Source organism: Halomonas sp. SIMBA_159, assembly GCF_046536035.1.
In the GTDB taxonomy this organism is placed as follows: domain Bacteria; phylum Pseudomonadota; class Gammaproteobacteria; order Pseudomonadales; family Halomonadaceae; genus Vreelandella; species Vreelandella venusta_A.
On the sequence record NZ_JAWJBT010000012.1, the window covers coordinates 54,990 to 136,157 of the forward strand.

Here is an 81,168-nt window from a genome sequence, read left to right on the forward strand (position 1 = left end):
CTTTGAAAGCGCGGCATCGGTACCTCGCGTCAGGCAAATATGGTACAACTCTCAGCATTATTACCCAGTTGCCGAGTATGCCATGAGCCAAACCGCCCCCGAGTCTACGCTTAGCCATGCGGCCCTGAACGGGGGGCTGCGTGGTATCGCCAAACGGTTGGTCAAACATGGCCTACTCACCGACGCTCAAGCGACCGTGGCCGAAAGCACAGCGGCCGAGCTTGAAATCTCGCTGCTTCAACATGTAGTGGATAGTGGCTTGGTGGACCCCGATGCCGCCGCTGTGGCGGCGGCTTGGGAGTATGGCCTGCCGGTGGTCAACTTAGAGGCCATCCGCGTTAGCGCGCTGCCCCCCGCAAATGACTACCCGGTCAAGATACTTGAGCGGCTGGATATTTTGCCCCTCGCCCGCCACGGGCACCGCTTAACGGTGGCAGTGCCCTACCCAGCCACCTTAACCCAGTTAGATGAACTGCAGTTTGCGACTGGCTTAAGTGTGGACGGAGTGCTGGCACCGGCAGACCAGCTGCGCAACACGCTGGTTCAGTACCTAGCACAAAATGAGCGCAGCATGCTCGATGAGCTGGATAATATTGATGACGCGGTCAGCGCATTAAATATCGTCCAACACGCGGATGGTGACGAAGTCGCGCTCGATAAAGCCGAGCAAAATAGCGACGATGCGCCGGTAGTAAAGTTCGTTAATAAAATTCTGCTTGATGCAATTAGCCGCGGGGCATCGGATATTCACTTCGAGCCTTACGAAACCCAATACCGGGTACGTTTTCGTATTGATGGCATGCTGGTTGAAATCGCCCGCCCTCCCTTCGCGCTGCGCCATCGTATTGCGGCGCGTTTGAAGATCATGTCGCGGTTAGATATTTCCGAACGGCGCCTGCCGCAAGATGGCGCGCTGAAACTACAGCTTTCGCGCACCCGCTCGATTGATTTCCGGGTGAACTCACTGCCGACGGTGTGGGGCGAAAAGGTGGTACTGCGGATACTCGATCCCACCTCTGCGCAGCTAGGCATTGAGCAGCTGGGGTTCAATCCAGATCAACAGGCCGCCTATGAAAACGCGCTGCAAAAGCCCCAAGGCATGATTTTGGTAACAGGGCCGACGGGTAGCGGTAAAACCGTGACGCTCTATACCGGCATTAATATGCTGAACCAAATTCAGCGCAATATCTGTACCGCTGAAGACCCGGTGGAAATAAAGGTCTCGGGCATTAATCAGGTGAACGTGCTGCCCAAAATTGGCCTGAACTTCGCCAGCGCCCTACGCGCCTTTTTACGCCAAGACCCGGACGTGGTGATGGTAGGGGAAATTCGCGATTTGGAGACCGCTGAAATTGCCGTCAAAGCAGCGCAAACTGGCCACTTGGTGCTCTCTACTGTGCATACCAACTCAGCGGCAGAAACGTTGACGCGCCTGGCCAACATGGGAGTGGCGACCTACAACATCGCCAGCTCCGTGAGCCTGATTATCGCCCAGCGGCTGGCGAGAAAGCTGTGCAACCAATGTAAAACCCCCGCGGATATTCCAGCAGAAGCACTGCGCAAAGCGGGCTTTAATCAGCAGGATATTCGCAACGCCTCCATTTATAAGGCCGTTGGCTGCAAACAGTGTACGCAGGGCTATAAAGGTCGCTTGGGTGTTTATGAAGTGGTGCCCATTACCGACGAGATGCGCCAACTCATTATGCGAGATGGCAATGCCATTGAAATTGACCAGCAGGCCCGCCGGGAGGGCTATCCGAGCCTTTACCAGAGCTGCCTAAGCCGGGTATTAGATGGCAGCACTAGCCTGGAAGAAGTTAACCGAATTAGTAAGGAGTAACCTAGCGAATGGCTAAAGCCAAGGCGCGCCGCGCTAAACCAGCACCGCTGCACCGCTGGAAGTGGTCGGGCAAAGGCCCGCAAGATCGCCCCATGCGCGGCGAGCTGATTGGCCGCACGAAAGATGACGTGGTCGAGCAGTTGGCCAAGCAGCGCATTGTGGCCAGCAAAATACAGAAGCGCAGCAGCTTCAGCGGGCGGGGCAAGGTCACGAATGTCGACATCATGGTGTTTGCCCGTCAAATGGCGACGATGGTGCGTGCGGGCATCCCTATCTTGCAGGCGCTGCAAGCGGTGTCAGAAAGCCTTAAAAAACCGGCGATGGTGGCGCTGACGCAGCAGATTATGGAAGACGTCTCGTCGGGTGATAGTCTCTCCAGCGCCATGGCCAAGCACCCTAAACAATTTGACCGCTTATTCGTCAACTTAGTCGATGCGGGCGAACAGGCGGGTGCGCTTGATCAAATGCTGGAGCGTATTGCCAGTTACAAAGAGAAAGTAGAGTCGCTTAAAAACCGGGTTAAAAAAGCGCTTTGGTACCCCACTTCGGTGATGGCCATTGGTGTTGGGGTCACGATGCTGCTGCTGATCAAAGTAGTGCCTGAGTTTGAAAGCATGTTCCAGGGCTTTGGTGCAGAGCTGCCTGCACTTACTCAGTTCACGGTGAACCTTTCCGAGATGGCGCAGCAATATTGGCTGCACGCCCTTGGCCTACTGGTGGGTGGCGTGATGCTGTTGAAAGCGGCGGCCAGGCGCTCACCCAAAGTGGCCTATCGGCTGGATGGCTTAATGCTCAAGCTACCGGTGATTGGTGATATTATGCACAAATCGGCGGTGTCGCGTTTTACCCGCACGCTGGCCACCACGTTTGCCTCCGGTGTGCCGCTAATTGAAGGCTTAGAAACTGCCGCCGGCGCGGCGGACAATCGTGTTTATATCAAAGCGATTAACGAAGTGCGCCAAGACGTGACCACCGGCCAGCAGCTGCATTTTGCCATGCGCATGACCAACCGCTTTCCAGCCCTCGCCGTTCAAATGGTCAGCATTGGTGAAGAAGCAGGGTCTCTGGATGCGATGCTAAACCGGGTCGCGGATTACTATGAAGAAGAGGTTGATAATAAAGTGGATGCCCTGACCTCTCTCATGGAACCTATTATTATCGTGGTTCTCGGCGCGCTTGTTGGCGGCGTTGTTGTTTCCATGTATCTGCCTATTTTCGAAATCGGTACCGCGCTTTAACCAACCACTCTTTATTTGACTAGGAGCACCATGGGCTTACCGCCACTGCTGTTGACATTATGTGTTCTGGTGATGGGCCTATGTGTAGGCAGTTTCTTAAACGTCGTCATTACTCGCTTGCCCGTTATGCTAATGCGCCAGTGGCGCAACGAGGCGCTAGCCTCTCTTGAGCAACCAATAGAGCCTGCACCGCGCTTCAACATCGCTTATCCGCCCTCCATGTGCCCTAGCTGTGAGCAGCCTATCGCCTGGCACGATAATGTTCCCTTGCTAGGCTGGCTAAAGCGGCGTGGCCGGTGTGCTCACTGCCAAACCAAAATAAGCCCTCAATACCCAGTGGTTGAGCTGATGGGCGGCTTATTGGCAATGGCTGTGTTAGCGCTGCACGGCTGGAGCGTTGCGAGCCTATTTGTTTATGCTGCGTGCATGACCTTATTGGTGCTGGCCGTGATTGACCTACGCACCTATCTATTGCCCGATATTCTGACGCTACCACTGTTATGGGCAGGCTTACTTTACCAGCTGCTGTTTCAACCCCTAATGCTGCCTAATGCAGTGATGGGCGCGATGGCAGGCTACTTAGTGCTATGGAGCTTCTATTGGCTCTTCAAACTAATCACTGGTAAAGAAGGTATGGGCTTTGGCGATTTCAAACTGCTGGCCGCGCTCGGCGCCTGGTTAGGCTGGAGTATGCTGCCACTGCTATTAATAGTATCTGCAGGACTAGGCGCCATCATAGGACTGCTTATTCAGACCGCCTCACCCCGTCTGCGTGGGCAACCCATGCCTTTTGGGCCGTTTTTAGCTTTAGCGGGCTGGGTCGGGTTGCTCGTCGGTGATGAGCTGATGGCGCTTTACATTTCGCTAAGCTATTAAAAAAGGAATCCGATGATTATTGGCGTCACTGGCGGTATTGGCTCGGGAAAATCCACCGTCGCCCGTGCATTTGGAGAACTTGGCATTGGCTGGGTGGATGCCGATGATGTGGCACGCGAGGTGGTCGCGCCCGGAGAGCCTGCCCTGGCAGCCATTGCCAAGAGGTTTGGTGATCAGGCGATTAACCAAGACGGCACTCTCAACCGGGCAGCGTTACGACAAATAGTATTTGACGATCCTAGCCAGCGCATCTGGCTTGAATCAGTTACTCATCCAAGTATTCGTGAGCGATTGCTCGCTCACCTTGAGCATTTAAGTACGTCATCCCCTTATGTGCTGCTCGTTTCTCCGCTGCTGTTTGAATCCGGTCAGGATCAACTTGCTCAACGCACGCTGGTAGTTGACGTACCGGAAGAAGAGCAGCTTGCGCGAACGCTGGCACGCGATAAGGTGAGCGAAGCACAGGTGCGTGCTATCCTCGCCGCCCAATTACCTCGACATGAGCGCCTCGCGCGCGCTGACGATGTTATCGACAACAGCCACGGAGTGAATGACACTCGAGAACAAGTCAGCGCGTTAGATCAGCGTTACCGAGCCAGCATCACCCGAACGTAAAGGAAACCACCATGCCCGTCCCCGCAAATGACGCACCGCTTGAAGTAGACTGCCCACAGTGCGGCAAACGGGTGCCGTGGAGCCCCGAAAGTATCTATCGGCCGTTTTGCAGTAAGCGCTGCCAGTTACTCGACTTAGGTGCCTGGGCTGAAGAGTCACATCGCATCTCTGGAGAATCCGCTATGGATGAAGCCGATATTGAGACGCTGCTGGCACAAGCCGATAAAGACGCCCCGCTCTCTTAAGATGATGGATTGCTAATGCCGGATACTTCTCGCCCGCTATATCATCTGCTTCATGAGCTGGATGATACGTTTGACCGGCTCATGGCTCGCATTGATCGGGCGGCTACGCTGTATGAGACTACGGCGCCGGGCACGTGGCACTTCGAGGGTATCAGCCCTTCTGGGTGGCTAAGAGCGGCGTTGCTAGATATGTGGCATCAGCAACATCAAGATGGGCGCGAGACGCGCAACTATATTGCGTTGATTGCTGCCAACGATGAACTCATGGCGGCCTTCAAAGAGGTCAATAGCGCAAAAGCGACTATCAGTGAGCTACTGCAAGGTATCAAACAGAGCGATTCTAGCGCCCTTAGCGACGCCAAACAGCGCCTTCCACAACGCCACCCAGATGTAGGTAACGTGTTACGCCAAGGCGGCTTGGCCAGGCTGCACTTAAAACAGTGCTGGCGTCAGCTCCCTATCGCTGAAGCACCTGTCTCCAGGGTGCGTTTTGCTTGGTACAGCAGCGGGCGCTCTATTAAACGGCTGTCGGTGCAGCAAGCAGAGCAAAAACTAATGCAGCTGGATACTGACGCTCCGCACATACGTATACAATTGCGTAAGCTTGCTGGAATACCCAGCAGCGAACCTCTGGCACAAGTGCAAAGCCAAGCGCCGCTGATGCGCGCCAACCTATTTTTTACCGAGCCACTTGAGGACGGACACACAAGGCGAGCATTAAACATTGCCATGCCGTTAATTGTGCCCGCACATGAAGAGCGTTTACCGCACATTAAAGCACCACCGCTGACACCTCCAACGGAGCGTACACGCGCAAAACGACGAGATGAAAAATTGGAAAGTGATGCGTTCTTACCCAGCTTACGAGTGTATCGCTACCGATAATGAAGATGCATGCAAGGCTGGAATCTGCTCACGCTCCCACAAGCCGTAAGCTAACAGCGTCTCAATCAGCTCACTAACGTCTCGCTCTGACTGGTCATACTCGTTTAGAAGCGCCTTTAAACGCTCTGCAAAGCGCTGCTCCTGCGCTTTCTCTTCGGCTACCTGGTCATCGGCTTCTAGGTCAGCTAGCGAACGTACAGGAGGCCCGGTTGGAATATCAAAATCGCTATTAGGGTCTTCCAACTGACGCAATGCTTGCGCAAAGGCGTCATCTAGCTCGCGAAACTTACGCAGCTTCTCACGCTCATCCAGTTGTTTTGGAACCTTTTGATATTTCATTGATGTTTCATTTACACCTTACAAGATATGGTCGATACGCCTGTTCAACAGACCTTTTTCATTGAAAACTGTGCACAAACGCGTAAACATTCTTAGCAAACTTGCCTTTGCTTTCGCTTAGCAGCATAAAGACAACTCCATGATGGCATCACCCATCGGTAACATTGTTTTACCGAGTGACGATGAATATAGACATACTGTTCCATCACGTACCCAGGATTATCGTTTAAACGACACACCCACACTGCTCACAGTGTAAAGCGCTGTTGGCTACCAGCACCAACAAGCACCGGGAGGGTGCCCTACAGGTAAGAAATTAACCTGTATGACTCACGCATAGGAGGCCAGATAATGTTCAATGCAATGTCGCGAGCTGAGATCTGGCTACAGGACACGCTGGATCAAGCACTGAGTATCGAAGACCTAGCCAATCATTTGGGATATTCAGCGTCACAGGTGCGTCGCCAATTTCGCCACTGCTTCAACACGTCCCCTAGCGCTTACCGAGAGCAGCGACGTCTAGAGCGCGCCGCGGTTCTTCTTTCGCTTACCTCACAAAATATAGCGCAAATTGCCATTCGCTGTGGCTATGTCAATCACTCATCGTTTTCGCGAGCGTTTCAGCGACGCTATCAATTAACGCCTCGCCATTATCGGCAAGCCATTAGTGGCATGCGCCACTTAGCCGCACCAGAACAGCAGTTTACCATTACTATTGAAAAGAGCCGCCCGCGTCAGGCTGTTTTTATGCGGGTTTATGAAGCACCGGAGACGATTTCGGGGTTAGGCAGCAAAAAACATCATGCCAACCATCTCAGCTGCTTTGAAGCTCAACTCGGGCAAGCAACGCCAACAGTGGCTTTGCCCGACCTACTGGCTGATAAAGTTGAAGCACTAGATGCCAGTGTCTTACAAAATAAGTTAAGAACCGATGTTGGGCTCTATTTAGAGCCAACCTCAACAATGGAGAACTTAGCATTACCAGTTGCTTATCGGCGGGTTGATTCTCCTGCCCAGCATTTTGCAAAAACGTGCTTTGAGCATTTTGACCAGCTATCTGATGCATTGACGTCAACACTGCTGGCCATCGTTCCACAAGAGCGTTCGTTTCATATTAGCGGCGAGTCACCACGCGTTCTATGGCATAAAGACCACCTAGAGCTACGCGTACCACTTCTCAACGCGCTTACCGCTCATCCCAACATTCGCACCTAAATATCCTACTACACGCCACTAAAACAAATCCGGCATTTCTTTGAGGAAATGCCGGACTGAATATCTTAGTCTTCCATGCGCACGAGCCAGGACTCGACGGCTTCATCGCCATGCTCGTCTTTCCAGCTGCGAAGACCTTTGTGGTTGCCGCCACGGGTTTCGATCACTTCACCTGAATGCGGGTTCTTGTAGATCTTTAAACGACGCTTACGGCGCGTAGAAGCCGCAGGCGCTTTAGCGCTGCTGCGCTGGTCTGCTGTCGGATCCAGCAGTGCAATAACCTCAGCCGGGCGCTTGCCAAACTCGTTCATCAGGGCTTCTAGCTTGGCCTTAAACTCAAGCTCGCTCTTTAGACGCTGGTCGCCTTCTAAACGCTGTAGCTCTTCTTGCAGCTGCTTAAGCTGCTGCTCTTTCTGAATGTAATCATTTAATAGAGACATAGGAGGTCCTTTTTTTAGCTTAGATGTAACTTCAATGGCATTCAGCTGGACAACTCAATACCGACTAGCTCAGGATGCGATGACATTATTGCCTTAATTATGCTAATTGACAACAGTCTAGTTGATTTTGATCCATTTACTAAACAATTTCACAAAACTCACAACTGTTAAAGCAACTATTCCGATAAGCAACTCTTGCGACAACCTAGCGACGACTTACTTCTGATTAAGAAACTAAAGAGAGTAGTTGTAAATTTTTGCAAAAAAAACGCCGCCCCATAGGGCGGCGTTTTTGTAGGCGAGACTAATAACTTAGTCTTGACCCATCTGCTGCTTGATCAGATCACCGATAGTGGTCGGACCACCTGCGGCTTCTGGCTCTTGATCACGCAGTTTCTTCAGGTTTTGGCGAGTATCATCTTGCTCTTTCGCTTTGACCGACAGACTGATCTGACGGCTCTTACGATCGACGCTAACAATACGCGCTTCAACGCTGTCGCCTTCGTTCAGTACGTTACGCGCGTCTTCTACACGGTCAGCACTGATTTCAGAGGCTTTCAGGATAGCAATAACGTCAGTTGCCAGCTCGATGTGAGCTTCTTTAGCGTCAACTTCTACGACGCGGCCAGTAACGATGCTGCCTTTATCATTCACTGACAGGTATTCAGCAACCGGATCGGAATCCATTTGCTTGATACCTAGAGAAATACGCTCGCGCTCCGGGTCGATAGACAGAATAACCGCTTCTGCCTCGTCGCCTTTCTTGAAGTTGCGAACGGCTTCTTCGCCAGTCTCTGTCCAAGAGATATCGGACAGGTGAACCAAACCGTCGATACCGCCTTCAAGGCCGATGAAGATACCGAAGTCAGTGATTGACTTGATGGTACCGGAAACACGGTCGCCCTTGTTGTACTCAGCGTTGAACGTTTCCCACGGGTTAGCAGTGCACTGCTTGATACCCAGAGAAATACGACGACGCTCTTCGTCGATATCAAGAACCATCACGTCAACATCGTCGCCCACTTGAACAACTTTAGACGGATGGATATTCTTGTTAGTCCAGTCCATTTCAGAAACGTGAACCAGACCTTCAACGCCTTCTTCCAGCTCAGCAAAGCAGCCGTAATCGGTCAGATTAGTGACCACAGCGTGCACTTTCATGCCTTCCGGGTAACGCTCTTTGATGTTGACCCACGGATCTTCGCCCAGCTGCTTCAGACCCAGTGAAACGCGGTTGCGCTCACGGTCAAACTTCAGCACTTTGACGTTGATCTCGTCGCCAACAGCAACGATTTCAGACGGATGCTTAATGCGCTTCCACGCCATGTCGGTGATGTGCAGCAAGCCATCAACGCCGCCCAGATCAACGAAAGCACCGTAATCAGTCAGGTTCTTAACGATACCCTTGATTTGCTGACCTTCTTGCAGAGTCGCCAGCAGCGCTTCGCGCTCGGCACTGTTTTCTGCTTCCAGGACGGCACGACGCGATACAACGACGTTGTTGCGCTTCGGATCAAGCTTGATGACTTTGAAGTCTAGTTCTTTGTTTTCCAGGTGCGCAGTATCGCGAACCGGACGAACGTCAACCAGAGAGCCCGGCAAGAAGGCACGGATAGAGTCGACGTCGACAGTGAAGCCGCCTTTGACTTTACCGTTGATCACGCCCTTGACGATTTCGTCTTTCTCGAAGGCTGCTTCCAGAATCTTCCAAGCTTCTGCGCGCTTGGCTTTTTCACGGGACAGACGAGTCTCACCGAAGCCATCTTCAACAGCTTCAAGTGCAACGTGAACGTCGTCACCGATAGCGATGGTCAGCTGACCGTTTTCATCGCGGAATTGTGACGCCGGGATCTGACCTTCAGATTTCAGACCAGCGTTAACGGTAACCCAGTCACCGTCAATGTCGACAACCTGAGCCGCGACAATGGCGCCTGGCTCCATGTTGATGTCGTTAAGAGACTGTTCAAACAGTTCAGCAAAGCTTTCGCTCATGGTTTTCCTACGTGATCAACGTTGTTGAGGCATAAATGCCTTCTCCGCACCACCAGCAAGTACGGGCCTAATGTCACTCAGCTTTTGGAGGCGTTAGCGCTGGTTAGACCTGACCGGGCTCACTGAGATGGTGCTGTCGCCCTGCCACGTCGTGACACCTTTCCAAAAACGCCGCAAGGGAGAATCAAATGCCGTTAGACATGCCGCGTTGGGCAAGCAGTTCGGTCAGTTGATCAACCACTTCCGGTATGCTCAGGCGCGTGGTATCAAGCGTAATGGCATCATTTGCCGGCTTGAGAGGAGCCACACTGCGCTGCGTATCGCGTGCATCGCGTGCCTGAATCTCCTTTAAAAGACTCGACAGACTAGCATCCACCCCTGCTTCCTGCAACTGTAGATGCCGCCTACGAGCCCGTTCTTCGGCGCTGGCAGTCAGAAAAATCTTTAATGGCGCATCGGGAAACACCACGGTACCCATATCACGACCATCTGCCACCAACCCCGGAGTTTGACAAAAATCTCGCTGACGCTGCAGTAAAGCAGCGCGCACCAGAGGAAGCGCAGCCACTTGAGAGGCACGCTCCCCTGCTTGCTCTGTACGAATAGCGTGCCCGACCTCTTCACCTTCTAGCAGAGTGCGCGGCTGTCCCTCTTCCACCGGAAAAGCCACATCCAGCTCTGCCGCAATCGCTGCTAGCGCTGGCTCGTCATCTAGCGCCACACCATGCTTGACAGCTGCCTGAGCCGTTAGCCGATAGAGCGCCCCGCTATCTAACAAGTGCCAACCTAAACGCTCGGCCACGAGGCTGCTAATCGTGCCTTTACCGGCGCCGCCGGGGCCATCGATTGTCAGCACAGGTACCTTAGCGGTCATTGGCACCCTCCACGTCCACACTCATTCCAATACGCTGGGCCAGCGCAACAAAATCAGGGAAGGAGGTGGCCACGTTTGCGCAGTCATCGATGATAATTTCAGCACCCGCACGCAGGGACGCAATGGCAAATGCCATGGCAATGCGGTGGTCGCCCAAGCTATCGATGCGTCCACCACCATAGCTCGACACGCTATCGTTGCCGTTACCGACAATATCAATACCGTCTTCCACCACCGTGTGCTCAACGCCCAAAATCGCCAAGCCATCGGCCATTGCCTGAATACGATCAGACTCTTTGACACGTAGCTCTTCCGCACCGCGCAGGCGGGTGGTGCCCTGGGCGTTAGCGGCAGCGATAAACAGCGCAGGGAACTCGTCAATCGCCAGAGGCACTTGGTCAACTGGGATATCAATTCCTTTCAGCGGTGCGTAACGAATACGAATATCCGCCACCGGCTCGCCACCCACTTCACGCTCATTCTCAAGTGTTAAATCAGCGCCCATCAACGTCAAAATATTGATAACGCCAATACGTGTGGGGTTAATACCCACATGCTCTAACGTGATATCGGAACCCGGCGTAATAGCCCCAGCCACTAAAAAGAACGTGGCTGAAGAAATATCAGAAGGTACGTCAATCGGGCCAGCTGTTAACGTGCCGCCACCTTGCAGCCAACAGGTATCCCCTTCGCGGGAAACAGAGTAGCCAAAGCCGTTAAGCATGCGCTCGGTATGATCGCGGGTCGGCGCCGGCTCACGTACACGGGTTTCACCTTCGGCATAGAGCCCAGCAAGCAGTAGGCATGACTTTACCTGCGCGCTGGCCATCGGCATGTCGTAGCGAATACCTTTCAGCGGGGCGCCGCCGTGAATTTTAAGCGGAGGACGACCGCCTTCAGCGGTATCAATCGCTGCCCCCATCAGGCGCAGCGGGTCAGCCACACGCCCCATCGGCCGCTTGGTCAGCGACTCATCGCCTGTCAGCTCACTATCAAACGACTGGCCAGCCAGAAGCCCTGCAAACAGCCGCATAGCCGTACCGGAGTTACCCACATACAGCGGCCCTGCCGGTGCTTTTAAACCATGCATCCCCACACCATGTATAGTGACTCGACCTTGGTGCGGCCCCTCGATCGCCACGCCCATTTCACGAAAGGCCTGCAGCGTTGCCAGACTATCTTCACCTTCCAGGAAGCCTTTTACCTCGGTAACACCTTCTGCCAAGGCGCCCAACATAATGGAGCGGTGAGACATGGATTTATCGCCCGGCACGCGAAGACGGCCTTGCGCTTGGCCGCCCGGCTGCACGCGATAAGTCACTTTACCGTGTGGTTGCATATGATATTCCGCCTGATAACTGGTTTTATTCAATAACGTATCAAAATAGTGTCGCGCGTGGCTGGCACGATCAAACGTTGCAATTAGCGCATCGCTATCACCGCTTTCAACGGCGTGACGAAGACGCTTTAAACCTGCTTCAAAGTCGTCTAATGACGACAGCACTGCTTCTCGGTTGGCGATAAAAATATCCCGCCACATGACCGGGTCGCTGCCTGCAATACGGGTAAAATCACGAAATCCGCCCGCAGCGTAGCGAAAAATATCCAGCCGCTCATCCTGACGCGCCAGCGTATCCACTAGAGAGAACGCCAATAGGTGCGGCAGGTGACTCGTCCGCGCCAGCACCTGATCGTGACGCTCAACGCTCATTTGCAAGACTTCCGCACCACAGGCCTGCCAGAGCTTTTCTACGCGTGCCAGTGCATCAGCATCCACGTTAGGTTCGGGCGTCAGAATCACTTTGTGATTAACATAAAGCGTCGGGTTGGCCGCTGCCACCCCACTTTTTTCTGAACCCGCGATAGGATGCCCTAAGACGATATTAGGCAATACACAACCAAAAACGCGCTCAGCACACTCACGAATGGTGGCTTTGGTACTGCCCACATCGGTGATCACTACATCATCAGCCGCGTTAGGAAGCGCCTGGGCCAGCGTGGTCATCACGCTTTCCATTGCCAGTACGGGCACTGCCAGGACCACCATGGAAACATCATCCAGCAGCTCAGCTAACTGCGTGCCGCCAGCGTTAACCAGCCCCAGCTCAATACCCAGAGCAATCTCGTCTTCATTAGGGTCGCAGGCAATAATTTCCCCGGAAAAACCAGAAGCACGCAGCGCCGCTGCTAACGAACCACCAATTAAGCCTAGCCCGACGATTAAAATTCGCGGTTCATGACACACTTCACGCCCAGCACCTTGTGCTAACACCGTCACAGCACGCCCTGAGGGTAAGAGCCCAACACGCGCAATTCAGAAGCGCGCAGGCGCACCTCTTCAAGCACAGCGGCCACACCCGGCTCATCACGATGGCCTTTAAAATCAATAAAGAACACGTAATTCCATACGCCTGTACGCGAAGGACGAGTCTCGATACGTGTTAAATCGATTTTATGGCGATGAAACGGCTCCAACAGGTCGTGGAGAGCACCTGGCTGGTTACGCATGGCCACCACAATGGAAGTTTTGTCTTCGCCTGACATCGGCACATCTTGATTACCGATAATCAAAAAGCGCGTCGAGTTATCCGGGCGGTCTTCGATTTTATCGGCAATGCGCTCCAAGCCGTAGAGCTTAGCCGCCATGTCGCCCGCAATCGCCGCGCTGTGCCATTCGGTTTTCACCAATTTAGCCGCTTCAGCGTTGGAAGAGACCGGCACACGCTCAGCATGCGGGTAGTGCGCATCCAGCCATTTACGACACTGGCCAAACGACTGGGGGTGCGAATAGATGCGCGATACTTTGTCTTTGCGTGTTGTTTCGCTAATCAAGAGATGGTGGTGAATGCGTAGTACTACCTCGCCACAAATCTTGATGGAAGAGTCCATAAAGGTATCAAGGGTGTGGTTCACCACCCCTTCGGTAGAGTTCTCTACCGGGACGACGCCATAGTTCACCGCACCCGCTTCTACCTCGCGGAAAACTTCATCAATGGCCGCCATCGGCAAGCTAACGGCACTTTCACCAAAGTGCTTGAGCGCCGCTTGCTGAGTAAACGTGCCCTCTGGGCCTAGATAGGCCACTTTGACCGGCTGCTCTAGCGCAAGACAAGCCGACATGATTTCGCGAAATAGCCGAGCCATCTCTTCGGAATCAAGCGGGCCTTGATTGAGCGCCATAATACGACGCAGCACTTGAGCTTCCCGCTCAGGGCGATAAAAAACAGCGTCTTTATCTTGCGCAAGTTTTACGTGCGCTACCTGCTGCGCACAGCTAGCACGTTCGCTGATCATGCGCAGAATATCGCCATCCAACTGGTCGATACGTTGACGTAGGTCGTCTAAATTGATCGGCGTATCGGACATGATGGTTAGCCTCTTCGTTGTTCAAAATCCGCCATAAAGGCGATTAAGGCATCTACTGCTTCTTCAGGCACCGCGTTATACAAGCTCGCACGCATACCACCCACGCTGCGATGACCTTTAAGGTTAAGCAGGCCTGCCTCGTCAGCTTCTTGTAAAAACGCGCTATCTAGCCGGTCATCTGCTAGCACAAACGGCACGTTCATGCGCGAGCGGTTAGCCACTGCAATCGGGTTGCTGTAGAAGTCGCTGGCATCAATCGCAGCGTACAGCTTGCGGGCTTTACGCTGATTCATGGCATCCATCGCGTCTAAGCCGCCGATATCATGCTTAAGCCATTGGAAGACCAAGCCGGACAGGTACCAAGCGTAGGTAGGCGGAGTGTTCACCATCGACCCAGCCTCAGCGAGCAGCTTGTAGTCGAACAGTGAAGGAATCGTGCTAGGCGCGTTGCCCAGCAGATCGTCACGTACCAAGACAATGGTGAGACCCGCCGGGCCAATATTTTTCTGAGCGCCCGCGTAGATCACACCAAAATCACTGACATCAATAGGGCCAGAGAGAATATTCGATGACATATCGCACACCAGCGGCACTGCGGTGCCATCGGCGCGGGCCACCTGGGGCGTGTAATCGAACTCCAACCCACCAATGGTCTCATTCGACGTGTAGTGCAAATAAGCCGCATCATCGCTGATTGACAGCGACGCTTCGTCGGGGACCGCTGTGTGGCCATTGGATTCACTGTTACCTGCCAAGTGGCAGGAGAAACCCAGCCGCTTCGCTTCGCTCAGTGCTTTTTTGCCCCAGATACCGGTCTGGATAAAGTTAGCGCTACCGCCCTGGCCCAACAAATTCATCGGCAGCATCGAGAACTGCATGCTGGCACCGCCCTGCAAGAAGAGCGCTTTGTAGTGATCAGGAATCGCCAGCAGCTCACGCAGGTCCGCTTCAGCACGCTCAGCAATCGCCACAAACTCATCGCTGCGGTGACTCATCTCCATGACCGACAAACCGCGGCCCTGGTAGTCAAGCAGTTCACTACGAGCACGTTCAAGGACAGCGCTTGGCAGGGCCGCTGGCCCTGCGCAAAAATTATAATGACGTGTCATCGGTTCCCGGTTCCTGTGCGCCATTGTCTGCATCGCCTGGCTCGCCCGCCTCTAAAACATCCAATTCCTCAGGCTCATCCACGCGAACGGTTTTGACCAATTTCTCTTCTTTACCTAAGCGAATCAGCATTACACCCTGCGTGTTGCGTGAGGTGGTCGAAACCTCCTCTACACGGGTGCGTACCAGCGTGCCACGGTCAGTGATCAGCATCATCTCATCACTGTCATAAATCTGCATGGCCGCCACTAGCGAACCGTTACGCTCGCTGGTCTGCATGGCAATAACGCCCTGACCACCGCGTCCGCGCAGCGGGAACTCTTCCAAACGGGTACGCTTACCGTAACCATTCTCGCTAGCCGTGAGGATGTAAATCTGCCCCTCACCCTGGGCTTGCTCCACCGCTTCTGCCTGGGCATCCACCTCAGCGTCGGCATCCGCTTCAGCATCAATCTGCTGGCTCTTCGGAATAATCAGGCTGATCACTTCCGCATTGCCTGCCAAGCGCATACCGCGTACGCCGCGAGCGGTACGGCCCATCGCGCGAACATTGCCCTCTTCAAAGCGGATTGCTTTGCCGTTAGAGGAGAGCAGCATGGCGTGATCGGAACCCGACGTAATGGCAGCACCGACCAAGCGGTCACCCTCTTCCAGGTCGATCGCAATCAGGCCAACGCTACGCGGGCGAGAGAACTGCTCAAGACTGGTACGTTTGACCGTACCATTCGCAGTGGCGAAGAAGATGTAATGTTCGGGGTCATAATCCCGTACCGGAAGAATGGCATTCACCGACTCGCCCTCTTCCAGCGGCAGCATGTTCACCAGCGGCTTACCACGGGAGCCACGGCTGGCATTGGGCATTTCATACACTTTCAGCCAGTACACTTTGCCGCGGTTAGAGAACAGCAGCACGGTGTCGTGGGTAGATGCCACGAGCAGGTGCTCAATCACATCCTCATCTTTCATGGCGGTGGCCGATTTGCCACGGCCGCCGCGGCGCTGGGCCTGGTAATCAGACAGCGGTTGAGTCTTCGCATAACCAGAGCGGGAGACGGTAACTACCATATCCTCTTCCGCAATCAGGTCTTCAATGGAGAGATCCAAGTGGCTGGCTTGAATTTCCGTGCGGCGGTCATTACCAAACTGGTCACGCACCGCGTGTAGCTCTTCACGGATAACTTCCATAAGACGATCTGCGGAAGCCAGAATCTCTGTGAATTCAGCGATCTTTTCGAGAATTGAGAGGTACTCATCAAGCAGCTTCTCAGTCTCAAGCCCGGTAAGGCGGTGCAGGCGCAGCTCTAGAATTGCCTGGGCCTGGGCCGGAGAGAGACGGTACTCGGTCGCCGATGGGTTAAGACCAAAGCCCTCATCCAGATCTTCAGGCTTGCAGGAGGTCGCGCCAGCACGCTCCAGCATCGCCGTCACTTGGCCCGGCTTCCACACTTTCGCCAGCAGCTTTTCACGTGCTTCAGCGGCGTTAGGCGAGGCCTTAATCAGCTCGATAACTTCATCGATGTTCGAGATCGCGACAGCTAGACCTTCAAGCAGATGGCCACGCTCACGCGCTTTCTTAAGTTCATACAGTGTACGCCGGGTCACCACTTCACGACGGTGACGAATAAACGCTTCCAGCATCTCTTTGAGGTTCAACGTGCGGGGCTGGCCGTTCTCCAGCGCCACCATGTTGATGCCGAATACGTTTTGCAGCTGCGTCTGAGCAAAGAGGTTATTCACCACGACTTCGCCGGACTCGCCGCGTTTGATCTCGATCACCACGCGCAGGCCGTCTTTATCAGACTCATCGCGCAGTTCCGCAATGCCTTCGATCTTTTTCTCTTTGACCAGCTCGGCGATTTTTTCAATCAGCCGCGCTTTGTTTACCTGATACGGAAGCTCAGTGATGATGATGTGATCACGGCCGGTTTTGTCGTGATGCTCAATGGTATGACAGGCACGCACGTAAATACGGCCACGTCCGGTGCGGTAAGCATCCAGAATACCCGCGCGGCCATTGATAATGCCGCCGGTGGGGAAATCAGGGCCAGGGATATATTGCATTAGGTCATCGACGGTTAACGTATAGTCGTCGATGAGCGCTAGGCAACCATCAATCACTTCCCGCATGTTGTGCGGTGGAATATTAGTGGCCATGCCCACAGCGATACCCGATGACCCGTTAATTAACAGGTTGGGAACCTTCGTGGGCAGCACTTCAGGAATACGCTCGGTGCCGTCGTAGTTATCGACCCAATCGACCGTATCTTTTTCTAAGTCAGCTAATAGTTCGTGGGCCAGGCGCGACATGCGCACCTCGGTATAACGCATGGCAGCAGCGTTATCACCATCGATGGAACCAAAGTTACCTTGACCATCGACCAGCACATGACGCATGGAAAAGTGCTGGGCCATACGTACGATGGTGTCATACACCGCACTGTCACCGTGCGGGTGGTACTTACCGATGACATCGCCGACGACACGCGCCGACTTCTTGTACGGTTTATTCCAGTCATTACCCAGTTCATGCATGGCAAACAGCACACGCCGGTGAACGGGTTTAAGGCCGTCACGCACATCAGGAAGCGCACGACCGATAATGACACTCATCGCATAGTCGAGGTACGACTGTTTGAGCTCGTCTTCAATATTGACGGGCAAGATTTCTCTGGCGATGTCACCCATGAAAGTCAGATCCTTTGCACTGCATTGGCACTGCGAGAGTTGAAAGCGCTTGAAAATGCCGCCTTTAGTAGTAAACAAAGACGGCGCGCAGATACATTGACATCATACCACCGCATACGCATCAAGGGCAGTCGGTGACACCGCCATTACTGTTTAGGCCGTAAATGCCTCCTTGGGTACTACCAGACCTAACAATACCTCTCGCACATCACCCTCAATGGCCGCCGCTTTGTTGGCCTGCATATCCAGCAGTACAAAGGTGAGATCTGCCTGAGCAACGAGCGTGCCGTCTTTGCGCACAATGCGGTGATGGCAAATGGCGCTGCGCTCGCCCACTTCCACGATGCCCGTCATTACCTGCAAATCGTCGCCCTGCACGGCAGCTGCGCGATAGTCGATATTTAAATTGACCACCACAAACGCACGACCAGCACTGTGCAGTTGCTTGATGAGCCGAGGATGCTCATCAAAAAACGCCCAGCGACCCTCCTCCATGAATTCTAAATAGCGCGCATTGTTAACGTGCCCATAGCCATCCAAGTGATAGCCACGCACCCGCATGCCAAACTGGGAAATCGATTCAGACATAGCAACCTCTTATTGAACACTTATAAAAATAGGCAAGGAATCGTTAATACCCAGCAAATCAAACACAAGTTTTAAACCAGTGCAACACCACGCCCTTACACCAAGGTGCTGGTAGGAAAGGCTTGGTTTCGACATAATGTGCCACCTTTTTCATAGGATCGGTGACATGTGGTTTAAGCACCTGCATTTATATCGCCTGCACGGCGCTCCCGAGCTAGATAGCCAGACCCTGGTCAACGCACTGGACGAGCACGCGGCCAAGCCGCTAGGCAATGCGGATGCACGCCGCTTAGGCTGGACAGCGCCTGCAGGGCGCATAAGCGGCGACCAGCGTCTGCATGAAATTCAGGGGCACCGTTTACTCTCTGCTTTACGCCAAGAGCGCTTATTACCTGCCTCTGTGGTCAAAGAAGAGGTCGACGAAAAAGTTGCCGACATCGAGGCAAGCGAAGGGCGCAAAGTCACTCGTAAAGAGAAGACAGCACTCAAAGAGCAGGTGACTGAAGAACTCTTGCCGCGCGCCTTTGTGCGCAGTCAGAAAATTGACTTGTGGTGGGATACAAAACGCCAGCTTATTGGTGTCAACGCCAGCTCCCGCACCCGAGCAGAAGATGTATTGGACCTGTTGCGCGAAACGTTAGGCAGCCTGAAAGCAACGCCGCTTAGCAGCCAGACATTGCCCATTCGCGCCATGACCACTTGGCTAGGCGACCCCGCTAGCCGCCCAAGCGATCTTCAGCTTGGCGATCAAGTGGAGTTAAAGGCAAAAGGCGACGATGGCGTGTTGCGCGCCCGGCAGGTGGATCTCGACAGCGATGAGATACAGCAGCTACTGGAAAGCGGACGCCAGGCCAGCAAGTTGGCGATTAGCTTAGAAGGTCGCCTAAGCTTTGTATTGCATGATGATTTAGCACTGAAGTCGCTGCGCTTTGGCGATGCGCTGATTGAAGAAGCTGATCATGCCGACGACGGCGACGATGCGCTAGCCCGCTTGGAAACCGACTTTATTTTGATGGCCCAAGCGCTCTCTGATGACGTTACTCGCCTGCTGGAATGGCTGGGTGGCGAAACGCAGCGGGAACCGACGGCACAGCAAGACGCCTAACGTTCAATATCTACCGCCGTCGCAACCAGACAGCAACCAGACAGCAACCAGACAGTAACCCGATCATTTTTGCTTATATCCAACGGATCGCATGACTCATCACAACAACGCACCCAACGCTGACACCACCAACGACCCATGGGCAGAGATTCGCCCTTATATGGATCATGAGGTGGCTGATGTTCTTGAACGGCTCTCCCGCGATAGCGAGCTGCTTGATGCGCTTACCCGTTTCAGACTCCCTCGCATGGCCAAATGGGCACCGCCTTTAGCGCGCGCCCTAGCAGGCCATGCCGTGCGCCGCGAAGTAAAGGGTGCTACCAGCGTACGTGAATTCCAAATGCGCATTGCCCGCTATATGGAGCGCATGATCCGTACTACCACGGATGCCTTTGAAGTTTCGGGGTTAGACAAACTCGACGACCATAGCGCCTATCTGTTTATCGGCAACCACCGCGATATCTCGCTGGACCCCGCTTTCGTTAATTACGCCCTCTATCATGCAGGCCGAGATACGGTGCGTATTGCCATTGGCGACAATTTGCTGAAAAAGCCCTATGTGACCGACCTAATGCGGCTTAACAAAAGCTTTATTGTGCCTCGGAGCGCGCGCGGAAAGCGGGCTATGTTGGCCGCTTATCAGCAGCTGTCGTCCTACATTCGCCACTCGATTACCGAAGATAATCACTCAATTTGGATGGCCCAGCGCGAAGGTCGTGCTAAAAACGGCATTGACCGTACCGACCCCGCCATTATCAAAATGCTCACGATGGCAAAACGCCACGCAGAGCGAGATATGGTGTTCGGCGATGCCATTGCCGAGCTGAAGCTCGTTCCCGTATCGATTAGCTACGAGTACGACCCCTGCGACTTGCAAAAAGCCCAGGAACTGCACGATATCGCCACCCAAGGTAGCTACGCCAAGAGTGAGTTTGAAGACATCCGCTCAATTGTGGCGGGCATCACCGGCTCTAAAGGCCGCGTTCAGCTAAAATTTGGTACGCCGGTGGGTGCTGACATGGCAACACCTGACGAAGTAGCGGCTGAAATTGACCGCCAAGTGATCGGCGGCTATCGCCTCTTTCCCAGCCACTATCTGGCGCTGGAAGCATTGGGCGAATCGCCGGAGTTAGTCGCTCGTAAATCTATTACCCGTCAAGATCGGGAGCGGTTTAAAGCACGGCTAGCAAGCGTTCCAGAAGCACTGCAACCCTATTGGTTAGAGCAGTATGCTAACCCGGTAAAACATAAAGCGGGGCGACTCAGCGTTTAGCCGCCAACATGCTGCTAGCTTGCGTGGGTAAGCGTCACGATCAGCGCATGCTCGCGGCTCGAAAAAGTGCTATGGTCAAGGCATTCATTGGTCTCGCTTGGTAGCGTCACCAAGCGCGGTCTTAAGGAGACTCTCTATGTCTGCAACAGAAATTCAAAAAACACGCATTATCAATGAGCTACGCGGCTTTATTCGTAAGCTTTTACAAGACCCAAAAATTTTAGAGCAGTCGCTGGCCATTGCCCGCGAGCAGCTCAATGAAGGCAGCAGTCCTGCCGTGATGGCGCGTATCGCCAACGAGATCTCTGATACCACCAGCGTACATATCCCAGAAGATCCTGCCGAGCACTCCGAGGCTGACAAATTATTTTTAGAGCTGCTGCGCGAAGTCGTGCAAGAAGAGCAGGCACTGTACTAGCTCTGCGGCATAGCTTCTGGCTATGTGTAAGCAACACATGACATTACCGGCGAAGCCCCTCCCCTTCGCCGTCTTTATTTGTACTGCCTAACCGGAATTTTCATTCGCCATGTCCAATACTGCCCCGCGCAACATACTGGTGACGAGCGCCCTTCCCTATGCAAATGGTGCGATTCATCTAGGCCACCTGCTTGAGTACATCCAAACGGATATCTGGGTACGCTTCCAAAAAAGCCGTGGCCAGCAGTGCTACTACGTGTGTGCCGACGATGCCCACGGCACCGCGATTATGCTGCGTGCCGAGCAGGAAGGCATTTCCCCAGAAGCATTGATTGAACGGGTTTCCCAAGACCACCAGGAAGATTTTGCCCGCTTTGGCGTGGGGTTCGATAACTATCACTCCACCCACTCGGATGAGAACCGCTACTTTAGCGAGCTGATCTACACTCGCCTGCGTGATAAAGGCCATATTGCCACCCGCGATATCGAGCAGATGTTCGACCCGCAGAAAGGGCTTTTTCTGGCGGATCGCTTTATCAAAGGCACCTGCCCAAAATGCCACGCGGACGACCAGTACGGCGACAACTGCGAAAAGTGCGGCGCCACCTATACACCTGCCGACCTGATCAATCCGGTCTCTGCTATTTCCGGCGCGACACCTGAGGTACGCAGCTCAACCCACTACTTCTTCAAACTGCCGGACTTCGCTGAGTTCCTACAGCAGTGGATCAACGATGGCCACGTACAGCCGCAGATCCGCAACAAGCTGATGGAGTGGTTTGAGTCGGGCTTTAACGAGTGGGATATTTCCCGCGATGCACCCTACTTTGGTTTTGAGATTCCCGATGCGCCGGGCAAATACTTCTATGTATGGCTAGACGCTCCTATCGGCTATCTCGCCAGCTTCAAAAATCTGTGCGAGCGCGACGGGATCGATTTCGATAGTTTCTGGAAAAAAGACTCAGACGCCGAGATCTACCATTTCATTGGTAAAGACATCGTCTATTTCCACGCTCTTTTCTGGCCCGCCATGCTCCACGGTGCCGACATGCGCACCCCCACAGCGGTCAACTGCCACGGCTTCCTAACCGTGGATGGCGCTAAGATGTCTAAATCTCGTGGCACCTTTATTAAAGCAGCCACCTACGCTGAGCACCTGAATCCTGAGTACCTGCGTTACTACTTTGCCGCCAAGCTCACCTCCAAGGTGGATGATCTTGATCTAAATCTTGAAGACTTCGCGGCCCGCGTCAATTCAGATCTCGTCGGCAAGGTCGTTAACATCGCCAGCCGCTGTGCCGGCTTTGTCAAAAAACTCGGCGGCGGCACCCTCTCTGAGCACTGTGCCGAGCCGCAGATGGTTGCCCGCTTTATCGCTGCCGGCGACGACATTGCCGCCGACTTTGAAGCACGCGAATTCAGCCGCGCGATGCGTAAAATTATGGAATTGGCCGATGAAGCCAATACCTATATCGCTGAAAAAGAGCCCTGGGCGCTGGCGAAGCAAGAGGGCCGCGACCAGGAGGTGCTGGAAATCTGTTCGGTGGGTATTAACTTATTCCGCCAGCTGATGGTTTATCTTGCGCCCGTGGTGCCCGCGATGGCCGAGCAGGCACGTGAGTTTATAAATGTTGACAGTCTCGATTGGGAAAGCCGTGGTAACGTGCTGGTCAATCACTCCATCAACAAGTTCAAACCGCTCATGACGCGCGTTGAGCGGGATAAAATTGATGCCATGATCGAGTCTTCTAAAGAGGATTTGGTCGAGGAGCAAAAGCTGAAAAATACGCCGAAAGGCCCGCTTGCGGATGAGCCTATCGCCGCCGAAATCAGCTTTGACGACTTTGCCAAGGTAGACCTGCGTATTGCCCGTATTGCCAAAGCGCAATATGTAGAGGGCGCTGACAAGCTGCTGCAGCTTACCCTGGACTTAGGCGGAGAAACCCGCAACGTCTTCTCTGGCATCCGCTCTGCCTACTCTCCAGAAGCACTGGAAGGTCGTTTAACGGTTATGGTCGCTAACTTAGCGCCGCGTAAAATGCGCTTTGGTGTATCGGAAGGCATGGTGTTGGCCTCCGCGAATAGCGAAGGTATTTACCTGCTTTCACCTGATTCAGGTGCCGAACCAGGTCAGCGGGTCACGTAACGCCGCCGTTCACGGACGAGAGGGGTAAGGCGAACAGCCTGCCCCTTTTGTGTTTTAAGCTACTTCTATTTAGATCCGTTAATGCTGAAGCATTAACGTCAACATGAGTTTGCTATATGCGCCAGCGCTTCTCTTTGTCATTGCGTTTTCGCTTCTTTGCCATATTGGGCGGATTATTGTTCGTCGCAATGATAGCGCTCGGCGTGATCAGCAAATGGCTAATTTTTCCAGCGTTACTGGCAGAAGAGCGCACCACTGTGCAGCGTGAACTGGACCGAGCGACGCGCAGCCTGATGCTCAATCAAGAAGGCTTACTTGCCCAAGCACGGGATTGGGCTCACTGGGATGATACCTATCGATTTATTGAGGGTAGTAACCCCGGCTACACTTACGTCAACTTTAGCCAACAGATGTTTGAAGACATGAACTACCACCTTATGGCATTTTTTACGCTGCAAGGTGACGTACATTTCTTGGCGGGGTTAGACCCAGCTACCGGGCGCTACCAAACCTGCACTGCCGCCGTTGACCGCTGTGCGTGGATGGCCCCCTGGGTCGAAACCATGCAATCGGCGATGGCTGAGCAAGTCGACCCGACGGCGCTGTATATCGAACAGTGGCCCGCATTGGTGGCGGCCAGCCAAATTCTACATACCGATGAGAGCGGTCCGCCCAACGGATGGCTGTTCAAAGTGCGTGCGATGGATAACGCTTGGCTCGAACGAATAGGCGAGTACACAGGACTTGCCATATCGCTCAACGTCAAGCCCTATGATGCCGTTAAGCCTACCGAGCTAGTGTTTGCAGGCGCTGACGTTAAAGCATCTCACCAATTTCCAGCGTTCGGTACCGACGAGGCAGTGACGCTTGAGATCAAGTTAAACCGCGTTCAGTACCTCACAAGCCTCACCACCTTCCGCTATATCTTGCTTTGGACAGCCGGATTGATGCTGCTCTTCATTGGCATGGTACTTTTTCTGCTCGAGCGCATGGTACTAAAGCCACTGCGACAGCTAACCGCGCTTACCCAGTCGTCAGATCAGCACGAAGTTACTCACTATTTAACCCAGCGTAGAGATGAGATTGGCATCCTATCCCGAGCTTTTTTAGAGCAGCTCACCTGTCAACAGCAGCTCAATGCGGAATTACTCCAAATGTCGACCCATGACTCATTGACGGAGCTTCCCAACCGGCGGCTGTTCGATCAGCGCTTGGCATTTGCCGTAGACCAAGCCACCGAGGAAGATGAATCGTTGGCCGTCATGATGCTTGATATCGATCACTTCAAACTCTACAACGACTATTACGGCCATCAGAAAGGAGACGAGTGCTTACAGCAGGTGGCGACTGCTCTGCATGACGTAGCCAACCAGCATGATTTTCTTATTGCCCGTACCGGTGGAGAGGAGTTTAGCGCGCTGCTGCCATGCGTCACTCCAAAAGCGGCTACAGCGTTTGCCAAAGCGCTGATTGCAGCCGTCGACAAACTTCAGTTATCCCATGCAACATCGCCTGTCAGCGCCTTCGTTACCATTAGCGTGGGCATTGGTATGTTGAAAGATAGCGAAACATCGTTGCCAAGCGCGGTAATGGGCAGTGCTGACCAAGCACTGTACTTAGCCAAAGCCCAAGGGCGCCACCGTGTCGTGCTCTTCGAGCTCCCTCTAGCCAGCTGCCCTGTTTCTAAGCAAAATACGCCGTCATGAATGAACTCTTCGTTATTTTGGTCAGCACCGCGCTGGTCAACAATTTTGTATTGGTCCAATTTCTTGGGCTATGCCCGTTCATGGGTGTCTCGAACAAGCTTGAATCCGCGCTGGGCATGTCACTGGCGACCACGTTTGTCTTAACGCTAGCCTCTGCCGCTAGCTACGTGGTTTATCACGGCTTGCTGGTGCCCTTTGATATTACCTATCTGCGCACCATTAGTTTTATAGTCGTGATTGCCGCCGTTGTGCAGTTCACGGAAATTATGGTGCGCCAGCTCAGTCCGTTACTGCATCAGGTATTAGGCATTTTTCTACCACTGATTACCACCAACTGCGCCGTCCTCGGCGTGGCGCTGCTGTCGCTGAACCGAGAGCTGAGCTTTTTCCATACCACGCTGTATGGCCTGGGCGCTGCGTTAGGCTTTTCGCTGGTGCTTGTACTGTTTGCCGCCATGCGCGAACGCTTGGCCAGCGCAGATGTACCCAAGCCCTTTCGCGGCGCCGCTATCGCCATGATTACCGCCAGCCTCATGTCGTTGGCATTTCTCGGATTTTCCGGACTGGTACAGGGGTAACGGCCATGAGCGATTCATTTTCATGGTGGGGCGTGCTTAGCGCCGTCGGCGTACTCACCGGCCTGGGCATCACCTTTGGCGCGCTACTCGGCATGGCGAGCGCGCGCTTTAAAGGTGAAGAGAACCCGCTGGTTGAGAAAATTGATGCGCTGCTGCCACAAACCCAATGTGGCCAATGCGGCTATCCCGGCTGCCGCCCCTACGCTGAAGCGATCAATCAGGGCGACGCCATCAATAAATGCCCTCCCGGCGGTGAGGCTACCATTCTCGCCCTAGCGGATATGCTCGGCCGCGACCCTGCCCCGCTAGATGGAGAAGCAGCCAGTGAAGATACCGTGGCGTATATCCGTGAAGCCGAGTGTATCGGCTGCACCAAGTGCATTCAGGCGTGCCCGGTAGATGCCATTATTGGCGCAGCCAAACAGATGCACACCGTAATCGAAGACGAGTGCACCGGTTGCGACCTCTGCGTGGCCCCCTGCCCGGTGGACTGCATCGACATGCTGCCCAGACGCAAACCGCTGACACAGTGGGAGCCCATTGTGAGCGACCGCCAGCCATTAAGGAGCGCGCATGCCGGCCTATGAATTTCCCGGCGGCATCTACCCGCCCGAACGTAAAGAGCGCTCCAATCAAGCGCCGCTGCGCACTGCGCCGCTGCCAAAGGTGGTCACGCTCCCGCTGTCGCAACATACCGGTAAAGCGGCGCTGCCCTGCGTCAACGTGGGCGATGAGGTCAAAACAGGCACACTAGTCGCCCGCCGAGATGGAATGGTCTCAGCCAACATGCACGCCAGTATCAGCGGCACCGTGATTGAGATAACCGACGGTGCGATCGTAGTTCAAGGCGATGGCGAAGATCGCTGGGCCACGCTGCCGCCGCTGGATTGGCGAACCGCAGAGCGCGACGCACTGCTGGAACGGCTTGATGACAGCGGGCTTATTGGGCTGGGTGGTGCGGGCTTTCCGACCTATATCAAAGCTCAAGTCAACGAACACCACGCCATTGATACGCTGGTGGTCAATGCCGCCGAGTGCGAGCCTTACATTACCGCCGATGACCTCACGCTTCGCCACTATGCGGCGGATGTGCTTGAAGGTGCACAACTACTTGCCCGCCTATGCGGAGCCGTACACATCATCGTCGGCATTGAAGATAACAAGCCTGAAGCTATTCAGGCGCTGCAAGCTCTCCTTAGGGTCAGTGCTGACAGCGAACCGCTCGCGAGCGTGACGCTGAAGGTTATCGAAACCCGCTACCCCAGCGGCGGAGAGCGCCAGCTCATTACAAAGCTGCTGAACCGTGAAGTACCTAGCGGTGGGCTACCGGCGGATACCGGGGTGCTATGCCACAACCCCGGTACGCTGCTGGCGGCATTGCAAGCGGTACGCGACGGACTACCGCTGGTCGCAAGGGTCGTTACCCTAACCGGTGATGCCATTACCCAGCCCGGCAACTACTGGGTTCGTGTAGGGACTTCGATAGATACGCTGCTGGCGCAGGTTGGCGTGGACGACGAGCAGTTGCATCAAGTCGTGGTCGGCGGGCCGATGATGGGAACGCCGCTTACGTCATTAGAGGCCCCCGTTACCAAAACGACCAACTGCCTGATTGCCGCGACAAAAGAGGAGCTGCCGCCAGCACCCGCAGAAGCCCCCTGCATTCGCTGCGGCGCTTGTGAAAGTGTGTGCCCTGCTCAACTGCTTCCCCAGCAGTTGCACTGGTACGCCCGTGCCGAAAACGATGCCGCCCTTGAAGCCCATCATCTGTTCGACTGCATTGAGTGCGGTGCCTGCAGCTACGTTTGCCCCAGCGCGATCCCTTTGGTGCAGGACTACCGCTCCTCCAAACAGCGTATTCGGCATAAACGCATCGAAACCGCCAAAGCGGAACACGCCAAGCACCGCTTTGAGTTCCGCCAAGCGCGGCTGGCCCGGGAAGAAGCGGAGAAGAAGGCGCGCCGTCAGGCACGGCTCGCCCAGCAGCAGTCCGCTTCCAGCGACGCTACGGGCACTCAAGCTGCTCCCGTGGCAGACCTTCGCAGCCTGCGCATCGCTCAAACGGCCGCCAAAGCCGCCGTGCGAAAAGCGGAGAAAGTGCTGGCACGGGCCGCCGCTCAAGACCCGCAGCAGCGCCACGACGATTTGGAGACTCAGCTCGCCACTGCCCAAGAGAATCTAAAAGCGGCAGAGGCACGATTGGCCGAAGCTCGCGCCGCCAGTGAACAGAAGGAAGCGCCATGAGCATGATGCACGCCCCCCAGTTAGGTAAGGCGCCCTCAACGGCCCATGTGATGCGCTGGGTCATCGCCGCCACGCTTCCGGGCCTTGCGGTGATGACGCTCTATTTTGGGCTAGGGGTACTCAGCAACGTACTGATCGCGGCGCTTTGGGCCGTCGCCGCTGAAGCGCTCATTCTGCGCCTGCGACACCGCCCCGTTTGGCCGACGCTCAACGACTCCAGCGCCCTGCTCACTGGCGTGTTGCTAGGCGCCTCGTTGCCACCTGCGAGCCCATGGTGGCTAATTGGCGTTGGGGTGATCGCCGCCGTCGTCGTCGCGAAGCAGCTCTATGGCGGCTTGGGCCACAATCCGTTCAACCCTGCGATGGTGGGCTATGCACTGCTGCTGGTGTCGTTTCCCACCCATATGACGCTCTGGGCACCGCCCCAACCGCTTTGGCCCGATTCACTATGGCCACAAATCTTGGGTACCGTTCCCGTGTCCGCGCTGGATGCACTAAGCGGTGCCACACCTTTAGATGCCTTCAAACACAAAGGTGAAGCGGTCATGGCCAGTGAGTTTTGGACATCGTCGCCGCTTCCTGAAGGTACGCTAGCTGCTTGGCGCAATATCGCACTGGCATGGCTGGCAGGAGGCGTGGTGTTGATCGTCAAACGACTGATCAGCTGGCATATTCCGGTCGCTATGCTGGGCAGCATGACGCTGCTCTCAGCGCTGTTTTATGCCAGCGACACTAGCCACTTTGCCTCACCCCTGTTTCATCTGCTTACCGGGGCGACGCTGTTTGGTGCCTTCTTTATTGCCACCGACCCGGTCTCGGCGGCCACCAGCCGCCGGGGGAAGCTGTTATACGGTGCGGGCATTGGCGTGCTGGTCATCCTGATTCGTAATTTAGGCGGCTACCCGGATGCCGTCGCCTTTGCCGTGCTGCTGATGAATCTCTGCGTGCCGCTGCTGGACATATACAGCGTGCCACGCCCGGTCGGTCAAGCTACCGCTCGGCCTGATGAGAGGAAGAGCGCACCATGACCACTCAACACGCCATGCTGCGTGGCGCGCTGGCCCTTGGCCTGTTTGCCCTGGTAACCGCCGGCAGCGTCGCCCTCACCCGCGCCGTGACCGCCGAGCGCATTGCCGCGCACCAGCTTGCCTATCAGCATCGTCAGTTGCAGGAGGTGTTGCCCGCCTCACTAGCCTCGGTGCCGGTTCAAACCGTGTTGGAGAGCGCGTTTTCGCTACCCGACCCAGCGCCGTTGGGGCACCGCACTCCTCAAGAGGGTTGGCGGGTACAGCAAGGTAGCGAAGCCGCCACCATTCTGCCGGTCGTGACACGCCAAGGGTATAACGGTGACATTCGCTTGCTAGTGGCTATCAACCAAAGCGGGCAACTCACCGGGGTGCGGGTGACTCACCACCAAGAGACGCCAGGGCTTGGCGATGATATCGAGAGGTCACTCAGCGACTGGATCACGTCATTCAACGGCCTAAGCCTTGAGAGCCTGCCCCCAAGCGGCTGGGCGGTGAGCAAAGAGGGCGGCGAATTCGATAGTTTTACCGGCGCAACGATTACCCCACGGGCCGTCATTAACGCCGTTCATGAGGCGCTGCGCTACTATCAGCGCGAACTCGCTCAGCAGGAGCCCACGCCATGAGCCAGTGGACACAGCTTGCCCGAGAAGGGCTTTGGACGAATAACCCGGCATTGGTGCAGCTACTGGGGCTTTGCCCACTGCTGGCCGTCAGCGCCACGGTGGTGAATGCGCTAGGCTTGGCGCTGGCCACACTGCTGGTCTTGGTAGGCGCCAGCACAACGATCTCACTGATTCGCCATCAGGTGCCTAGCGCCGTGCGGCTCCCCGCGTTTGTGATGGTGATTGCCGCCTTTGTGACCTGCGCTGAGTTGCTCATGGCCGCGTTCGCCTACTCGCTTTACCAAATATTGGGCATTTTCATCCCGCTCATCGTGACTAACTGCGCCATTTTGGGCCGGGCAGATGCGTTTGCCTCCCGCCAGCCCGTGCTGCCCGCGGCAATCGATGGGCTGATGATGGGGCTGGGCTTTGGTGCGGTATTAGTGCTGATGGGCGCGATCCGCGAGCTGGTGGGCCAAGGGACGCTGTTTAGCGACATGGCGCTGCTGTTTGGGCCGGTTGCCGCTCACTGGCAGATCACCCTGGCGGCGGATTACCAGTTTCTCTTTTTCATCCTGCCCCCCGGCGCGTTCTTCGTTGCAGGGCTTTTGATCGCGCTGAAAAACGTGCTGGATCAGCGTCGCGCCGCCCGCGCTCAGCCCGTCAACGTCGCACCGCGAGCTGAGCGCCGTGTGCGGGTAACCGGCACCATTCAATAACCAAGAGAACACGCCATGAATGCTCAAAAGCGTCATGAGATATTTGCGCGCCTCCAGGCGGAAAACCCACACCCCACTACCGAGCTCAACTGGAGCACGCCTTTTGAGCTATTGGCAGCGGTACTGCTCTCCGCCCAAGCAACGGATGTGGGCGTGAATAAAGCCACGGCCAAGCTTTATCCGGTCGCGAATACTCCTGAGGCGATCATTGAGCTGGGTATTGATGGCCTAAAGCAGCACATTAAAACCATTGGCCTGTTTAACACCAAGGCAGAGAATTTGATGAAAACCTGCCATCTGCTGGTCAATCAGCACGGCGGCGAGGTTCCCAACACCCGTCAAGCCTTGGAAGCGCTGCCCGGTGTCGGGCGTAAAACCGCCAATGTGATTTTAAACACCGCCTTTGGTCAGCCCACTATCGCGGTGGATACACATATTTTTCGCGTTTCGAACCGTACCGGTATCGCCAAAGGTAAAGACGTGGTGGAAGTCGAGCAGAAGCTGTTGCGCCACGTTCCCAGCGCCTTTAAACAAGATGCCCACCACTGGCTGATTTTACACGGGCGCTACACCTGCATTGCGCGCAAACCCCGCTGCGGTAGCTGCATCATCGAAGATCTATGCGACTATAAAGAAAAAACCGAGCTTGCCTAACGGCACACCAACGCCAGGATCACTCTATGCCGAGCAGGTCATTAGCTGCCCCCTCCACCAGCAGCTGACGATACGTTTCTCGCCAACGCGGCCACTGCCATGGCTGAGTATCCAACTGCGCGGGCTGGCTAGCGGGGTCTAACAGCCACGCTTTCAAGCGCTGATAGAGCCCCTCTTGTGTGCCATCGTAGCGATATTGGGCAGGATAAAGTTCAGGAAAGCAGAGCCTATCCGGTACCAGCGGCGTGGCTCCTCGCTGGGCAGCCTCCATGATCGCCAGTCCCTGAAACTCATGCCAGGTGGTTGACACCACAATACCGCCACCGTTGAGCAGCGCGCGGTACTCGGCCTCCGGCTGCGGCCCCCAGCAGATAATATGCTCAGCCAGCCGCACCTGCGCCTCGGCAAATATCGGCGGCACGTCGCGAAACTGCTGGCCAAGCACCGCCAACTCAAAGGGCACCTGCTGCTCGCTTAGCTTGAACAGCACCGCGAAGAAGTCCTCCGGGTTTTTGTCATACTCCCAACGGTGATTCCAAATCAGCCGCTGCGGATTTGAGTTGCCAGCGGCGGTACAGGTAGCAGGCGCAATGGGCACAGGCACCACGCGAGCGCGTTGACGTAACCGTTCTAGCGGTTTAGCCGCCGGTAGATTTTCCGGCATTTTCTTTAAAAAACGCCGCGCACCGTCAAAAAAAGAGTCCCGGTTATAGGCCGTGTTGAACACCAGCACATCTGCCGCCAGTGCCGCATACAAGTTGACCATTTTGGCTTCTACCTGGGGCATCTGCTCGCTGGATTCGGGGTAGGCAAACTGATTTTCGTGAAAATAGACGATCTTTTTTGCTCGCCCCAGATGGGGAAACAGCCCCACAAAGGTGGCGATATCTACCATAGACGTTGCCAGCACTACATCGTAGGGCTGACTTAACCGCTCGTACTCTTTTAACCACCAGCTCAACGGATTGCCACGAATACGCCAGGAGAAGTGGCGAGGAGGCAAGCTTAGCAACGTCCAGGCTACCTCGTTCACTTCAGCCATTAAGCTGCTAGCCCAATAACGGTGGCTAACCGCTTCATAAGCCGATAACAATAAAACGCGCATCATCCTGTCTACCGGTGAAAGGTTCTCTTCATACACAGCATTCGGCCAAGGTCGTCTTGGCCGAATGCTGTACGCTACATACACTTAAACCATCGCTAGCAGTCGCAATGCTCATCTAACGCCGCTGAGGAGACCGTAATGGCCAACGTATTAGTGGTCGATGATGAACCCAATATCCTACTCTCCCTTGAGTTCCTCATGTCCCATGCCGGGCTGACGGTGACGACAGCGCCCGACGGCGAAACCGCGCTGCTGAGAATTGCCGATGCATCCCCTGACCTGTTGTTACTGGACATCAGCTTGCCAGGCATCAGTGGCTTTGAAGTGCTGGAGCAGCTGCGCCGCTCAGAGTCCGAACGGCACTTACCGGTGATTATGTTAACGGCTCATGGCCGTGAAGTAGAGCGGGAAAAAGGCTTCGCGCTGGGAGCAGATGACTACGTTACCAAGCCTTTCTCTACCCAGCAGCTTGTAGAGAGGGTCAAAGCCCTGTTAGCCGAGCGTGCACCATGACACGCAAGGGCCTTCCTAAACGCCAACGCTTGGTCGGCGTGTGGCTGCTGCTAAGCGGCGTTAGCTTAGTGGGGGGAGCGCTCTTTGCCGCTTGGTTAGATAGCCAGCTGGCACTTTCAGGCGTGGCGCGTGGGGCTCTATGGCTAGGCAGTTTTTCAGGCGGCATCACGCTTTTTTTAATGGGCCTACTGCTAGAACGCATGCTATTTACACCCCTTCGACATCTGCAAGCGCAGCTGGCACGCTGGGTAGCCAACCCAGATGCCCAAGACGAACACACCGCAGAGGGCTGGTTAAAAGGGCTTGGCCCAGACCTGCGCCGCGTCAGCCACAGCTGGCGCGCCGACCGCTCACGACTCGCCACCGCCCATGCAGAAGGAGCGCGTAGCGCATCGCGTATACGCCAAGAGCTTGAAACGCTGCTGCAGGTGCTTGAAACACCGCTGTTACTTTGCGACCGGCACCGGCGGGTGATGTTGTTTAACCAGGCTGCCGAAAACTTCTTTGCGGGTAATACCGGTCTGGGGCTTGGTAAACGTTTGGATGCCCTGCTCCCGACAGCTACCCTTGCCAACGCCATGGCACAACTACCCGACGACGGCTCACCTCGGGAAATGCTCGCCCCCTGTGACCAGCGCTGGTTAAAGGTTGTCATTCGCCGGGTGCCCGGCAGTGAACGCGAAACGCTGGTGACCTGTAGCGATGCAACCACCACCTGGAATAACGAAATGGGCGTGCGGGCCGAACTTAATCATCTATTGCCGCCACTTCGCCAGCACTCCGCCAGCTTAAGCAGCGCCGCTGATGCGCTGCGTCAAATTCCCTCCTCAGAAACGTCGCTTGAGCTACGAGCACGTTTAGAGCAAGTGGTGCACAATGAGAGCCAAGCATTAAACAAGCACGTCGCGGAGATTGGCTCGCTGCTGGACGATCTTCAGTACCACGGCGAACGTTTAAGACCCATTTGGTCCAACGATTTTTGGCAATCGCTAGATGAGCGCCTTGATCCTGCCCATCGCTTAATCACCCCTATCGGCGTGCCCGCTTGGTTTAAAGGCGACGCCCCCGCGCTGATTGAGCTATTCCACTCTCTGGTGGATCACCTGCGCTGCCACTTGCCCAGCAGCGGTTTTGAAGGTGAGGTTACGCTCAACCCAAAACGCGCTTACGTTGACTTGATTTGGCAAGGCTCCCCCATCCCCGAAGGCGAGCTGACCGTTTGGCGCGAGCACCCGCTGACCACGCTACCGCTTAGCCCCTCAGTCGCGGATATTCTGCGCCAGCACGCCACCGATATATGGAGTGTTGCTGATACGGATAAACGCCACGCCCGACTGAGATTACCGCTCCCAACCATCGCACAAGCCCAAGCGCCTCGGGAGCTTGCCCCGCCACGACCGGAATTCCATGACTTTGGCATCGCACAGCTCCCCGCGCCTGACGAGGCTCTGGCTAGCAGAGCTCTACGCTGCCTAGATATCGTGGCGTTTGATACGGAGACCACTGGCCTTGAGCTGCGCCGAGGAGACACGGTGATTAGCCTGGGCGCCTGCCGGATCGTCAATGGCCGTTTACTGGCGAATGATGCGTTTGATCACTTCGTGGACCCGAAGCGCGCCATTCCTGCCGCCAGTACGGTGATTCACGGCATTACCGATGCGGATGTCGCGGGCGCTGCCCCCCTTGAAACAGTGCTTGACCTGTTTCGTGATTACGTCGGTGAGGCCGTACTGCTCGCCCATAATGCGGCTTTCGATATGCTGGCCATTAGCAACCATGGCGTTGCCTTTGATATTCCCGTTTTAGACACACTGCTTATTTCAAAAGCGCTTGATGAAGCATTGGATGGCCACGATTTAGACACCCTTGCCAAACGGTACGACCTCCACTTTCCACCGGGCACTCGCCACACGGCGTTAGGTGATGCCCGCGTCACCGCAGAGCTATGGCTAGCACTGCTGCCACGGCTCGAGGCCCGAGGCATTGATACGCTGGAAGAGCTGCTTGCCCTGCAGGCAAATGCCTTTGATAAAGAGGATGCCAGCGCGCCATGACCCCCTTCAGCGCTCCTTCCCGCAGGCGTGAACGGCTCATCGCGCTGGCCCTGCTGGCACTATTTATGTTTTGCCCACCGATGCTACTTATTGTTGATCGTTTACCGGGCCTGCTGGGTTGGCTACCGCTCTACCTATTTGTCGTTTGGGGAGCGCTCATTGGATTCACCGCTTGGCTGGTTGAGCCCCCCAAGGAACCATGACCATGCGCGGCGATTGGGTAGTGATTGGTACCGCCTTTTGCTATTTGGCCCTGCTCTTTATGGTCGCCGCCTGGGGAGACCGCCGCGCCGAACAGGGCCGCTCGCTGATTGGCTCGCCTACGGTCTATGCCCTCTCTATCGCAGTTTACTGTACTGCCTGGACGTTTTACGGCAGCGTTGGCCGCGCAGCACAGTACGGCCCTAGCTTCCTACTGATTTACCTGGGGCCGACACTGGCGATGCTGTTAGCCCCTTTTACACTACGCAAAATGGTACGCATTGCCGCACAGCAGCGCATTACATCGATTGCCGACTTTATCAGCGCCCGCTACGGCAAAAGCTCCCGTTTAGGGGCACTCGTGGCCATCATGGCGCTCATCACCATCACCCCTTATATCGCGCTTCAGCTAAAAGCCATCACGGTGAGTCATGCGGTGCTGATGAACTACCCGCTGGGTGCCGATATCACGCTAGAGAACGAACGCTTCTGGATGGACCGCTCTTTTTGGATAGCGATGGTGCTGGCGGTGTTTATTATTCTTTTTGGCACCCGTCACTTAGATGCCAGCGAGCGCCACGAAGGGATGGTGGCTGCCATTGCCGTAGAGTCCTTGGTGAAACTGATCGCCTTTCTGGCAGTGGGTGTATTTGTCACGTTTATCCTGTTTGCAGGGCCAAGCGCCCTCTTGGCCGAAGTCGCTGCTACGCCAGCATTAATCAATAGTATGCGCCTAGAAAACGTACCTGGCGGCGCAACGGGTTGGGTGGGTATGCTGCTGCTGGCATTTCTGGCTTTCTTTACGCTACCCCGACAGTTCCAGGTTTTAGTGGTTGAGAATGTTGACGAGCAACACCTCCATCGCGCCAGCTGGCTATTCCCGCTCTATTTGCTGTTGATTAACCTGTTTGTCATCCCGATTGCCTTAGCCGGGCTGCTACTTGGCGAGGGCGATCCCGATAGCTTCGTGCTCACGCTGCCCCTCTCTGCAGGGCTAGAAGGCCTGCCGCTGTTAGTCTTTATCGGTGGTCTCTCAGCCGCCACTGGCATGGTCATTGTCGAGACGATTGCCCTTTCTACCATGGTCAGCAATCAGCTCATTATGCCTCTGCTGCTGAAGGTAAAACGCCTTTACATTGGGCGCCATGGCCGGCTTGCCGACTGGCTGCTCAACATTCGGCGCATCGCCATTTTGCTGATTCTACTCATGGGCTATCTCTACCATGCGCTGATCGGCGACAGCTATAGCTTAGTGACCATTGGCCTGGTCTCTTTTGCGGGAGTGGCCCAGTTTGCCCCTGCACTGCTTATCGGGCTGTACTGGCGCGGGGCAACGCGCCAGGGAGCAACGTTAGGGCTGCTCGCTGGATTTTTTATCTGGTTCTATACGCTGCTGCTGCCAGGGTTTGCACAGTCGGGCTGGCTAGAAGAGACGTTAATCACCCAAGGCCCTTGGGAAATCAGCTGGCTATCACCCTACGCCCTAATGGGGCTAAGCGGATGGGATATTTATACGCATTCACTGTTTTGGAGCATGTTAGCCAACGTGGGGTTACTAATAGGTGTCTCGCTGTTTACTCGCCCCACGCCCCTGGAGCAAACCCAAGCAACGCTGTTTACCGAAGCAATGCACCCTCATCTGCCCACGACTTCCCAGCTACAGGGCCAAACCACCGAAGGTGCCCTCTACGCGCTCTTAGTTCGTTACTTGGGTCATGGTGCCACGCTAAGGGTGTTTAAAGCGTCCCACACCCCGCTAAAGGATGCTGAAGCCCGCCATCGACCTGCTTCTGGCGAGCTGATTACCCGGGCAGAACAAGCATTATCAGGATCATTGGGCAGCGCGTCAGCCAGCGTGTTAATCCATTCAGTCCTGCGTGGTGAAGCGCTCGATGTAGAGTCAGTGCTGACCATTCTGGATACGACCTCCCAAGCATTGGAGTACAACCGCCGCCTGGAACAAAAATCTCAGGAATTAGCGAAAGTCGGTGAAGAACTCCGCAGTGCTAATGAGCGCCTGCGAGAAGTCGACCGCATGAAAGATGAGTTTGTCGCCATGGTGAGCCACGAACTGCGCACACCGCTTACTTCTATTCGCTCATTTGCCGAAATACTGCGTGATACACCCGATATTGAAGACGAAAAACGCCAACACTTTCTGGGTATTATGGTGTTGGAAAGCCAGCGCCTGTCCCGGCTGATTGATGAAATACTCGATTTAGCGCGCCTGGAAAGCGGCCGACTATCGCTGAAGCCCGTGCCTGTCGATCTAACGCAAGTCGCCCAACGTAGCAGCGAAGCGCTGGCGCGTTTACATGACGAGCAAGGGCTACTATTTGAATTACACGCAGAGGCGTCTCCGGCCATGGTGTTGGCCGACCCCGACCGTTTAGAGCAGGTCATCATCAACTTGTTAGAAAATGCCCGCAAATTTGCCGACCCCCATCAACCCAAGATAAAAATGCGTATTTATGCCCATAACGGCGTTTTCCGACTCAGCGTTGAAGATAACGGCCCAGGCATTCCTACCACTGAACGTGAAAACGTATTTGAAAAGTTTTATCAGTTAAAACTAAAAGAGGGCCCAACAATACAGGGAAGACCAAAAGGCAGCGGCTTAGGATTGCCCATTAGTCGCGCCATTATCCATCACCTAGGCGGAAAGCTCTGGGCAGAAACATCGTCACTTGGCGGAACGGCCATACAGCTTGAACTACCAGGCCACACCGTTTAAATAATTAATTGTGCCATTCAACGCATTGTGACCCAATGTAACTAGCGTAAGCGCGAGCTTTTACGCTATTCTTCGCGACCTCGCACGTTTTACCCCCTGACAGTCGGAGCAGCGGCACTATGCATGGGTCAGCGCAACAAGAGACGAGTACCGGTCATTACACGATCGCCATTCAGCCCATTGTTAACGCACAGCTGCAGCACGTAGCAGATGAATTGCTTTATCGCGGTGATATGACTGCCACTGATGCTTACGTCTTTGATGACGTTCAAGCCACCGCACGGGCCTGTGCCGTCGCTATTTATGAAATAGGCTTAGATAAACTCTGCGGCCAACGTCAGCTATTTATTAATGCTTCCAGTGAGTGGTTACTGAACCCCGATTTAAGCGGCTTGCCGGCTGACCAGATTGTCATTGAAATATTAGAAGATACTCAGGTGAATGAGCCACTATTAGCGGCTTTAAGACGATTAAAGGCACAAGGTTATACATTAGCGCTTGATGACTTTGAGCCCAACGCAGCTAATAGCGCACTGCTAAGCATGGCTGATATCATTAAATTTGATATTTCAACGGGATTACCCATCGAGCTTATTAAACGCCTTTATCGAGATGGCTACACCCTGCTGGCAGAGCGTGTGGAAACGTACGATGAGTTTGAGCAGTGCAAAGCACTGGGCTTTAGCCTATTTCAAGGCTATTTTTATCAACGCCCCCAGGTGCAAGTGACGACGACTCAACGCCACAGCACTTCTCGCGCCAACCAAATGCAGCTACTGGCTCAACTCTATAGCGATAAAGTGCGCTTACCCGCATTAAGTACGCTTATTGCACGAGACCCTTATCTGTTAAATGCCGTATTTAAACGCGCAAACTCTGCTGAGAAAGCCTCTCAGCGCCCTGCTTATAAGCTCCTGGACTGCATCCATATCATTGGCTTAAGAGAGCTGCGTACGCTGGTCTCCATTGTCATGCTGGCGGGCAATAATCCGGCTAGTAAGATCAACTTGATCAATGGCTTAACGCGCGCCTTCGGCTGTGAAGCGCTAGCTGAGCAACGAGGGTTGGATGAGGAAGAAGGGTTTATTACTGGGCTGTTTTCGCATATGCCAGTGATTTTAGGCGTTGACTTAGAAGCCATGCTTCAGGAGCTGCCTCTCAGTAATGCGGTATGCCAAGCACTGACGCAACGAACAGGCCCGTTAGGAAAGCTGCTAACCGATATTGAGGAGTGTGGACAAGGCGACGTCAACAAAAGCGTGCCTGCAGAACTGATGCTGCAGGCCGCCGCTGATGCACGCTCCTTGATGGATGCTCACATCAGCTAGGAGCAGTGCCACTTTCTCGGCGAGGATCGGGCTCAAACATGCTGTCGCCCACCTCGTCGATATAGCGCTGTGCTTTAGAAACCATCAACGCATCGCAGGCTTCGCGCCCTGGCAACATGTCTGAACGCTCAAATCGATGCTCTTGCGCACCACCTTGGCTATCGGGTTTGCGTATCCAGCCGCTAACGCGGTATTGGCCGCTCTGATTGTCAGGCTGAGAAATAATCACATACTCTTTATACTCAACCGGGTCAGCAGCCTTGGTTCCACCACTTGCCTCTCCGCTGCCCTGTGAGCCAAATAAGCCTGCAAGCAACTTTTTAAACATAATGGCTCCTGTTACGTCGTGGCCAGCCATGAGGCTGGCCACCGTTAAACGCTAGCTCTGCTGACGGCCTTTACCTGCCGCAATACGCAAACGCAGGGCATTTAGCTTGATAAAGCCTTCGGCATCTTTCTGGTTGTAAGCACCCGCATCGTCTTCAAACGTTGCAATAGACTCGTCAAACAGCGACTGCTCAGACTTACGACCAACGACCGTGGCGTTACCTTTGTAGAGCTTCATGCGGACCACACCCGAGACATTTTTCTGAGTCTCGTCAATGGCGGCTTGCAGCATGCGGCGCTCTGGGCTCCACCAGTAGCCGTTATAGATGACTTCGGCATACTTGGGCATCAACTGATCTTTCAGGTGAGCCTCTTCACGATCCAGCGTCAGCGATTCAATCGCACGGTGCGCACGCAGCATAATCGTGCCACCGGGCGTTTCGTAGCAACCACGAGACTTCATGCCTACATAGCGGTTCTCAACGATATCCAGGCGGCCAATGCCGTTATCGCCACCCAGCTTGTTGAGTTTCTCCAACACTTCATGTGCCTTCAGCGCTTCGCCGTCAATCGCAACGATGTCGCCTTTCTCAAACGTCAGCTCAACGTAAGTCGGCTGCTCTGGCGCGGCTTCCGGAGAAACGCTCCAACGCCACATGTCCTCTTCGGCTTCGGCCCAAGGATCTTCCAAAATGCCGCCTTCGTAGGAAATGTGCAGCAGGTTGGCATCCATGGAGTAGGGAGATTTCTTCTTCTTATTAGAGAAATCCACCGGAATGTTGTGCTCTTCACAGTAAGCCATCAGCTTTTCGCGGGAAGTAAGATCCCACTCGCGCCATGGCGCGATGACTTTAACGCCCGGCTTAAGCGCGTAGCCGCCCAGCTCAAAACGCACCTGGTCGTTACCTTTACCAGTCGCGCCATGAGAAATGGCGTCTGCGCCGGTCTCGTTAGCAATTTCGATCAAGCGCTTGGCGATCAGCGGGCGAGCAATAGAGGTGCCCAGCAGGTACTCACCTTCATAAATAGTGTTCGCGCGGAACATCGGGAAGACGTAGTCACGCACAAACTCTTCGCGCAGATCTTCGATGTAGATCTCTTTAACGCCGAGCGCTTGCGCTTTGGCACGAGCAGGCTCGACTTCTTCACCTTGACCGATGTCGGCAGTAAAGGTCACTACCTCGCAGTTGTAGGTCTCTTGCAACCACTTAACGATTACGGATGTGTCCAGGCCGCCTGAATATGCCAGCACAACCTTTTTGACATCGGACATTCTTTGCTCCTTGTAAAAAGCAGTTCACCAGAAGGGGTAGCGCCATGCAGCGCTACCTGTTTATTCAAACCGTCAGTATAGCGTTCTCAATGCTCAGCGAATACCGTCAACGACGCCTTAGGGGTAAAGCTGCTAGAATCCCCCTAACCATAGCGGTCACTCATACCGCTAATCCCGACCGACTACTCGCTTTACTAAGGAGAGCTGCATGAGCGAGGCAATTGCCCGCGAATTGATGGCCCAGCGTTTTCGCAGTTACTTACCGGTTGTCATCGATTTGGAGACGGGTGGGTTTAATGCCCAAACGGACGCAGTACTGGAAATTGCAGCTGTCACATTAACGATGGATCCAGATGGTAATTTACTGCCTGACGCGACCTATGCTTATCACATACACCCCTTTGAGGGCGCCAATGTTGAGCAATCCGCGCTGGATTTTACCGGGATTAACCTGGATGACCCGTTGCGTCGTCAGGTGGCACTCAGTGAATCTGAGGCGTTGGGCGAGATTTTTCGGCCCATTCGCAAGTCGCTCAAAGCACACGGCTGCTCGCGGGCCATTCTGGTGGGCCACAATGCCGCCTTTGATCATGGTTTTCTAAATGCCGCAGCCAACCGTTGCAACGTGAAGCGCAATCCGTTTCACCCCTTCTCAAGCTTTGATACCGCTACGCTCGCCGGATTTGTGTATGGTCAAACCGTGCTTGCTAGAGCCTGTCGCGCGGCAGGTATCGAATTTGATAACAAAGCGGCCCACTCTGCACGCTACGACACTGAACGTACGGCTGAGCTGTTTTGTGCCATGGTAAATCGCTATAAAGATTTGGGCGGCTGGAGGCTTGCTCAGCGTGAGCAGGCCCTCGATGGCGGCGACGAATAGCACCACACAGCTGCTGGTAGCCACTGCCTAAGTGTGTGGCCTGCCAGCAGCATGTAATGCAGCGGAAATGGCTTTGCGCTAAACTTTGCTGCGTTATCAGCGCTGACGCGAAACGTGTATGCCTATTACCGACAGGCATTTCGCGCAGCCATTGCGCACAGACATGGCGCGTATAGAACTCAGGCAAGAGAGTGATTTCTTGCCGTTAATAACGATGAAACCACCCGTTTTCAGGAGATGAGACCTTTCCATGGCCCAGCATAATGCCTTTTACGCCCAGTCCGGTGGCGTTACCGCCGTTATCAATGCCAGCGCCTGCGGCGTTATCGAAGCTTGCCGGCAAGCCCCCGATCAGATTGGCAAGGTATACGCCGGTCATAACGGCATTATTGGTGCGCTGACGGAAGATCTTATTGATGTCACACAGGAAAGCGACGAGTCTATTTCCGCGCTTCGCTACACGCCCGGCGGTGCTTTCGGCTCTTGCCGCTATAAGCTGAAGGATATTGATACCCACCGCGCCCAGTACGAGCGTCTCATTGAGGTCTTTAAGGCCCATGATATTCGCTACTTCTTCTACAACGGTGGCGGCGACAGTGCAGACACTTGCCTTAAAGTGTCACAGCTTTCCGAAAAGCTGGGCTATCCGCTGACAGCCATTCACGTTCCCAAAACCGTTGATAATGACTTGCCCATTACCGACAACAGCCCTGGGTTCGGCAGCGTGGCGAAATATATTGCGACGTCTACGCGGGAAGCATCGCTGGATATCGCCTCCATGTGCGCCACCTCTACCAAGGTGTTTGTACTGGAAGTGATGGGTCGTCATGCTGGCTGGATTGCTGCTGCCGGCGGCTTAGCGGGCGAAGGCGAAGGTGAGCCGCCGCACTTGATCATCTTCCCTGAAGTGTCGTTTAACCGCAAAGCGGTCATGGCGCGGGTTGATGAGAGCGTTAAGAAATACGGTTACTGCGTGATCGTGGTATCGGAAGGCGCGCGTTATGAAGACGGCACTTTCCTGGCAGATGCGGGCAATACCGATGCCTTCGGCCATCGCCAGTTGGGCGGCGTTGCGCCTACGTTGGCAGGCATGATCAAACAAGATCTCGGCTATAAGTATCACTGGGCAGTCGCCGATTACCTGCAGCGCGCCGCACGCCACCTTGCGTCTAAGACCGACGTCGAGCAAGCCTATGCCGTTGGGCGTGAAGCCGTCACGCTGGCCCTGGCTGGCAAAAACTCAATGATGCCCGCGATTCGCCGTATTTCACAAACGCCCTACCAGTGGGATGTGATCTCGGCACCGCTGTCTCAGGTGGCTAACCAAGAAAAATTCATGCCGCGGGATTTCATCAGCGAAAGCGGTTTTGATATTACTCAAGCGTGCCGTGATTATCTCTCCCCCTTAATTCAGGGCGAAGATTTCCCTCCGTTTGAGAATGGCCTGCCGAAAGTCGCCAAGCTGAAACTGGCGAAGGTAGAGCAGAAACTGCCTAAGTTCACGCTGTAGGCCGTTTGCCAGCTTCAACGCTGGCCTATAAAAAGGGGCGATGACTGATGTCATCGCCCCTTTTGTAATTGCTATTTTTACTTACTCTTTTAATTGCTATGCGGTTATAGCGGGCTTTGTGGTGTCGTCTTAACGCAGCAGCCATGAAAGCACTAGCAGCAGCAGCAAAATCCCTGCAACGCCTTGCCAGAAACGCCTAGATTCTGTGCGCGGTTCCTCTTTCTGCGGCAGCCGACCCAACGGTACCCGCAGTGCGTGCAAAAACTCAGACATACGCCTAAAGCGCAGCGGCCGCTGTGGGTCTAGCGCTCGGCGCAGCGCATCATCCAGTGCCGGGGTAATTTCTGGATTGGTGGTGCGTGCGCTTCGGTAGCTAAGCTCTTCTAAATCAGTATGGCAACGCAAGCGATTAGGCGTCAGGATGTAGGGCAACTCGCCCGTTAGTAGCCAATATACCGTGGATGCCAGCGAATACTGATCGCTGCGTCGCCCAACGCTGTCACCGAGCGCATACTCAGGCGCAGTATGCTCATTAAAGCCAATTTGGCGCAGCAATTCACCAGAGTGACGATGTCCATCTACTTCGCGCATGTGGCAGGCGCTAAAGTCCGTTAACACTACTTGCCCATGCTGATCTACCAGCACGTTATCTGGAGTGATTTGTTGATGAATAATGTCCCGATGATGCAGCGCTTGAACGGCTTTTCCTAACTGGTTGGCAATATCCAAACGCTGAACAAGGCTCGCCTGCGGGTGACGTTCTGCCCACTGGCGCAGCGTCTCCCCCTCCACGTTTTGCATGAGGTAATAAAGATAGCGACGCGGCCGCGATGGCTCCATCACCTTGACGACAAAGGGCGAGTTTACCCGCTCTACGACCCACTGCTGGAGTAAGAAGTGCTCTAAATAGGCGTTACGCAGCGAAAGCTCCGGGCTGGGCGCTTTCATCACCATGACGCGGTCGCTATGCACATCGCGAACCCGGTACACCCGAGACTGAGCATTGCGCGACAGCACCGCTTGGATCTCCAACCCATCAAGACGCTCGCCAGGGGCGAGTTCGGGAGGAATCGGCAGATCGCCATACAGCATGCTGGGATGATCGGTTGCTTCTTCGGGGAGTTCATCAATGCGCAGTAGCTGAAAGCAGAACTGGTCACCGCCGTAACCACGCTCCTGAGCGCGCTGCTTGGCTTCGCTAGCCAACCGTTCACAGGCGGCATCTAAATCGCTGGCATCTTGGCGAATAAGGCGCACATAGTCTGACGGCATCAGCGTGCCGCGCACCGCCTGGGTGGTAAACACAAACAGGTCGCCCTGCTTCAGCGCCAGATGGGTATAGTCAATATCGACACTGCCATCCATGCCCAGCGCGCGGGAAGGATAACGATAGCCACCCACATCTGTTACATGATCGCGGGTAAGCTGTTCAAATTCAGCCCCGCGTAAGCGAAACACCAAAGTATCACCCATGTGGAACAGATGCCCTTCACGGCCTAAAAACACCACTGCTGAAAGCGATGAAACAAAGCTGCCTTCTTTCACGTGCTGGCTTTGGCTATAACACCAGCTATTTAAGGCACGCAGCACGCGGGTGGCCGAGGTTTTGGTATCCCAATGCTCAGGCGTCGAGTAGTAATCAGCGAGAAAGCCTCGCACGCTTAAATCCCCAGCCTGCTTGGCCATCGTATTGCGGGAAATTGAGTCACTAATCACCGCACAGCCGCCTTTCATTTTCAGCAGCGGCGCATCCGGCAGCCGCACCGACATCGAGCTTCGATGTTGGCGCCGCTCTGGGGCAACAAACGCTTGACCATAACTCATTAGCAACTGGGCGTGCGCCAACTCATCCTCCTAGGCTTACGGCTCACTATCGCAACCACCATTCCACTGTCATCACAACTACAAAGGGCTATCATACACGCTGACACAGTGAAACGATGCCCGCCAAACGTCGCGAACAGCACAAAACTGCGTCTTGGCCCGTTGCACAAACGGACTTGTTGCAGTGACTTAGCGAAAACACTGCCCTTCTTAAACATCCAGTGCATTCACTGCTAGGCTGTTAAACACCTATGTCGCATTGGTAATCTCTCAACCATGTTCGTATAATTCTTCACCATTAATGCAATGCATCAACTGCTTAGCTACTGCGCTCTGCAATAGGTAAGAAAAGCCAAGCCAAGGAAGCAACGATGAACTTTGATAACATCCCCGCTGGAAAAGATCTGCCCAACGATATCTACGTGGCGATCGAAATTCCTGCTAACCACGCGCCGATTAAGTACGAAATCGACAAAGATATGGGTGCACTCCTCGTTGACCGTTTCATGGCCACGCCCATGTTTTACCCGGCCAACTACGGCTTTATCCCGCACACTCTGGCAGACGACGGTGACCCGCTGGATGCGCTGGTGGTCACGCCTCACCCAGTAGCGCCTGGCAGCATCATTCGTGCGCGCCCGGTCGGTATCTTAAACATGACCGATGAAGCCGGCGAAGACGCCAAACTGGTCTGCGTACCGCACCCGAAACTCTCTACGCTATATGATGACGTGCAGGAAGTGACTGACCTGCCCGAACTGCTGCGCCAGCAAATTGCTCACTTCTTCGAGAACTACAAAGACCTCGAAAAGGGTAAATGGGTAAAAGTAGAGTCTTGGGAAGGCGTTGATGCCGCCCGTAAGGCGATCGAAAAGTCAGCCGCTGCTTACAAAAAAGCGTAATTAGCGTCTCGACACTGCTTGCAAAGGCCGCCTTCAGAGGCGGCCTTTTGCGTTTACATTAACGGAGCATGAAGCACCGCGTCACGTCACCGCAGTAAATACGCTAATCTCAGCAGGTGCGCTATCCTGCCTCTTTGCACCCCAACCTGTTACCAATGCGCAAGGATACTCCGTGTTACTCATGCGACGTTTTAGCCTATTTTTTATGCTGTGCTGGCTACCTCTATTGGCCCATGGACAGTGGTTCTCTTCAAACAATCAAAGCGACTTCCTGCCAGTGATGGAGGCCTTCCAACCCAGCGCATGGCACGATGGTGACACGCTTAGCATTGGGATTGATATTGCCGATGAGTACTATTTGTACCGCCACCAGCTTGCCGTCACGAGCCAGCAGGCATCGGTCGATTTAGAAGACCCCGTCATTCCAGAGGGCACATTCACCACCGATGAATTCATGGGAGATGTTTACGTCTTCCGAGACCAACTTGTGTTTGATGTACCGCTAAGCACTTCGTACAGTGGACCCATTAACATTGAGCTGACTTTTCAAGGCTGTGCCGATGCAGGGTTATGCTACCCGCCTGAGCGCATCACGTTAGAGGCCGCTGAAACATCACCGCCCAGCGCGTTTGCCAATTGGCAAAGTGAGAGTGCACAGAGCGCTCAGAATCCAACAAGCACGGGTGAACCTGACTCAAACAGTGTAGCGACTCAATCGGGCGAGAGTGCTGGCTTGTCCGCACCGCAAAGCGAAGATAGCAAATTCAGCGCACTGATCAGCGGTACCAGCCTACCGCTCGCCCTAGGGCTCTTTTTCCTCGCAGGCATCGGGCTTACCTTTACGCCCTGCGTGCTGCCGATGATTCCAATTTTGTCGTCTATTGTGGTGGGCCAGAACCCTACCAAGCCTCGCGCTTTTGTACTCTCTGCCAGCTACGTCCTTGGCATGGCCATTACTTATGCCCTAGTGGGCGTGCTAATGGGGCTATTTGGTGCAGGTCTAAACCTCCAAGCACACTTACAGTCCGCGCCTGTTTTAATTACCTTTGCCGTTCTGTTTACCCTGTTCGCTTTAGCGATGTTTGGCGCGTTTGATCTGCGCGTCTCCCCGCGCATCGCTAATACCGTCGATGCGTGGCAAGCGCGTGCCCAGCGCAGTGGCCCGATGGGTTTAGCAGTGGCGGGCGCGCTGTCAGTACTGGTGGTTTCTCCCTGTGTCACGGCCCCGCTTGCGGGTGCGCTGGTGTTTATTTCTTCTACCGGAGATGCCGCCATGGGCGGGGCTGTGCTGTTTGCACTTGGGCTTGGCATGGGCCTTCCGTTACTGCTGGTAGGCACCTTTGGAGCAACGCTACTGCCTCGCTCGGGCGGGTGGATGAACGGCGTTAAAATGGCGTTTGGTTTGCTGCTACTGGGCGTTGCCATCTGGATGGTCGAGCGTTTAACTCCCCCTTCTATTGCGCTGCTGCTGTGGGCGGCGCTGGCTATCGGTAGCGCACTCACCCTGGGAGCACTCAATACATCACCCTCTCACGGCTGGGCAAAAGCTCGCCAAACGGCAGGAATCATGCTGCTGGCCTGGGGCGTGGCGCTTGTGCTCGGCGCTGCCCAAGGAGGAAGTAACCCTTTGCGGCCGCTATCCGTCACTTCCTCTAATGCCAGCGATGCCACGGCGGCTCCTACCTTTCAGGAAGTGGATAGCCTCAGTGAACTGCAGGCTGCCTTAGATCAAGCCTCTCAAGCAGGGCAGCCAGTCTTTGCCCACTTCACTGCAGAATGGTGTATCTCCTGCAAACTCATGGAACGAGAGGTCTACCCAACCCCGGAAGTCGCTGCGGCATTGAACGATTTTCAACTCATTGCAGTCGATGTGACAGAGACCAATGCACAAAGCCGCGAACTGCTGGACCATTTCAACCTGTTTGGCCCACCCAGCCTGCTACTCTTTAACCAAGGCGTCGAAATACGTGAGGCGCGTATCCAAGGCGAAGTGACGGCACAAGGGCTCATCCAGCATCTTGATGCCTTTAAGCGTTGGCAGCAGGGATAACGCCTGGTCACCTAATGGTTAGCACCGACCACGCAGCTTTCAGCGCCTTTTTGAGTCACTGTGTCGCGAACGTCGTCAAACAGTTGTTTAAGTCGCAAATATCGCTCACAGCATGGCTGCTACTGGACAGTGGATGACTTTTTCGGCAAACTCCGCAGCCATATTTGCTAAAAAACTCATCTTTTAGCGTTGAGTCTGGGGTAACGTTCGACATCGTGCCGCGTTCTCTTCATTTTTAAAATTGGTTTACTGCGCTTGAAAGCGCCGCACTGAGCAGGCATATCTCACCTGTGAAGGCGTCACATTTTGATCAACTTTTGGGGCTATACGAATGGATATTCGCAAAGTTAAAAAACTGATTGAGCTGCTGGAAGAGTCCAACATCAGCGAAATCGAAATTCAAGAAGGTGAAGAGTCGGTCCGCATTAGCCGTCACCCCAACGGAACCACCTGGCAGCCGCAGCCAATGCCGCAGTACGCCCAGCCAGCGCAGGCTCCCCAAGCCCCCAGCGCAAGCGTTGCCGCAGAACCAGAACCGCAGGGTGCGAGCTATCGCGGTGAAGCCGTTAACTCGCCAATGGTCGGCACCTTCTACCGCAGCCCGGCACCCGGTGCCAAGTCGTTCGTTGAAGTAGGAGACACCGTTAAGCAAGGCGATACCGTTTGTATCGTTGAAGCCATGAAAATGATGAACCAAATTGAAGCCGACCGCGACGGCGTGGTTGAGGCCATCCTAGTGGAAGATGGCGAGCCGGTGGAATTTGATCAGCCTATGATCGTCCTCGCTTAATCTTTCATATCAACACGGGTGGACTCTCCCATGCTGGACAAGGTACTTATCGCGAACCGCGGCGAGATAGCCCTTCGTATCTTACGCGCGTGTAAAGAGCTAGGGATCAAAACCGTTGCCGTTCACTCCAAGGCAGATCGTGAACTGATGCACGTTCGTCTGGCGGACGAAGCGGTCTGCATTGGCCCTGCTTCTTCTGCGCAGTCGTATTTGAATATTCCTGCACTGATCAGCGCTGCCGAAGTCACCGACTCAAGCGCGATTCACCCCGGCTATGGCTTTCTTTCTGAGAACGCCAATTTTGCCGAGCAGGTAGAACGCTCAGGCTTTACCTTTATTGGCCCACGCCCAGAAACGATTCGCCTAATGGGCGATAAAGTCAGCGCAATTGAAGCCATGAAAGTGGCTGGCGTGCCGACCGTTCCCGGCTCTGATGGCCCACTTGGCGATGACGATGCCACGAACCTGGCGACCGCTCGCCGCATTGGCTATCCGGTGATCATCAAAGCAGCAGCTGGCGGCGGTGGTCGTGGTATGCGCGTGGTGCATACCGAGGGTCATCTCCTCTCTGCAATCACAGTCACGCGCACCGAGGCGCATGCCGCCTTTGGTGACGGCACTGTGTATATGGAGAAGTTTCTTGAGAAGCCGCGCCATGTAGAAGTGCAGGTATTGGCAGACGGTCAAGGTAATGCCATTCACCTTTATGACCGCGATTGCTCGCTTCAGCGCCGTCACCAGAAAGTGCTAGAAGAAGCTCCCGCGCCAGGTATCGACCCTGCCGCCCGAGCAAAAGTACTCGAAGCGTGCCGCCAAGCGTGCATCGAGATTAACTACCGCGGTGCGGGTACGTTCGAGTTCCTATACGAAGACGGCGAGTTCTTCTTCATTGAAATGAACACCCGCGTACAGGTAGAGCACCCGGTGACAGAAATGGTTACCGGCGTTGATATCGTCAAAGAGCAGCTGCGTATTGCATCGGGCATGCCGCTCTCCATTCGCCAGGAAGATGTCAAGCTCAATGGCCACTCCTTTGAGTGCCGTATCAATGCGGAAGATTCGCGCACCTTTATGCCGTCTCCAGGCAAAGTGACGCTGTTTCACGCCCCTGGCGGCTTGGGCGTTCGGATGGACTCCCATCTTTATACTGGCTATACCGTACCGCCCCACTACGACTCCTTGATTGGCAAGCTGATCACGTGGGGCGCTGATCGCGAGATCGCTTTGACGCGGATGCGCAACGCACTTGATGAGCTTCTGGTAGAAGGTATCAAGACAAATATTGACCTGCAGAAAGACCTGGTACGGGATAGCTATTTCCGTCAGGGTGGTGTCAATATTCACTATCTCGAAAAGAAACTAAGCAGTTAAATAATTGGCTGTTTACATGCTCACCCCTGGGTGAGCTCTACAGCGGGGTGGCTATCGCCACCCCGCTGCTGTTGGTTACCTCGTAACCCCTTACCCTATTCATGCCGTGGAGATCCCCAATGCCCTGGCTGCAATTAAAAGCACATGTCGCCCCCGAGCAAGCTGACCTTCTCGAAGAGCTTCTGCTTGATGAGGGCGCGACGGCTATTGGCCTTCAGGATGCTCACGACGACCCCGTCTTTGAGCCAGAGCGCGGCACGACTCCTCTATGGCAAGACACCATTTTAACGGGTCTCTACGATGACCTTGACGGCATCGATGACATGCTCAGCCGCATCGAAGCAGCCTGGGCCGAACAAGTGCCCGGTGAGCCATGCCCAACCATTGAGTACGAGCTGCTGGCAGACCGCGATTGGGAACGCGAGTGGATGGATGACTTCACCCCACTGCGCATGGGCGAACGGCTATGGATAGTGCCCAGCTGGCACGAGCCCCCCGAAGCAGGCGCAGTGAATTTGATTCTTGACCCAGGCCTGGCGTTTGGAACTGGCACGCACCCCACAACGGCGCTCTGCCTTGAGTGGCTCGACGGGTTAGCAGTGCGCAATGAACTGCAGGGCAAAGCCGTGCTGGATGTCGGTTGCGGGTCGGGCATTCTCGCTATTGCCGCCCTGAAACTGGGCGCCGACCATGCAGACGGCACGGACATTGACCCACAAGCGCTACAAGCCAGCCGCGACAACGCCGAGCGCAATGCTATTGGCGCGGAGCAGCTCGCGCTCTACTACCCTGAGCAACTTGAGGGCGGCCCCTACCCTATCGTCACGGCCAATATTCTGGCGGGACCGCTGGTTGAGCTGTCTAGCATGATTGCTAGCCACGTAGCGCCCGGTGGTCACATTGCGCTATCCGGCATACTTGCCAACCAAGCCTCCGACGTACTGGACGCCTACGAAGCCCAAGGGCTTTATATGGATGAACCCACCGTGCGCGAAGGCTGGGTGCGGTTGACGGGCCGCCGCCCCGCATAAAATCGGAATTGGCCTTCAATCCCTTGTCGAGTAGGCGTATCATACGCCCCCTTGAAACGTCCTACTCGTCGATTTCATGCCTACCAAAGTGCACCGCAATGACCTTGATGACTACTTCGCCACCTGCGATTGGGCCTTACCAACTGCCTAACCCGGTAATGCTGGCCCCCATGGCGGGCGTCACCGACCGCCCGTTTCGCCAACTCTGCCGTCGGCTAGGGGCTGGCTGGGTGGTGGGTGAAATGGTGACCGCAGACCCCTCATTGTGGCACACCCGCAAATCACAGCTACGCATGGACCACGAGGGTGAACCTGACCCTCGTGTGGTGCAGATTGCCGGGGGCGATGCCGAAATGCTGGCCCAGGCCGCCCGTCTTAACGCGGAGCTGGGCGCGCAAATCATCGATATCAACATGGGCTGCCCGGCCAAGAAAGTGTGCAACAAGGCGGCAGGCTCTGCTCTGCTTCGTGATGAAGCCTTGGTGGCTGACATCTTAGATGCCGTCGTGAATGCGGTTGATATCCCCGTTACATTGAAGATTCGCACTGGCTGGTGCGCCAACTCCAACAACGCACGCCGCATTGCTCAGCTCGCTGAATCTGCAGGCATCCAAGCGCTCGCGATTCATGGCCGCCACCGGGAACAGCGCTATACTGGTGAGGCAGAATACGACACTATTGCCGACATCAAGTCGCGTCTTAACATTCCTGTGATTGCCAATGGCGATATCACAACGCCTGAAAAGGCGGCCTATGTGTTGCGCTACACCGGCGCAGATGCCGTGATGGTGGGGCGAGGCGCGCAAGGCAACCCGTGGATTTTTCAACAGATCACTCACTACTTAACTCACGGTGAGCGGCTAGCGCTACCCAGTTTGGCGGAACGCGGCCAAGTCCTTCGTGAACACCTGCAGGCGTTGCTCGCTTTCTACGGCGAGACGATGGGCGTACGCATCGCTCGCAAGCACGTTGGCTGGTATCTCAACGACGACCAGCGTTTTACAGACGCCGAGCAGCGCACGCTTAAACAGCAATTTAATGCCCTCGCTACGCCTGACACACAGTTTGATTGGATCAATAACGCCATGACCCCCGACGCCACCCAGCGTCTGTTAGTTAAAGGAAGCCATGCGGCATGACTGAACGCGACCTGCTCTCCAGCGAACGCTCCTCCCGACTCTCCGGAACGCTAGCAGACCCCTCCGCCAGCGCTCAGCCCCAGCCGTTAAGAGAGGCGGTTGAAACGGCAATGCGCCGCTACTTCGAGCATCTCGATGGCAGTCAAACCTCCGACTTGTACGCGATGGTGATGGCCGAAGTAGAGGCTCCTCTGCTGGCCTGCGTGATGGAGCACACGGATGGCAATCAAACACGTGCCGCAGACGTGCTCGGTTTAAACCGCGGCACGCTGCGCAAAAAGCTGAAGCTTTATGGATTAATCGAAAGTGACGCCCCTTAACGGGGCGTTGCTATTTTAACCTCCGACCTGCCCACGACGAGCACCCTTATGGCCGATAGTATCGCTACCCCCGTTCGCCGCGCCTTGCTGAGCGTATCTGATAAAACTGGCATCGTAGAGTTTGCCCGCGGCCTCGCCGACCATGGCGTTGAGCTTCTGTCTACCGGTGGCACGTTCCGCTTACTGCAAGAGAACGGGATCGCTGTTAAGGAAGTATCTGAGCACACTGGCTTCCCAGAGATTATGGATGGCCGTGTGAAAACGCTGCATCCCAAAATCCATGGTGGCATTCTGGCACGCCGCGGCCAGGACGATGCCGTGATGGCAGAGAACGACATCACGCCTATCGATATGGTCGTAGTGAACCTTTACCCCTTCGCTGCCACCGTTGCCAAACCTGACTGCACGCTGGAAGACGCCATCGAAAATATCGATATCGGCGGCCCAACCATGGTGCGTGCCTGTGCTAAAAACCACGCATATACCACGATTGTGGTTAACGCCAGCGACTACGATCGGGTACTAGGTGAGCTTACAGAGCAGTCCGGCCAGGTAAGCGCTGCCACCCGCTTTGACCTAGCCGTGAAAGCATTTGAGCACACGGCCGGCTATGATGGCGCGATTGCTGACTACCTTGGTCGCCAAGTCGCCAGCGAAGACACCACGTTTGCCCGCACCTTCAACCTGCAGCTGCATAAAAAGCAGGACATGCGCTACGGTGAAAACCCGCACCAGAAAGCGGCTTTCTATGTTGACCCAGCTGCCAGCGAGCCGAGCGTTGCCACAGCTAAGACGCTGCAAGGTAAACCGCTCTCTTTCAATAACGTCGCCGATACCGACGCAGCGTTTGAGTGCGTAAAAGCTTTTGACGACACCGCCTGTGTCATCGTCAAGCACGCCAACCCCTGCGGCGTTGCCGTTGGCGCAACCGCTCTGGAAGCTTACGATAAAGCTTTCGCGACCGACCCAACCAGCGCCTTTGGCGGCATTATTGCCTTCAATGTACCGCTAGATGCCGATACCGCGCGCGCGATTATTGACCGTCAGTTTGTCGAAGTGATTATCGCTCCTGGGGTCAGCGACGATGCAGCCGCCATTGTGGCCGAGAAGCAGAACGTTCGCCTGCTCGATGTCAGCGCTCATTGGCCCGGCACTGCACAACCTGAATTTGACTTCAAACGCGTGAATGGCGGCCTGCTGGTACAGGATCGCGATCAAGGCATGGTCACTGAAGATGAGCTAACCGTAGTCAGCGAACGCGCCCCGTCTGAAGAAGAGCTTCGCGATCTCGCGTTTGCATGGCGCGTTGCTAAATTCGTCAAATCCAACGCGATTGTGTACGCCAAGGCAGGCCAAACGGTTGGCGTAGGCGCAGGCCAAATGAGCCGTGTTTACTCGGCTAAAATTGCCGGTATTAAAGCAGCGGATGAAGGGCTGTCTGTTCCCGGCTCCGTGATGGCTTCTGACGCCTTCTTCCCCTTCCGTGACGGCATTGATGCCGCTGCTGCAGCGGGCATTACGGCAGTTATCCAGCCCGGCGGCTCCATGCGTGACCAAGAAGTCATTGATGCCGCTAACGAAGCGGGCATTGCCATGGTGTTTACCGGCATGCGTCACTTCCGCCACTAATCGGCACATAAAGCTCCTGCATTAAAAAAGCCCTCACTTGCTTCAAGTGAGGGCTTTTTCGGTCTAGGGCGGTTTACTTGCCAAGATCAATGCACAGATATTTCGTTTCCAGATACTCTTCCAAGCCCTGGTGACCACCTTCACGCCCAAGACCCGACGCTTTCACCCCGCCAAACGGAGCGGCCGCGTTAGAAATAAGCCCGGTATTAATGCCCACCATACCGTACTCCAGCGCCTCTGCCACGCGCCAAACACGCGCCAGATCGCGGGAGTAGAAATAAGAGGCTAAACCGTACTGGGTGTCGTTAGCCATCTCGATGGCGGTCTCTTCGTCATCAAAAGGGAAAACAGCGGCCAGCGGGCCGAAGGTTTCTTCGTGGGCTACCTTCATCTTATCGGTGGCAAAGCTAATCAGCGTCGGCGTAAAGTAATTGCCCCCTAACGGGTGCGGGTGACCACCCAGCAGCAACTCAGCGCCGTTATCAACGGCATCCTGCACGTGCTCGCTGACCTTTTTCACCGCATTTCCATCAATGAGCGGGCCGATATTGACCCCAGGCTTGGTACCATCGCCTACCTTCAGCTCGCTGTTCATGGCGACGGCCAGCTTCTCACAAAAAGCATTGATCACGCTGGACTGCACCAAAAAGCGGTTGGTGCATACGCAGGTTTGCCCGGCATTACGGAACTTAGCCGCCATCGCACCTTCCACGGCGGCGTCTAAATCTGCGTCTTCAAACACAATGAACGGTGCGTTACCCCCAAGCTCCAAGGAAATTTTCTGAATATGCTCAGCGGCTTGCGCCATCAGCGTGCGCCCCACCTCTGTGGAACCCGTGAAGGTGATCTTGCGAACCTTCGGCGACTCCGTCAGCGCTTTAGCAATCTCTGACGCGTTGCCCGGCACCACATTAAACACGCCGCGCGGAATCCCCGCACGCTCAGCAAGTAGTGCAAGCGCTGTGGCAGAAAAGGGGGTTTGACTAGCGGGCTTTACAACGATAGTACAGCCTGCCGCCAGGGCGGCACCTGCTTTGCGGGTAATCATGGCCGCGGGGAAGTTCCAGGGGGTAATTGCCCCTACCACGCCTACCGGCTGCTTTGTCACGACAATGCGCTGGTTAGCATTGGCTGCCGGAATCGTTTCACCGTAGACACGGCGAGCTTCTTCCGCAAACCAGCGCAAAAAACTCGCCGCGTAGACAATTTCGCCTTCCGCTTCTTTAACCGGCTTACCCTGCTCATAAGTCATTAATAGGGCGAGATCCTGCTTATGCTCTAGCATTAGATCATGCCATTTGAGCAGCAAGTCTGCTCGTTCCTGAGCGGTAAGCGCCCGCCAAGCGGGCAGCGCCGCATCGGCGGCATCAATGGCGCGTTCGGTTTCCGCTCTCCCCAGCCTTGGGATATCGCCCACTGGCTCACCGGTGGCTGGGTTCGTAACGTTAATTTGCTCACCGCTGTCAGCGGCTACCCAACTACCATCGATGTAGGCAAACGGGCAATATAGCTGCGTTTCTCTCAGCGCTTCCATGACAGACTCCTGACCAAATGACGGCCTAATAGGCTCATTTACCTGTTCATGCTAAGACGAAACGGCGCATTTCACCAAGCCTTTGACATGAAACGAGCTGAGTTAACCTCGTTTAGCTAATCAACGTTAAGAATTCTTGACGCGTCGCCTGATTGCTACGGAAGCCGCCTAACATCACCGATGAGGTCATACTGGAGTTCTGCTTTTCCACACCGCGCATCATCATACAAAGGTGGCGAGCTTCAATCACAACCGCCACCCCTCTCGCCTGAGTCACCTGCTGCACCGCCTCTGCAATTTCACGTGTCAGGTTTTCTTGAATCTGCATACGGCGCGCATACATATCAACAATACGCGCAAACTTAGATAACCCCAGTACGCGTCCGCTAGGCAAATAAGCAATATGACATTTACCGATAAAGGGCAGCAGGTGATGCTCACACATGGAATACAGCTCGATATCTTTAACCAGCACCATCTCATCGGTTTGAGATTCAAACACAGCGCCGTTAACAATTTCCTCTAACGACTGATGGTAGCCAGCGTTTAAAAACTGCATGGCCTTTGCGGCGCGCTTTGGCGTATCTCGCAGCCCTTCGCGGTCAGGGTTCTCACCCAGCGCGGTAATAATTTGACGGTAGTGTTGGGCGATATCATCGGTCATTGTAAGCCTCATCAAACTGTGCGTATTCGCTATCACTTAATCGCCTTGCAGCAATGTTATCGCGCCAGCGAGCTTCCATTATCGGCAAACTACTGAGTAGCTTGAGGTCTTTTTCGTTTAGCTGCTTACCCTTTGATGCGAGCTAAACGTTTTCCCTGCAAAAAACCATCCTATACAAAAAATATACCTTAAATAATTTATGTACAACAAAAACGATGGATTAATCTATTTTAACGTACCTAGGCAGGCTGTGGCAGAGTGACACGCACCCCCCTTCGGCACTCATTCTGCTGTGCTATGATAAGAACACAATTTTCCTGCTGAGAGAGCAGGAACCACTGTTGAGAGTACGCTATGTCATTCAAATCATCGCCCTTTTGGCTCACTGCCCTGCTGGGTACTTTTTTTGTGTCTCCCCTGTTTGCGCAAGAACAAGCACAAGAGCACACGCAAGAATCGACGCTCGATTTCCCCAGCGGCGCAAAGGTCGGCGTTGAAGTCGTTGAAGCCTTGAGCTTCGACAGTGCTCAGTCCCGCTATACCGATATTTTATTGCACCCCAAACAAGCCAGCGGCACTACTCACTCCTTACCTGAGTACTGCTTGCTAGTAGCGAATGCTCAGCTAAACGGTGACCGTATTCGGATTACTACTCAAGATGCAACGTGCATTGAAACTCACGATGCAGAGAGCGCCATATACTCCGGAGAATTTTCCGCTAGTGCTTATGCCGAAGATGGCCAATACGGCATCGCCTGCGAAGGCGGTGCCTGCTCTCTCGAACCAGGTCAGACCTTTGTCTTAACGCTGGAAGAGAGTATCCACATTGAAGCTCAAGACAATCCTTCCGCTGACATAAACGCTACTCGCCGCCAAGCAAACGGTGATGGTGTTGCCAACCCCATTCCTGGTGAGCGCCCAGACCCTGAACAAAGCGTAGAGAACCCCGCGCCTACAGAACAGTCTGAGTGAGCGCCTAAATATCGTTCAAAACGGCCTTAAGTGAACCATCACGAGAGGCCGTTTTTGTTTGTTCAGAGCTCTCCTTCTAACCCAGACCCTATGCTAACCAGAGCGGCTGATCTAACTGCAACAGTTGCTGCTCAAGCTGCCGAATGTGCTGGTCCCAATAGCCCGGCTCTGCCAGCCAGGGGAATGCACGCGGGAATGCAGGGTCATCCCATCTCGTCACCAACCAAGCAGCATGACGGATCAAGCGATACGCGCGTAGCGGCTCAATCAGCGACATCTGCTGGTGCGGAAACGGCAACGTCTCTTCATAACCCTCTACCATCTCGCTCAACTGCGCTCGCCATAGCTGCGGCTGCTCCATCGGTAGCAACATCCAGACATCCTGGATCGCCGGAGCCATTAAGCAATCATCAAAATCGACTAAGGTAAAGTCCTCATCGCGACCCAAAATGTTGCCTAAATGGCAGTCACCGTGGGTGCGAATCATCCAGTCGCTGCTGACATGAACCGCTGATAGTTGGCGGCGAATTTTATCGACGACCGCTTGATACGCACGGGCCTGGTGGTTACTCAGCCACGGGCTTGTCACCACACGTTGCTCTGCGTCTGAGACCCCATCCACGAACAATAACGTACCGCGATGCTGAAACGGCTTTTTGGCCGCGATCTTGTGCAGTTGGCCTAATACTTCGCCAAGCGCAAATAAATGGCTCGGATTATCAAGCTCCGGTGCCTGTCCTGAGCACTGGGGGAACAGCGTAAAGCGAAACTGCTGATAAACGTGCAACGACACCTGCTGCTCATTTCGCCAAGGCGCCACGACCGGAACGCCCGCCTGCTTTAATTCCGTTAGAAAATCATGCTCCTCCTGAATGGCCTCACTCGACCAGCGGTCAGGCCGATAAAATTTCACGACCCAGCGGCCACCCTCGTCATCACGAAACATCAGCACGCGGTTTTCATAACTATTTAGCGCAAACGGCTCACCCGCCGGCCAGATACCGACCGACTCAACGGCTGACATAACAAGATCTGGCGAAAGCGCACTAAACGGATGCGACATAGACGGCTCCTTAAATGAGCGGCCTAGTTTATCAACTCTTCTGCAGCGGTGTGCGAGCGGCCGCCCAGATATCCACCCGCTGCGCGCCATTAGCCAACAGCACACTGGCTAGCGCATGCCCCGTGGCTCCCGTAGTGACCACATCATCGATAATCGTGACGTGTGCTGGCACTGGGGCCTTCACCGCAAACGCACCGGCTAGATTTCGCTGGCGCTCGCGTCGGTTTAAAACACGCTGAGAGGGCAGATGTTTCACACAACATGCCTGCAATAATGGCTTATGGGTACGAGCACCCAACCGCTCGGCCAACCACTGCGCTTGATTGAATCCCCGCTCCTTAGCTCGCCCGGGGTACATGGGCACTGCCATCAATGCGTCTCCCAGTTGCGTGGGGCGGCGAGATAACATTAATTCGACCAGCAGCATTCCCGCACGGGGCGAGCCGTGAAATTTAAAATCATGCACCAGAGACGTGATGGGGCCTTGGTAGCACAACGCCGCCACGGTAGCGGTGAAATCGGGAGGCTCGACTAGGCAGTGGCCACAGCGAGAACCGGCATGGCTGACCAAAGGCTCTGCGCACTGCTGACAGTGGCGGACATTCCACGGCAGCTGGGCAAAACACTCATCGCACCACCCCGCATGAGAGGCACGCGCAGCGATACAAAACGCGCAGTAGCCAGGCAACCCCTGCTTAAACCACTGGCTCACTGCTTGCGCCCATTTCTTCATAGCTCACGCTCTCTATCCCTACGAATTCAAAAAGAATACTGCTTTAATATTGACATTACCCCAGATATTGATAGTATACGTCTCGTCTTCTGCGGATGTGGTGGAATTGGTAGACACGCTAGATTTAGGTTCTAGTGCCGTAAGGTGTGGGAGTTCGAGTCTCCCCATCCGCACCAATTTAAAGTGTAACACTTCAAATAATTCGGTAGCTTTTAGCTAACCGAATTTTTTTGTTTCTAAATTTCTTCATACTGCCCTAACTGGCTGACGAGCGCCGCTTTTTACGCTACGTTAGCGGCTTACCCACGCCGTTTATTTTGAGAAGGATCTCAACTTATGCAATGGCTCAATGACAATGCTCAGGCAATTTCAGCGGTCGCAAGCATTTGTACGCTAGTTGTGTGGGTCTTCTACGCGCAACTGCTTTACAACGGCTATGTTCGTCAACGCCGCCCTCGAATCATTGTAAATCGAGGCAAAGGCATTGGCATGGACGCGCTTTGCTTAATCAGCAACATGAGTAGCGAAGCCATTTATATTCAGCATTTAGTGGCAGTACTCCACACTCGTGACGGCATGTATGAGCTCGACGTGGTGGAGTATCAACAACAGAGCGGCGATGATGAGCAAGCATGTTACCGCACTCATCAGGGGCCGTTAGCCTCCGGCGACTACCTCCACATTCAGTCGTTTGGTGCGATCGTTGAGCAATTAACAGAACATTGGCAGTTGGATAAACACGCACTCAAACAACAGAAGCCTGAATTAGAAATACGCGTGATTGCTATTTACGGCTCTGAAGATATGCCGGTAGGCGCCTCTCGTCGCTTTGCGCTGAATCTTAGCGCTAACCCGCTTCACCAGCTCACGCCAGTAAAAGTCGATACGCAGCGCATGAACAGCCGCCGGGATCGCAAACGGGTTCTGCAGTGGGCAAAAGATATAGAAATGCACAAAGCACAATAATGTAGTGCGCAAAATTAAAAATTTGGGGACGGACTTATGAAACCAGTCATTGCGTTTATCTGCCTTGGCGCACTTACCACCCTCTCTTGCCACAGCTATGCTGCCGAGGAAGATAGCGACTTACCCGACTGGGCCGAGGAGCGCGTAGAGCCCTTCCGCGCTCGAGTAGGCAACTGGGTTGATAACACGTCACGCAATATTGATGCTTTTTTCGGTGGAGACCAATCCGCCACCGTTAATAATGAGTCCTACCTGCGTCTGGGCCAAGAAATTGATTGGATGGAAGGCGATGGTACCAGTGGTGATATTAGCCTGCGCTACCGCATCGACTTGCCGACCACAGAAGAGCGACTACGCCTTGTCATTGAAAGTGATCCTGAAGAGTCGCAAGGTACCTTGGCAGACCAAGGCTCAGGCCGCCTCTATAATGACCAGCAAGACCGCAGCACTTCTACGTTTGGCCTAGATTGGCTTGAAAGCCGCGATAAACGCGAAAACTGGAGCAACCGTATTGGTGCCGGGGTTCGCCTGCGCATGCCCCTCGACCCCTATGTTCGTTTCACCAGTGAACGGCTATGGAGCCTTGGCGAAGGCCCCTGGCAGCTTGAGTCCTTCAACCGGGTCTCCTGGTTCAACAATGAAGGTTACTCAGCGCGCACCACCTGGGACGTGGGTCGCCCGCTATCCGCTAACCGTCACCTTCGCTTTATCACCACCGTGCAGTGGCGCGAAGAGGAAGATACGCTTGAGTACAGTGAGGTCGCTCAGCTTAATCAACGCTTAAACGATCGCAGTGCCTTGCGCTACTCGGCCATTGCCATTGGGGAAAGCGCTTCTAATCCGCGCATGACCAACTACTACCTGCAGACACGTTACCGCCGAGATATTCATAAAGGCATTCTGTTTGGCGATGTCATCCCAGAACTACACTTCCAGCGTGAAGATAGCTACGACCCGCGCTGGGCAATGACGCTACGCTTAGAGATGTACTTCCAACGGGAAATTCAGCGGGACTACTTCGAGTTTTAACCCTTTTTCGATGCTATTCGCCGATGAGCATTCGCCAATATAGCCTATGCGCATCGGCCGTTTGTTAAAGCCGCAGCCCTCCATCGCATTCGATAATCCGCGCGGTAAAGTAATCATTCTCAAAAATAAAAGCCACGCTTTGGGCAATATGGTCAGGCTCACCCAATTGCTTCAAGGGCACACTTGAAGCAATTCTTTCCAGCATATCCGGCCGCATCGACGCGGTCATTTCCGTCTCAATAAACCCTGGCGCCACAGTCCCGGTGCGCACGCCATAGCGCGCAAGCTCTTTCCCCCAGGTGACGGTTAATGCATGCACGCCCGCTTTAGCAGCGGCATAGTTGCTCTGCCCCATGTTGCCCGCACGGGAGATACTGGAAATATTGACGATGACGCCTTCATGCCCGGCTTCAACCATCTGGGTTGCTGCCTCACGCCCACAGAGGAAAACACCGGTTAAATTCACATCCATTACACGCTGCCAAGACGAGAGCGACATGCGCTTTTCGACAACGCCCTCCTTTGCTTTAATCAGCAGGCTATCATCGGTAATCCCGGCATTATTAACACAACCGCTGACAGGACCCATACGCTGAGCTATATCGGCAAACGCGCGCTGCACCGACGGCTCATCTGCCACATTCACCACAAAGGCCTGAGCAGTAATGCCCTCAGCGCTCAATGCGGATACCGCACTGTCCAGCGCCTCTGCGCTCATATCCATTAAGGCGACCTGAGCCCCTTGTTGGCCCAGCCGCCGGGCTATCGCAAAGCCAAGCCCTCGCGCGCCGCCGGTAATCGCCACCACTTTTTTATCTACTTGCATCTCTCTCTCCTTAAGCAGACGGAACGCTAGTAGTTCACCAACGCTCGCCCGCATATGACGTCAAGGTTGTGCATTGCAGCATAGAGGAGCCCGTTAGGAATATCGAGCCGCCTTAGGTAGCCCCGCCCCGACTTGCTGCTTGTTTTTTATATTTCTGTCACCATATTCAGCGATTACGCCTGTTTTGGAGTTGGCCATGCCCATTCTTCTCTTTATATCGCTGTTTACTCTACTGGACTTTGTGCTGCTTTTTTCTATCGGCAGCCAAATAGGCCTGCTCACCACACTGATATTAGTGTTGGGCACCGGCTTTATTGGACTTCACCTGATTCGTAAAGAAGGCGTTTCTACGTTTGCTCGCGCCCGCCAACGCATGCAAATGGGTGAAATTCCTTCTCAAGAACTGCTTACCGGTGCAGCGCTCATTTTTGGCGGTGCCCTTCTACTCGCCCCAGGTTTTTTATCAGATGCGCTGGGTATTGCGTGCCTAATCCCCAATGCGCGCCAGCTGCTGATGAAAGCCTTGACCTGGGTGGGGTTAAAAACCGCAACCGCTAAGCAACATACTTACCAAAGCGGCCCTTCAGGCTGGGAGCAACGCCCCCATCAAGAGCACTCCCAATCGCAAGATGGACCCATCGAAGGTGAGTTTATTAGCGGTGAGGATGACCCTCGTCGTCGCTAAATCAAAATGCTGCTAAAAAACCGCCTGAGCGTAATTTTTTTCATGTATACCCCTTGAAAGGCGGGGGCTAGCCCCCACTTTTGAGTCAGCAAACAAGTTCGGCGGAAGCTATCGCTTTCGCCATTAACATGAAGGTGACTTACCTTCACTTTTCGCGGGCAAGACGCCCACGAAAATCACATTTAGCTAACTGCCCTTATGGGCCTTGACGATACTCAGGAGAACGTGAGCATGAATATCCGTCCTTTGCACGATCGCGTCGTTATCCGTCGCGTGGAAGAAGAGCAGAAAACCGCTGGCGGCATCGTGCTACCGGGTAATGCGCAGGAAAAACCCACGCGTGGTGAAATCCTGGCGGTTGGTAACGGCCGCATTCTCGAAAACGGCGACGTACGCCCGCTAGACGTTAAAGTTGGCGATACGGTGATTTTCAAAGACGGCTACGGCGTTGAGAAGCAAAAAATCAACGGCGAAGAAGTTCTGATCATGAGCGAAGCCGATATCCTGGCCGTTGTTGAAGGCTAATCCGCCTCGGCAAATTACTTTCACATTTTTATTTCAAACGTTAGGAAGTAACGAACATGGCAGCTAAGCAAGTTAAGTTTTCAGATGATGCTCGCAAACGTATGGCGCGTGGCGTCGATATTCTGGCAAACGCCGTAAAAGTCACGCTGGGCCCGAAAGGCCGCAACGTAGTACTGGACAAATCATTTGGCGCGCCGACCGTTACTAAAGATGGTGTATCGGTTGCTAAAGAGATCGAACTGAAAGACAAGTTCGAAAACATGGGCGCTCAGATGGTCAAAGAAGTCGCTTCTAAGACTTCTGACGCTGCTGGTGACGGCACCACCACCGCTACCGTTTTGGCCCAAGCGATTGTGGCCGAAGGCCTGAAAGGCGTTACTGCCGGTATGAACCCGATGGATCTTAAGCGCGGTATCGACCAAGCGGTCGCTGCGGCGGTGAAAGAGATCCAGGCAATGTCTGTACCCTGCACCGACACCAAATCCATTGCCCAGGTAGGTACTATCTCTGCCAACGGCGACAAGCGCATTGGTGAAATCATCGCTGAAGCGATGGAAAAAGTCGGTAAAGAAGGCGTCATCACCGTTGATGAAGGCCGCGGCTTTGAAGACGAGCTGGAAGTGGTTGAAGGTATGCAGTTCGATCGCGGCTACCTCTCGCCCTACTTCGTCACCAATCAAGACACCATGACCGTTGAGCTGGAAGACCCGTATATCCTGCTCGTCGACAAGAAAATCTCCAACATCCGCGAACTGCTGCCGGTGCTGGAAGCTGTTGCTAAGCAAGGCAAGCCGCTGGCGATTATCGCTGAAGATATCGAAGGCGAAGCGCTGGCCACGCTGGTCGTGAACAACATGCGTGGCATCGTTAAAGTAGCCGCTGCAAAAGCACCTGGTTTCGGCGACCGTCGTAAAGCCATGCTGCAGGATATCGCTATCCTGACCAACGGCACCGTGATTTCTGAAGAAGTCGGTCTGACGCTTGAGCAAGCGAACCTGGATCACCTGGGTACCGCTAAGCGCATGACTATGTCGAAAGAAAACTCCACCATCATCGATGGTGCTGGTGCAGAAGGCGACATCGAAGCACGCGTTAACCAAATCCGCGCGCAAATCGAAGACACCTCTTCTGACTACGACAAAGAGAAGCTGCAAGAGCGCGTTGCCAAACTGGCAGGCGGTGTTGCTGTGATTCGTGTCGGTGCAGCTACCGAAGTCGAAATGAAAGAGAAGAAAGCCCGTGTTGAAGATGCGCTGCACTCAACTCGCGCTGCCGTAGAAGAAGGCGTTGTGCCTGGCGGCGGTACTGCCCTGGTACGCGTAATGGCCAAAGTACAAGGCCTGACCGGCGACAACGAAGACCAGAACCACGGTATCAACATGGCGCTACGTGCTATGCAGGCACCGCTGCGTCAAATCGTTGCCAACGCTGGCGAAGAGCCCGCTGTCGTCATCAACCGTGTTAAAGATGAGACTGGCAACTTCGGCTACAACGCGCAAACCAGCGAATACGGCGACCTGTTCGAAATGGGCGTTCTGGACCCGGCGAAAGTAACCCGTACTGCCCTGCAGTCCGCTGGTTCTGTTGCTGGTCTGATGATCACCACTGAGTGCATGATCGCTGACGACCCGGAAGAGAAAGAAGCTGCCCCAGATATGGGTGGCATGGGCGGAATGGGTGGCATGGGCGGCATGATGTAATGCACCCATGAGCCTATCGCTCTGACGGTTAACGTCATTAAGAACCCCGCTTCGGCGGGGTTCTTTCTTTTGTATCACCTTCATAGCGCAACAAAGCGTGCTACCATCATCGCCTTTATTTGGCAGCTTTTAGGTTTAATTTCCCGTGCTTTCCAATATTCGTATCGTACTGGTGCAAACATTTCATCCGGGTAATATTGGCGCCACTGCCCGCGCCATGAAAACCATGGGGCTAACGGAACTTGTGTTAGTAAACCCACGCACATTTCCCGATGACGAAGCTACTCGCTTAGCCGCTGGCGCAACGGATGTGCTGGAAAACGCTCGCTGTGTAAGTACGTTAGAAGAAGCCGTTAGCGACTGTGTTCAAGTCGTCGGTGCCAGCGCCCGGTTACGCAGCATGCCGCTCCCGCATTTTGATGAACCAGACGACATGGCGCAACAGGTCATTGCGAACGCCGCGCAGGCACCTGTCGCGCTGGTGTTTGGTCGGGAACGTTCGGGCTTAACCAACGATGAAATTCGCTGCTGCAGCCATCAGGTCAGCATTCCCGCCAACCCTGAGTACGGCATTCTGAACCTCTCTCAGGCGGTACAAATTCTCGCTTATGAAGTACACCGTGCCTGGCGGAAGCGCGATACCAGCGGCTTTGAGTATCAGCGCCCATTGGAAGCCACGCCCCCTAGCCGGGAACAGTTTGGCTATTTCCAGGAGCACCTTGGACAACTCATGCAACAGAGCGGGTTCTTAACCCAGCCCCATGCCCGCACTGAAGAGCAGCTCCAAGCGCTGTTCGCCCGTGCCCAGCCCAGCAGAAAAGAACTCTCGCTGTTACGAGGACTGCTGAGCGCTTTTGAAACTCACTTGCCTAAGCAGTAGAAACATTACCCTCTAAATTGCATTAAAAAAGGGCAGCTTATCGCTGCCCTTTGCTTTACTCACCACGACTGACGCGGCAGATATCGCTGATTAAAGCGACATAGCTGCCAGCCAGCCAAACGCAATCAGTGGAATGTTGTAGTGCAGGAAGGTCGGTACCACGCTGTCCCACATGTGGTCGTGCTGACCATCCACGTTCAAACCTGAGGTTGGTCCTAAAGTGGAATCCGATGCAGGAGAACCCGCATCACCTAGCGCCGCTGCGGTGCCAACCAGCACCACGGTCGCCATGGGCGAGAAGCCAAACTGCACGGCCAGCGGCACGAAAATCGCCGCGATAATGGGAATGGTAGAGAACGAAGAGCCTATACCCAACGTAATAAACAGGCCGACCAGCAGCATCACCAACGCGGCTAAGCCACGGTTATCGCCGAACAGATCGAATGCGCCAGCGACGAGCGATTCGATATCACCGGTGGCTTTCATCACCTCAGCAAAGCCTGCCGCCGAGATCATGATAAAGCCAATCAGCGCCATCATGCGCATGCCGCTGGTAAACAGGTCGTCCGCCTCGCGCCATTTGAAAATGCCGCCTAAGGAGAGCAAACCTATACCAACCAAACCGCCTACGATCATAGAGCCGGTATACAGCTGCAAGCCTAATGCAGCCACAATCGCCACACCCGACATCACCAGCCCCAGCATATGAGGTTCAGCGGGCTTTCGTGTTTGGTGCGCATTTGACGCAGCTAATTCTTGATTGGCGTACTCACGCTGGCCACGGTAGCTAAACAAAAGCGCTACCAGTAGACCAATGGCCATACCACCCACCGGAATCGCCATCGCCATGGGCACCATGCCACGGGTAATTTCCAGCCCTAACGACTCTCCGGCACTGTTCAAGTTTGCCAGCAAGATATCGTTCAGAAAGATCGCCCCGAACCCCACCGGCAACAGCATATAGGGAGCGGTTAAGCCAAAGGTCAGCGCACAGGCCACGGCACGGCGGTCAAGCCTCAGGCGGTTCATCACCGCCAACAGCGGCGGTATCAGTACGGGAATAAAGGCGATGTGGACCGGAATCGCATTCTGCGAGGAAATAGCCACCAGCAATACGGCCACGAGTAGCAGCATTTTTACACGCGCCTGATGAGCGGCCGTTGCCTCTTTACCCAACATAGTAATCAATCGATTCGCCAGCATATCGGGCAGGCCGGAACGGGAGATGGCCACCGCAAAAGCACCCAAGGTAGCGTATGCAAGCGCGACCTGAGCGCCGCCGCCCACCCCTTCATTAAACGCGCTAAGCGTATCGTCCAGAGAAAGCCCGCCCATCAGGCCTCCCACTAAAGCACCCACTACCAGAGCAAAGACAACGGACACGCGAAGAAGCGACAGTGCCACCATGACGAGCACTGCAAGAATTACTGCATTCATGGAAATACCCAGAGCTATTGGAAGGTCATTAACGCCGAAGGTGGCGGATTCTAACAGATAGCACGCGCTTAATCAGGCTAAAGTGGGTCAGCAAATTCCTTACGACTTTAGTCACAACACCCTTGCTGCTATGCAACATTCTGCCTAGTATCCCGGCCTTTGCTATAGCTTACCGCTGACTAAATTAACAATCGCTTAGGAGCCTGTATGGGCATGCTCGCCATTCTTCTCTCATTGTCGTTGCTGATGTTTCTTGCCTATCGTGGTATTTCGGTCCTGCTCCTTGCGCCTTTAATGGCAGCTTTAGCGGTGCTGCTTTCGGGTGATGGGGCTTTTTTGTTGCCGATTTACACCGACACCTTCATGGGCGCGTTGGGCAACTACGTTATTCAGTTCTTCCCGCTCTTTTTATTGGGCGCCCTCTTCGGGCAACTCATGGCAGACTCAGGTGCGGCACAGTCGATCTCCAACGGCATAGTGAAACGCCTAGGCACCCATCACGTAGTGCTCACAGTTGTTATGGCCTGCGCGGTACTTACCTACGGCGGCGTCTCGCTATTTGTAGTGGCCTTCGCGATTTACCCCATTAGCCGTGAGCTTTTTCGTCAGGCCAACGTGCCTAAGCGGCTGATTCCTGCTTCTATTGCCCTGGGCTCTTTTACCTTTACGATGACCGCCCTACCCGGCACGCCCGCTATCCAAAATGCCATACCGATTCCTTACTTTGGTACTAACAGCTTTGCTGCACCGGGGCTAGGCATTATTGCTGGTCTAATCATGCTGGGCCTAGGCACTTACTACCTTCAGTCGCGGGTCAAAAAAGCGGCGGCTAACGGCGAGGGATACGGCACACACACAGAGCGCGAAGCCGAAGCCAACAGTGATACCGCCTCCGCGCCCCATATGCCGCTCGCGATTGCACTGATTCCGCTGGTGATGGTAATCGGACTAAACGCTCTGTTTACCTATGGCGTTTTTCCAGCAATGGATCTGAGCTTTATTAGCGATGCCTTCGAAAACGTGACGCCCAGCCGCCAAACAGGTCTATGGGCGATTCTTATCTCGCTACTCAGCGCTTCAGCATGGCTGATCATTACCCGCTGGACACACTGGCAAGATTTAAAAACCACTATTAACCAAGGCTGCTTTGGTTCGCTTCTACCCATTTTCAATACCGCGTCTGAAGTAGGTTACGGCGCAGTGATCGCAAGCCTGGCAGGTTTTGCCATTATCCGCGATGCAGTACTCAACGTGTCGCCGAATAACCCGCTCATTTCAGAAGCTCTGGCCATGAGCGTCCTAGCAGGTATCACCGGCTCTTCCTCTGGCGGCCTTTCCATTGCGTTACAAACCCTAGGCAGCGAGTACCTGACCATGGCGCAGCAGGCAGGTATCAACCCAGAGCTTATGCACCGCGTAGCAACGCTTGCGGCCGGCGGTATGGATACGCTGCCTCACTCAGGAGCGGTGATCACTCTGCTGGCCATTTGTGGGCTTACCCACCGCCAGTCTTACGGCAATGTGGCGATGGTGACGATTGTGCTGCCGATTGCAGCGCTGATCAGCGTGATTACCCTTGGCACGCTGTTTGGAAGCTTCTAAAGCTGCGTAAGCCATGCGATAGTTGATTAACGCGTTAACCAACTCACTATAAGAGACGTGACATGGCCCTTCAAAGACACCACACGCTGCTACTTATCATGCTCGCTAGCCTGGTCATTTCAACCGCCATGGGGCTACGCCATGGCTTTGGCCTGTTTTTGGAGCCTATCAGCAGCGACTTTGGCTGGGGTCGTGGCGTTTTTGCCTTCGCATTGGCTGTTCAAAACCTGATATGGGGTCTATCTCAGCCCTTTACTGGCGCGCTGGCTGACCGCTTCGGGGCGGCCAGAATTATCGTGGTAGGCGGTGCGCTTTACGTACTAGGGCTTTGCTTAATGAGCCTTTCGACCAGCTCGTTAGGAATGACCCTAAGCGCTGGTCTGTTGATTGGCTTTGGTTTGTCGGGCACTACCTTCTCGGTCATTTTGGGTGCCGTTGGCCGTGCGGTCACGCCAGAAAAACGCAGTATGGCGATGGGCATCGTCAGTGCGGCGGGCTCGTTTGGTCAATTCGCCATGTTGCCCGGCACGCTGGGCTTGATTGAGTGGTTGGGCTGGTCTTCTGCACTGCTGGCCATGGGCATGATCGCGGCATTGATGATCCCATTGGGAGCCATGGTAAAGGATCGCCCAAGGCCCAATGCATTGGGTGATTTAAGTCTACGCAATGCACTCAACGAAGCCGCCGCGCAAAAAGGGTTTTGGCTGCTATGCCTGGGCTTTTTTGTATGTGGCTTTCAGGTCGTATTTATCGCCGTTCACTTACCGGGCTACCTGTTCGATAACGGCTTATCCGTTCAAGTAGGCACTACCGTGCTGGCATTAGTCGGGCTATTCAACATTGTAGGCACCTACACCGCCGGTTGGATGGGCGGCATTTGGTCGAAACCTCGCCTGCTCAGCTGGCTGTACTTAATTCGCGGCGTTGTGATTACGGCATTTATTGTCATGCCGCTAACCACCACTAGCGCTTACCTGTTTGGTATTGCTATGGGGTTACTGTGGCTCTCCACTGTGCCGCTGACCAATGGAATTGTGGCATCAGTCTTTGGTGTTCGCCATTTATCCATGCTCGGAGGCATCGTGTTTCTCTTCCACCAGCTTGGCTCTTTTATGGGCGTATGGCTGGGCGGTTTTTTGTACGATCTTACCGGCCACTACAATACGGTGTGGCAAATCGCGATTATTCTTTCGGTGGTGGCAGCGGCACTTCACTGGTTTATCAGTGAGAAGCCATTGGCACGTCCCCAGACGCCGCAGGTGACTTCATGAGTGCGACTACTTCACTATGGGCGGCCATTGGTATGCTATTGGTCAGCGGACTGGCTTTTATGGCGTGGTGGGGCTGGCAAACCCTAGACCCATCGCTGCTGCTGTTTGGCAGCCGCTTGTGCTGAGATACCAATGGTTAGCCAGTATTGGGTGCTGATGTAACGTGACTATTCCATTCCCAGGACATGTAGCTGTTGTTATCACTACATTTTTTGCCGTTGTGCTTGCTGTTTTGCTGCACTATGAGGCTCTGTGGCTGATTTCTCGACAAATTGAGCAATCCCATCGCCCTCATCGTCAACGAATATTGGTGATGGCGTTTGGAGTCCTGGCAACTCACATTGCTGAAATTTGGTTATTCGGTGTAACCGGCTGGTGGCTTTCTGCGGTTCAAGGCATCGGTGCATTGAAAGGCTATGAGAGCTTTCATCTACTTGATTACATTTTCTTCTCTGCGGTGACGTACACTACTGTCGGCTATGGAGATATCTATGCCGTCGGACCTGTGAGGTTCTTATACGGAACGCTAGCGCTGACGGGATTTGTACTGATCACCTGGTCTGCCTCATTCACGTTTATTGAAATGCAAAAACATTGGCGCATTAATAAATAGTCAGCCTATTACGTTTGCTAAGGACACCGCATGTTCGAAGTGATTATTTTATCGTTTGCGCTTATTTTCGGCATTGCCGCCAGAAAAATTCACCTACCTCCTCTAGTTGGCTTTCTTGCCGCAGGCTTCGCTCTAAATGCGTTTGGCCCGAGCATCGGTTTACCTGATGATGCTGGCCCACTTTTGGAACATCTCGCCCACCTGGGCGTACTGTTACTGCTGTTTACTATTGGCTTAAAGCTAAACATTAGAAGCCTAGCGGAACCTGTGGTACTAGGCACTGCACTACTTCATCTCATCATCACCGCTGCCGTATTTACTCTTATATTCTCGCTAATATTCAATTTACCGCTAGACACTGCGATGCTGTTAGCAATAGCACTCTCCTTCTCTAGTACAGTGCTGGCTGCCAAAGTGCTAGAAAGCAAGCGCGAACTGAGAGCACTACATGGACGTATTGCGATCGGTATTTTAATTATCCAAGACTTAGCAGCCCTCGCAGTATTGAGCCTTTACAGCGGACAATCCCCCAGCCCCTGGGCGTTTTTAGTATTTCTGCTACCTCTGATTCGGCCATTACTGTATTGGCTAATGAGCATTGCCCAACACGATGAAATGCTGGTGTTAACCGGCGCTGTGCTGGCGATTGCCGTAGGAGGAATGGGGTTTGAAGCCGTAGGGTTGAGTTCAGAGGTCGGCGCCTTGGTAATGGGACTGCTGCTCGCCAGCCACCCGCGCGCTCAAGAACTCTCCAAAGCGTTATGGGGCCTTAAGGAAGTGCTGCTGATCAGCTTCTTCCTGCAGATTGGGATGGCAGGCTTACCTGATACCAAGGCCTTACTATTTGCACTCGCCCTGGCCGTGGCGCTACCACTGAAAGGCGTGCTCTTTTTTGCCCTGCTGATCGCCTTCCGCTTGCGCGCCAGAAACGCATTCCTGGGAAGCCTAAGCCTAACCGCTTACAGCGAGTTTGGCCTGATTGTCGCGTCCAGTATCTTAGAGGAGTGGCTGGTACCACTGGCGATTGCCGTGGCGCTCTCTTTCGTCATCGCAGCACCGTTTAACCGTCTAGCGCATAGCCTGTTCGACCGCTGGGAAAAGCACTTAACGCGTTTTGAGCGCCAATCACGGCACGCCGATGAGCAACCCGTCAATTTAGGCATAGCCACCGTGCTTGTGCTGGGAATGGGCCGAACGGGCAGCGCCGCTTACGACTTCTTTCACGATAAAGGATTGGAAGTGGCCGGTATCGACTCCGACCCCAACAAAGCAGACAGCCAACGCCAAGTATTTTACGGCGACATTGAGGATGTTGGTTTTTGGCATCAACTCGACATCAGCGAATTGACCGCCGTCACGCTGGCTACCCCCGAGCTGGAAAGCAAGCTGATTGCCAGCCGTGAACTGCGCAAGGCGGGGTTCACTGGTCAATTGATTGCGGGCATTCACTTTCAAGATGAAGCCGAGCCGTTACACGCTGCTGGCGTTGATCAAACCTACCTATTAATGACCGGCGCAGGCATCGGCATTGCAGAAAAAACCTGGGAGAAACTCCAAGACTCCATAAATTAACGCCCTCATGCTGCCTTACGCTGCCCCCACTTTGCGATGCCGCCAAAGGCGCATCAATACACCATGCTTGGGGGAAAACAGCAGCGCCATAAAGAAGCAGCTGGTGGCAACGAGAACAATGGTGCCACCTGAAGCGACATCGAAGGCAAATGACAGCCACAGCCCCACTATCGCCGAGCCCATACCCACTCCGATAGAGATAAACAGCATGGTTTTAAAGCGGTCGGTAAGAAGATGCGCCGTGGCTCCTGGTGTAATCAACATGGCAACCACAAGGATGATACCCACGGTTTCCAAACTGGCCACAATAGTTAAGGTAAGCAGTAAAATTAAACCGTAATGAATCACGCCGGTATTAAACCCCAAGGCCTGGGCCTGCGTGGGATCAAAGGCGTAGAGCATTAATGGCCGGAAGGCCAGCCAGACCACAAGTATCGCCACTACACTCGCCACCAGGGTCAGTAGCAGCGCAGATTGCTGCACTCCCAGCACATTGCCAAACAAGATATGCATTAAGTGGGTGCTGGAGGCAATTTTGCTGATTAGCACAATACCGAGAGCAAAGGCCCCGGTGAACATGATCCCCATCGCGGCATCTGACTTAATCCGAGTATGGCGTTCAATGGCCCCAATCCCTAGCGACGTCAATGCGCCCGTCACAAACGCGCCTATAAAGAAAGGCAGTCCTAGTAGATAGGCAATGGCTACCCCTGGCAGCACGGCGTGGGAGATCGCATCTCCCAGCAGCGACCAACGCTTCAAAACCACGTAGCAAGAGAGCATCCCACAGATAGCTCCCACCATCATTGATGTCAGCAAGGCTCGCTGCATAAAAGCGTATTGAAAGGCATCTGAGATGCCGCCAGGCAATAGATTCACTGGCACCATGATCGCCGCCAGCAGCCCAGCGACCAGCGCACTACTAAAAGCGTCTAACGTATGTAACATGCAAGTTGCCTATTATTTGCTTGCCAACGCAGGCTTGCTCACAAGCCTTACATCATGAGCAGATTGCTCAATGGCGCTTACCGCCAACTCTGCGAGTTTACTGTCGCTAAGCATCTCGTCGGGGGCACCTTCGCCGCGTATAAACCGGTTAATCAGCACGACATGATCCACATAGCGGCGCGCGCCCGGCATATCGTGGGTAACCATGACAATGGTTCTACCCGCTTCTCGCTCACGTTTAAGCACATCCAGAATAAGCTGCTCACTGGGCGGATCAACGCCCGCTAAAGGTTCATCTAACAACAGGATGCTCGCTTCTTGGGCCAGCGCCCTCGCCAGCAACACCCGTTTTTTTTGCCCGCCCGAAAGCGCACCAATCGGGCGATCAGCAAACGCCAGCATGTTGACATCTTCTAGGGCTTTCTCAACTGCTCGGCGATGGCGCTGCTCATGCCAGCGGGCAGGGAGCAAGCGCCTCCACCAGACGTCTTGACGCATGTGGCCATAGCGGGCACTCATGACGGTTTCCCATACCGAAATAGGAAAGTCCCATTCAATCGCTTCGCGCTGCGCCATATAAGCAATGCGACCCGCTTTGCGATGATGCTCAATGGCTTGCCCAAACGCATTCACATGCCCACGCAGTGGCTTCATGCTACCGGTTAGCACATGAAACAACGTCGACTTACCCGCGCCATTAGGCCCCACAATAGCGGTCCAGCGACCAGCGGGTAGCGTAAGGTGTATATCTTCCAATACGGGCTGCCGCTGGTAAGCGGCGTAGAGCCCCTTTACTTCGATCGCGGCGTTAGATTGGGATAAAAGCGACGACATAGTCAGTTACTCACTAGCCAAATAACGACGCAACAGCTCGATATTATGGCGTTGCATGGCGAAGTAATCCGCTGCCTCACCGTCGGGCGCACTGAGTGAGTCAACGTACAAAGGACCTGCCACTGGCAATCCCGTATCACGGGCAATACTGGTCACGTGTCGATCAGAAATGGTGCTTTCCCAAAACAGCGCGGCAGGTTGACGCTCATTTATACGGTCAATCACGCGCATCAACTGACGAGGCGAGCCTTCTGTTTCCGCGTTGGTCCCCCAAATACCGTCGTGTTCAAAACGATAGGCGTCAGCGAAATACAAAAAGGCGGCTTCACTGGAGAGTAAAACACGGCGCTCCTCGGGAATCACTTCAAGCGCTTCTTGAAGCTCCACATGCAAATCATGCAACTGTGTTTCAAGCGTTTCTGCCCGCTTCTGAATGGCCTCTGCATGATGCGGCAGGCTGTCTTCCAGAGTATTGGCTATCGCTTGAACATAAGCACTCGCCGCTCTCGGGTCCATCCACAAATGGGGGTCCACATCCCCTTCCATTTCACCCGTCACAATCGACTGCGTTGGGTACCCCGAAGACTCGGCTACTGCCACCATCGGCACATCGTCACTCACGGTGGCCTCTACTTGACGCATCCACTGCTCAAGCTGATAGCCGTTATAAAAAACGACATCGGCATCCTCAAGCGCGGCAAAATTATCTGGAGTGAGCTCCCACTCATGCACTTCGGCATTGATGGGGGTCAGTACGGTCACGTTAGCGTACTCACCGGCTACTTTTTGAACTAAATCTCCCAGTACTGAGAACGTCACCGCAATGTTAATAGGCGATGCTGGCAACTCATCCGCCTGCGCGCTGGTCACAACACTGCACCATGCTAACGATGCGCCTACTGCTGCGAGCAAATACTGTTTCGCCATTGGGTTTTCCCTCTATGCTAGGATCTGGTCTACAACAACTCTAGCTCAACAAAAAAGCTTTGTGCAAACAGTTTAGCCTTGGCTAACAATTATCGTGAAAAATGCGCTACCATCGCTAATTAACGTTTCCACTAACTTTGATAACCTTTGCCAATGAGTGATCACGAACAGCGGCCCATTCCCACTCTACGCGGTCAAAGCGGTGACGCTCTGCCGCCGGTGGAGCAGCACGCCCAGCAGTACGAAACGGTTCGTAATGCCCACGAGACCGAGTTGATCGAAGACTATGTTGAGCTAATTGGCGACCTCATTCGTCATCGTGGCGAAGCGCGCGCGGCTGATATAGCCAATCGCATGGCCGTCAGCCAAGCCACCGTGTCGAAAATGATTCGCCGCCTAAATGAGCTAGGCTTAGTGACCAGCAAGCCCTATCGCTCGCTATTTTTGACCGAAGAGGGTCAAAAGATGGCGGAAACATCGCGTGCGCGACACGATGTTGTGCTGCACTTCCTTCGGGCGTTAGGCGTGGATGACAGCACAGCAAGAATTGATGCTGAAGGGATGGAGCATCATGTCAGTGATGAAACACTCTCCATTATGCAGCGCTTTACCGACGAGCAGAAAAACCACTAAGCGTTTTTCCATGCACGCGTCTATGGCTGGGTAAAGCGCAGATGGTTTACCTGGGTAATGGCATCGTTCCAGATCATCTCTAGGTGAGTGGTCTGGATAACGTCCGTTACATGACGTGGCGTCATAAGCGCCCAGCAGTGAGCACCGGGGCGACGAACCGAATGGTAGCGGAGACCGTTCAATATATTTCGGACGTCCGCACCAAAGGGCTGAGACACCGCGTAGTGATCAGGAGCGTATACGGCATGATCACTAGGTAGCGTCAACGCATCGCCTATCATCTCCTCGCTGAACTCCCCTTTCAACCCCCGAAAAACGAACCGCTCATAGCGCAGCCCAGGCACACGCTGCCAATACGTTTGCTGATGATGTTTGACTTCCGCAATCGCGGTGTCCAGCGTATCGGCAAAATAGAGCACGCCAAATCTGCCATCGCTAAAACGTGATCCCTCTGGGTTAATGTGCGTAAAAGGTGCCACGGCATAAGAGCAGCCACGAATACCGAAAGGAATCTGCTCCAGCGGCAGCAGCGCTAAGTCACCCACCTCGTTTTGTAACCGCGGATTGGTGAGCGACTGAAGCGCATGGAGAGCGGCGAACTCGTTAGGGTCTGCCACATCATCGAACAAATTGATCGGCGGAAATTTACTATTAACCAACCGATAGCCGATGGCTTTACGGGCTGGCAGCACAGGTAAATCGGCCGCCTTTACCACTGCCCACTCCGCAGGCTGTCGATGCGCTTATAGGTTTCGTAAAGCGCGGCAAAATCCCCAGTCCCCATAATATCCAGCGGGGTACGGCCATTGAAATAGGGATTGTGATTAACCAAATTGACAAAGCCATACAAGTTGTCAGGGTTATCAAAAATCATACGCAGCGTCGCGTGGATATTCAGCACATAGCTGATGCGCGTGAGTTGGTCGCTATCTAGTTTTATCTCTACCAGGTCACCGCGCCGAGCACGAGCGTAGGTACTGTGGGATACACGCAAAATCGCCTCCCCCTGCTCTCCCGAGGCCCGCCACTTCTCTAGAATACGTACCGCTGCTTTTAACCCCACCGCAGCGGCTGCCTTATTCTGGGCAAACTCTTGTGCTGTTTGCATTGCACTTCCTAGCTAGTGTCTACAAATACCATTTTAGTATAAAAGTGTTTGGAAAGACATTTGGCAGCATTTTTTATAGTTGCTCTATACGTTCCCAGCCTTCATTATTTGTGAAACTGTGGTTTCAGGACGTGTAATGACACCGAACGCAAAGGAACGCTCATTTTTAAACCGGGTGCGCAGCGCCTTGCCTTCGCTGCACCCTGCTGAACGTCGTCTAGGTGAGTTTGTCTGTGACTTTCCTGGAGAATTAGCCAGTTACGACGCCCAAGAGCTCGCTTCTTTTGCCAAGGTATCCAAAGCTACAGTGTCACGCTTTGTACGGCGGCTAGGTTACGAAAGCTATGAAGCCGCCCGCAAACACGCGCGAGAGGAGCAAGCTACTGGATCAAGACTGTTTTTGCCATCGGCTGAGCAGCAGGAAGAAGAACACTCACTCAGCAATAACTTAGAGCAGGGAAAGGCTAATCTAGACCGCACGTTTGCCACTATTACCCAAGCAGAAATTGATGATGTCGCCCAGGCAATTCTGAGTGCTCGCAAAACATGGGTGATCGGCTTTCGCGCCAGCCACCCTTTTGCCGATTACTTACGCTGGCAGTTAACCCAAGTGGTAGAACAAGTCACCAGCCTTCCCGGAGGCGGCGAAACACTAGGAGAACAGTTAGTCAATTTCACTCAGGATGACTGCGTGATTATCTTTGGACTGCGCCGCCGGGTAGCATCCACTGAACAGTTGCTGCTCCACGCGAAAGAGTGCGGTACCAAGCTGCTTTACATAACTGATGAAGGCTTAACGACTGAACCAAGCGCCACGTGGCACTTCCGATGTCATACCCTCGCCATTGGCCCATTATTTAACCATACCGCCGTGATGGCAATCTGCCACTTGTTGGTAATGCGAACTATTGAATTAGCGGGTGACGCCTCCCGAACGCGCTTGCGCCGTATCGAAGCCCTCAATGATCGTTTTGAAGAGCTTTAGCGCTATCTATTATACAGGTTTAGCACCTCAATAGCGCAACGCTCTCACCTGACGCACAATTAGCGTGCATTTCCATAGCGTACTGACTCCCTTTTAATTATCGCGATATCAGGTAATCATTTGATTTCAATATGAAACTTCAGTTTCTTATTGATTATGGCATGAAATATGGATCTACATATTAAGCACGTTACTCGCATCCACTGCGTCATCAAGCGTTCGTGATAACACATCCAGAGGAAACCTTCATGCTAAAACGCACCGCACTCATCACTACCATCTCAACCGCCCTTATGGCGTCAAGCGCTCATGCAGCACCGCTATCGCTCAAAGTGCTTGGCCAACCAGCAGGCTCTGGACTGATTGCACAAAACAAGGAGCAGCCTTTCTTTGAGACACTGTCTGAACATAGCGGCTTAGATGTTGCCGTTCAGTATATCCCGGTTGATGTGGCGGGGATTCCCGACACTGATGGTCTTCGCGTGCTGAATTCAGGACTCTTCGACATTGTATCGCTGCGCGGCCCACAGGTGAGTCGTGACGAACCCTCAATCCTCGGCCTGGACTTGATTGGCCTGAACACCAGCTTTGAGGCCGGGCGCGATAATGTGATGGCTTTTTATGATTATGTCGACTCGCGCCTTCAAGAACGTTTTAACGCCAAACTTTTAGGCGTATGGCCTGCAGGGCCACAGGTGATTTTCTGTAGCGATGAGATTACTGGCCTAGATGACCTTCAAGGATTGCGCGTTCGGGTAGGCGACCAAAGTGCCGCTAACTTTGTTGGCGAGTTGGGCGCTACCGGTATTTCCATGCCTTTTGGCGATGTTCAGCAAGCGCTTTCACGCGGCGTTGTGGACTGCGCCATTACGGGTCCCGCCTCAGCGAACTCTGGGGGCTGGCCAGAAGCCACCAGCACCGTCCTACCCATTGCACTGCAGTTAGCGATCAATGGCTACGCCATCAACATGAACACGTGGAATCGTTTAACGACCGAACAGCAAACCCAGCTTGAAGAAGCGGTCGCCACACTCAGCGACGAAATTTGGGAGTACTCCGAAGCGCTCTATGAAGATGCCATGCGCTGCAATGCTGGCGAAACGCCCTGCGAGTTTGGGACCTCTTACTCGCTGACGGAAGTGGCTGTTTCAGAGACTGATTTAGCCACGGTTACCGCGGCCGTTGAGGAAGTATCGCTGCCTCTTTGGGCCAGCCAGTGCAACGCAGTGGCCGCTGACTGCGAAGCCGCTTGGCGTGACACCGTTGGCGCACAGCTAGGCCTTTAAGGCGCGAGGAAAGGAAGATGACAACTTACTCTCGGGTTCTGGGGATCATGTTTGGCAGCGTCATGCTACTGCTGGCCTTACTGATCACGCTGGAAACACTGATCCGCAAGTTCTTCTCGCTGTCATTGGGCGGCGTGGATGAACTGGGGGGCTACGCCATCGCCATTGCGGCACCCCTGGCATTCTGCGTGGCCATGGTGGAACAGTCGCATATTCGCATCAACTTGCTACATATGCGCCTTAACACCCGTACTCAAGCGATTCTCAATGCGCTGGCAGCCCTCTCAATGGGGCTGTTAGCGGCCTTTTTGCTCTACTTCACGGTGCAAACCGTACTTGATACGCAGATGTATGGCTCAATCGCTCAAACACCCTGGGCGACGCCGCTGATCTACCCACAAATAGTCTGGCTAGTGGCCATGCTAGCGTTTGGCGTCGCCGCCGCACTGCTCTCAGCCAAAGCGTTATATTTATTGCTAAAACGCGATTGGAAAACGCTGAATCAGAACTTTGGGCCAAGCTCAGCAACCGATGAATTGGAGGCTGAACTGGCTGACCTAGAGCAGCGTGAAGGAGGCAAGCCATGAGTATTCCACTGATTATTGCCGCCTTTTTGATCATGCTCGCACTCATGCTGTTGAGCTTGCCGGTGGCTGTGGCCATTCTCTTTGTAGGGGTACTAGGCGGCTATTTAATGTATGGCGCTCCCTTAGTGGACATGATGGGTGGCGTGGTATGGAGCAGCCTCAACAGCCCCTCTATGCTTGCCATACCGCTGTTTATGCTACTGGGGGAATTGCTGCTTCGCGGTGGTATCGCCGACCGTATGTATGCCGCATTAGCCGTGTGGTTTAACAAGCTTCCTGGTGGTTTACTGCACACCAATATTGCTACGTGCACGCTTTTCTCGGCAACCTCCGGCTCATCGGTCGCCACTGCCGCCACGGTGGGTACCATTGCTCTTCCCGCTCTTCAGGAGTACCGCTATCCCGTACGTCCATCCCTCGGCTCTTTAGCCGCTGGCGGCACGCTGGGCATCCTGATTCCGCCCAGCATTAACTTACTGGTCTATGGTCAGCTGGCCAATACGTCGGTTAGCCAACTGTTTGCGGCAGGCTTAATCCCGGGAATTGCCCTGGCGCTACTATTTTCGGTGTACCTGTTTATCGCTCACGGTAAGGCGGGAAACGCATCGCTCGTTGACGTCGATGTGTCTTTACAAGAAAAACTATCACTTTCTAAACACCTGATTCCCCCTGTAGTGATTTTTGGTGTTGTCATGGGCAGCATCTACGGCGGCTTAGCGACGCCTACGGAGTCTGCAGCCATCGGAGTGGTCATCGCGTTAGCGTTTATTATCGGCGGGGGCAAAATGAGCCTTGATCTGCTCGTTCACTGCTCACTGCAAGCGGCCAAAACGTCGGGCATGGTGATTATCGTGTTGATGTGCGCCTTGCTGCTTAATGTCACCATCTCGATGTTAGGCGTCACGCAGGCACTCACCCAGTGGGTGGCGTCGTTTGGCTTAAGCGCTGTCGGCCTGCTCCTGGTACTGCTGGTGTTTTACGTGATACTGGGCACCTTCATGGATGCTATGTCGATGCTGGTACTGACCGTACCCATTACGGTTCCCATGGTCATGGCGGTGGGCATTGACCCGATCTGGTTTGGTATTTTTATTGTGTTGATGTGTGAAATTGCGCTGATTACCCCACCGGTCGGCATGAATCTCTTTGTGGTTCAGGGCGTACGTAAAGACGGCGGCAGCTTTAATGACGTTATTTGGGGATCCATGCCGTTTGTCGCCATCATGGCGCTGTTTACCCTCGCGATTATGGTATGGCCGAGCATCGTGATGTGGCTTCCCGACCTACTGGCGGGGCGCTAATGAACCCTCAGCACTCATTTGAAAACACACCGCGTGTATTAATTATTAATCCCAACACAAATCGCCACGTTACCCACAGCATTCAAACGCTGATCCATCGGCTCGCCCCCGCAGATGTGGTCACAGAAGTGACCAGCCCTGCGCAAGGCCCCGCGGCTATCGAAACTGATCAGCATAAAGCAGACGCGACCCAAAACGTATTGGCGCTGATTGAACAACGTAAAGCAGAAGGGTTTGCTGGCTATATCATGGCCTGCTTTGATGATATTGCCATTGCACAAGCGCGGGCGCTGACTCAGGCGCCGGTCATCAGCTTAGCAGAAGCGGCCATTCGTCATGCGGCGGCGTCGGGCGGTTTATTTACCGTCATCACAACGTTTGACGAAGCGGTACCTACTATAGAGACGCTCAGCACGGCTTATGGACTAAACGAACGCTGCCGCGTAGTCGCCACCGGTATAGGGGTGGCCGATACCGCCGCACAGACTGAACGGGCCGAAGCTCGCCTACATGAAGCAATAGAAGAGGCAATCCGGCTGCACTCAGTGGCTATTGTACTGGGCTCCGGCGCATTTGCAGGGCGAGCCAAGGCACTACAACAACGCTACGGCATCGCCATCAGCGATGGCTTCGCTGAAGCCTTGGCTTACACCCTGAATTCAAACATTAAGCGCAGCACCCGCGGTTTCCAGCGCTCCTGAATACTCTCCCAGGAACACTTGTGCCGG

Annotated in this window: 75 protein-coding genes, 1 tRNA gene and 1 pseudogene; 53 read left to right on the forward strand and 24 right to left on the reverse strand. The window is 54.3% G+C overall.

The window, feature by feature from the left end:
- Nucleotides 1-82: 82 nt before the first annotated feature.
- From pilB to R0J87_RS09545, 6 genes are read left to right on the forward strand one after another with little or no spacing between them, the layout of a single operon-like run.
- Entirely contained in the window at nt 83-1,840 is a 1,758-nt protein-coding gene (pilB, locus tag R0J87_RS09520; RefSeq protein ID WP_188638631.1) for a type IV-A pilus assembly ATPase PilB, read from the forward strand.
- 8 nt (nt 1,841-1,848) lie between these two features.
- Nucleotides 1,849-3,078: a type II secretion system F family protein gene (locus R0J87_RS09525; protein ID WP_498885815.1), complete on the forward strand. Its 1,230-nt coding sequence runs from the start codon at nt 1,849-1,851 to the stop codon at nt 3,076-3,078.
- A gap of 30 nt (nt 3,079-3,108) precedes the next feature.
- A complete protein-coding gene (locus R0J87_RS09530; protein WP_498885816.1) occupies nt 3,109-3,954 on the forward strand; it encodes a prepilin peptidase in 846 nt (281 codons plus the stop codon).
- Nucleotides 3,955-3,966: 12 nt separating this feature from the next.
- The gene (gene coaE, locus R0J87_RS09535) at nt 3,967-4,569 is read left to right on the forward strand and encodes a dephospho-CoA kinase (protein ID WP_498885818.1); all 603 of its coding nucleotides are present in this window, start codon (nt 3,967-3,969) and stop codon (nt 4,567-4,569) included.
- A gap of 11 nt (nt 4,570-4,580) precedes the next feature.
- Entirely contained in the window at nt 4,581-4,814 is a 234-nt protein-coding gene (gene yacG / locus R0J87_RS09540) for a DNA gyrase inhibitor YacG (RefSeq protein WP_404341701.1), read from the forward strand.
- Between the two features lie 15 nt (nt 4,815-4,829).
- Complete coding sequence (locus tag R0J87_RS09545) at nt 4,830-5,699, forward strand: DNA replication terminus site-binding protein (protein ID WP_498885819.1); 870 nt, start codon at nt 4,830-4,832, stop codon at nt 5,697-5,699.
- Here the strand turns inward: R0J87_RS09545 and R0J87_RS09550 are convergent.
- The gene (locus R0J87_RS09550; RefSeq protein WP_404341705.1) at nt 5,676-6,038 is read right to left on the reverse strand and encodes a hypothetical protein; all 363 of its coding nucleotides are present in this window, start codon (nt 6,036-6,038) and stop codon (nt 5,676-5,678) included. The genes R0J87_RS09545 and R0J87_RS09550 overlap by 24 nt on opposite strands.
- 351 nt (nt 6,039-6,389) lie before the next feature.
- Between R0J87_RS09550 and R0J87_RS09555 the strand changes: the two genes are divergently transcribed.
- Nucleotides 6,390-7,253, forward strand: a complete 864-nt coding sequence (locus tag R0J87_RS09555) for a helix-turn-helix transcriptional regulator (RefSeq protein WP_498885820.1) — start codon at nt 6,390-6,392, stop codon at nt 7,251-7,253.
- 65 nt (nt 7,254-7,318) lie between these two features.
- On the opposite strand, the gene R0J87_RS09560 is transcribed toward R0J87_RS09555, so the two are convergent.
- The 8 genes from R0J87_RS09560 to R0J87_RS09595 form a co-directional block, all read right to left on the reverse strand.
- Nucleotides 7,319-7,693 (reverse strand): histone-like nucleoid-structuring protein, MvaT/MvaU family, encoded by a 375-nt coding sequence (locus R0J87_RS09560; protein WP_404341707.1) that lies wholly within the window; start codon nt 7,691-7,693, stop codon nt 7,319-7,321.
- A 312-nt stretch (nt 7,694-8,005) separates the two neighbouring features.
- Nucleotides 8,006-9,685, reverse strand: a complete 1,680-nt coding sequence (gene rpsA / locus R0J87_RS09565) for a 30S ribosomal protein S1 (protein ID WP_404341709.1) — start codon at nt 9,683-9,685, stop codon at nt 8,006-8,008.
- Nucleotides 9,686-9,869: 184 nt separating this feature from the next.
- Nucleotides 9,870-10,559 (reverse strand): (d)CMP kinase, encoded by a 690-nt coding sequence (gene cmk, locus R0J87_RS09570; RefSeq protein WP_498885821.1) that lies wholly within the window; start codon nt 10,557-10,559, stop codon nt 9,870-9,872.
- Nucleotides 10,549-12,804 carry a bifunctional prephenate dehydrogenase/3-phosphoshikimate 1-carboxyvinyltransferase gene (locus tag R0J87_RS09575; protein WP_498885879.1) on the reverse strand — a complete coding sequence of 752 codons (2,256 nt, stop codon included), beginning with the start codon at nt 12,802-12,804 and terminating at the stop codon, nt 10,549-10,551. The genes cmk and R0J87_RS09575 overlap by 11 nt, the downstream gene beginning before the upstream one ends.
- Nucleotides 12,805-12,833: 29 nt before the next feature.
- A complete protein-coding gene (gene pheA, locus R0J87_RS09580) occupies nt 12,834-13,925 on the reverse strand; it encodes a prephenate dehydratase (RefSeq protein WP_311063999.1) in 1,092 nt (363 codons plus the stop codon).
- A 5-nt stretch (nt 13,926-13,930) separates the two neighbouring features.
- Nucleotides 13,931-15,034: a 3-phosphoserine/phosphohydroxythreonine transaminase gene (gene serC, locus R0J87_RS09585; RefSeq protein ID WP_498885822.1), complete on the reverse strand. Its 1,104-nt coding sequence runs from the start codon at nt 15,032-15,034 to the stop codon at nt 13,931-13,933.
- Complete coding sequence (gyrA, locus tag R0J87_RS09590) at nt 15,018-17,717, reverse strand: DNA gyrase subunit A (RefSeq protein ID WP_498885824.1); 2,700 nt, start codon at nt 17,715-17,717, stop codon at nt 15,018-15,020. Before gyrA ends, serC begins: the two co-directional genes overlap by 17 nt.
- 153 nt (nt 17,718-17,870) lie before the next feature.
- Complete coding sequence (locus R0J87_RS09595; protein ID WP_404463000.1) at nt 17,871-18,305, reverse strand: acyl-CoA thioesterase; 435 nt, start codon at nt 18,303-18,305, stop codon at nt 17,871-17,873.
- A gap of 166 nt (nt 18,306-18,471) precedes the next feature.
- Between R0J87_RS09595 and R0J87_RS09600 the strand changes: the two genes are divergently transcribed.
- The 12 genes from R0J87_RS09600 (at nt 18,472) to nth (ending at nt 30,778) form a co-directional block, all read left to right on the forward strand.
- Entirely contained in the window at nt 18,472-19,410 is a 939-nt protein-coding gene (locus R0J87_RS09600) for a recombination-associated protein RdgC (RefSeq protein ID WP_498885826.1), read from the forward strand.
- Between the two features lie 91 nt (nt 19,411-19,501).
- On the forward strand, nt 19,502-20,683 hold the full coding sequence (locus R0J87_RS09605; protein WP_498885828.1) for a 1-acyl-sn-glycerol-3-phosphate acyltransferase: 1,182 nt from the start codon (nt 19,502-19,504) through the stop codon (nt 20,681-20,683).
- A gap of 136 nt (nt 20,684-20,819) precedes the next feature.
- Entirely contained in the window at nt 20,820-21,101 is a 282-nt protein-coding gene (locus tag R0J87_RS09610) for a hypothetical protein (RefSeq protein ID WP_311063992.1), read from the forward strand.
- A 109-nt stretch (nt 21,102-21,210) separates the two neighbouring features.
- Complete coding sequence (metG, locus tag R0J87_RS09615) at nt 21,211-23,247, forward strand: methionine--tRNA ligase (protein ID WP_404341724.1); 2,037 nt, start codon at nt 21,211-21,213, stop codon at nt 23,245-23,247.
- A 116-nt stretch (nt 23,248-23,363) separates the two neighbouring features.
- Nucleotides 23,364-24,953 (forward strand): sensor domain-containing diguanylate cyclase, encoded by a 1,590-nt coding sequence (locus R0J87_RS09620; RefSeq protein WP_498885830.1) that lies wholly within the window; start codon nt 23,364-23,366, stop codon nt 24,951-24,953.
- The gene (rsxA, locus tag R0J87_RS09625; RefSeq protein ID WP_404463004.1) at nt 24,950-25,531 is read left to right on the forward strand and encodes an electron transport complex subunit RsxA; all 582 of its coding nucleotides are present in this window, start codon (nt 24,950-24,952) and stop codon (nt 25,529-25,531) included. Before R0J87_RS09620 ends, rsxA begins: the two co-directional genes overlap by 4 nt.
- Nucleotides 25,532-25,536: 5 nt before the next feature.
- The gene (gene rsxB, locus R0J87_RS09630; protein ID WP_044627978.1) at nt 25,537-26,118 is read left to right on the forward strand and encodes an electron transport complex subunit RsxB; all 582 of its coding nucleotides are present in this window, start codon (nt 25,537-25,539) and stop codon (nt 26,116-26,118) included.
- Nucleotides 26,105-27,775 carry an electron transport complex subunit RsxC gene (rsxC, locus tag R0J87_RS09635; protein ID WP_498885833.1) on the forward strand — a complete coding sequence of 557 codons (1,671 nt, stop codon included), beginning with the start codon at nt 26,105-26,107 and terminating at the stop codon, nt 27,773-27,775. Before rsxB ends, rsxC begins: the two co-directional genes overlap by 14 nt.
- A complete protein-coding gene (locus R0J87_RS09640) occupies nt 27,772-28,803 on the forward strand; it encodes an RnfABCDGE type electron transport complex subunit D (protein WP_498885835.1) in 1,032 nt (343 codons plus the stop codon). The genes rsxC and R0J87_RS09640 overlap by 4 nt, the downstream gene beginning before the upstream one ends.
- The gene (gene rsxG, locus R0J87_RS09645; RefSeq protein ID WP_498885837.1) at nt 28,800-29,426 is read left to right on the forward strand and encodes an electron transport complex subunit RsxG; all 627 of its coding nucleotides are present in this window, start codon (nt 28,800-28,802) and stop codon (nt 29,424-29,426) included. Before R0J87_RS09640 ends, rsxG begins: the two co-directional genes overlap by 4 nt.
- Entirely contained in the window at nt 29,423-30,124 is a 702-nt protein-coding gene (locus tag R0J87_RS09650; RefSeq protein ID WP_498885839.1) for an electron transport complex subunit E, read from the forward strand. The genes rsxG and R0J87_RS09650 overlap by 4 nt, the downstream gene beginning before the upstream one ends.
- Before the next feature lie 15 nt (nt 30,125-30,139).
- Entirely contained in the window at nt 30,140-30,778 is a 639-nt protein-coding gene (gene nth, locus R0J87_RS09655; RefSeq protein ID WP_083023859.1) for an endonuclease III, read from the forward strand.
- 19 nt (nt 30,779-30,797) lie between these two features.
- On the opposite strand, the gene R0J87_RS09660 is transcribed toward nth, so the two are convergent.
- The gene (locus R0J87_RS09660) at nt 30,798-31,883 is read right to left on the reverse strand and encodes a tRNA-queuosine alpha-mannosyltransferase domain-containing protein (protein ID WP_498885880.1); all 1,086 of its coding nucleotides are present in this window, start codon (nt 31,881-31,883) and stop codon (nt 30,798-30,800) included.
- A 138-nt stretch (nt 31,884-32,021) separates the two neighbouring features.
- On the opposite strand from R0J87_RS09660, the gene R0J87_RS09665 reads away from it, so the two are divergent.
- The 5 genes from R0J87_RS09665 to R0J87_RS09685 all read left to right on the forward strand — a co-directional run bounded on the left by R0J87_RS09665 (nt 32,022) and on the right by R0J87_RS09685 (nt 38,713).
- The gene (locus R0J87_RS09665; RefSeq protein WP_498885841.1) at nt 32,022-32,396 is read left to right on the forward strand and encodes a response regulator transcription factor; all 375 of its coding nucleotides are present in this window, start codon (nt 32,022-32,024) and stop codon (nt 32,394-32,396) included.
- Nucleotides 32,393-34,450 (forward strand): 3'-5' exonuclease, encoded by a 2,058-nt coding sequence (locus tag R0J87_RS09670; protein WP_498885842.1) that lies wholly within the window; start codon nt 32,393-32,395, stop codon nt 34,448-34,450. Before R0J87_RS09665 ends, R0J87_RS09670 begins: the two co-directional genes overlap by 4 nt.
- Nucleotides 34,447-34,653 (forward strand): hypothetical protein, encoded by a 207-nt coding sequence (locus tag R0J87_RS09675; RefSeq protein WP_289134081.1) that lies wholly within the window; start codon nt 34,447-34,449, stop codon nt 34,651-34,653. The genes R0J87_RS09670 and R0J87_RS09675 overlap by 4 nt, the downstream gene beginning before the upstream one ends.
- A 2-nt stretch (nt 34,654-34,655) precedes the next feature.
- Nucleotides 34,656-37,385 (forward strand): ATP-binding protein, encoded by a 2,730-nt coding sequence (locus R0J87_RS09680; RefSeq protein ID WP_498885844.1) that lies wholly within the window; start codon nt 34,656-34,658, stop codon nt 37,383-37,385.
- Nucleotides 37,386-37,504: 119 nt separating this feature from the next.
- On the forward strand, nt 37,505-38,713 hold the full coding sequence (locus tag R0J87_RS09685) for an EAL and HDOD domain-containing protein (RefSeq protein ID WP_498885845.1): 1,209 nt from the start codon (nt 37,505-37,507) through the stop codon (nt 38,711-38,713).
- Here R0J87_RS09685 and R0J87_RS09690 read toward each other — a convergent pair.
- Together R0J87_RS09690 and R0J87_RS09695 are read right to left on the reverse strand one after the other, a co-directional pair.
- Nucleotides 38,706-39,041, reverse strand: a complete 336-nt coding sequence (locus R0J87_RS09690; protein WP_404463017.1) for an HlyU family transcriptional regulator — start codon at nt 39,039-39,041, stop codon at nt 38,706-38,708. The genes R0J87_RS09685 and R0J87_RS09690 overlap by 8 nt on opposite strands.
- Nucleotides 39,042-39,092: 51 nt before the next feature.
- Nucleotides 39,093-40,313, reverse strand: a complete 1,221-nt coding sequence (locus tag R0J87_RS09695) for an argininosuccinate synthase (protein ID WP_188638597.1) — start codon at nt 40,311-40,313, stop codon at nt 39,093-39,095.
- A gap of 208 nt (nt 40,314-40,521) precedes the next feature.
- On the opposite strand from R0J87_RS09695, the gene rnt reads away from it, so the two are divergent.
- Together rnt and R0J87_RS09705 are read left to right on the forward strand one after the other, a co-directional pair.
- On the forward strand, nt 40,522-41,193 hold the full coding sequence (gene rnt, locus R0J87_RS09700; protein WP_311063973.1) for a ribonuclease T: 672 nt from the start codon (nt 40,522-40,524) through the stop codon (nt 41,191-41,193).
- A gap of 250 nt (nt 41,194-41,443) precedes the next feature.
- Complete coding sequence (locus tag R0J87_RS09705) at nt 41,444-42,703, forward strand: 6-phosphofructokinase (RefSeq protein ID WP_188638595.1); 1,260 nt, start codon at nt 41,444-41,446, stop codon at nt 42,701-42,703.
- Between the two features lie 129 nt (nt 42,704-42,832).
- On the opposite strand, the gene R0J87_RS09710 is transcribed toward R0J87_RS09705, so the two are convergent.
- Entirely contained in the window at nt 42,833-44,548 is a 1,716-nt protein-coding gene (locus tag R0J87_RS09710) for a bifunctional protein-serine/threonine kinase/phosphatase (RefSeq protein ID WP_498885847.1), read from the reverse strand.
- Nucleotides 44,549-44,898: 350 nt separating this feature from the next.
- On the opposite strand from R0J87_RS09710, the gene ppa reads away from it, so the two are divergent.
- From ppa to purH, 8 genes are all read left to right on the forward strand, one after another.
- The gene (ppa, locus tag R0J87_RS09715) at nt 44,899-45,429 is read left to right on the forward strand and encodes an inorganic diphosphatase (RefSeq protein WP_311063970.1); all 531 of its coding nucleotides are present in this window, start codon (nt 44,899-44,901) and stop codon (nt 45,427-45,429) included.
- A 181-nt stretch (nt 45,430-45,610) separates the two neighbouring features.
- Nucleotides 45,611-47,479 carry a protein-disulfide reductase DsbD gene (dsbD, locus tag R0J87_RS09720; RefSeq protein WP_498885881.1) on the forward strand — a complete coding sequence of 623 codons (1,869 nt, stop codon included), beginning with the start codon at nt 45,611-45,613 and terminating at the stop codon, nt 47,477-47,479.
- A gap of 331 nt (nt 47,480-47,810) precedes the next feature.
- Nucleotides 47,811-48,269 carry an acetyl-CoA carboxylase biotin carboxyl carrier protein gene (gene accB / locus R0J87_RS09725; protein ID WP_404341754.1) on the forward strand — a complete coding sequence of 153 codons (459 nt, stop codon included), beginning with the start codon at nt 47,811-47,813 and terminating at the stop codon, nt 48,267-48,269.
- A gap of 30 nt (nt 48,270-48,299) precedes the next feature.
- Complete coding sequence (gene accC, locus R0J87_RS09730) at nt 48,300-49,640, forward strand: acetyl-CoA carboxylase biotin carboxylase subunit (protein WP_404341756.1); 1,341 nt, start codon at nt 48,300-48,302, stop codon at nt 49,638-49,640.
- A gap of 119 nt (nt 49,641-49,759) precedes the next feature.
- Nucleotides 49,760-50,671, forward strand: a complete 912-nt coding sequence (gene prmA / locus R0J87_RS09735) for a 50S ribosomal protein L11 methyltransferase (protein ID WP_498885849.1) — start codon at nt 49,760-49,762, stop codon at nt 50,669-50,671.
- A gap of 98 nt (nt 50,672-50,769) precedes the next feature.
- Nucleotides 50,770-51,810, forward strand: coding sequence for a tRNA dihydrouridine synthase DusB (dusB, locus tag R0J87_RS09740; protein WP_498885850.1), 1,041 nt, complete (start codon nt 50,770-50,772; stop codon nt 51,808-51,810).
- The gene (gene fis / locus R0J87_RS09745; protein WP_404341762.1) at nt 51,807-52,130 is read left to right on the forward strand and encodes a DNA-binding transcriptional regulator Fis; all 324 of its coding nucleotides are present in this window, start codon (nt 51,807-51,809) and stop codon (nt 52,128-52,130) included. Before dusB ends, fis begins: the two co-directional genes overlap by 4 nt.
- A gap of 48 nt (nt 52,131-52,178) precedes the next feature.
- Nucleotides 52,179-53,759 carry a bifunctional phosphoribosylaminoimidazolecarboxamide formyltransferase/IMP cyclohydrolase gene (gene purH, locus R0J87_RS09750; protein ID WP_498885853.1) on the forward strand — a complete coding sequence of 527 codons (1,581 nt, stop codon included), beginning with the start codon at nt 52,179-52,181 and terminating at the stop codon, nt 53,757-53,759.
- Nucleotides 53,760-53,832: 73 nt separating this feature from the next.
- Here purH and R0J87_RS09755 read toward each other — a convergent pair whose 3' ends face one another.
- A complete protein-coding gene (locus tag R0J87_RS09755; RefSeq protein ID WP_498885854.1) occupies nt 53,833-55,293 on the reverse strand; it encodes an NAD-dependent succinate-semialdehyde dehydrogenase in 1,461 nt (486 codons plus the stop codon).
- A 112-nt stretch (nt 55,294-55,405) separates the two neighbouring features.
- Nucleotides 55,406-55,957, reverse strand: coding sequence for a GTP cyclohydrolase I FolE (gene folE / locus R0J87_RS09760; protein ID WP_188638585.1), 552 nt, complete (start codon nt 55,955-55,957; stop codon nt 55,406-55,408).
- 354 nt (nt 55,958-56,311) lie between these two features.
- Here folE and R0J87_RS09765 point away from each other — a divergent pair, with 354 nt between their 5' ends.
- Entirely contained in the window at nt 56,312-56,929 is a 618-nt protein-coding gene (locus R0J87_RS09765; protein WP_404463024.1) for a hypothetical protein, read from the forward strand.
- An 88-nt stretch (nt 56,930-57,017) separates the two neighbouring features.
- On the opposite strand, the gene R0J87_RS09770 is transcribed toward R0J87_RS09765, so the two are convergent.
- Together R0J87_RS09770 and R0J87_RS09775 are read right to left on the reverse strand one after the other, a co-directional pair.
- A complete protein-coding gene (locus R0J87_RS09770; RefSeq protein ID WP_404341770.1) occupies nt 57,018-57,992 on the reverse strand; it encodes a serine/threonine protein kinase in 975 nt (324 codons plus the stop codon).
- A 31-nt stretch (nt 57,993-58,023) separates the two neighbouring features.
- Nucleotides 58,024-58,725, reverse strand: coding sequence for a double zinc ribbon domain-containing protein (locus tag R0J87_RS09775; protein WP_498885856.1), 702 nt, complete (start codon nt 58,723-58,725; stop codon nt 58,024-58,026).
- 91 nt (nt 58,726-58,816) lie between these two features.
- On the opposite strand from R0J87_RS09775, the gene R0J87_RS09780 reads away from it, so the two are divergent.
- The 3 genes from R0J87_RS09780 (at nt 58,817) to R0J87_RS09790 (ending at nt 60,720) form a co-directional block, all read left to right on the forward strand.
- Nucleotides 58,817-58,901 (forward strand) — tRNA-Leu (locus R0J87_RS09780).
- Nucleotides 58,902-59,061: 160 nt separating this feature from the next.
- Entirely contained in the window at nt 59,062-59,691 is a 630-nt protein-coding gene (locus R0J87_RS09785) for a hypothetical protein (RefSeq protein WP_498885857.1), read from the forward strand.
- 36 nt (nt 59,692-59,727) lie between these two features.
- Nucleotides 59,728-60,720 carry a hypothetical protein gene (locus R0J87_RS09790; RefSeq protein ID WP_404341776.1) on the forward strand — a complete coding sequence of 331 codons (993 nt, stop codon included), beginning with the start codon at nt 59,728-59,730 and terminating at the stop codon, nt 60,718-60,720.
- A 64-nt stretch (nt 60,721-60,784) separates the two neighbouring features.
- Here the strand turns inward: R0J87_RS09790 and R0J87_RS09795 are convergent, their stop codons facing one another.
- Entirely contained in the window at nt 60,785-61,546 is a 762-nt protein-coding gene (locus R0J87_RS09795) for an SDR family oxidoreductase (RefSeq protein ID WP_404463106.1), read from the reverse strand.
- Between the two features lie 196 nt (nt 61,547-61,742).
- Here R0J87_RS09795 and R0J87_RS09800 point away from each other — a divergent pair, with 196 nt between their 5' ends.
- The 4 genes from R0J87_RS09800 (at nt 61,743) to R0J87_RS09815 (ending at nt 65,336) form a co-directional block, all read left to right on the forward strand.
- Nucleotides 61,743-62,231, forward strand: coding sequence for an FxsA family protein (locus R0J87_RS09800; protein WP_498885858.1), 489 nt, complete (start codon nt 61,743-61,745; stop codon nt 62,229-62,231).
- Between the two features lie 231 nt (nt 62,232-62,462).
- Nucleotides 62,463-62,756, forward strand: a complete 294-nt coding sequence (locus R0J87_RS09805; protein WP_188638577.1) for a co-chaperone GroES — start codon at nt 62,463-62,465, stop codon at nt 62,754-62,756.
- Between the two features lie 56 nt (nt 62,757-62,812).
- Nucleotides 62,813-64,456 (forward strand): chaperonin GroEL, encoded by a 1,644-nt coding sequence (groL, locus tag R0J87_RS09810; protein ID WP_253503857.1) that lies wholly within the window; start codon nt 62,813-62,815, stop codon nt 64,454-64,456.
- A gap of 145 nt (nt 64,457-64,601) precedes the next feature.
- A complete protein-coding gene (locus R0J87_RS09815) occupies nt 64,602-65,336 on the forward strand; it encodes an RNA methyltransferase (RefSeq protein ID WP_404341783.1) in 735 nt (244 codons plus the stop codon).
- A 90-nt stretch (nt 65,337-65,426) separates the two neighbouring features.
- Here the strand turns inward: R0J87_RS09815 and R0J87_RS09820 are convergent, their stop codons facing one another.
- Entirely contained in the window at nt 65,427-66,773 is a 1,347-nt protein-coding gene (locus R0J87_RS09820; RefSeq protein ID WP_498885859.1) for a Na+/H+ antiporter family protein, read from the reverse strand.
- A gap of 207 nt (nt 66,774-66,980) precedes the next feature.
- On the opposite strand from R0J87_RS09820, the gene R0J87_RS09825 reads away from it, so the two are divergent.
- From R0J87_RS09825 to R0J87_RS09845, 5 genes are all read left to right on the forward strand, one after another.
- Nucleotides 66,981-68,375, forward strand: coding sequence for a GntP family permease (locus R0J87_RS09825; RefSeq protein ID WP_498885860.1), 1,395 nt, complete (start codon nt 66,981-66,983; stop codon nt 68,373-68,375).
- 62 nt (nt 68,376-68,437) lie between these two features.
- Nucleotides 68,438-69,646 (forward strand): MFS transporter, encoded by a 1,209-nt coding sequence (locus tag R0J87_RS09830; protein WP_498885862.1) that lies wholly within the window; start codon nt 68,438-68,440, stop codon nt 69,644-69,646.
- Nucleotides 69,643-69,771: a hypothetical protein gene (locus R0J87_RS09835; RefSeq protein ID WP_498885863.1), complete on the forward strand. Its 129-nt coding sequence runs from the start codon at nt 69,643-69,645 to the stop codon at nt 69,769-69,771. The genes R0J87_RS09830 and R0J87_RS09835 overlap by 4 nt, the downstream gene beginning before the upstream one ends.
- Before the next feature lie 38 nt (nt 69,772-69,809).
- The gene (locus tag R0J87_RS09840) at nt 69,810-70,259 is read left to right on the forward strand and encodes an ion channel (RefSeq protein WP_404463112.1); all 450 of its coding nucleotides are present in this window, start codon (nt 69,810-69,812) and stop codon (nt 70,257-70,259) included.
- Between the two features lie 30 nt (nt 70,260-70,289).
- Entirely contained in the window at nt 70,290-71,831 is a 1,542-nt protein-coding gene (locus R0J87_RS09845) for a cation:proton antiporter domain-containing protein (protein ID WP_498885865.1), read from the forward strand.
- Nucleotides 71,832-71,846: 15 nt separating this feature from the next.
- Here the strand turns inward: R0J87_RS09845 and R0J87_RS09850 are convergent, their stop codons facing one another.
- From R0J87_RS09850 to R0J87_RS09860, 3 genes are read right to left on the reverse strand one after another with little or no spacing between them, the layout of a single operon-like run.
- The gene (locus R0J87_RS09850; RefSeq protein ID WP_404463114.1) at nt 71,847-72,779 is read right to left on the reverse strand and encodes a metal ABC transporter permease; all 933 of its coding nucleotides are present in this window, start codon (nt 72,777-72,779) and stop codon (nt 71,847-71,849) included.
- Between the two features lie 12 nt (nt 72,780-72,791).
- The gene (locus tag R0J87_RS09855) at nt 72,792-73,613 is read right to left on the reverse strand and encodes a metal ABC transporter ATP-binding protein (RefSeq protein ID WP_498885867.1); all 822 of its coding nucleotides are present in this window, start codon (nt 73,611-73,613) and stop codon (nt 72,792-72,794) included.
- Between the two features lie 6 nt (nt 73,614-73,619).
- A complete protein-coding gene (locus R0J87_RS09860) occupies nt 73,620-74,540 on the reverse strand; it encodes a metal ABC transporter substrate-binding protein (protein ID WP_498885869.1) in 921 nt (306 codons plus the stop codon).
- A gap of 153 nt (nt 74,541-74,693) precedes the next feature.
- Here R0J87_RS09860 and mntR point away from each other — a divergent pair, with 153 nt between their 5' ends.
- Complete coding sequence (mntR, locus tag R0J87_RS09865; protein WP_404341805.1) at nt 74,694-75,173, forward strand: manganese-binding transcriptional regulator MntR; 480 nt, start codon at nt 74,694-74,696, stop codon at nt 75,171-75,173.
- Nucleotides 75,174-75,193: 20 nt separating this feature from the next.
- On the opposite strand, the gene R0J87_RS09870 is transcribed toward mntR, so the two are convergent.
- Nucleotides 75,194-75,889 carry an RES family NAD+ phosphorylase gene (locus tag R0J87_RS09870; RefSeq protein WP_498885870.1) on the reverse strand — a complete coding sequence of 232 codons (696 nt, stop codon included), beginning with the start codon at nt 75,887-75,889 and terminating at the stop codon, nt 75,194-75,196.
- On the reverse strand, nt 75,883-76,281 hold the full coding sequence (locus tag R0J87_RS09875) for an antitoxin Xre-like helix-turn-helix domain-containing protein (protein ID WP_498885871.1): 399 nt from the start codon (nt 76,279-76,281) through the stop codon (nt 75,883-75,885). Before R0J87_RS09875 ends, R0J87_RS09870 begins: the two co-directional genes overlap by 7 nt.
- 136 nt (nt 76,282-76,417) lie before the next feature.
- On the opposite strand from R0J87_RS09875, the gene R0J87_RS09880 reads away from it, so the two are divergent.
- From R0J87_RS09880 to R0J87_RS09900, 5 genes and pseudogenes are all read left to right on the forward strand, one after another.
- Entirely contained in the window at nt 76,418-77,266 is an 849-nt protein-coding gene (locus R0J87_RS09880; protein WP_498885873.1) for a MurR/RpiR family transcriptional regulator, read from the forward strand.
- Between the two features lie 248 nt (nt 77,267-77,514).
- A complete protein-coding gene (locus tag R0J87_RS09885) occupies nt 77,515-78,552 on the forward strand; it encodes a TRAP transporter substrate-binding protein (RefSeq protein ID WP_498885874.1) in 1,038 nt (345 codons plus the stop codon).
- 17 nt (nt 78,553-78,569) lie between these two features.
- A complete protein-coding gene (locus tag R0J87_RS09890) occupies nt 78,570-79,139 on the forward strand; it encodes a TRAP transporter small permease subunit (RefSeq protein ID WP_498885876.1) in 570 nt (189 codons plus the stop codon).
- Nucleotides 79,136-80,440: a TRAP transporter large permease gene (locus tag R0J87_RS09895; RefSeq protein WP_498885877.1), complete on the forward strand. Its 1,305-nt coding sequence runs from the start codon at nt 79,136-79,138 to the stop codon at nt 80,438-80,440. The genes R0J87_RS09890 and R0J87_RS09895 overlap by 4 nt, the downstream gene beginning before the upstream one ends.
- A pseudogene (locus R0J87_RS09900) lies at nt 80,440-81,075 on the forward strand (aspartate/glutamate racemase family protein); the annotation flags it as partial. The gene R0J87_RS09895 and the pseudogene R0J87_RS09900, both read left to right, overlap by 1 nt.
- Between the last annotated feature and the right edge of the window lie 93 nt (nt 81,076-81,168).

Excerpts from the sequence above, each read along its gene's own strand:
- pilB (WP_188638631.1), top strand. The coding sequence starts at position 83 with ATGAGCCAAACCGCCCCCGAGTCTACGCTTAGCCATGCGGCCCTGAAC.
- R0J87_RS09525 (WP_498885815.1), top strand. The coding sequence starts at position 1,849 with ATGGCTAAAGCCAAGGCGCGCCGCGCTAAACCAGCACCGCTGCACCGC.
- R0J87_RS09530 (WP_498885816.1), top strand. The coding sequence starts at position 3,109 with ATGGGCTTACCGCCACTGCTGTTGACATTATGTGTTCTGGTGATGGGC.
- coaE (WP_498885818.1), top strand. The coding sequence starts at position 3,967 with ATGATTATTGGCGTCACTGGCGGTATTGGCTCGGGAAAATCCACCGTC.
- yacG (WP_404341701.1), top strand. The coding sequence starts at position 4,581 with ATGCCCGTCCCCGCAAATGACGCACCGCTTGAAGTAGACTGCCCACAG.
- R0J87_RS09545 (WP_498885819.1), top strand. The coding sequence starts at position 4,830 with ATGCCGGATACTTCTCGCCCGCTATATCATCTGCTTCATGAGCTGGAT.
- R0J87_RS09550 (WP_404341705.1), bottom strand. The coding sequence starts at position 6,038 with ATGAAATATCAAAAGGTTCCAAAACAACTGGATGAGCGTGAGAAGCTG.
- R0J87_RS09555 (WP_498885820.1), top strand. The coding sequence starts at position 6,390 with ATGTTCAATGCAATGTCGCGAGCTGAGATCTGGCTACAGGACACGCTG.
- R0J87_RS09560 (WP_404341707.1), bottom strand. The coding sequence starts at position 7,693 with ATGTCTCTATTAAATGATTACATTCAGAAAGAGCAGCAGCTTAAGCAG.
- rpsA (WP_404341709.1), bottom strand. The coding sequence starts at position 9,685 with ATGAGCGAAAGCTTTGCTGAACTGTTTGAACAGTCTCTTAACGACATC.
- cmk (WP_498885821.1), bottom strand. The coding sequence starts at position 10,559 with ATGACCGCTAAGGTACCTGTGCTGACAATCGATGGCCCCGGCGGCGCC.
- pheA (WP_311063999.1), bottom strand. The coding sequence starts at position 13,925 with ATGTCCGATACGCCGATCAATTTAGACGACCTACGTCAACGTATCGAC.
- serC (WP_498885822.1), bottom strand. The coding sequence starts at position 15,034 with ATGACACGTCATTATAATTTTTGCGCAGGGCCAGCGGCCCTGCCAAGC.
- gyrA (WP_498885824.1), bottom strand. The coding sequence starts at position 17,717 with ATGGGTGACATCGCCAGAGAAATCTTGCCCGTCAATATTGAAGACGAG.
- R0J87_RS09595 (WP_404463000.1), bottom strand. The coding sequence starts at position 18,305 with ATGTCTGAATCGATTTCCCAGTTTGGCATGCGGGTGCGTGGCTATCAC.
- R0J87_RS09600 (WP_498885826.1), top strand. The coding sequence starts at position 18,472 with ATGTGGTTTAAGCACCTGCATTTATATCGCCTGCACGGCGCTCCCGAG.
- R0J87_RS09605 (WP_498885828.1), top strand. The coding sequence starts at position 19,502 with ATGACTCATCACAACAACGCACCCAACGCTGACACCACCAACGACCCA.
- R0J87_RS09610 (WP_311063992.1), top strand. The coding sequence starts at position 20,820 with ATGTCTGCAACAGAAATTCAAAAAACACGCATTATCAATGAGCTACGC.
- metG (WP_404341724.1), top strand. The coding sequence starts at position 21,211 with ATGTCCAATACTGCCCCGCGCAACATACTGGTGACGAGCGCCCTTCCC.
- R0J87_RS09620 (WP_498885830.1), top strand. The coding sequence starts at position 23,364 with ATGCGCCAGCGCTTCTCTTTGTCATTGCGTTTTCGCTTCTTTGCCATA.
- rsxA (WP_404463004.1), top strand. The coding sequence starts at position 24,950 with ATGAATGAACTCTTCGTTATTTTGGTCAGCACCGCGCTGGTCAACAAT.
- rsxB (WP_044627978.1), top strand. The coding sequence starts at position 25,537 with ATGAGCGATTCATTTTCATGGTGGGGCGTGCTTAGCGCCGTCGGCGTA.
- rsxC (WP_498885833.1), top strand. The coding sequence starts at position 26,105 with ATGCCGGCCTATGAATTTCCCGGCGGCATCTACCCGCCCGAACGTAAA.
- R0J87_RS09640 (WP_498885835.1), top strand. The coding sequence starts at position 27,772 with ATGAGCATGATGCACGCCCCCCAGTTAGGTAAGGCGCCCTCAACGGCC.
- rsxG (WP_498885837.1), top strand. The coding sequence starts at position 28,800 with ATGACCACTCAACACGCCATGCTGCGTGGCGCGCTGGCCCTTGGCCTG.
- R0J87_RS09650 (WP_498885839.1), top strand. The coding sequence starts at position 29,423 with ATGAGCCAGTGGACACAGCTTGCCCGAGAAGGGCTTTGGACGAATAAC.
- nth (WP_083023859.1), top strand. The coding sequence starts at position 30,140 with ATGAATGCTCAAAAGCGTCATGAGATATTTGCGCGCCTCCAGGCGGAA.
- R0J87_RS09660 (WP_498885880.1), bottom strand. The coding sequence starts at position 31,883 with ATGCGCGTTTTATTGTTATCGGCTTATGAAGCGGTTAGCCACCGTTAT.
- R0J87_RS09665 (WP_498885841.1), top strand. The coding sequence starts at position 32,022 with ATGGCCAACGTATTAGTGGTCGATGATGAACCCAATATCCTACTCTCC.
- R0J87_RS09670 (WP_498885842.1), top strand. The coding sequence starts at position 32,393 with ATGACACGCAAGGGCCTTCCTAAACGCCAACGCTTGGTCGGCGTGTGG.
- R0J87_RS09675 (WP_289134081.1), top strand. The coding sequence starts at position 34,447 with ATGACCCCCTTCAGCGCTCCTTCCCGCAGGCGTGAACGGCTCATCGCG.
- R0J87_RS09680 (WP_498885844.1), top strand. The coding sequence starts at position 34,656 with ATGCGCGGCGATTGGGTAGTGATTGGTACCGCCTTTTGCTATTTGGCC.
- R0J87_RS09685 (WP_498885845.1), top strand. The coding sequence starts at position 37,505 with ATGCATGGGTCAGCGCAACAAGAGACGAGTACCGGTCATTACACGATC.
- R0J87_RS09690 (WP_404463017.1), bottom strand. The coding sequence starts at position 39,041 with ATGTTTAAAAAGTTGCTTGCAGGCTTATTTGGCTCACAGGGCAGCGGA.
- R0J87_RS09695 (WP_188638597.1), bottom strand. The coding sequence starts at position 40,313 with ATGTCCGATGTCAAAAAGGTTGTGCTGGCATATTCAGGCGGCCTGGAC.
- rnt (WP_311063973.1), top strand. The coding sequence starts at position 40,522 with ATGAGCGAGGCAATTGCCCGCGAATTGATGGCCCAGCGTTTTCGCAGT.
- R0J87_RS09705 (WP_188638595.1), top strand. The coding sequence starts at position 41,444 with ATGGCCCAGCATAATGCCTTTTACGCCCAGTCCGGTGGCGTTACCGCC.
- ppa (WP_311063970.1), top strand. The coding sequence starts at position 44,899 with ATGAACTTTGATAACATCCCCGCTGGAAAAGATCTGCCCAACGATATC.
- dsbD (WP_498885881.1), top strand. The coding sequence starts at position 45,611 with ATGCGACGTTTTAGCCTATTTTTTATGCTGTGCTGGCTACCTCTATTG.
- accB (WP_404341754.1), top strand. The coding sequence starts at position 47,811 with ATGGATATTCGCAAAGTTAAAAAACTGATTGAGCTGCTGGAAGAGTCC.
- accC (WP_404341756.1), top strand. The coding sequence starts at position 48,300 with ATGCTGGACAAGGTACTTATCGCGAACCGCGGCGAGATAGCCCTTCGT.
- prmA (WP_498885849.1), top strand. The coding sequence starts at position 49,760 with ATGCCCTGGCTGCAATTAAAAGCACATGTCGCCCCCGAGCAAGCTGAC.
- dusB (WP_498885850.1), top strand. The coding sequence starts at position 50,770 with ATGACCTTGATGACTACTTCGCCACCTGCGATTGGGCCTTACCAACTG.
- fis (WP_404341762.1), top strand. The coding sequence starts at position 51,807 with ATGACTGAACGCGACCTGCTCTCCAGCGAACGCTCCTCCCGACTCTCC.
- purH (WP_498885853.1), top strand. The coding sequence starts at position 52,179 with ATGGCCGATAGTATCGCTACCCCCGTTCGCCGCGCCTTGCTGAGCGTA.
- R0J87_RS09755 (WP_498885854.1), bottom strand. The coding sequence starts at position 55,293 with ATGGAAGCGCTGAGAGAAACGCAGCTATATTGCCCGTTTGCCTACATC.
- folE (WP_188638585.1), bottom strand. The coding sequence starts at position 55,957 with ATGACCGATGATATCGCCCAACACTACCGTCAAATTATTACCGCGCTG.
- R0J87_RS09765 (WP_404463024.1), top strand. The coding sequence starts at position 56,312 with ATGTCATTCAAATCATCGCCCTTTTGGCTCACTGCCCTGCTGGGTACT.
- R0J87_RS09770 (WP_404341770.1), bottom strand. The coding sequence starts at position 57,992 with ATGTCGCATCCGTTTAGTGCGCTTTCGCCAGATCTTGTTATGTCAGCC.
- R0J87_RS09775 (WP_498885856.1), bottom strand. The coding sequence starts at position 58,725 with ATGAAGAAATGGGCGCAAGCAGTGAGCCAGTGGTTTAAGCAGGGGTTG.
- R0J87_RS09785 (WP_498885857.1), top strand. The coding sequence starts at position 59,062 with ATGCAATGGCTCAATGACAATGCTCAGGCAATTTCAGCGGTCGCAAGC.
- R0J87_RS09790 (WP_404341776.1), top strand. The coding sequence starts at position 59,728 with ATGAAACCAGTCATTGCGTTTATCTGCCTTGGCGCACTTACCACCCTC.
- R0J87_RS09795 (WP_404463106.1), bottom strand. The coding sequence starts at position 61,546 with ATGCAAGTAGATAAAAAAGTGGTGGCGATTACCGGCGGCGCGCGAGGG.
- R0J87_RS09800 (WP_498885858.1), top strand. The coding sequence starts at position 61,743 with ATGCCCATTCTTCTCTTTATATCGCTGTTTACTCTACTGGACTTTGTG.
- R0J87_RS09805 (WP_188638577.1), top strand. The coding sequence starts at position 62,463 with ATGAATATCCGTCCTTTGCACGATCGCGTCGTTATCCGTCGCGTGGAA.
- groL (WP_253503857.1), top strand. The coding sequence starts at position 62,813 with ATGGCAGCTAAGCAAGTTAAGTTTTCAGATGATGCTCGCAAACGTATG.
- R0J87_RS09820 (WP_498885859.1), bottom strand. The coding sequence starts at position 66,773 with ATGAATGCAGTAATTCTTGCAGTGCTCGTCATGGTGGCACTGTCGCTT.
- R0J87_RS09825 (WP_498885860.1), top strand. The coding sequence starts at position 66,981 with ATGGGCATGCTCGCCATTCTTCTCTCATTGTCGTTGCTGATGTTTCTT.
- R0J87_RS09830 (WP_498885862.1), top strand. The coding sequence starts at position 68,438 with ATGGCCCTTCAAAGACACCACACGCTGCTACTTATCATGCTCGCTAGC.
- R0J87_RS09835 (WP_498885863.1), top strand. The coding sequence starts at position 69,643 with ATGAGTGCGACTACTTCACTATGGGCGGCCATTGGTATGCTATTGGTC.
- R0J87_RS09845 (WP_498885865.1), top strand. The coding sequence starts at position 70,290 with ATGTTCGAAGTGATTATTTTATCGTTTGCGCTTATTTTCGGCATTGCC.
- R0J87_RS09850 (WP_404463114.1), bottom strand. The coding sequence starts at position 72,779 with ATGTTACATACGTTAGACGCTTTTAGTAGTGCGCTGGTCGCTGGGCTG.
- R0J87_RS09855 (WP_498885867.1), bottom strand. The coding sequence starts at position 73,613 with ATGTCGTCGCTTTTATCCCAATCTAACGCCGCGATCGAAGTAAAGGGG.
- R0J87_RS09860 (WP_498885869.1), bottom strand. The coding sequence starts at position 74,540 with ATGGCGAAACAGTATTTGCTCGCAGCAGTAGGCGCATCGTTAGCATGG.
- mntR (WP_404341805.1), top strand. The coding sequence starts at position 74,694 with ATGAGTGATCACGAACAGCGGCCCATTCCCACTCTACGCGGTCAAAGC.
- R0J87_RS09875 (WP_498885871.1), bottom strand. The coding sequence starts at position 76,281 with ATGCAAACAGCACAAGAGTTTGCCCAGAATAAGGCAGCCGCTGCGGTG.
- R0J87_RS09880 (WP_498885873.1), top strand. The coding sequence starts at position 76,418 with ATGACACCGAACGCAAAGGAACGCTCATTTTTAAACCGGGTGCGCAGC.
- R0J87_RS09885 (WP_498885874.1), top strand. The coding sequence starts at position 77,515 with ATGCTAAAACGCACCGCACTCATCACTACCATCTCAACCGCCCTTATG.
- R0J87_RS09890 (WP_498885876.1), top strand. The coding sequence starts at position 78,570 with ATGACAACTTACTCTCGGGTTCTGGGGATCATGTTTGGCAGCGTCATG.
- R0J87_RS09895 (WP_498885877.1), top strand. The coding sequence starts at position 79,136 with ATGAGTATTCCACTGATTATTGCCGCCTTTTTGATCATGCTCGCACTC.